Annotated in this window: 104 protein-coding genes and 1 other RNA gene (1 of these 105 running past the window's edge); 37 read left to right on the top strand and 68 right to left on the bottom strand. The window is 60.8% G+C overall.

Annotated elements, in window-relative coordinates:
- The 5 genes from AC0IXA_RS15260 to AC0IXA_RS15240 form a co-directional block, all read left to right on the top strand.
- A protein-coding gene (locus AC0IXA_RS15260) for a coniferyl aldehyde dehydrogenase (protein ID WP_471813752.1) crosses the window boundary here: on the top strand, positions 1–767 show its 3' portion. Its footprint begins 664 nt before the window's first position; 767 of the gene's 1,431 nt are visible here — the last part of the coding sequence; the start codon falls outside the window, past its left edge; it ends in the stop codon at positions 765–767.
- Positions 768–796: 29 nt separating this feature from the next.
- The gene (locus AC0IXA_RS15255) at positions 797–1,342 is read left to right on the top strand and encodes a twin-arginine translocation pathway signal protein (protein WP_130899340.1); all 546 of its coding nucleotides are present in this window, start codon (positions 797–799) and stop codon (positions 1,340–1,342) included.
- A 132-nt stretch (positions 1,343–1,474) separates the two neighbouring features.
- Positions 1,475–3,070: a GMC family oxidoreductase gene (locus AC0IXA_RS15250; protein WP_471813749.1), complete on the top strand. Its 1,596-nt coding sequence runs from the start codon at positions 1,475–1,477 to the stop codon at positions 3,068–3,070.
- Positions 3,071–3,185: 115 nt separating this feature from the next.
- Positions 3,186–3,665 (top strand): pantetheine-phosphate adenylyltransferase, encoded by a 480-nt coding sequence (gene coaD / locus AC0IXA_RS15245; protein ID WP_003229157.1) that lies wholly within the window; start codon positions 3,186–3,188, stop codon positions 3,663–3,665.
- A gap of 145 nt (positions 3,666–3,810) precedes the next feature.
- On the top strand, positions 3,811–4,062 hold the full coding sequence (locus tag AC0IXA_RS15240; protein WP_003195146.1) for a YfhL family 4Fe-4S dicluster ferredoxin: 252 nt from the start codon (positions 3,811–3,813) through the stop codon (positions 4,060–4,062).
- A 125-nt stretch (positions 4,063–4,187) separates the two neighbouring features.
- On the opposite strand, the gene AC0IXA_RS15235 is transcribed toward AC0IXA_RS15240, so the two are convergent.
- Genes AC0IXA_RS15235 through AC0IXA_RS15225 form a run of 3 tightly spaced genes read right to left on the bottom strand, consistent with a single transcriptional unit; the run spans position 4,188 to position 6,205 of the window.
- Positions 4,188–4,511 (bottom strand): multidrug transporter, encoded by a 324-nt coding sequence (locus AC0IXA_RS15235; protein WP_471813746.1) that lies wholly within the window; start codon positions 4,509–4,511, stop codon positions 4,188–4,190.
- Positions 4,512–4,567: 56 nt separating this feature from the next.
- Positions 4,568–5,380, bottom strand: a complete 813-nt coding sequence (gene mutM, locus AC0IXA_RS15230) for a bifunctional DNA-formamidopyrimidine glycosylase/DNA-(apurinic or apyrimidinic site) lyase (protein ID WP_122698599.1) — start codon at positions 5,378–5,380, stop codon at positions 4,568–4,570.
- A 12-nt stretch (positions 5,381–5,392) separates the two neighbouring features.
- Entirely contained in the window at positions 5,393–6,205 is an 813-nt protein-coding gene (locus AC0IXA_RS15225) for an HDOD domain-containing protein (RefSeq protein WP_160769650.1), read from the bottom strand.
- A gap of 228 nt (positions 6,206–6,433) precedes the next feature.
- Between AC0IXA_RS15225 and AC0IXA_RS15220 the strand changes: the two genes are divergently transcribed.
- The 6 genes from AC0IXA_RS15220 (at position 6,434) to ilvD (ending at position 14,154) form a co-directional block, all read left to right on the top strand.
- A complete protein-coding gene (locus AC0IXA_RS15220) occupies positions 6,434–6,973 on the top strand; it encodes a type 1 glutamine amidotransferase domain-containing protein (RefSeq protein ID WP_071172203.1) in 540 nt (179 codons plus the stop codon).
- Positions 6,974–7,135: 162 nt separating this feature from the next.
- The gene (locus AC0IXA_RS15215) at positions 7,136–8,332 is read left to right on the top strand and encodes a class I SAM-dependent rRNA methyltransferase (RefSeq protein WP_016772700.1); all 1,197 of its coding nucleotides are present in this window, start codon (positions 7,136–7,138) and stop codon (positions 8,330–8,332) included.
- Between the two features lie 451 nt (positions 8,333–8,783).
- Positions 8,784–9,857 carry a SagB family peptide dehydrogenase gene (locus tag AC0IXA_RS15210; RefSeq protein WP_341638115.1) on the top strand — a complete coding sequence of 358 codons (1,074 nt, stop codon included), beginning with the start codon at positions 8,784–8,786 and terminating at the stop codon, positions 9,855–9,857.
- Positions 9,854–10,831 (top strand): diiron oxygenase, encoded by a 978-nt coding sequence (locus AC0IXA_RS15205; protein ID WP_133335876.1) that lies wholly within the window; start codon positions 9,854–9,856, stop codon positions 10,829–10,831. The genes AC0IXA_RS15210 and AC0IXA_RS15205 overlap by 4 nt, the downstream gene beginning before the upstream one ends.
- Complete coding sequence (locus AC0IXA_RS15200) at positions 10,824–12,056, top strand: MFS transporter (protein ID WP_341638116.1); 1,233 nt, start codon at positions 10,824–10,826, stop codon at positions 12,054–12,056. The genes AC0IXA_RS15205 and AC0IXA_RS15200 overlap by 8 nt, the downstream gene beginning before the upstream one ends.
- 256 nt (positions 12,057–12,312) lie before the next feature.
- Positions 12,313–14,154, top strand: coding sequence for a dihydroxy-acid dehydratase (gene ilvD, locus AC0IXA_RS15195; RefSeq protein WP_016772696.1), 1,842 nt, complete (start codon positions 12,313–12,315; stop codon positions 14,152–14,154).
- 95 nt (positions 14,155–14,249) lie between these two features.
- On the opposite strand, the gene AC0IXA_RS15190 is transcribed toward ilvD, so the two are convergent.
- The gene (locus AC0IXA_RS15190) at positions 14,250–15,305 is read right to left on the bottom strand and encodes an HAD family hydrolase (RefSeq protein ID WP_130911248.1); all 1,056 of its coding nucleotides are present in this window, start codon (positions 15,303–15,305) and stop codon (positions 14,250–14,252) included.
- Between the two features lie 239 nt (positions 15,306–15,544).
- Here AC0IXA_RS15190 and AC0IXA_RS15185 point away from each other — a divergent pair, with 239 nt between their 5' ends.
- A complete protein-coding gene (locus AC0IXA_RS15185) occupies positions 15,545–16,936 on the top strand; it encodes an L-cystine transporter (protein WP_341638117.1) in 1,392 nt (463 codons plus the stop codon).
- 93 nt (positions 16,937–17,029) lie between these two features.
- On the opposite strand, the gene AC0IXA_RS15180 is transcribed toward AC0IXA_RS15185, so the two are convergent.
- Positions 17,030–17,542 carry a dihydrofolate reductase gene (locus AC0IXA_RS15180; RefSeq protein ID WP_471813743.1) on the bottom strand — a complete coding sequence of 171 codons (513 nt, stop codon included), beginning with the start codon at positions 17,540–17,542 and terminating at the stop codon, positions 17,030–17,032.
- 85 nt (positions 17,543–17,627) lie between these two features.
- Between AC0IXA_RS15180 and AC0IXA_RS15175 the strand changes: the two genes are divergently transcribed.
- Both AC0IXA_RS15175 and AC0IXA_RS15170 read left to right on the top strand, forming a co-directional pair.
- Positions 17,628–19,001, top strand: a complete 1,374-nt coding sequence (locus tag AC0IXA_RS15175; RefSeq protein ID WP_471813741.1) for a DUF2868 domain-containing protein — start codon at positions 17,628–17,630, stop codon at positions 18,999–19,001.
- Positions 18,994–20,370 (top strand): GTPase/DUF3482 domain-containing protein, encoded by a 1,377-nt coding sequence (locus tag AC0IXA_RS15170; RefSeq protein ID WP_471813739.1) that lies wholly within the window; start codon positions 18,994–18,996, stop codon positions 20,368–20,370. The genes AC0IXA_RS15175 and AC0IXA_RS15170 overlap by 8 nt, the downstream gene beginning before the upstream one ends.
- A 113-nt stretch (positions 20,371–20,483) precedes the next feature.
- On the opposite strand, the gene AC0IXA_RS15165 is transcribed toward AC0IXA_RS15170, so the two are convergent.
- The 7 genes from AC0IXA_RS15165 to AC0IXA_RS15135 all read right to left on the bottom strand — a co-directional run bounded on the left by AC0IXA_RS15165 (position 20,484) and on the right by AC0IXA_RS15135 (position 29,506).
- Positions 20,484–21,038 carry a phosphonate degradation HD-domain oxygenase gene (locus tag AC0IXA_RS15165; RefSeq protein WP_471813737.1) on the bottom strand — a complete coding sequence of 185 codons (555 nt, stop codon included), beginning with the start codon at positions 21,036–21,038 and terminating at the stop codon, positions 20,484–20,486.
- A complete protein-coding gene (locus AC0IXA_RS15160) occupies positions 21,035–22,168 on the bottom strand; it encodes a TIGR03364 family FAD-dependent oxidoreductase (protein ID WP_471813735.1) in 1,134 nt (377 codons plus the stop codon). Before AC0IXA_RS15160 ends, AC0IXA_RS15165 begins: the two co-directional genes overlap by 4 nt.
- A 118-nt stretch (positions 22,169–22,286) precedes the next feature.
- Positions 22,287–23,312, bottom strand: coding sequence for a putative 2-aminoethylphosphonate ABC transporter substrate-binding protein (locus AC0IXA_RS15155; protein ID WP_042606530.1), 1,026 nt, complete (start codon positions 23,310–23,312; stop codon positions 22,287–22,289).
- 37 nt (positions 23,313–23,349) lie between these two features.
- A complete protein-coding gene (locus tag AC0IXA_RS15150) occupies positions 23,350–25,074 on the bottom strand; it encodes a putative 2-aminoethylphosphonate ABC transporter permease subunit (protein ID WP_471813733.1) in 1,725 nt (574 codons plus the stop codon).
- Complete coding sequence (locus tag AC0IXA_RS15145) at positions 25,074–26,150, bottom strand: putative 2-aminoethylphosphonate ABC transporter ATP-binding protein (RefSeq protein ID WP_434767042.1); 1,077 nt, start codon at positions 26,148–26,150, stop codon at positions 25,074–25,076. The genes AC0IXA_RS15150 and AC0IXA_RS15145 overlap by 1 nt, the downstream gene beginning before the upstream one ends.
- A gap of 221 nt (positions 26,151–26,371) precedes the next feature.
- The gene (locus AC0IXA_RS15140; RefSeq protein WP_197892680.1) at positions 26,372–27,235 is read right to left on the bottom strand and encodes a LysR family transcriptional regulator; all 864 of its coding nucleotides are present in this window, start codon (positions 27,233–27,235) and stop codon (positions 26,372–26,374) included.
- A gap of 15 nt (positions 27,236–27,250) precedes the next feature.
- Positions 27,251–29,506: a heavy metal translocating P-type ATPase gene (locus tag AC0IXA_RS15135; protein WP_471813731.1), complete on the bottom strand. Its 2,256-nt coding sequence runs from the start codon at positions 29,504–29,506 to the stop codon at positions 27,251–27,253.
- Between the two features lie 84 nt (positions 29,507–29,590).
- Here AC0IXA_RS15135 and cadR point away from each other — a divergent pair, with 84 nt between their 5' ends.
- The gene (cadR, locus tag AC0IXA_RS15130; RefSeq protein WP_016772685.1) at positions 29,591–30,040 is read left to right on the top strand and encodes a Cd(II)/Pb(II)-responsive transcriptional regulator; all 450 of its coding nucleotides are present in this window, start codon (positions 29,591–29,593) and stop codon (positions 30,038–30,040) included.
- Positions 30,041–30,165: 125 nt separating this feature from the next.
- On the opposite strand, the gene AC0IXA_RS15125 is transcribed toward cadR, so the two are convergent.
- The 3 genes from AC0IXA_RS15125 to AC0IXA_RS15115 form a co-directional block, all read right to left on the bottom strand.
- Positions 30,166–31,137 carry a thymidylate synthase gene (locus tag AC0IXA_RS15125; protein WP_076564469.1) on the bottom strand — a complete coding sequence of 324 codons (972 nt, stop codon included), beginning with the start codon at positions 31,135–31,137 and terminating at the stop codon, positions 30,166–30,168.
- 50 nt (positions 31,138–31,187) lie between these two features.
- Positions 31,188–32,003: a prolipoprotein diacylglyceryl transferase gene (gene lgt, locus AC0IXA_RS15120; RefSeq protein ID WP_016772683.1), complete on the bottom strand. Its 816-nt coding sequence runs from the start codon at positions 32,001–32,003 to the stop codon at positions 31,188–31,190.
- 79 nt (positions 32,004–32,082) lie between these two features.
- Positions 32,083–32,865 (bottom strand): sulfite exporter TauE/SafE family protein, encoded by a 783-nt coding sequence (locus AC0IXA_RS15115; RefSeq protein ID WP_471813729.1) that lies wholly within the window; start codon positions 32,863–32,865, stop codon positions 32,083–32,085.
- A 130-nt stretch (positions 32,866–32,995) separates the two neighbouring features.
- Between AC0IXA_RS15115 and AC0IXA_RS15110 the strand changes: the two genes are divergently transcribed.
- Positions 32,996–33,742 (top strand): NRDE family protein, encoded by a 747-nt coding sequence (locus tag AC0IXA_RS15110; RefSeq protein ID WP_471813727.1) that lies wholly within the window; start codon positions 32,996–32,998, stop codon positions 33,740–33,742.
- 209 nt (positions 33,743–33,951) lie between these two features.
- Here the strand turns inward: AC0IXA_RS15110 and ptsP are convergent, their stop codons facing one another.
- Positions 33,952–36,231 (bottom strand): phosphoenolpyruvate--protein phosphotransferase, encoded by a 2,280-nt coding sequence (ptsP, locus tag AC0IXA_RS15105; protein ID WP_024014698.1) that lies wholly within the window; start codon positions 36,229–36,231, stop codon positions 33,952–33,954.
- A 22-nt stretch (positions 36,232–36,253) separates the two neighbouring features.
- Positions 36,254–36,733, bottom strand: a complete 480-nt coding sequence (locus AC0IXA_RS15100) for an RNA pyrophosphohydrolase (RefSeq protein ID WP_003229203.1) — start codon at positions 36,731–36,733, stop codon at positions 36,254–36,256.
- A 143-nt stretch (positions 36,734–36,876) separates the two neighbouring features.
- On the opposite strand from AC0IXA_RS15100, the gene AC0IXA_RS15095 reads away from it, so the two are divergent.
- The gene (locus AC0IXA_RS15095; protein WP_130900345.1) at positions 36,877–37,533 is read left to right on the top strand and encodes a histidinol-phosphatase; all 657 of its coding nucleotides are present in this window, start codon (positions 36,877–36,879) and stop codon (positions 37,531–37,533) included.
- A 105-nt stretch (positions 37,534–37,638) separates the two neighbouring features.
- Here the strand turns inward: AC0IXA_RS15095 and AC0IXA_RS15090 are convergent, their stop codons facing one another.
- Complete coding sequence (locus AC0IXA_RS15090) at positions 37,639–38,052, bottom strand: DUF2269 family protein (RefSeq protein ID WP_056786263.1); 414 nt, start codon at positions 38,050–38,052, stop codon at positions 37,639–37,641.
- Between the two features lie 41 nt (positions 38,053–38,093).
- Entirely contained in the window at positions 38,094–39,608 is a 1,515-nt protein-coding gene (gene ilvA / locus AC0IXA_RS15085; RefSeq protein ID WP_471813724.1) for a threonine ammonia-lyase, biosynthetic, read from the bottom strand.
- A 317-nt stretch (positions 39,609–39,925) separates the two neighbouring features.
- Here ilvA and rpiA point away from each other — a divergent pair, with 317 nt between their 5' ends.
- On the top strand, positions 39,926–40,600 hold the full coding sequence (gene rpiA / locus AC0IXA_RS15080; RefSeq protein WP_007913886.1) for a ribose-5-phosphate isomerase RpiA: 675 nt from the start codon (positions 39,926–39,928) through the stop codon (positions 40,598–40,600).
- A 141-nt stretch (positions 40,601–40,741) separates the two neighbouring features.
- Here rpiA and AC0IXA_RS15075 read toward each other — a convergent pair whose 3' ends face one another.
- The 4 genes from AC0IXA_RS15075 to AC0IXA_RS15060 all read right to left on the bottom strand — a co-directional run bounded on the left by AC0IXA_RS15075 (position 40,742) and on the right by AC0IXA_RS15060 (position 45,116).
- Positions 40,742–41,659 carry an SdiA-regulated domain-containing protein gene (locus tag AC0IXA_RS15075; RefSeq protein ID WP_123441766.1) on the bottom strand — a complete coding sequence of 306 codons (918 nt, stop codon included), beginning with the start codon at positions 41,657–41,659 and terminating at the stop codon, positions 40,742–40,744.
- A 117-nt stretch (positions 41,660–41,776) separates the two neighbouring features.
- Positions 41,777–42,700 carry an SdiA-regulated domain-containing protein gene (locus tag AC0IXA_RS15070; protein WP_471813722.1) on the bottom strand — a complete coding sequence of 308 codons (924 nt, stop codon included), beginning with the start codon at positions 42,698–42,700 and terminating at the stop codon, positions 41,777–41,779.
- Between the two features lie 314 nt (positions 42,701–43,014).
- The gene (locus tag AC0IXA_RS15065) at positions 43,015–43,680 is read right to left on the bottom strand and encodes a fumarylacetoacetate hydrolase family protein (protein ID WP_122705637.1); all 666 of its coding nucleotides are present in this window, start codon (positions 43,678–43,680) and stop codon (positions 43,015–43,017) included.
- Positions 43,681–43,721: 41 nt separating this feature from the next.
- Positions 43,722–45,116 (bottom strand): FAD-binding oxidoreductase, encoded by a 1,395-nt coding sequence (locus AC0IXA_RS15060; RefSeq protein ID WP_341638127.1) that lies wholly within the window; start codon positions 45,114–45,116, stop codon positions 43,722–43,724.
- A 205-nt stretch (positions 45,117–45,321) separates the two neighbouring features.
- Here AC0IXA_RS15060 and serA point away from each other — a divergent pair, with 205 nt between their 5' ends.
- On the top strand, positions 45,322–46,551 hold the full coding sequence (serA, locus tag AC0IXA_RS15055) for a phosphoglycerate dehydrogenase (protein WP_024014707.1): 1,230 nt from the start codon (positions 45,322–45,324) through the stop codon (positions 46,549–46,551).
- Positions 46,552–46,672: 121 nt separating this feature from the next.
- Here the strand turns inward: serA and AC0IXA_RS15050 are convergent, their stop codons facing one another.
- The gene (locus AC0IXA_RS15050) at positions 46,673–47,098 is read right to left on the bottom strand and encodes a DUF4399 domain-containing protein (RefSeq protein ID WP_024014708.1); all 426 of its coding nucleotides are present in this window, start codon (positions 47,096–47,098) and stop codon (positions 46,673–46,675) included.
- Between the two features lie 135 nt (positions 47,099–47,233).
- Here AC0IXA_RS15050 and AC0IXA_RS15045 point away from each other — a divergent pair, with 135 nt between their 5' ends.
- On the top strand, positions 47,234–47,797 hold the full coding sequence (locus AC0IXA_RS15045) for a transporter substrate-binding domain-containing protein (protein ID WP_024014709.1): 564 nt from the start codon (positions 47,234–47,236) through the stop codon (positions 47,795–47,797).
- 230 nt (positions 47,798–48,027) lie between these two features.
- Here the strand turns inward: AC0IXA_RS15045 and AC0IXA_RS15040 are convergent, their stop codons facing one another.
- Positions 48,028–48,513 carry a 2-thiouracil desulfurase family protein gene (locus AC0IXA_RS15040; RefSeq protein WP_471813720.1) on the bottom strand — a complete coding sequence of 162 codons (486 nt, stop codon included), beginning with the start codon at positions 48,511–48,513 and terminating at the stop codon, positions 48,028–48,030.
- 2 nt (positions 48,514–48,515) lie between these two features.
- The gene (locus AC0IXA_RS15035) at positions 48,516–49,148 is read right to left on the bottom strand and encodes a 2OG-Fe(II) oxygenase (RefSeq protein WP_137214345.1); all 633 of its coding nucleotides are present in this window, start codon (positions 49,146–49,148) and stop codon (positions 48,516–48,518) included.
- 108 nt (positions 49,149–49,256) lie between these two features.
- Here AC0IXA_RS15035 and AC0IXA_RS15030 point away from each other — a divergent pair, with 108 nt between their 5' ends.
- Positions 49,257–49,988, top strand: a complete 732-nt coding sequence (locus AC0IXA_RS15030; protein ID WP_471813718.1) for a DUF2059 domain-containing protein — start codon at positions 49,257–49,259, stop codon at positions 49,986–49,988.
- A 104-nt stretch (positions 49,989–50,092) separates the two neighbouring features.
- Here the strand turns inward: AC0IXA_RS15030 and bipL are convergent, their stop codons facing one another.
- Positions 50,093–51,040 (bottom strand): phospholipase BipL, encoded by a 948-nt coding sequence (bipL, locus tag AC0IXA_RS15025; RefSeq protein WP_024014713.1) that lies wholly within the window; start codon positions 51,038–51,040, stop codon positions 50,093–50,095.
- A gap of 99 nt (positions 51,041–51,139) precedes the next feature.
- On the opposite strand from bipL, the gene AC0IXA_RS15020 reads away from it, so the two are divergent.
- The gene (locus AC0IXA_RS15020) at positions 51,140–51,721 is read left to right on the top strand and encodes a DUF6436 domain-containing protein (protein WP_471813716.1); all 582 of its coding nucleotides are present in this window, start codon (positions 51,140–51,142) and stop codon (positions 51,719–51,721) included.
- 78 nt (positions 51,722–51,799) lie between these two features.
- Here AC0IXA_RS15020 and AC0IXA_RS15015 read toward each other — a convergent pair whose 3' ends face one another.
- The 3 genes from AC0IXA_RS15015 to AC0IXA_RS15005 form a co-directional block, all read right to left on the bottom strand.
- Positions 51,800–52,057 (bottom strand): bacteriocin immunity protein, encoded by a 258-nt coding sequence (locus tag AC0IXA_RS15015; RefSeq protein ID WP_471813714.1) that lies wholly within the window; start codon positions 52,055–52,057, stop codon positions 51,800–51,802.
- 124 nt (positions 52,058–52,181) lie between these two features.
- Entirely contained in the window at positions 52,182–52,433 is a 252-nt protein-coding gene (locus tag AC0IXA_RS15010; RefSeq protein ID WP_471813712.1) for a bacteriocin immunity protein, read from the bottom strand.
- On the bottom strand, positions 52,426–54,561 hold the full coding sequence (locus tag AC0IXA_RS15005) for an S-type pyocin domain-containing protein (RefSeq protein ID WP_471813710.1): 2,136 nt from the start codon (positions 54,559–54,561) through the stop codon (positions 52,426–52,428). Before AC0IXA_RS15005 ends, AC0IXA_RS15010 begins: the two co-directional genes overlap by 8 nt.
- Before the next feature lie 480 nt (positions 54,562–55,041).
- Between AC0IXA_RS15005 and AC0IXA_RS15000 the strand changes: the two genes are divergently transcribed.
- Positions 55,042–57,453: a penicillin acylase family protein gene (locus AC0IXA_RS15000; RefSeq protein WP_471813708.1), complete on the top strand. Its 2,412-nt coding sequence runs from the start codon at positions 55,042–55,044 to the stop codon at positions 57,451–57,453.
- A 200-nt stretch (positions 57,454–57,653) separates the two neighbouring features.
- Here the strand turns inward: AC0IXA_RS15000 and AC0IXA_RS14995 are convergent, their stop codons facing one another.
- The 8 genes from AC0IXA_RS14995 to AC0IXA_RS14960 all read right to left on the bottom strand — a co-directional run bounded on the left by AC0IXA_RS14995 (position 57,654) and on the right by AC0IXA_RS14960 (position 66,461).
- Positions 57,654–58,544 (bottom strand): ABC transporter permease subunit, encoded by an 891-nt coding sequence (locus AC0IXA_RS14995; protein ID WP_471813706.1) that lies wholly within the window; start codon positions 58,542–58,544, stop codon positions 57,654–57,656.
- Entirely contained in the window at positions 58,541–59,422 is an 882-nt protein-coding gene (locus AC0IXA_RS14990) for an ABC transporter permease subunit (protein ID WP_177318487.1), read from the bottom strand. The genes AC0IXA_RS14995 and AC0IXA_RS14990 overlap by 4 nt, the downstream gene beginning before the upstream one ends.
- Positions 59,423–59,457: 35 nt before the next feature.
- Positions 59,458–60,600, bottom strand: coding sequence for an ABC transporter ATP-binding protein (locus tag AC0IXA_RS14985; protein ID WP_016772662.1), 1,143 nt, complete (start codon positions 60,598–60,600; stop codon positions 59,458–59,460).
- A gap of 63 nt (positions 60,601–60,663) precedes the next feature.
- Complete coding sequence (locus AC0IXA_RS14980) at positions 60,664–61,761, bottom strand: polyamine ABC transporter substrate-binding protein (RefSeq protein WP_038860901.1); 1,098 nt, start codon at positions 61,759–61,761, stop codon at positions 60,664–60,666.
- A 186-nt stretch (positions 61,762–61,947) separates the two neighbouring features.
- Positions 61,948–63,060 carry a polyamine ABC transporter substrate-binding protein gene (locus AC0IXA_RS14975; RefSeq protein WP_039757472.1) on the bottom strand — a complete coding sequence of 371 codons (1,113 nt, stop codon included), beginning with the start codon at positions 63,058–63,060 and terminating at the stop codon, positions 61,948–61,950.
- A gap of 171 nt (positions 63,061–63,231) precedes the next feature.
- Complete coding sequence (locus tag AC0IXA_RS14970) at positions 63,232–64,596, bottom strand: aspartate aminotransferase family protein (protein WP_471813704.1); 1,365 nt, start codon at positions 64,594–64,596, stop codon at positions 63,232–63,234.
- Between the two features lie 56 nt (positions 64,597–64,652).
- On the bottom strand, positions 64,653–66,011 hold the full coding sequence (locus tag AC0IXA_RS14965) for a glutamine synthetase family protein (protein WP_016772658.1): 1,359 nt from the start codon (positions 66,009–66,011) through the stop codon (positions 64,653–64,655).
- 93 nt (positions 66,012–66,104) lie between these two features.
- Complete coding sequence (locus AC0IXA_RS14960; RefSeq protein WP_471813702.1) at positions 66,105–66,461, bottom strand: gamma-glutamyl-gamma-aminobutyrate hydrolase family protein; 357 nt, start codon at positions 66,459–66,461, stop codon at positions 66,105–66,107.
- Between the two features lie 278 nt (positions 66,462–66,739).
- Between AC0IXA_RS14960 and AC0IXA_RS14955 the strand changes: the two genes are divergently transcribed.
- Positions 66,740–68,116 (top strand): glutamine synthetase family protein, encoded by a 1,377-nt coding sequence (locus AC0IXA_RS14955; protein ID WP_016772657.1) that lies wholly within the window; start codon positions 66,740–66,742, stop codon positions 68,114–68,116.
- A gap of 285 nt (positions 68,117–68,401) precedes the next feature.
- Positions 68,402–69,028, top strand: coding sequence for a TetR/AcrR family transcriptional regulator (locus tag AC0IXA_RS14950; RefSeq protein ID WP_341638132.1), 627 nt, complete (start codon positions 68,402–68,404; stop codon positions 69,026–69,028).
- A 137-nt stretch (positions 69,029–69,165) separates the two neighbouring features.
- On the opposite strand, the gene AC0IXA_RS14945 is transcribed toward AC0IXA_RS14950, so the two are convergent.
- The 8 genes from AC0IXA_RS14945 to AC0IXA_RS14910 all read right to left on the bottom strand — a co-directional run bounded on the left by AC0IXA_RS14945 (position 69,166) and on the right by AC0IXA_RS14910 (position 76,502).
- The gene (locus AC0IXA_RS14945) at positions 69,166–69,381 is read right to left on the bottom strand and encodes a TOBE domain-containing protein (RefSeq protein ID WP_003229256.1); all 216 of its coding nucleotides are present in this window, start codon (positions 69,379–69,381) and stop codon (positions 69,166–69,168) included.
- Between the two features lie 106 nt (positions 69,382–69,487).
- Entirely contained in the window at positions 69,488–70,294 is an 807-nt protein-coding gene (gene ssuB / locus AC0IXA_RS14940; RefSeq protein WP_264365918.1) for an aliphatic sulfonates ABC transporter ATP-binding protein, read from the bottom strand.
- On the bottom strand, positions 70,291–71,073 hold the full coding sequence (gene ssuC, locus AC0IXA_RS14935) for an aliphatic sulfonate ABC transporter permease SsuC (RefSeq protein ID WP_011336451.1): 783 nt from the start codon (positions 71,071–71,073) through the stop codon (positions 70,291–70,293). The genes ssuB and ssuC overlap by 4 nt, the downstream gene beginning before the upstream one ends.
- A 9-nt stretch (positions 71,074–71,082) precedes the next feature.
- Positions 71,083–72,231: an FMNH2-dependent alkanesulfonate monooxygenase gene (gene ssuD, locus AC0IXA_RS14930; protein WP_016772653.1), complete on the bottom strand. Its 1,149-nt coding sequence runs from the start codon at positions 72,229–72,231 to the stop codon at positions 71,083–71,085.
- Positions 72,232–72,256: 25 nt separating this feature from the next.
- Positions 72,257–73,231 carry a sulfonate ABC transporter substrate-binding protein gene (locus AC0IXA_RS14925; RefSeq protein ID WP_471813699.1) on the bottom strand — a complete coding sequence of 325 codons (975 nt, stop codon included), beginning with the start codon at positions 73,229–73,231 and terminating at the stop codon, positions 72,257–72,259.
- An 89-nt stretch (positions 73,232–73,320) separates the two neighbouring features.
- The gene (ssuE, locus tag AC0IXA_RS14920) at positions 73,321–73,914 is read right to left on the bottom strand and encodes an NADPH-dependent FMN reductase (RefSeq protein ID WP_471813697.1); all 594 of its coding nucleotides are present in this window, start codon (positions 73,912–73,914) and stop codon (positions 73,321–73,323) included.
- 314 nt (positions 73,915–74,228) lie between these two features.
- Positions 74,229–74,867, bottom strand: a complete 639-nt coding sequence (locus AC0IXA_RS14915) for a peroxiredoxin (protein ID WP_016772650.1) — start codon at positions 74,865–74,867, stop codon at positions 74,229–74,231.
- A gap of 291 nt (positions 74,868–75,158) precedes the next feature.
- Positions 75,159–76,502, bottom strand: a complete 1,344-nt coding sequence (locus tag AC0IXA_RS14910) for an OprD family porin (RefSeq protein WP_122692354.1) — start codon at positions 76,500–76,502, stop codon at positions 75,159–75,161.
- Positions 76,503–76,869: 367 nt separating this feature from the next.
- Between AC0IXA_RS14910 and tauA the strand changes: the two genes are divergently transcribed.
- Positions 76,870–77,856, top strand: a complete 987-nt coding sequence (gene tauA / locus AC0IXA_RS14905) for a taurine ABC transporter substrate-binding protein (RefSeq protein ID WP_471813695.1) — start codon at positions 76,870–76,872, stop codon at positions 77,854–77,856.
- 139 nt (positions 77,857–77,995) lie between these two features.
- Here the strand turns inward: tauA and argA are convergent, their stop codons facing one another.
- The gene (gene argA, locus AC0IXA_RS14900) at positions 77,996–79,297 is read right to left on the bottom strand and encodes an amino-acid N-acetyltransferase (protein ID WP_016772647.1); all 1,302 of its coding nucleotides are present in this window, start codon (positions 79,295–79,297) and stop codon (positions 77,996–77,998) included.
- A gap of 262 nt (positions 79,298–79,559) precedes the next feature.
- Positions 79,560–80,714, bottom strand: a complete 1,155-nt coding sequence (gene argE / locus AC0IXA_RS14895) for an acetylornithine deacetylase (RefSeq protein ID WP_471813693.1) — start codon at positions 80,712–80,714, stop codon at positions 79,560–79,562.
- A 156-nt stretch (positions 80,715–80,870) separates the two neighbouring features.
- On the opposite strand from argE, the gene AC0IXA_RS14890 reads away from it, so the two are divergent.
- Entirely contained in the window at positions 80,871–82,241 is a 1,371-nt protein-coding gene (locus tag AC0IXA_RS14890) for a CYTH domain-containing protein (protein WP_471813691.1), read from the top strand.
- A 157-nt stretch (positions 82,242–82,398) separates the two neighbouring features.
- On the opposite strand, the gene AC0IXA_RS14885 is transcribed toward AC0IXA_RS14890, so the two are convergent.
- Entirely contained in the window at positions 82,399–82,863 is a 465-nt protein-coding gene (locus AC0IXA_RS14885; protein WP_024014730.1) for an Lrp/AsnC family transcriptional regulator, read from the bottom strand.
- 126 nt (positions 82,864–82,989) lie between these two features.
- Here AC0IXA_RS14885 and AC0IXA_RS14880 point away from each other — a divergent pair, with 126 nt between their 5' ends.
- The 3 genes from AC0IXA_RS14880 (at position 82,990) to AC0IXA_RS14870 (ending at position 85,590) form a co-directional block, all read left to right on the top strand.
- On the top strand, positions 82,990–83,328 hold the full coding sequence (locus AC0IXA_RS14880) for a hypothetical protein (protein WP_123441782.1): 339 nt from the start codon (positions 82,990–82,992) through the stop codon (positions 83,326–83,328).
- Positions 83,329–83,420: 92 nt separating this feature from the next.
- Positions 83,421–85,205 (top strand): type IV pilus assembly ATPase TfpB, encoded by a 1,785-nt coding sequence (tfpB, locus tag AC0IXA_RS14875; RefSeq protein WP_024014732.1) that lies wholly within the window; start codon positions 83,421–83,423, stop codon positions 85,203–85,205.
- A 64-nt stretch (positions 85,206–85,269) separates the two neighbouring features.
- On the top strand, positions 85,270–85,590 hold the full coding sequence (locus tag AC0IXA_RS14870) for a DUF2388 domain-containing protein (RefSeq protein ID WP_172667868.1): 321 nt from the start codon (positions 85,270–85,272) through the stop codon (positions 85,588–85,590).
- Between the two features lie 186 nt (positions 85,591–85,776).
- Here the strand turns inward: AC0IXA_RS14870 and gcvP are convergent, their stop codons facing one another.
- The 10 genes from gcvP to AC0IXA_RS14820 form a co-directional block, all read right to left on the bottom strand.
- Entirely contained in the window at positions 85,777–88,650 is a 2,874-nt protein-coding gene (gene gcvP, locus AC0IXA_RS14865) for an aminomethyl-transferring glycine dehydrogenase (protein ID WP_471813689.1), read from the bottom strand.
- A gap of 236 nt (positions 88,651–88,886) precedes the next feature.
- Positions 88,887–89,270 carry a glycine cleavage system protein GcvH gene (gene gcvH / locus AC0IXA_RS14860; RefSeq protein ID WP_024014734.1) on the bottom strand — a complete coding sequence of 128 codons (384 nt, stop codon included), beginning with the start codon at positions 89,268–89,270 and terminating at the stop codon, positions 88,887–88,889.
- Between the two features lie 47 nt (positions 89,271–89,317).
- Complete coding sequence (gene gcvT, locus AC0IXA_RS14855) at positions 89,318–90,400, bottom strand: glycine cleavage system aminomethyltransferase GcvT (protein ID WP_071172161.1); 1,083 nt, start codon at positions 90,398–90,400, stop codon at positions 89,318–89,320.
- Between the two features lie 155 nt (positions 90,401–90,555).
- Positions 90,556–92,172 (bottom strand): ABC transporter permease, encoded by a 1,617-nt coding sequence (locus AC0IXA_RS14850; protein ID WP_471813687.1) that lies wholly within the window; start codon positions 92,170–92,172, stop codon positions 90,556–90,558.
- Positions 92,173–92,416: 244 nt separating this feature from the next.
- The gene (locus AC0IXA_RS14845; RefSeq protein WP_073470981.1) at positions 92,417–93,421 is read right to left on the bottom strand and encodes an extracellular solute-binding protein; all 1,005 of its coding nucleotides are present in this window, start codon (positions 93,419–93,421) and stop codon (positions 92,417–92,419) included.
- A 220-nt stretch (positions 93,422–93,641) separates the two neighbouring features.
- Positions 93,642–94,859, bottom strand: a complete 1,218-nt coding sequence (locus AC0IXA_RS14840; RefSeq protein ID WP_471813804.1) for a 2-octaprenyl-3-methyl-6-methoxy-1,4-benzoquinol hydroxylase — start codon at positions 94,857–94,859, stop codon at positions 93,642–93,644.
- 9 nt (positions 94,860–94,868) lie between these two features.
- Positions 94,869–95,354, bottom strand: coding sequence for a DUF4442 domain-containing protein (locus AC0IXA_RS14835; protein WP_125916761.1), 486 nt, complete (start codon positions 95,352–95,354; stop codon positions 94,869–94,871).
- Positions 95,347–96,534 (bottom strand): 2-octaprenyl-6-methoxyphenyl hydroxylase, encoded by a 1,188-nt coding sequence (gene ubiH / locus AC0IXA_RS14830; RefSeq protein ID WP_095181278.1) that lies wholly within the window; start codon positions 96,532–96,534, stop codon positions 95,347–95,349. Before ubiH ends, AC0IXA_RS14835 begins: the two co-directional genes overlap by 8 nt.
- The gene (gene pepP, locus AC0IXA_RS14825) at positions 96,531–97,865 is read right to left on the bottom strand and encodes a Xaa-Pro aminopeptidase (RefSeq protein ID WP_024014740.1); all 1,335 of its coding nucleotides are present in this window, start codon (positions 97,863–97,865) and stop codon (positions 96,531–96,533) included. The genes ubiH and pepP overlap by 4 nt, the downstream gene beginning before the upstream one ends.
- 27 nt (positions 97,866–97,892) lie before the next feature.
- Complete coding sequence (locus AC0IXA_RS14820) at positions 97,893–98,450, bottom strand: YecA/YgfB family protein (RefSeq protein ID WP_125916767.1); 558 nt, start codon at positions 98,448–98,450, stop codon at positions 97,893–97,895.
- A 125-nt stretch (positions 98,451–98,575) separates the two neighbouring features.
- On the opposite strand from AC0IXA_RS14820, the gene AC0IXA_RS14815 reads away from it, so the two are divergent.
- The 4 genes from AC0IXA_RS14815 (at position 98,576) to AC0IXA_RS14800 (ending at position 99,994) form a co-directional block, all read left to right on the top strand.
- Positions 98,576–98,785 (top strand): TIGR02449 family protein, encoded by a 210-nt coding sequence (locus tag AC0IXA_RS14815; protein ID WP_007911197.1) that lies wholly within the window; start codon positions 98,576–98,578, stop codon positions 98,783–98,785.
- A complete protein-coding gene (locus AC0IXA_RS14810; RefSeq protein WP_016772632.1) occupies positions 98,782–99,099 on the top strand; it encodes a cell division protein ZapA in 318 nt (105 codons plus the stop codon). The genes AC0IXA_RS14815 and AC0IXA_RS14810 overlap by 4 nt, the downstream gene beginning before the upstream one ends.
- A gap of 30 nt (positions 99,100–99,129) precedes the next feature.
- A non-coding RNA gene (gene ssrS / locus AC0IXA_RS14805) (6S RNA) lies at positions 99,130–99,308 on the top strand.
- A gap of 80 nt (positions 99,309–99,388) precedes the next feature.
- Positions 99,389–99,994 carry a 5-formyltetrahydrofolate cyclo-ligase gene (locus AC0IXA_RS14800; protein ID WP_125925392.1) on the top strand — a complete coding sequence of 202 codons (606 nt, stop codon included), beginning with the start codon at positions 99,389–99,391 and terminating at the stop codon, positions 99,992–99,994.
- Between the two features lie 35 nt (positions 99,995–100,029).
- Here the strand turns inward: AC0IXA_RS14800 and AC0IXA_RS14795 are convergent, their stop codons facing one another.
- Entirely contained in the window at positions 100,030–100,185 is a 156-nt protein-coding gene (locus AC0IXA_RS14795) for a hypothetical protein (protein WP_024014743.1), read from the bottom strand.
- 197 nt (positions 100,186–100,382) lie between these two features.
- On the opposite strand from AC0IXA_RS14795, the gene AC0IXA_RS14790 reads away from it, so the two are divergent.
- A complete protein-coding gene (locus AC0IXA_RS14790; protein ID WP_122698642.1) occupies positions 100,383–100,835 on the top strand; it encodes an EVE domain-containing protein in 453 nt (150 codons plus the stop codon).
- Between the two features lie 140 nt (positions 100,836–100,975).
- Here the strand turns inward: AC0IXA_RS14790 and AC0IXA_RS14785 are convergent, their stop codons facing one another.
- Positions 100,976–101,383, bottom strand: a complete 408-nt coding sequence (locus AC0IXA_RS14785; RefSeq protein ID WP_056791694.1) for a flagellar basal body-associated protein FliL — start codon at positions 101,381–101,383, stop codon at positions 100,976–100,978.
- Positions 101,384–101,533: 150 nt separating this feature from the next.
- Here AC0IXA_RS14785 and AC0IXA_RS14780 point away from each other — a divergent pair, with 150 nt between their 5' ends.
- A complete protein-coding gene (locus AC0IXA_RS14780) occupies positions 101,534–102,511 on the top strand; it encodes an NADPH:quinone oxidoreductase family protein (RefSeq protein WP_039757431.1) in 978 nt (325 codons plus the stop codon).
- A 257-nt stretch (positions 102,512–102,768) separates the two neighbouring features.
- A complete protein-coding gene (gene glpT, locus AC0IXA_RS14775; RefSeq protein WP_024014747.1) occupies positions 102,769–104,118 on the top strand; it encodes a glycerol-3-phosphate transporter in 1,350 nt (449 codons plus the stop codon).
- Here the strand turns inward: glpT and AC0IXA_RS14770 are convergent.
- The 7 genes from AC0IXA_RS14770 to AC0IXA_RS14740 form a co-directional block, all read right to left on the bottom strand.
- A complete protein-coding gene (locus AC0IXA_RS14770) occupies positions 104,094–104,762 on the bottom strand; it encodes a gamma-glutamylcyclotransferase (RefSeq protein ID WP_024014748.1) in 669 nt (222 codons plus the stop codon). The genes glpT and AC0IXA_RS14770 overlap by 25 nt on opposite strands.
- A 183-nt stretch (positions 104,763–104,945) precedes the next feature.
- Complete coding sequence (locus tag AC0IXA_RS14765; RefSeq protein ID WP_341638144.1) at positions 104,946–105,914, bottom strand: CDP-6-deoxy-delta-3,4-glucoseen reductase; 969 nt, start codon at positions 105,912–105,914, stop codon at positions 104,946–104,948.
- Positions 105,914–107,380, bottom strand: coding sequence for a 4-hydroxy-3-polyprenylbenzoate decarboxylase (gene ubiD, locus AC0IXA_RS14760; protein ID WP_039757427.1), 1,467 nt, complete (start codon positions 107,378–107,380; stop codon positions 105,914–105,916). The genes AC0IXA_RS14765 and ubiD overlap by 1 nt, the downstream gene beginning before the upstream one ends.
- Before the next feature lie 80 nt (positions 107,381–107,460).
- Complete coding sequence (locus AC0IXA_RS14755) at positions 107,461–109,416, bottom strand: acyltransferase family protein (RefSeq protein ID WP_341638145.1); 1,956 nt, start codon at positions 109,414–109,416, stop codon at positions 107,461–107,463.
- A 138-nt stretch (positions 109,417–109,554) separates the two neighbouring features.
- Positions 109,555–110,814 (bottom strand): transcription termination factor Rho, encoded by a 1,260-nt coding sequence (gene rho, locus AC0IXA_RS14750; RefSeq protein WP_003229334.1) that lies wholly within the window; start codon positions 110,812–110,814, stop codon positions 109,555–109,557.
- Positions 110,815–111,062: 248 nt separating this feature from the next.
- The gene (gene trxA, locus AC0IXA_RS14745) at positions 111,063–111,392 is read right to left on the bottom strand and encodes a thioredoxin TrxA (RefSeq protein WP_003206727.1); all 330 of its coding nucleotides are present in this window, start codon (positions 111,390–111,392) and stop codon (positions 111,063–111,065) included.
- 120 nt (positions 111,393–111,512) lie between these two features.
- A complete protein-coding gene (locus tag AC0IXA_RS14740; protein ID WP_341638146.1) occupies positions 111,513–112,220 on the bottom strand; it encodes a FadR/GntR family transcriptional regulator in 708 nt (235 codons plus the stop codon).
- Positions 112,221–112,427 lie beyond the last annotated feature (207 nt).

The raw sequence follows: 112,427 nt of genomic DNA, 5'->3' as shown, positions 1-112,427 counted from the left end.
TGACGCTGGAACTGGGCGGCAAGTCGCCGGCCATCGTCTCCAGAGACGTACCGCTCAAGGACGCCGCCGAACGCATCGCCTTCGGCAAGACCCTGAACGCCGGGCAGACCTGCGTCGCGCCCGACTATGTGCTGGTGCCGGAAGACCGCGTCGGCGCTTTCGTCGAGGCCTATCGTCAGGCTGTGCAAGGCTTCTACCCGACCCTGGCCGACAACGCCGACTACACCGCGATCATCAACGAACGCCAGTTGGCCCGACTGAATGGTTACGTCAGCGACGCGACCAGCAAGGGCGCGCTGCTGATCCCGCTGTTCGAACAAGGCCAGGGCCGACGCATGCCACACAGCGTGCTGCTCAATGTCAGCGATGAGATGACTGTAATGCAGGACGAAATCTTCGGCCCATTGCTGCCAATCGTGCCTTACCGCGATCTGGAGCAGGCATTCGCTTACATCAATCAGCGGCCTCGTCCTCTGGCTCTTTACTACTTTGGCTACGACAAACGCGAGCAGCATCGCGTACTGCACGAGACCCATTCCGGCGGTGTGTGCCTGAACGACACCTTGTTGCATGTGGCTCAGGACGATATGCCCTTCGGTGGCATCGGCCCCTCGGGCATGGGCCATTACCACGGCCACGAAGGTTTCCTGACGTTCAGCAAGGCCAAGGGTGTGCTGATCAAACAGCGCTTCAACGCGGCCCGGCTGATCTACCCGCCTTACGGCAGATCGATTCAGAAACTGATTCAGAAACTGTTCATTCGCTAAACGTTCGTCGACACCGGGTAATAACAACAATGCACCCAAGCCTGACCGAAACACCCGCCCTGTCGCGCCGTGGCCTGCTGAAATTCAGCCTCGGCGCCACCGCGTTTCTCGCCACCGCCGGCCTTGGCGCCAGCCTCACTGGCTGCTCGTCGAGCGTCAGCGCCAACGGCTTTGTGGTTTTGCGCGACGGCGATCTGCTGTTCCTGCGCGCGCTGATCCCGGTGATGCTCGACGGCGCCGTCGCCGCCGGGGAAATGCCCGCAGCGGTCGACGGCACGCTGAAGTCGCTGGACTACAGCCTCGATCACGTGTCGCCGGAAATGCTCAAGCTCACTCGGCAACTGTTCGACGTGCTGGGCATGGCCGTGACCCGTGGCCCGCTTACCGGCATCTGGGGCAGTTGGGAAAACGCCAGCGCTGAAGCGATGCGGCATTTCCTCGAACGCTGGGAGAACAGTTCATTGAGCTTGCTGCGCATGGGCCATAGCTCATTGCAGCAGATGGTGATGATGGCCTGGTACACCCGCGCCGAGTCCTGGGCGCATTGCGGTTATCCCGGGCCGCCTAAGGTCTGAAACCGGGGCGCGGCCTTCGCGAGCAGGCTCGCTCCCACAGGAAATTACATCTCAGAATGTGGGAGCGAGCCTGCTCGCGAAGGGGCCAGCCGCCACACACCCGCATCCAGAATAATAAAGAGAACCTGACCGATGCCCGTACCCGATCCCTTCCGTGAAGGCCTCGCCCGAGGCTGGAAAACCTACAACGGCGCGCAACTGAGCGACGACCTCATCCTCGAAGCCGACGTGGCGATCATCGGCAGTGGCGCCGGCGGCGGCACCACGGCGGAGATCCTCAGCGCGGCCGGCTACAAAGTCCTGCTGATCGAAGAAGGCCCGCTGAAGACCAGTTCGGATTTCAAACTGCTCGAAGACGAGGCCTACAGCAGCCTCTACCAGGAAGGCATTGGGCGCATGAGCAAGGACGGCGCGATCACTATCCTGCAGGGCCGCGCGGTCGGCGGCACGACGCTGATCAACTGGACCTCGAGCTTCCGCACACCCGAGCCGACCCTCGAACACTGGGCCAGCGAACACAACGTCACAGGCCATAGTCCGGCAGAGATGGCGCCGTGGTTCGAAAAAATGGAGCAGCGCCTCGGCGTTGCCCCGTGGATGGTGCCGCCCAATGCCAACAACGATGTGATCCGCAAAGGCTGCGAGCAACTCGGCTACAGCTGGCACGTGATCCCGCGCAACGTTCGCGGTTGCTGGAATCTCGGCTATTGCGGCATGGGCTGCCCGAGCAACGCCAAGCAATCGATGATGGTCACGACCATCCCGGCGACGCTGGAAAAGGGCGGCGAGCTGCTGTATCTGGCGCGGGTGGAGAAACTGCTGATCAGTGGCGACAAGGTCACCGGCCTGCATTGCGTGGCGATGGACGAGCGCTGCGTCGAGCCGACCGGGCGCAGCATCAGCGTCAAGGCGCGGCATTACGTGCTGGCCGGCGGCGGCATCAACAGCCCGGCGCTGTTGCTGCGCTCCGACGTGCCGGATCCGCATGAGCGCGTGGGCAAGCGCACCTTTCTGCACCCGGTGAACATGTCCGCCGCGCGTTTTGCCGAGGTGGTCAATCCGTTTTACGGCGCGCCGCAGTCGATTTATTCCGACCATTTTCAGTGGAAGGACGGCACCACCGGGCCGATGGCTTTCAAACTCGAAGTGCCACCACTGCACCCGGCGCTGGCCGCCACGCTGCTGGGTGGTTTCGGCCAGGAAAACGCCCGGCATATGGCCGACCTGCCGCACACCCACGCAATGCTGGCGCTGCTGCGCGATGGCTTCCACCCGGACAGCAGCGGTGGCTCGGTGGAGCTGCGCGGTGATGGCTCGCCGGTGCTCGACTATCAGGTTTCGCAATACGCATGGGACGGTTTGCGCCGGGCCTTTCACGTCATGGCCGAAATCCAGTTCGCCGGCGGCGCGCAATCGGTGATGCCGATGCACGCCGACGGCCGCTATGTGAAGACCCTGGCCGAGGCGCGCTCAATGATCGATGGATTGAGCCTGGAGCTGTACCGCACGCGACTCGGTAGCGCCCATGTGATGGGTGGTTGTGCGATGGGTGAAGATCCGCAAAGCGCGGTTGCCGACAGCCTCGGTCGCCATCATCAACTGCGCAATCTGTCGATTCACGACGGCTCGCTTTTTCCCACCAGCATCGGCGCCAACCCCCAGCTGTCGGTGTATGGCCTGACCGCGCAAATGGCGACAGCCTTGGCTGACCGACTGAAAAATCCATGAAAAAGCGGAATATTCCTATCGTCTATAGTGCTTTCTTACCCAACAGGCGACTTGGCCGACCGGGAAGGCTGCGATACCATCCGACTCCCCAACGGACTCCCGCCAGGACGACGCGATGAACCGAGTGTTGTACCCAGGTACCTTCGACCCTATTACCAAGGGCCATGGCGATCTGGTCGAACGCGCCTCGCGCCTGTTCGATCACGTGATCATTGCGGTCGCCGCCAGCCCGAAAAAGAACCCGCTGTTCCCGCTGGAACAACGGGTCGAACTGGCTCGCGAGGTCACCAAACACCTGCCGAACGTGGAAGTGGTCGGTTTCTCGACGCTGCTCGCGCATTTCGCCAAAGAGCAGAACGCCAATGTGTTCCTGCGTGGTCTGCGTGCGGTGTCGGACTTCGAATACGAATTCCAGCTGGCCAACATGAACCGCCAACTGGCGCCGGATGTGGAGAGCCTGTTTCTCACGCCGTCGGAGCGTTATTCGTTCATTTCCTCGACGCTGGTGCGGGAGATTGCCGCGCTGGGCGGCGATATCAGCAAGTTCGTCCACCCGGCCGTGGCCGACGCGCTGACCCTGCGCTTTAAAAAGTAGGAGCTGCCGCAGGCTGCGATCTTTGCTTTTAAAGATTGCAGTCTCGTGCCCTTGATCGCCCCCGCGTGCACTGCGCTCGCCAATGCGGCACAATTGCGCGCATTGATTTATAGCGCCCGGGCCTGCCGCCCCGGCTGGAGTTAGCATGTCCCTGATCATCACCGACGATTGCATCAACTGCGACGTCTGCGAACCCGAGTGCCCGAACGCCGCCATTTCCCAAGGCGAAGAGATCTACGTGATCGACCCGAACCTGTGCACCCAGTGCGTCGGCCACTACGACGAACCGCAGTGCCAGCAGGTCTGCCCGGTGGATTGCATTCCACTGGACGAAGCCCATCCGGAGACTGAAGAACAGTTGATGGAAAAGTACCGCAAGATCACCGGCAAGGCCTGATCACTTCAGCGCCTGTACCGCCCTCTTCGCGAGCAGGCTCGCTCCCACATTGGCAATGCATTCCCCTGTGGGAGCGAGCCTGCTCGCGAATGGGCCATCAGCCACACCACTGAAACCCGATCAGCTCACTCGCGCTGCTCAAATCCCTCCCCTGTACACCCCAGACACCGCACAAACGCCGCTTTCGCCGGGTCAACCACCAGCGCCTGACCGGCATCGCCAACACCGCCGCCCAGTGCGGTAAACGGCAACGACACCACAAACGCTCCCGCACCGATCACCGTGGCCACCACCAGCAAAGGTCGGGCAATCAGCAGGTCGCCAAGCATGGCGTAGGCCGGGGGATTCTGGATGTTGTATCGCGGGTCACCGCTGCCGGTTTCCGAGGCCTGAACAGCCAGGCTGGAACACAACAGCAGCGTGACGAAGAAGACTTGCAGGACTTTCATGGCACGATCCTTCGGGCTGAGCAGTGAGACTTCTCACTATAGACCGAAGGATTTTTTCAGGTCTGGCAGCGCGGGCAAAACACGCTGGCGCGCTGGCCCAGCTTCACTTCCCGCAGGCCGCTACCGCAGACCTTGCAGTGCTGACCACCGCGACCGTAGACAAACAGTTCCTGCTGGAAATAGCCCGGCTGACCGTCTCCGCCAATGAAATCGCGCAACGTCGTGCCGCCACGCTCGATGGCGGCAGCAAGGATGCGTTTGATCTCGATCGCCAGTTTCAGATAGCGCCCTCGGGAAATACCCCCGGCTTCGCGGCGCGGGTCGATGCCGGCGGCGAACAGCGCTTCGGTCGCGTAGATATTGCCGACCCCGACCACCACCGCGTTGTCCATGATGAACGGCTTGACCGCCATCGAGCGCCCGCGTGACAGCTGGAACAGGCGCTCGCCATCAAACAGATCGGTCAGCGGCTCCGGCCCGAGGCGAATCAGCAGTTCGTGATTGAGCGGGTCGTTGCTCCACAGCATCGCACCGAAGCGTCGCGGGTCGGTGTAGCGCAGGGCCAGACCCGATTCCAGTTCGATATCGACGTGCTCGTGTTTCAACGCCGGCAACCCGGCCTCGACCAGACGCAGATTGCCGGACATGCCCAAATGGCTGATCAGCGTGCCGATCTCGGCGTTGATCAACAGGTATTTGGCGCGCCGCTCTACCAGCACGATGCGCTGCCCGGACAGGCGCACATCGAGGTCTTCGGGGATCGGCCAGCGCAGGCGCCGGTCGCGGACGATGACCCGGCTGACCCGCTGGCCTTCCAGGTGCGGGGCGATCCCGCGACGGGTGGTTTCGACTTCCGGCAGTTCAGGCATGTTGTCCTCGGATCAATGCGCGCCGAGGTCGCGAATCGTTTGTTTGAGTGTTTCGAAGTCGTAGTCCGACAGACCGACGTAATCGAGCACCAGCGGGCCGACCGCGCTCCACTCGAAATCCTCGCTCTGGTTGCCCAGCACGCGATAAGAGGCGCAGATGTGCTCGGCCATTTTCAGAATCGCCAGCAAGTTTTTCAGTTGGCTGTTCTTCGACGACTCGTCGCTGAAAATCGCCAGCGCGTTGTGGTGGTTGGCGATGGCGGCGCTGACATGCTCCGGCAGGCGCCAGGACTTGGCCGTGTAGTAACCGACCACGGCGTGGTTGGTGTTGAACACACGGTTTTCCGTATCGACCACGCGGCATTCCGGGCTGGCGCTGGCGTAGGCCTCTTCCAGCACGGTCATGTAATTGGGGAAACGTTGCAGCATCAATGGCACCCCGCAATCGTGGAACAGGCCTAACGCATAGGCTTCGTCACCGGCCTGGGTGCCGATGCGCTTGGCCAGGGTCAGGCAGGTCATCGCCACATCCTGCGCGGTGTCCCAGAAACGATTGAGGGTGACGATGGTGTCATCGTTCATCTCGCCCTTGATCGACTGCGCGTTGATCAGGTTGATGATCGAGCGGCTGCCCAACAGGTTCACCGCACGCTGGATCGAGGTGATCTTGTTGCTCAAGCCGTAATACGGCGAGTTGACGATTTTCAGCAGCGCGCCGGACAGACCGGGGTCCTGGGAGATCAGTTTGGCGATCACCTCCAGATCCGGGTCGGGCATGTACTGCTCCATTTGCAGATCCACCATGATCTGCGGTTGCGCCGGCACACTGATGCCTTGCAGCGATTGTTGAATCTGTTCGGTGGTCAGCTCTTGGGACATAAGTACACACTCCGGGGCAGGCGGCGATTCTAACCGCTGAAACCGCAGGGCGACACACCGATGGGCACATCGCCGGAACTTTCATCTGTGCCCAGGCTTCGGAATCTGTAGGGCGCATCGGACCTCAACGGTTCGCTGCGAAGGCAAAATCTCCACAGACTCAGGAGCTTACCGATGGCAACTTCCCTCAATGGCAAACGCGTCGCTATTTTGGTTACCGATGGTTTCGAACAGGTCGAAATGACCGGCCCCAAGGATGCCCTCGAGCAGGCCGGCGTGCAGGTCGATATCCTCTCGGCCGAGGCCGGCACCGTCAAAGGCTGGAACCATGACAAACCGGCCGACGACTTCCCCGTCACCAACACTTTCCAGGCTGTGAGCGTCGATCAATACGATGCCGTGCTGCTGCCGGGTGGTGTGCAAAATTCCGACACCATCCGTATCGATCAGGATGCTCAGCATCTGGTCAAGACTGCCGCTTCGGCGGGCAAGCCGATTGCCGTGATCTGCCACGGCAGCTGGTTGCTGATCTCGGCGGGACTGGTCAATGGCAAGACCATGACCAGCTACAAAACGGTCAAGGACGATCTGGTCAATGCCGGGGTCAACTGGGTCGACCAGGAAGTGGTCAAGGACGGCAACCTGATCAGCAGCCGCCAGCCGGATGATGTGCCGGCGTTCAGTCAGGCCCTGATTGACGCACTGGCTGCATAAGAGCTGAAATCGCTTTCGCGAGCAGGCTCGCTCCCACAGGTGAATGCATTCCAAGTGTGGGAGCGAGCCTGCTCGCGAAGGGGCCATCCGCTTTTCATCGCAGGCCAGACCGGAGCACGCGTCAACACGCTATACTCCCGCTCTTTTTTCCGGAGCGACGTCATGTCCCTGCCTAGCCTGCGCCTCAAAGCCAACGCCGACCGTCGCCTGCGCAACGGCCACTTGTGGGTCTACAGCAACGAAATCGACGTGGCCGCCACGCCTCTGCACGGCTTCAAGGCCGGCGATCAGGCGGTGCTCGAAGCCGCTGGCGGCAAGCCGTTGGGCATCGTCGCCATGAGCCCGAACAACCTGATCTGCGCGCGCCTGCTGTCGCGCGACATCAAACTGGCCCTCGACAAGTCGCTGCTGGTGCATCGCCTGAACGTCGCGCTGTCGTTGCGCGAGCGTCTGTTCGACAAGCCGTTCTATCGTCTGGTCTACGGCGACTCCGACCTCTTGCCGGGTCTGGTGGTCGATCGTTTCGGCGACATCCTTGTGGTGCAGATCGCCTCGGCGACCATGGAAGCGCATAAAGACGACGTGATCGCCGCGCTGACCCAGGTGCTCAAGCCGAGCGGCATTCTGTTCAAGAACGACTCCGCCGCCCGCGACGCCGAAGGCCTCAACCGCTACGTCGAAACCGTATTCGGTCTGGTACCGGAGTGGGTCGCGCTGGAAGAGAACGGTGTGAAGTTCGAAGCGCCGGTCATCCAAGGGCAGAAAACCGGCTGGTTCTACGATCACCGTATGAACCGCGCGCGCCTGGCACCTTACGCCAAGGGCAAACGCGTACTTGATCTCTATAGCTACATCGGTGGCTGGGGCGTGCAGGCCGCTGCGTTCGGCGCCAGCGAAGTGTTCTGCGTCGACGCCTCTGCATTCGCCCTCGACGGTGTCGAGCGCAACGCCGCGCTGAACGGCTTCGCTGACAAGATGACCTGCATCGAAGGCGACGTCTTTGAAGCGCTGAAGGAACTGAAAGCCAGCGAAGAGCGCTTCGACGTGATCGTTGCTGATCCGCCGGCCTTCATCAAACGCAAGAAAGACATGAAGAACGGCGAAGGCGCCTACCGTCGTCTCAACGAGCAAGCCATGCGCCTGCTGACCAAGGACGGCATTCTGGTCAGTGCTTCGTGCTCCATGCACCTGCCGGAAGACGATCTGCAGAACATCCTGCTGACCAGCGCCCGTCATCTGGACCGCAACATCCAGATGCTCGAACGTGGCGGTCAGGGACCCGATCATCCGGTGCATCCGGCCATCGCTGAAACCCGCTACATCAAAAGCATCACCTGCCGTCTGCTGCCCAACAGCTGATTGCGCTTGAACACCGGGGAGCCACTGAGCTCCCCGTTTTTTTTGCGCGCCCTCCCCCCGTTCTTTCACACTCGACATGAGTGCCCTGCCCTCTTCCTACAACTTCTTTCTCGCTGCCTTGCAGGAAGTTTCGTCACGCCTGTCAATCATGGAAATTAAACCTACACAGTAAGCCGCTTGCAAAAGATCACTCCGACAAAATTACTGGAATATTCCTACTTAATATCCGCTTGCCAATATTCGATTACAAACTAATATGAAGTTGTCGCAACGAAGCGACTCAACTACCAACGAACAAGGAGTTCACATCATGAAAACCATTTATCTCGAAACAGACAAACTCGCCAACCTGGCCTTTCTGGTTGCAGCCACCGGCCGCTAAGTAAGCCTGGACGCCGGAGAGTGCCGGCACTCTGGCGTCCATCAGACTTTTCCTGAGTGATCTGAACCCATGTATATCAATCCTTTTCTTTTTATATTGCCGCGCCCGCCCGGACAAGTAGTCTGGAACTACAAGAACCATACTCAACACGAACTTGATCTTGAATACTCCCACCGCCTCGCCAGTCTTATACACAACACAGATCTATTTGACCCGAACAACATAATAGACAGACAACTTCTGGACGCAGGCATTTTAACAACTTCAAAAATAGACAGCCTGGATTGGGGCTGGGACGAACTATCGAAGATCTATCACATCGGCACACAAAATATACCTTGCGCACATACGCCTCGGAATATTCACGAGTGGTCCAGGCAATATCTGGCGCACTGCAGCGAAGTGCTGGCGAAGCCGGAACCTGCAGACACCCCGGCGCCGCGATCAGTGCAGCCCCTGATTACCCTGCCCGTACCGGGCGCCATTAATGATGACAGCCTGACTCAGGCCCTGATGAGGCGCAAAACCTGTCGTTCCTACACCGGTGCCGCGGTGACACTGAACGAGGTCGGCACTCTGCTCTATCTGACCCTTGGCTATCTTCCCCCGCGCGAAGATGCCCACGCCGATCCGGTCGCGCCGGGTCTCGAGGCCCGCCGGAGCTGCCCGTCCGGCGGCGGATTGAACGCCTGTGAGGGATTTGTCCTGGCGCAAAATGTCAGCGGGCTGGAACCCGGCATCTACGCCTACCACCCTGCCGAACATGCTTTGAGTCGGATCAATGCGCTGCCCGATCCGGAACTGGGCCAATTGCTCGGCGGCCAGCACTTCATCAACAACCTGCCGCTGGGCGTGTTCATCACCGCCAGGTTTGACCGTCTCTGGTGGAAGTACGAACATTCGCGCGCCTATCGCATGGCATTCATCGAGGCCGGTCATCTCTCGCAAACCTTTCAACTGGTAGCAACGACGCTGGGGCTGAACACCTGGCTGACCGGCGCATTTGCCGATGCACAGGTTGAAAACCTGCTCGGCATCGCGGGCAGCGCCGAGCAACCGCTGTTCTTTGTCGGTTGCGGCGAAAGCGATGGCCAGGCCATGTGCCAAGAAATGCGTGATCTGCTCAGCGGAGCACAGTCATGATTCCCACGGCGATGGATGAGAGCGAAGCCCCGGTGTCATGGTCGCTGAAATTCACGCTTCCAGACTGGGAGAGCCGTGCGTCGGTACGCAGCAGTACCCATGACTATCGGTTACCAAGTGATGTCGAGCAGCAACTGCAGACCCGCTACTGGTTCCCCCCGGCCTTTGTGCCCTATCTGGCGCATCCGGCCATCCAGGCCAAGGGTCGCGAAACCCTGCACCGCCTCACCGCCAATCATCTGGTGTATTTCCTCGACTACACCACCCTGCTCGAACACCGCATCGTCAACCGCGCGGTGGAAGTCATCGCGCACCGCGAACTGCCCATCTACATACCGCTGCCGATGAAGCATGCAGCACTTCAGCTGTATACCGACGAGGGCTACCACGCGCTGTTTTCCAACCAGATTGCCGAGCAGATCGCTGCGTATTACAGCATCACCCGGCGTCCGGTCATTCCGAGACGGATCAGCCGCATGAACGCTTTGATCGCGCGCACGCCGGAGAAAAACCGTGCACTGGCGTGGTTCCTGCTGGGATTTGTCTCGGAAACGATCATTGCCCGCGAGTTGCTGGAGGTCTGCCGCGACACGCTGGTGTCCAGCGTGAACGACATGCTGCGTGATCACCTTGCCGACGAAGCGCGGCACAGCCGTTATTTCGCCGAAGCCTTCCATTACTTCTGGATTGCGATGAACAGTCGTCAGCGCCTGTTCGCCAGCAAGACCCTCGTGGAGATCATTTCCATCTTCTTCGAAGCAGATGAAAGCTGGCTGCAACAAAGCCTGCGTTCGGCCGGTATTGCCGAGATCGACGTGATGGAGATTGTCGGCAGCACGGTAACGGTGCAGGCCAACCGCGCTCGTGCACGCGCTGGCTGCAAACCTACTGTGGAGGCCCTGCACAAGGCCGGCTTCTTTGCATTGCCCCATAACCAGACACTCTTCGCCAAAGCAGGATTGATCGATGGATAAACACAGCCGTGCAACCACCCGCCGACAACAGCGCGGAGCAATCAGCCTGCTGCTGGCGATGATCCTGCTTGGCGTGTTTCCGCTGGATGTGCTGCTGCCTTCCTTTCCGGCATTGGCAGCCCACTTTGGCCGATCGTCAAACGACATCGCGCTGTCGATCAGTCTGTTTGCCGTGGGCATCGCATTTGCCCAGTTGTTGATCGGCCCGTTGTCCGATGTGATCGGGCGCAAAGGTCTGCTGCTTGCCGGCATGAGCGTGTCGCTGCTCGGCGCACTGGGCTGCGTGCTGAGCAATGACTACACGCTGTTCCTGATTTTCCGGGTGATGCAGGCGCTGGGATGCGGTTGCTTCGTGCTGTCCCAGGCACTGGTGCAGGATCTGTTCGAAGGCAACGAGCGTGATCGCCTGCGGATCCTGATGGTCACCGCCACGGGCATCTTCATCTCGGTATCACCATTGGCGGGCACGTTTCTGCAGGCCACGCTCGGCTGGCGCGGCAGCTTCTGGGTGTTCATCGCCCTGGCCGCCGTGGTTCTGGTGAAGACGTGGCGGCTGCTCGATAACAGCCGGCCCGTTCAGAATGGGCAACACGTGGGTTTCATAAAGCCCTACAGATTGGTGCTGAGCAATTTCGAATTCGTCGGCTGCTGGCTGATTTCCGCCTTCGCTTTCGCCTGCCACTTTTCCTTCATTGTCATTTCCCCGCTGATCTTCATGGAGCAGCTGCAGATGGCACCTTACGATTTCGCTTTGATCCTGCTGATCTACGGCGCCGCCTATGTCTTTGGCGGCCTGTTCGCCAGCGTGCTGAATCGGCATATCAATGCGCAACAGCAGATTTTTACCGGGCTGAGTCTGATCCTGCTCTCGGGGCTGGTGATGCTCTATCTGGCAGCCAATCATGATCTGTCAGCGGCGACGGTGCTGATTCCGATGCTGATCTGCACGGTGGGCACGACCATTTCACGACCACCGGCCACCTCCCGCGCCATGAGCCTGTTCGCCGAAAATGCCGGCGCATCGGCGTCCGCCGGCAGCACCATCATCTTTATCTGTGGCGGGCTGGTCAGCGCCTTGATCAGCCTCGGCCCGGCCAACCTGCAAGCGACGCTGGGTTACGGCTTCGTGGTGCTGAGCGGCGTATCGCTGTTGCTCAACAGCGTGATTGGCCGTCGCGTCAGCAACCTGCGCAGCAATCCGGTGATGCCGGGAGGCGACCACTGATCCTGCCAGTCGTCATCCCGCGTGCCTCTTCAGCGTGGGAACAACGCTTTGCGCCATTCCCTCGCGACGCCAGCGGTGTAGAATCGCCTCATTCATCGCCATTCATCCCCGGCGGGTTTATGAGCTCAGGCTGAGACCAGCGGCGATCCCGCAACGTCATCGGCAGCTTCCGGACACACGGCCATTTTTCGGGTGTTTCAGAGGTCAACAGAAGCTCACTCCCCTTTAGTACGTGATTAGCCGCCCGGAGTGCTCCATGCCAGATTACCGCTCGAAAACATCCACCCACGGCCGCAACATGGCCGGCGCCCGCGCACTGTGGCGCGCCACCGGCATGAAAGATGACGACTTCAAGAAGCCGATCATTGCCATCGCCAACTCGTTCACCCAGTTCGTCCCGGGGCATGTGCACCTGAAGGACCTGGGTCAACTGGTCGCCCGCGAAATCGAACGCGCCGGTGGCGTGGCCAAGGAATTCAACACCATTGCTGTCGATGACGGCATTGCCATGGGCCACGACGGCATGCTGTATTCGCTGCCGAGTCGCGAGATCATCGCCGACTCCGTCGAGTACATGGTCAACGCCCACTGCGCCGACGCCATCGTGTGCATTTCCAACTGCGACAAGATCACCCCGGGCATGCTGATGGCCGCGCTGCGCCTGAACATCCCGGTGATCTTCGTTTCCGGTGGCCCGATGGAAGCCGGCAAGACCAAACTCGCCTCCCACGGCCTCGACCTCGTCGACGCCATGGTGATCGCCGCCGACTCCAGCGCTTCTGACGAGAAAGTCGCCGAGTACGAGCGTAGCGCCTGCCCGACCTGCGGTTCGTGCTCCGGCATGTTCACCGCCAACTCGATGAACTGCCTGACCGAAGCACTGGGTCTGGCCTTGCCGGGCAACGGTTCGACTCTGGCGACCCACAGCGACCGCGAACAGCTGTTCCTCCAGGCCGGTCGCACCATCGTCGAGCTGTGCAAGCGTTACTACGGCGAGAACGATGACTCCGTGCTGCCGCGCAACATCGCCAACTTCAAGGCGTTCGAGAACGCGATGATGCTCGACATCGCCATGGGCGGTTCGACCAACACCATCCTGCACTTGCTCGCAGCTGCCCAGGAAGCCGAGATCGATTTCGACCTGCGCGACATCGACCGTCTCTCGCGCAGCGTGCCGCAGCTGTGCAAAGTCGCACCGAACATCCAGAAGTACCATATGGAAGACGTGCACCGCGCCGGCGGCATTTTCAGCATCCTCGGTTCGCTGGCCCGTGGCGGCCTGCTGCACACCGACCTGCCGACCGTGCACAGCCGCAGCATGGAAGAAGCCATCGCCAAGTGGGACATCACCCAGACCAGCGACGAAGCCGTGCATCACTTCTTCAAGGCAGGTCCGGCGGGCATTCCGACCCAGACCGCGTTCAGCCAGTCGACCCGTTGGGAAACCCTCGACGACGACCGTGAAAACGGCTGCATCCGCAGCTTCGAGCACGCCTATTCGAAAGAAGGCGGCCTCGCCGTGCTGTACGGCAACATCGCGCAGGACGGCTGCGTGGTGAAAACCGCCGGGGTTGATGAGTCGATCCATGTCTTCGAAGGCAACGCGAAGATTTTCGAAAGCCAGGACAGCGCCGTGCGCGGCATCCTCGCTGACGAAGTGAAGGAAGGCGACATCGTCATCATTCGCTACGAAGGCCCGAAAGGCGGCCCGGGCATGCAGGAAATGCTCTACCCGACGTCCTACCTGAAATCCAAAGGTCTGGGCAAAGCCTGCGCGCTGCTCACCGACGGGCGTTTCTCCGGCGGCACTTCCGGCCTGTCGATCGGCCACGCTTCGCCAGAGGCTGCGGCCGGTGGCGCGATCGGTCTGGTGCAGGATGGCGACAAGGTGCTGATCGACATTCCGAACCGCTCGATCAACCTGTTGGTCAGCGACGAAGAACTGGCGGCACGCCGCGCCGAGCAGGACAAGAAAGGCTGGAAACCGGTCGAGGTGCGCCCACGCAAAGTAACCACCGCGCTCAAGGCCTACGCCCTGCTGGCGACCAGTGCCGACAAGGGCGCGGTGCGCAACAAAGCGATGCTCGACGGGATATAAAAACAGCTGCGAGCTGCAAGCTGCAAGCTTCAAGCAAGAGCCAAGTTGCTTTTTCTTGCCGCTTGTAGCTTGTAGCTTGCAGCTTGCAGCTGCTTTTATTGAATTTCTTCCGGCTTGACGATCACCCAGTTCTTGTCCGCTGTCACCGGCAAGCCTTCCTTGGCCTGTGCCGCCGCGTGTTTGGCCATCATGCCGTTGATTTGCGTCAGGTACTTGTCCTTGCGGTTGATCCACAAGTGAATGCCGCCCTTGGCTACGTCGACATCATGGAACAGCATGTAGCCGTCGCTGGTCGGGGTATCGCCACCGACCAGTACCGGTTTTTTCCATTCATCGATATAGGTCAGGATCGCCGCGTGCTTGCCGGCCATCCACGTTGCCGGGGTCCACAGGTACGGCGTCAGCTCTAGGCCGAGGTTGGCCTTCTCGTCATATTTGCCAGCAGTGATCTGTTTGCGCGCAGTGGTCAGCTCGCCGGTCTTCTGATCCTTGAGCAGCAGTGAAACGCCAATGACGTTCTGCGGTTTGACGTTGTAGCCGTACTTGGGATCCGCCGCGACCATGCGTACCAGTTCCTCTGAAGCGGCGGTCATCACGTAGACCTCGATACCGTTCTCCATCAGCTTGTTGTACAGCTCCTGCTGGCCAGTGAAGATCTTCGGCGGATTGACGTCGAGCTTCTTCACCACATCGCCTTCGTAATACGTCGCCGGCACCGGTTTGCCCGAAGCCATCAACTCGTCAACGTAGCCCTTGAGTTCCTTGAGGGTGAAGCCAGAGAACACCTGCGCCACCCACGGGTAGCAGACCATGTCGTCGACTTCGCAGAGCCGGTAGTAATAACTGAACAGGCTTTCCTTGTGCTCGGCGGTGTCCTTGAAGGGCATCAGTTTCAGCGAGGGGTCGAGCTTGTCGCGGGTAATAAGGCCCTTGTTTTCCATGAACGGCAGCAAGGATTCTTCGAGGTCGTAGCGGTAACTGGTGTTGTCCATGTCGAACACCGCGTAATTACCCTTGTTGGCGTTGGCAGCGATCATCGCGTCCAGCGCCTTGGCCTGATCTGCCGGCCAATGCTTGAGGTCCGTGGCCAATGCCTGGCCGGCGAGGCCAGCCGCCAGTGCTACAGCCAACAACGTGCGTGCAATTCTCATAGCGCTACTCCCCGATGCAAAGAGTTCGACGCTAACAAATCAGTGTGACAACTCTCGCCTGTCAGCGACCGCTGACGTCCCCTGCGCGTCAGTTGCATTGCCGACAGCGACAAGCGCTTATTCCAAAAACGACGGACGCCCTGCCATTTCGGTATTAAATCATTGCAAATCAAGCTGTTAGGCTTTCCGGTTCACAGCAGCCCCGGATGGCTGTTGGCACAGTCTCTACTGGAGTCCTCATGAATCTACCGCTGATTCTCAACCTGCTGGTGTTCCTCGCCCTGCTCTTCGGTCTGGCGCAGACCCGCCACACCACCTGGAGCCTGGCGAAAAAAGTCCTGCTCGCACTGGTCCTCGGCGTGGCGTTCGGCGTCGCGCTGCACACGATTTACGGTGCCGGCAACCCGGTGCTGAAAGCCTCGATCGGCTGGTTCGATCTGGTCGGCAACGGTTACGTGCAGTTGCTGCAAATGATCGTGATCCCGCTGGTGTTTGCTTCGATCCTCAGCGCCGTGGCCCGTCTGCACAATGCCTCGTCGCTGGGCAAGATCAGTTTCCTCACCATCGGCACGCTGCTGTTCACCACCGCCATCGCGGCGTTGGTCGGCATCGGCCTGACCAACCTGTTCGGCCTCAGCGCTGAAGGTCTGGTTGCCGGCACCCAGGAAATGGCGCGCCTGCAAACCATTCAGAACGACTACGCCGGCAAGGTCGCCGACCTGAATGTGCCGCAATTGCTGCTGTCGTTCATTCCGCAGAATCCGTTCGCCGACCTGGCCCGGGCCAAGCCGACCTCGATCATCAGTGTGGTGATCTTCGCCGCGTTCCTCGGGGTTGCCGCGCTGCAACTGCTCAAGGACGACGTCGTGAAAGGTCAGAAAGTGATCAACGCCATCGACACTCTGCAAGCCTGGGTGATGCGTCTGGTGCGTCTGGTGATGAAGCTGACCCCGTACGGTGTGCTGGCGCTGATGACCAAAGTGGTCGCCGGTTCCAACCTGCAGGACATCATCAAGCTGGGCAGTTTCGTCGTGGTCTCGTATATCGGCCTGGGCCTGATGTTCGTCGTGCACGGCGTGCTGGTGTCGGCCGCCGGGATCAACCCGCTGCGCTTCTTCCGCAAGATCTGGCCGGTGCTGACCTTCGCCTTCACCAGCCGCTCCAGCGCAGCGACCATTCCGTTGAGCATCGAAGCGCAGACCCGTCGCCTGGGCATTCCGTCGTCAGTCGCCAGTTTCGCTGCCTCGTTCGGTGCGACCATCGGCCAGAACGGGTGTGCCGGCCTGTACCCGGCGATGTTGGCCGTGATGGTCGCGCCAACTGTCGGCATCAACCCGCTGGATCCGTTGTGGATCGCGACGCTGGTGGCGATTGTCACGTTGAGTTCGGCCGGCGTGGCCGGAGTCGGTGGCGGCGCGACGTTCGCCGCCCTGATCGTGCTGCCGGCGATGGGCCTGCCGGTGTCACTGGTGGCGTTGCTGATTTCGGTCGAGCCGCTGATCGATATGGGCCGCACCGCATTGAACGTGAGTGGCTCGATTACCGCTGGGGCGATTACCAGTCAGGTCATGCAGCAGACGGATAAAGCGCTGCTGGATGCCGATGAGCACGCAGAGTTGGCCCAGGCTTAAGCTTCTCAGCGACTGAGCGAGCCTCTTCGCGAGCAGGCTCGCTCCCACACTGAAATGCGTTCCCCTGTGGGAGCGAGCCTGCTCGCGAAGCTGTTAGGCTTTCTCCCAAACCTCAAAGCTATATGCAGGTTTATCGCCCTCTGCCGGATTCGGTACATCCGACACCAGCTTCCATTCGCTCAGATCAAACTCCGGAAACCACGCATCCCCTTCCGGGCTCAGCGCCACGCGGGTCAGGTACAGCCGATCGGCCTGCGCCAGTCCCTGCGCATACAACTGCGCGCCGCCAATCAGCATCAGTTCATCAACGCCCTGGGCCTTCGCCCATTCCTCGGCGCGGGCCACGGCGGCTTCCAGCGACGGATAGACCTCGGCGCCTTCGAGCTGCAGATCGGACTGGCGGCTGACCACGATGTTCAAGCGCCCCGGCAGCGGCCGGCCGAGCGAATCCCAAGTCTTGCGACCCATGATGATCGGCTTGCCGAGCGTGGTCGCCTTGAAGTATTTGAAGTCCCCCGGCAGGTGCCAGGGCATGCTGTTGTCGACGCCGATCACGCGGTTTTCACCGAGGGCTGCGATCAGGCTGAGGGGCAGTGATTTAGTCATGGCGGCGAGGATACCAGAGCCGCGCTTACCCCGATAAGCGCCACAGCGGTTATGCTCAGCGCTCGATTTAGCGACGGGACGCCGCGTGACTGAACTGACTCCACTGCAAAACCTCTGGCTCACCGAAACCATCCGCCTGCGCGAAGAACACGCGGGGCCGCTGGACGATCTGGAAGCCAATCGTCTGGCCCGCGCCGCTGGCGGCGATCTGCCGAGCCGCATTGCGCGCCGGGCGCTATGGCTGGCCGAGCGTGACGGGCTCACCGCCGCCCTCAAGCACTGGCTGCAAGGCGCGCGCCTGGCGCTGGTGCTGTTGATGATTTTCGCCATGCTCAGCGGCGCCGGCCTGGCTTTCGCCGCACTTGGCCAAACGCCGGTGAATGTGTTCTGGGCGCTGGGCAGTCTGCTCGGGATCAATCTGATATTGCTGCTGAGCTGGGCGCTGGGCTTGATTTTCGCTGGCGAACACGGCGCCACCCTCGGGCGCTTGTGGCTGTGGCTCAGCGAAAAATTCGCTCGCGACGCCAAAGCCGCGCAACTGGCGCCGGCCTTGCTGTTGCTGCTGCAACGCAAGAAACTCAACCGCTGGGCGCTCGGCGCGTTGATCAATGGTCTGTGGCTGCTGGCGATGCTCAGCGCGCTGATTCTGCTGCTGACGCTGATGGCCACGCGGCGCTACGGCTTTGTCTGGGAAACCACGATCCTCGGCGCCGATACTTTCATCCACGTCACCCAGGCCCTTGGCTATCTGCCGTCACTGCTTGGCTTCAACGTGCCGACCGAGGAAATGATCCGCGCCAGCGGCGACGGCGCACTGGATATTGAAAGCGCACGACAGGCCTGGGCGACCTGGCTGGTCGGCGTGCTGGTGGTCTTCGGCGTGCTGCCGCGCCTGCTGCTCGCGCTGTTCTGCCTGTGGCGCTGGAACCGCGGCAAAGCCGCGCTGCGCCTGGATCTGAACCTGCCCGGCTACGCGCAACTGCGCGAAAGGCTGATGCCGACCAGCGAGCGCCTTGGTGTCAACGACCCGGAGCCGGCGCAACTGCATCGCGTCGAAAGCAACGTCGGCGAACTGGCCAGTGAAGGCGCGCTGCTGGTGGCGATCGAGTTGGACGAACAGCGTCCGTGGCCACCCGTGCTGCCGAAAAACGTCAGCAACGCGGGCATCCTCGACAGTCGCGAATCGCGGCACAAACTGCTCGAACAACTCAGTCGCTTCCCGCCGGCGCGGCTGGCCATCGCCTGCGATCCGCGACGCTCGCCGGATCGCGGCAGCCTCGCATTGATCGCCGAACTCGCACGCAATGCCGGCGCCACTCGCATCTGGCTGCTGCAAGCGCCGCCTGGCGAAGCGCTGGACGGGCAACGTCTGGGTGACTGGCACGCGGCGCTGCAACAACTGGACCTGCCATTCGCCGATTGCGCGCCGATGAACTGGCTGGAGAGCGGACATGACTGATGCACGCAAGGCCCCGCTGAAACTGGCGGTGGTCGGCCACACCAACGTCGGCAAGACCTCGCTGCTGCGCACGCTGACCCGTGACGTCGGCTTCGGCGAAGTCTCGCACCGGCCGAGCACCACCCGACATGTTGAAGGCGCGCGGTTGTCGGTGGATGGCGAGCCGTTGCTCGATCTGTACGACACGCCGGGGCTGGAAGATGCGATCGCCCTGCTGGATTTTCTCGAACGTCTGGAACGCCCCGGCGAACGCCTCGACGGCCCGGCGCGGCTGGCGCGGTTTCTCGACGGCAGCGAGGCGCGCCAGCGGTTCGAACAGGAAGCCAAGGTGCTGCGGCAACTGCTGGCCTCCGATGCCGGTCTGTATGTGATCGACGCCCGCGAACCGGTGCTGGCCAAGTATCGCGACGAACTGGAAGTGCTCGCCAGTTGTGGCAAACCGCTGCTGCCGGTGCTGAATTTCGTCAGCAGCGCCAACCATCGCGAACCCGATTGGCGCGAAGCGCTGGCGCGGTTGGGGCTGCATGCGCTGGTACGTTTCGACAGCGTCGCACCGCCCGAAGATGGCGAGCGGCGCTTGTACGAGAGCCTCGCCCTGCTATTGGAAAACGCCCGGCCGCAACTGGAGCGGTTGATCGCCGACCAGCAGGCGCAGCGCCTCGCCCGTCAGCAAAGCGCCGCGCGCTTGATTGCCGAATTGCTGATCGACTGCGCTGCGTGCCGGCGCAGTGTGGTCAGCGAAGCCGAGCAGGAGCAGCAGGCGATCAGCGAGCTGCGCAAAGCCGTGCGCCAGCGTGAGCAGAAGTGCGTGGAGGCGCTGCTCAAGCTCTACGCGTTTCGCCCGCAGGACGCGGCGGCCAGTGACTTGCCGTTGCTCGACGGGCGCTGGGGCGATGATCTGTTCAACCCGGAAACCCTGAAGCAACTCGGCGTGCGCGTCGGCGGCGGCATTGCTGCCGGTGCAGCGGCCGGGGCTGGCATGGATTTGCTGGTCGGCGGGATTACCCTCGGCGCAGCGGCACTGGCCGGCGCGATTGCCGGTGGCGCACTGCAAACGGCGCGCAGTTATGGCAGCCGTTTGCTCGGCAAGATCAAAGGCCAGCGGGAATTGACGGTGGATGACGCCGTGCTGCGCCTGTTGGCGTTGCGCCAGCGCCAGTTGTTGCTGGCGCTGGATCAGCGTGGGCATGCGGCGATGGACAGCATTCAGGTGGCCACACCTGTGGATAAAACCTGGCGCGAAGGCAAATTGCCGGAAGCGCTGAACAAGGCGCGCGCGCATCCGCAGTGGTCGTCGCTCAATCCGCAGGCGAAGTTGAATCAGGCGGAGCGGCAGGAGCAGATTGATTTGCTGGCAGCAGATTTGTAGCGTCTTAGCCGGCCTCTTCGCGAGCAAGCTCGCTCCCACATTGGATCGTGGTCACAACACAAAACCCAGTGGGAGCGAGCTTGCTCGCGAATGGCGCGACTCGGTTACTTGGATTACACCGCCAGCAGCCGCGCCGCCTTCTCCTTCAGCAAACCGAGATCCATCACCGGCACCGCCATCTCCTTCGCCAACTCATCCCAGCGCCGCATGCGCAAACTCAGCACACACAACGGATCAGCCTCGAACGCATCCGCCTCAGCCGCGCTCATCACCCCGCCCTGATAGTCCAGCGTCCTGCGACTCGCCTCACTCAACCGCGCGTAATAGCCCGGCTCGCGCAAGGTCAGATAGCGTTTGGCCTGGACGTGATATTCCACCAGTCGAGCCAGCCGCTCGCTGAAACCTGCCTCACGCAGATAATCCGCACCGAGCCGTTCATGGCTGACCACGCCATAACCGCCCATGTTTTCCGCGCCCTCGGCACACAAATGGCCGATGTCATGAAAGAACGCCGCCAGCACCACTTCATCGTCACAGCCTTCAGCCATGGCCAGTTCTGCGGCCTGGGACATGTGCTCGAGTTGCGACACCGGTTCGCCGATGTAATCGCTGGCGCCGAAGCGTTCATACAGGCCGAACACCCGGGCGATCACCTGTTCGTGATTCATGCTTCCTCCAGTAACTGCGCGATGTTGCGTTCGGCCAGCGCCGGGCCGACGCTCATGCCGACGCCGGTGTGCATCAGCGCCACGCTCAGGCCCGGTGCCGGGCGCAGGAATGAAAACGGCCCCGGCCCACGAGCACCATAGACGCCCTGCCAGCGTTCGACCACTTGCACCTGGCAGCCCAGCGTCTGCTCGGCAAGTTCGAGCATCCAGTTATCGACCTGTTCGGCGTTGAACGGTGACGCATCGCTGCCGTAATGATGCGAATCGCCGATGATCAGCTCGCCATACGGCGTCGGGCTGATCAGCAGGTGAATGCCGTTGGCGTGCAGGTGCGGTTGCTCACGGAGGATCTGCGCCTGCACCGCTGCGGCTTGCGGCAAATCGGCGAAGGCGCCGTAGTGCACGCAGCTCAGGCCGGTGAGCACGGCGTGTTGCAGATTGAGATCGACCTGCGGTCTGGCGCGGAGCATTTGCAAACGACAGATCTGCGGATTGAGCACGGCAATCGGCTCGGCCAGCAGGGTCTGATAATCGTGGCCGGAGCAGACGATGATCTGCTTGCCGGTAAAACTGCCGGCGGTGCTGTGCAGACGCCCCGGCTCGACGTCGCGCACCAGCGTGGAAAAGTGAAACTCGACGCCGAGGTCGCGGCGCAAGTAGTCGATCAGTGCCGGAATCGCTTCGCGCGAGTACAACTGCTGATCATCGACACCGTGCAACACAGCACGGTGATGGCTGAACTGGCCGCCGTAGAGATCACGCAACGCCGCGCCGCGCAGCAGCTCAACGTTGTAGCCGTGCTCGATCGCGCGGCCGGCGCAGAAGACTTCGAGCAGGTGTTCTTCGGCCTCGCTGCGGGCGAACAGGTATGAGCCGTTGCGCTTGACCTGCAGGCCGGCAAGTTGCGCCCAGTCGCCCCAGATCTCGCGGCTGGCCTTGGCCAGTTCGAGCATGATGCCGGGCGGCTGACCGGTCACCAGCGCCTGGCCGAAGTTGCGCACCGAAGCGCCAAGGGGCGTGGCGGTGCGTTCGAATACCGCGACTTTCAGGCCGCGTTTGGCAGCGGCATAGGCGTGGGACAGACCGAGGATGCCAGCGCCGATGATGAGCAAGTCTTTGGGTTGTGTCATGTAGAGGTGCTCTGAATGAGAAACCGCTTTCGCGAGCAGGCTCGCTCCCACAGGGGACAGCATTGCAACTGTGGGAGCGAGCCTGCTCGCGAAGGGGCCTTGTCAGTCGATAAAGATCTTACTTGGCGACAACTTTTTCGGACTTGCCGTCATACCGCTTGCGCCATTCAGCCAGGATCTCGTCGCGATTCTTCGAGGCCCAGGCAAAGTCGTTCTTGATCAGACGCTGCTCATAGTCGGCTGGCAATTCGGTCTGCGGCTTGGCGATCCCCGGCTGCGCGAGCACGGCGAAGTTCTCTTTGTACAGATCCATCGCCTCGGCGCTGGCGGAGAAGTCGGCGAGTTTTTTCGCTGCCTCTTCATGCGGCGTGCCTTTGATCACCGCCGTCGCTTCGATCTCCCAGCCCAGACCTTCCTTCGGCAGGATGATGTCCAGCGGCGCGCCCTGGCGCTTCAGCTGCACCGCCGGGTATTCAAAGGAAATCCCGATCGGAAACTCCCCCGCCGCCGCCAGTTTGCATGGCTTGGAACCGGAGTGAACGTACTGGCCGATGTTCTGGTGCAAGCCGTCCATATACGCCCAGCCTTGCTTCTCGCCGAAGGTCTGCAGCCAGGCGCTGACGTCGAGGAAACCGGTGCCGGACGACGCCGGGTTGGGCATGACGATCTTGCCCTTGTACTCAGGCTTGGTCAGGTCCTGCCAACTGACCGGTTTGCTCAGACCCTGCTTCTCAGCCTCGACGGTGTTGAAGCAAATGGTCGCGGCCCACACGTCCATGCCGACCCAGGCTGGCGGGTTGGCGGCGTCGCGGTAGTTCGCGCCGATCTTGCCGAGATCCTTCGGTGCATAGCTTTGCAGCATGCCTTGCTGGTCGAGAATCGCCAGGCTCGACGCGGCCAGGCCCCACACCGCGTCAGCCTGCGGTCGAGCCTTTTCGGCGAGCAGTTTGGCGGTGATGATCCCGGTGGAATCGCGCACCCATTTTATCTCGACGTCCGGGTTGGCCTTTTCAAAGGCCTCCTTGTAGGACTTCAGTTGTTCGGCTTCGAGGGCGGTGTACACCGTCAACTCGGTTTTTGCCGCGAAGGCATTCAGGCTGAAAGTCGCGAGCACAGCAGCGGCCAGGGCCATAGGCTTGAACATGAGCGTTTTCCTGTAGATGAGTTGATCGGGTTTGCAATCAGTGACCGGGCGCGGTTTGCCGCCAGGCCTGGGAGCGGCGCAACAGGCCGCGCGAAGCCCACGCCAGCAGCAGCGACACGCCGGCCGAGGTGAACAGAATCAGGGTCGACATCGCCGCCGCACCGCCGACGTTGCCGGCGTCATCCATGTTCAGCACCGCCACCGCCGCGAGGATGGTGTCGGGGCTGTAGAGGAAGATCGCGGCGGAAACCGTGGTCATCGCCGAGACGAACAGGTAGCGCACGATGTCCAGCAGCGCCGGCAGGCAGATCGGCACGGTGACGCGCAGGTAATGCCGGTACAGCGGCGCCTTCAGCGACAGCGCCGCCGCTTCGAACTCGGCGTCGAGCTGGCGCAGCGCGGTGGTCGCGGTCATTTGTGCGGTGGTCAGATAGTGCGCGATGGTGCAGACGATCAGCAGCGTCATCGTCCCGTAGAGCACATGCAGCGGATTGCCGCTGAGGTTGAAGAAGAAAACGTAACCCAGGCCAAGCACCAGCCCCGGCACCGCCATCGGCACGAAGCTGAGCATGCGCAAAGCCAGGTTCAAGCCGCGCTGGGTGCGGGTTTTCTCCATCAGATAGGCGCCAGTGAAAATCAGCACGCTGCCAATCAGCGCGGTGCCCAGCGCCATTTTCAGACTGTTGCCGTAGGCGAGCCAGCCACCGCCGGCGGTCTCGTTGAACTGATAGTGGTTGAGCGACAGCGACAGGTTGTACGGCCAGAACTTCACCAGCGACGAGAACACCGCCATGCCGAACACCAGCAGCAGCGCGGCGCAAATCAGCAAAACGATCGCCAGATAGCAGCCGTCGCGCATTTTCGACGGCAGCGGTTTGAACACTTGCGCGCGCCCGCTCATGGAATCGCCGTGACGCCGACGCAACCATGCATCGACACCGAAACTGAACAGCGCCGGCAGCAACAGCACCATACCGATCAACGCGCCACGACCGAATTGCTGCTGGCCGACCACGGCTTTGTAGGCTTCCAGCGCCAACACTTGATAGTCGCCACCGACCACCACCGGCACACCGAAATCGGTGATGGTCAGGGTGAACACCAGACAGAACGCAGCGAATACCGCCTGGCGGGTCGCCGGCCAGGTGATGCTGCGAAACGCTTTGGCCGGACTGGCGCCCATGCTCGATGCGGCGTCGAACAGCCGCGCATCGGCCAGCGACAATGCCGAGAGCAAAATCATCAGCGCATGGGGGAAGGTGTAGATCACCTCGCCCAGCACAATGCCCCAGAAGCCATAGATATTGTCCGAGAGCAGCCCACGCAACATGCCCTGATTGCCGAACAGATAGACCAGCGCAATTCCCGGCAGCATCGACGGCGCCATCAGCGGCAGCAGGGAGATCCCGCGCCAGATGCCTTTGCCCGGAATCAGCGTGCGTTGCAGCGCGTAGGCAAACAGGTAGGCCAGCGGTACGACAATGGCCGCCACGCTGAGGGACACTTTCAGGCTGTTGCCGAGCAACCAGTGGAAATTGGCGCTGGTCACCAACTCCTTCGCCGCGAGCCAGCCACCGCCCTGCCCGGCGTCATTGCCGAAACCGCGCCAGAAGATCGCCAGCAACGGCAACAGCACCGCGAGGCCGAGCAACACCAGCAGGAGGACTTTGCCGCCGACCACGAACAGGCGATCACCGATCTCGGCTTTCGAGGGCTGTCGCACCTGCTTGTGCGGTAGCGGCAGCGCAAGGTTGCTGTTCATCAGGCGAACACCTGCAAACTGCGCGGCGGCAAGGCGACCATGATTTGCTGGGCGCCGAGGCGCGGCATGGCTTCTGGTGCGAGTTCGGCGAGCAGCGCATGGCCCGGCAGTTGATCGAGTTCGAAGCTCATGCGGCAGCGGTTGCCGAGGAAAGTGATTTCGCGAACCTTGGCCGGGAACAGGTTCTCTTCGTGCACCAGCGGATTGACGTTGATCGCCTCCGGGCGGCAGAACAGTCGACCCGAAGCGCCGTGCACGCTGCCATCGGCCAGACGCAGATTCATCCCGCCGACCTGGGCGTGACTGTCGCTGCTGCGCTGAAACGGCAGCCAGTTGCCCTGGCCGACAAACTCGGCCACGAACGGCGTGGCGGGGCGGTTGTAGATTTCCTGCGGCGTGGCGTACTGCTCGACCCGGCCGTTGTTCATTACCGCGATGCGGTCGGCCATCAACATCGCTTCGTCCTGATTGTGCGTGACCATCAGCGTAGTGATGCCGAGGTTGCGTTGCAGCTGACGCAGCTCGGTGCACAGATGCTCGCGCACCCGCGCGTCGAGGGCCGACATTGGTTCGTCGAGCAACAGCAGTGACGGCGCCGGCGCCAATGCGCGAGCGAGCGCTACTCGCTGTTGCTGACCGCCGGACAATTGGCCTGGGTACTTTTTCTCACTGCCGCTGAGGCCCACCAGTTCCAGCATCTGACCGACACGCCGGCGCACTTCATCGCGCCCGCTGCCGGCGAGGCCGTAGGCAATGTTCGCTTCGACGGTCAGATTGGGGAACAGCGCGTAGGACTGGAACAGAATCCCGTAATCCCGCGCTTGCGGGGCAAGATGCGAGACATCGCGATCGCCCAGATACAGCTCGCCGCTGTCCTGCTGCTCCAGCCCGGCAATGCAGCGCAACAATGTGGTCTTGCCACAGCCCGACGGACCGAGCAGGCACACCAGTTCGCCGGCGGCGACATCGAGGGAGACGTTATCCAGCGCAGTGAACGCACCGAAACGCTTGTGCACGCCGCGCACTTTCATCGGCGCGCCGGGGTTGGTCAGGGCAGTTGCGATGGCAGGATTCATGGACGGACCTCAGCAAACGGATGAGGCCAATCCTAGAGTTGTAATGCGTCCGTCATGTGGCAGCGAGGCAAAAACGGCTGATAGTGGTATTTGGGGATTTTGGTTCACTGCAGATCGTTCCCACGCTCTGCGTGGGAATGCCTCATCGGACGCTCCGCGTTCGGCTTTTGGGACGCAGAGCGTCCCGGGCTGCATTCCCACGCGGAGCGTGGGAACGATCATTACGCAGGAGACATCTCTTTTGCCAAGCCGAGGAACGCCGCCGGCAGACGCGCACCCTTGCGCTCTTTGAGGCAATACAGATACTCCGGAATCTGCGGTGCATTCTCGATGGTCAGCACGCGCAGTTGCGGATCATGCGGCACTTCCTGCCGCGCGATGATGCTGATGCCGATATTGCGCAGCACCGCCTCGCGAATTGACTCGCGGCTGCCGATCTCCAGCAACGGCCCGAAGCTTACTCCGGCGCTGGCCAGCAACTCTTCGGTCAAGCGCCGAGTAGTCGAACCCGGCTCGCGCATCAACAACGTATGCCCGGCCAGCGCGTTCAGCGTCACATGTTCCTGCGCCGCCAACGGATGATTGCGATGCACCGCCAGCACCAGCGGATCGGTGCCGAGTACCCGGCGAATCAACCGCGCATCGTCGAGCAACTGCGACGAGGCCGCGACATCCACGCGGTAATCCTCCAGAGCCTCAAGCACCTGCTGCGAGTTGCCGATTTCCACCGACACTTCCACCTGCGGCAAACGCTCGCGGAAGGTTTTTACCAGATCGAGAATGTAATACGGCGCGGTGGCGGCAATACGCAGCGTGCCCTGCACCTGACCGCTGTTGCGCAGGAAAAACTCGATGTCCGCCTCTTGCTGCAACAGGGTCTTGACCATCGGCAGCAGCCGCGCGCCTTCGTCACTGACGCTTAAACGGCGCCCGCCACGGTAGAACAACTCCACCGAATACTGGCTTTCCAGGTTACGAATCTGCGTGGTCACGGTCGGTTGGCTGAGGCCGAGTTTTTTCGCCGCCAGCGTGATGCTGCCCAGGCGGGCGACCATGTAAAACGCTTTCAGCTCGGCACTCAGCACAACCATCCCTCACGTTTATTTACGCAGCAGGCGCAAACCGTTGAACACCACCAGCAGGCTCACGCCCATATCGGCAAACACCGCCATCCACATGGTGGCCAGCCCGGCGAAGGTTACCGCAAGAAAGATCGCCTTGATCACCAGCGCCAGTGCGATGTTCTGTTTGAGGATACTCGCGGTGTTGCGCGACAGGCTGATGAACGCAGGGATCTTGCGCAGATCGTCGTCCATCAGGGCGACATCGGCGGTTTCGATCGCGGTGTCGGTGCCGGCGGCGGCCATGGCGAAACCGATCTCGGCGCGGGCCAGTGCCGGGGCGTCGTTGATGCCATCGCCGACCATACCGACCCGGTGGCCCTGCTTGTACAGATCTTCAATGGCTTGCAGCTTGTCGGTCGGCAGCAAGTCGCCGCGCGCCTCGTCGATGCCGACCTGGGCGGCAATCGCTTGCGCGGTGTGGACGTTGTCGCCGGTCAGCATCAGGGTTTTCACCCCGAGTTCATGCAACTGACGAATCGCTTCGCGGCTGGTTTCCTTGACCGTGTCGGCCACGGCGAACAGCGCCAGCGGGCCTGCGCTGTCGAGCAGCAGCACCACGGATTTGCCCTGTTTTTCCAGCGCGAACAGCTTTTCTTCCAGCTGCGGCGAGCACAGGCCCAAATCTTCGACCAGACGATGATTGCCCAGGTGATAGGTCTTGCCGTTGATATCACCTTTGACGCCCCTCCCGCCTAGCGCGGCGAAGTTATCCACAGTCAGCGCGGCGAAGTTTTTATCCACAGCGGCACTGGCAATCGCCAGCGACACCGGGTGATCGGAGCGCCCGGCCAGCGCGGCGGCGATGGCCGGTGCCGTGGCGTCTGCGGTCGGCTCGAGCGACAGGTAATCGGTCTGCACCGGTTTGCCGTGGGTGATCGTGCCGGTCTTGTCCAGCGCCAGATAATCGAGCTTGAAGCCGCCTTCCAGATACACGCCGCCCTTGACCAGAATGCCCTTGCGCGCCGCCGCCGCGAGGCCGCTGACGATGGTCACCGGGGTGGAAATCACCAATGCGCACGGACAGGCCACCACCAGCAGCACCAGCGCGCGGTAGATCCAATCGAACCACGCCGCGCCCATGAACAACGGCGGGATGATCGCCACGGCCAAGGCGAAGACGAATACCGCCGGGGTGTAGATTTTCGAGAATTGGTCAACGAAACGCTGCGTCGGTGCCCGCGCGCCCTGGGCCTGTTCGACGGCGTGAATGATCCGCGCCAGCGTCGAGTTGTTCGCCGCAGCGGTGACCGTGTATTCCAGCGAGCCGGCCTGATTGATGGTGCCAGCGAAGACTTTATCGCCGACAGTTTTTTCCACCGGCAGGCTTTCACCGGTGATCGGTGCCTGATCAATGGTCGAGCTGCCGCTGACCACCGCGCCGTCCAGGGCGATGCGTTCGCCGGGTTTCACCCGCACGCGGGCGCCCAGTTCGACGCTTTTGACCTCTTGTTGGCGCCAGTCGCCGTCAGCCTGCAAGACTGTCGCCTGCTCCGGAGTCATCTGCATCAAGCCACTGATCGCATTGCGCGCGCGGTCCAGCGAGCGTGCTTCGATCAGCTCGGCGACGGTGAAGAGGAACATCACCATCGCCGCTTCCGGCCACTGACCGATGAGGATCGCGCCCGTCACCGCAATGCTCATCAGCGCGTTGATGTTGAGATTGCGGTTCTTCAGGGCGATCCAGCCCTTTTTATAAGTGCCGAGGCCGCCGCTGAGGATCGACACCAGCGCAACAATCGCCACCACCCAGTCGGGGGCAGCGCTGGTGAAGTGGATGACTTCGGCGCCCAGCGCGGTCACACCGGACAGCGCCAGTGGCCACCAGTGTTTTTTCACCGCAGCCGGTGTCGGCGCATCGACACCCGCCTCCAGCGGCTCGGCGTGCATGCCGAGGGATTTGATCGCCTCGGTGATCGGCTCGGTGCCCGGCAGATTGTGGGTCACGCCAAGCACGCGATTGATCAGATTGAATTCCAGCTGCTGCACGCCGGCCAGTTTGCCGAGCTTGTTCTGGATCAGCGTCTGCTCGGTCGGGCAGTCCATCGCCTCGATGCGGAAGCTGCTCAGGCGCGCGTCGGCGCTGGTCTTTTCGCTCAATTGCACTCGCGCAGGTGCGGCGGCTTTTGACGAGCAGCAGGCATCGCCGCCATGCGCATGTTTATGCACGGGCTGCAATTTATGACTGTGATCGTGACCGTCGCCGGGCTTGTGGGTGTGCAGGGAATCGCTCATTGGTCGCGTCCATGAATGTGCCTGTTGCCAAGTAAAGACCCTGTAGCCACTATAGGGTCAAGCACCCTTTTGGAGATGGCCGTCATGAAGATCGGCGAACTGGCGAAACTCACCGACTGTGCGGTGGAAACCATCCGCTACTACGAGCGCGAAAACCTCCTGCCGGAACCGGCGCGCAGCGACGGCAACTACCGCGTCTACACCCAGGCCCACGCCGAGCGCCTGACCTTCATCCGCAACTGCCGCACCCTCGACATGACCCTCGAAGAAATCCGCAGCCTCCTCGCCCTGCGCGACAGCCCGCAGGATCAGTGCGAGAGCGTCAATGCGCTGATCGACGAACATATTCAGCACGTGAAGGCGCGAATTGATGGGTTATTGGCGTTGCAGACACAACTGCTCGACCTGCGCCAACGCTGTGGCGAAGGGCCGGAGGCGGATCAATGCGGGATCTTGCAGCGGCTGGAAGTGAGCGGCGGGGTTGTTGCAACCGAAGTTGAGCATTCCCACGTTGGCCGTAGCCACGGCCACTGAGCCCAACACACAACCAAATGTGGGAGCGAGCCTGCTCGCGAAAGCGGTGTATCAGTCGACACATCTGCGACTGACACGCCCTCTTCGCGAGCAGGCTCGCTCCCACAGGAATATTGCGGTGTGGTTTAGACCGCCATCGGCGCGGTCATCGGTGGATGGTGCTCATAGCCTTCCAGCGAGAAATCGCTCGGCTCGACCAATTCCAGCCACTCCGGCTGATATACGCCAGTTTTGGCAAACTCCGGCACGCGATCGGAGATCTTCAGTTTCGGCATGGCAAACGGCTCGCGCTTGAGCTGTTCGTTGAGCATGTCCAGGTGGTTCTCGTAGACGTGCGCATCGCCGATGAAATAGGTGAACCAGCGCGGCGTGTAGCCGGTCAGGCGCCCGATCAGGCTCAGCAGCGCGGCGCCCTCGGTGAGGTTGAACGGCGTGCCCAGCCCTAGATCGTTGGAGCGGATGTAGAGAGTTAGAGAAATCTCTTTGGTCTCGACGTTCGGGTGGAACTGGTACAGCAGATGGCATGGCGGCAGGGCCATTTCATCGAGCTGGGCGACGTTCCAGCCGTGGAACAGAATGCGGCGGCTGCCCGGATCCTTGATGATCGTGTCGACGCACTGGCGTACCTGATCGATCGCCTTGTACAGCACGACGTAGGCCTGGCCGTCTTCTTCGCCCTGAGCGATCTGCTTGTAGCCGTTGCTCAGGGTCTGTTCGATGGCAGCAGTGTTGCTCAGCGGGATCTGCTTGTACGCCGGCCACTTGCGCCATTGCACGCCGTAGATTTCACCGAGATCGTCGTCGCCCTGACGGAACGGGTTGGCCAGCCATTGCGCGTTTTCGTTGGCGTTCTGGTCCCAGACCTTGCAGCCCAGCGCGCGGAATTCAGCGGCGTTGTTGACGCCACGCAGAAACCCGCACATCTCGCCGATGGCCGATTTGAAAGCCATTTTGCGCGTGGTGATCGCCGGGAAACCTTCCTGCAGATCGAAACGCAGCATCGCTCCCGGAAAACTGATGGTGTTGATGCCGGTGCGGTTGGCCTGCTTGGTGCCGTTCTGAATGACGTGCGAGACCAGTTCGAGATATTGCTTCATGAGTTACCTGTGTCCTTGGAGCCCCGGCGTCGCGCGCCGGGGTTCGTAGTTTAAGCCGTCGGCGCGAGCGGCGCTGCCGGGGCGCGACGATAGGCCAGCCAGATCAGCAACAGCCCGCCGACAATCATCGGCACGCAGAGCACCTGGCCCATGGTCAGCCAGTTCCACGCCAGATAGCCCAACTGCGCATCAGGCACGCGGACGAACTCGACGATGAAACGGAAGATGCCGTAGAACAGCGCGAACATGCCGGAGACCGCCATGGTCGGGCGCGGTTTGCGCGAGAAGATCCACAGGATCAGGAACAGCGCCACGCCTTCGAGGGCGAACTGATACAGCTGCGACGGGTGGCGCGGCAACTGCGCCGGATCGCTGAACGGCGGAAACACCATGGCCCATGGCACGTCGGTGGCCTTGCCCCACAACTCAGCGTTGATGAAGTTGCCGATGCGCCCGGCGCCCAAGCCGATCGGCACCATCGGCGCGACAAAGTCCATCAACTGGAAGAACGACTTGCCATTGCGCTTGCCGAACCACAAGGCCGCGAGCATCACGCCAATAAATCCGCCGTGGAACGACATGCCGCCCTTCCACACTTCGAAAATCAGTGTCGGGTTGGCCAGGTATGCGCTCAGATCATAGAACAGCACATAGCCCAGACGGCCGCCGACGATCACGCCCATCGATAGCCAGAACACCAGATCGGAGAGTTTCTCCTTGGTCCAGGTCGGGTCGAAGCGGTTGAGCCGGCGCGACGCCAACAGCCACGCGCCGCCGATGCCGATCAGGTACATCAGACCGTACCAGTGGATTTTCAGCGGACCGATGGCCAGGGCCACCGGGTCGATCTGCGGGTAAGGCAGCATTGCGACTCCTTGTTAGAGTTGAAAGCAAAATTCCCGGGTGACGCTGCCACCTCAGGATTAAGCCAGGATTGCCACGCGGTCAGAGCAGAAAGCTCAAACCCACGCAGAACAGCAAAGCGGCGAACAGCCTTTTCAGCAAGCGCGGCGACAACCTGTGCGCCAGACGCGCGCCGAGCCGAGCGAAGACCATGCTGGTCAGGGCGATGCCCAACAATGCCGGCAAATACACAAAACCGAGACTATGGGCCGGCAACAACGGATCGTGCCACCCCAGAATCATGAAACTTGCTGCACTGGCCAGAGCGATCGGCAGGCCACAGGCCGACGAGGTCGCCACCGCCTGCTGCATCGGCACGCTGCGCCAGGTCAGAAACGGCACGGTCAGCGAGCCGCCGCCAATACCGAAAATCGCCGAGGCCCAGCCAATCACCGTACCGGCAGCGGTCAGACCGAGTTTGCCCGGCACCGTTCGGCTGGCCTTGGGTTTGACATCCAGCGCCAGTTGCACGGCGATCACCAGAGCGAACACGCCGATAATCTTTTGCAGGTTCGGCCCGGAGATGGCTTCTGCGGTCAGCGCACCGAAACCGGCGCCGAGCAGAATGCCCACGGTCATCCAGCGAAAAATCGCCCAGCGCACCGCGCCCCGACGGTGATGCTCACGCACGGCATTCACCGAGGTGAAGATGATCGTCGCCAGCGACGTGCCCACCGCCAGGGGCGTAAGAATCGACTGATCGAAACCCTGCAGGGTGAAGCTGAACACCAGCACCGGGACGATGATGATCCCGCCGCCGACGCCAAACAGCCCGGCGAGCACGCCCGCACAGGCGCCGAGCGCCAGGTAGAGCAGAAATTCCATGACCGTCTCCAGCACGCATCGGCAAAACAGGGGCGGCATGTTAACGGATGCGCAGCCTTCTGCTCCACTGGCGATGGATGCACGGACGCCGGATGCGTAGAGTGGGCAAAAAACACACAAGGACCACCTTATGTGCCTGATTGTTTTCGCCTGGCGCCCGGGCCATGCCCAGCCGCTGATCGTCGCGGCCAACCGCGACGAGTTCTACGCCCGCCCCAGCCTGCCATTGGCGCCGTGGCCCGAGGCGCCGCATGTGCATGCCGGGCGTGATCTTGAGGCTGGCGGCACCTGGCTGGGGATCGGCAGCAACGGACGCTTCGCCGCGCTGACCAATATCCGCGATCCGCAACAGCCGCCCGCGACCAAATCCCGAGGCGAACTGGTGGCGCGCTTTCTCACGGCTGATCTGTCGATTGATGATTATTTGAGCGATGTGGTGGGTCGTGCCGCCGAATATGCCGGGTTCAATCTGCTGCTGGGCAATGCCCATGAGTTGTGGCACTTCAATGCACGAGCGTCAGAGCCGGTGATGTTGCAGCCTGGAGTTTATGGGTTATCCAACGCGGGGCTGGATACGCCGTGGCCGAAAGTGCTCAAGGCCAAGGCGGCGTTGAGCGCGGTGCTGAATGATCCGCAGCCTGAGCGGTTGCTGGCCTTGCTGAGCGATGCGCAGACCGCACCCGAGGCGGAGTTGCCGGATACCGGGGTAGGCATGGCGACGGAGTCGTTGTTGTCGAGCGTGTTTATTGCCAGCCAGAGTTATGGCACGCGGGCGAGTACAGCGTTGATCGTGCAGGCAGACGGGACGCGGCAGATGGTCGAGCGCAGTTTTGGGCCGTATGGCGGGCATCTCGGGGAAGTTGAGGTTTGTGTCTAACAGCAGCCCCTCACCCCAGCCCTCTCCCGGAGGGAGAGGGGGCCGACCGAGGTGTCTTGCGGTATACATCGACCTGAAAGATCGAGTCGATTATGGATTCAGCAAAGCACTTACAGGTCGACGGAGTTCTGCAGCATCCCCCAATCAGTCCCCTCTCCCTCTGGGCGGTCCGACGTTTCGGGAGGGCTAGGGTGAGGGGCTTTTGATCTTTAGAGAGCCTTGGTCACCACCGGCGAATTCATCTTCGCCAACCCGAGATTCTTCAGCGCCAGTTGCAGCGAGCTGTGGATAACCTGCGGGTTATCGATCTTCATCAGTTCCGCCAGCATCTCCTGCGCCTTGCTCAGGTTCACCTGACGCAACATCCACTTCACCTTCGGCAGGTTGGTGGCGTTCATCGACAGGCTGTCGAAACCCATCGCCATCAACAGCACCGCCGCCGCCGGATCACCGGCCATCTCGCCGCAGATGCTCACCGGTTTGCCTTCGGCGTGGGCGTCAGTAACGACGGTTTGCAGGGCTTGCAGCACCGCCGGGTGCAGGTAGTCGTAGAGGTCGGCGACGCGCGGGTTGTTGCGGTCTACCGCCAGCAGATACTGGGTCAGGTCGTTGGAGCCGACCGAGAGGAAGTCGACCATCCGCGCCAGTTCCTTGGTCTGGTACACCGCTGCCGGGATTTCGATCATCACGCCGATCGGCGGCATCGGCACGTCGGTGCCTTCGTCGCGCACTTCGCCCCAGGCACGGTGGATCAGGTGCAGGGCTTCTTCGAGTTCGTGAGTGCCGGAGATCATCGGCAGCAGAATCCGCAGGTTGTTCAGGCCTTCGCTGGCCTTGAGCATCGCGCGGGTCTGCACGAGGAAGATTTCCGGGTGGTCGAGGGTGACGCGGATACCGCGCCAGCCGAGGAACGGGTTGTCTTCCTTGATCGGGAAGTACGACAGCGACTTGTCACCGCCGATGTCGAGGCTGCGCATGGTCACCGGTTGCGGGTGGAACGCGGCAAGCTGTTCGCGGTAGATCGCCAGCTGTTCCTTCTCGCTCGGGAAGCGCTGGTTGATCATGAACGGCACTTCGGTGCGGTACAGGCCGACCCCTTCAGCGCCACGCTTCTGCGCCCGCGCCACATCGGCGAGCAGGCCGGTGTTGACCCACAGCGGCATGCGGTGGCCATCGAGGGTCACGCACGGCAGGTCGCGCAGGGTGTCGAGGCCCAGCGCCAGTTGTTTCTCTTCCTCGACGACCTCGGCGAACTGCTTGCGCAGCACTTCGCTGGGGTTGGTGTAGACCTCGCCACGGGTGCCGTCGACGATCATTTCGATGCCGTCGACCTTGGCGTACGGCAGATCGACCAGGCCCATCACCGTCGGAATGCCCATGGCCCGGGCCAGAATCGCGACGTGGGAGTTACCCGAACCGAGTACCGAGACCAGACCGACCAGCGTGCCTTCCGGCACCTCGCCGAGCATCGCCGGCGTCAGCTCTTCGCTGACCAGAATGGTTTTTTCTGGGTAGACCAGGTTCTGCTGACGCTCTTCCTGCAGATAGGCGAGCAGACGGCGGCCAAGGTCTTTGACGTCCGAGGCGCGCTCGCGCAGGTAGGCGTCGTCCATCAGTTCGAAACGGTTGACGTGCTCAGTGACCACCTGACGCAGCGCGCCCTGAGCCCACTGCCCCGTCTTGATCACCGTGGTGATTTCGCTGCCCAGCGAGGCATCGTCGAGCATCATCAGGTAGACGTCGAACAGCGCGCGCTCTTCCGGGCGCAACTGGGTCGCCAGTTTGGCGGACAAGGCGCGCATGTCGGCGCGCACGCCTTCGATGGCGGTCTTGAACAGCGCCAGCTCGGCGTTGATGTCGGTGATGGTCTTGTCCGGCACCACGTCCAGGTCCGCCGGCGGCAGCATGACCACGGCGGTACCGACGGCAGCACCCGGCGAACCCGGTACGCCGACGAACTTGGCTTCCTGAATGCCCTTGCCCTGCCGGCCCAGACCACGGATCGAACCGGTGGCCTCGGCGTGGGCGATTACGCCGGCAAGCTGCGCGCTCATGGTCACGAGGAAGGCTTCTTCACCTTCGTCGAACTGGCGGCGTTCTTTCTGCTGGATGACCAACACGCCGACGACGCGGCGGTGGTGAATGATCGGTGCACCGAGGAACGAGGCGTAACGCTCTTCACCGGTTTCGGCGAAGTAGCGATAGCGCGGGTGAACCGAAGCGTTTTCCAGGTTCAGGGGTTCTTCACGCGTGCCGACCAGACCGACCAGACCCTCGTTGGGGGCCATGCTGACCTTGCCGATCGAGCGCTTGTTCAAGCCCTCGGTGGCCATCAGGACGAAGCGATTGGTTTCCGGATCAAGCAGGTAGACCGAGCAGACCTGGCTGCCCATGGCCTCTTTGACGCGCAACACAATAATCCCCAACGCCGCCTTGAGATCCTTGGCGGAGTTAACTTCCTGGACGATCTTGCGCAGCGTATTGAGCATGGCTCGGGGTCGAACTCCGTCGTCAGTCGCGCGCTAAAAGGCGCGGGGCAAGCTCTTTGAGAGCGCGTCGATAAACCTCGCGCTTGAATGTCACCACCTGGCCCAACGGATACCAATAGCTGACCCAGCGCCAGCCATCGAACTCCGGTTTACCGGTCAGATCCATCCGCACCCGCTGCTCGTTGGAGATCAGGCGCAGGAGAAACCATTTCTGTTTCTGGCCGATGCACAGCGGTTGGCTGTGGGTACGCACCAGGCGTTGCGGCAAACGATAGCGCAACCAGCCTCGGGTACAGGCCAGTATTTCAACATCTTCACGTTCCAGGCCAACTTCTTCGTTCAGCTCGCGGTACAAGGCGTCTTCCGGCGTCTCCTCGGGGTTGATCCCCCCTTGCGGAAACTGCCAGGCGTCCTGATTGATACGGCGAGCCCATAGCACCTGGCCGGCGTCATTCGTCAGAATGATCCCGACATTGGGGCGGAAACCATCGGGGTCGATCACGGCAACAACCTCGCAAACGCATGTCGCCGCATTGTTCCACAAAGCTTGATGAGGCGGCAACGAAGGTTCCTACCTTATGTGCACTCTTGTGAAAAGACCGTATTCTTGTCGCCTTTTTACTGACTTTTCAGCGGGTAACTGCAATGCGCCTGGCTTTATTCGATTTGGACAACACCCTTCTGGGCGGCGACAGCGATCACGCTTGGGGCGATTATCTGTGCGAGCGCGGCTTCCTCGACCCGATCGCCTACAAGGCGCGCAACGACGAGTTCTATCAGGATTACCTGGCCGGCAAGCTGGACAACGCCGCCTACCTGAACTTCTGCCTGGAAATTCTCGGCCGCACCGAAATGGCCGTACTCGACGCCTGGCACAGCGATTACATGCGCGACTGCATCGAGCCGATCGTGCTGCCCAAGGCACTGGAGCTGCTGAAAAAGCACCGCGACGCTGGCGACAAACTGGTGATCATCACCGCCACCAACCGTTTCGTGACGGCACCGATCGCCGTGCGCCTGGGCGTGGAAACCCTGATTGCCACCGAATGCGAAATGATCGACGGCCGCTACAGCGGGCGCAGCACCGACATTCCGTGTTTCCGTGAAGGCAAGGTCACGCGCCTCAATCGCTGGCTGGAAGAGACCGGGCATTCGCTTGAGGACAGCTATTTCTATAGCGATTCGATGAATGATCTGCCGCTGCTGGAGCAGGTGGCGAATCCGGTGGCGGTAGACCCGGATCCGAATCTGCGGGCCGAGGCCGAGAAGCGTGGCTGGCCGGTGATTTCGTTGCGCGACTGATATCGCCTTCGCGAGCAGGCTCGCTCCCACATTGGATCTGTGTCATTCACAAATCTCCTGTGGGAGCGAGCTTGCTCGCGAATGGGATCGACTCGGTCTCAAGCCTTAAACCGGCTTGGCCCCCATCAACGCCGCTATGGCGACAAACCCGACGCCGCTGACAATCGCCAGGGCCAGATTGAATGTGCGGTTGCCCACCCCGCTTGTCCACAGCCGATCCAGCCGGACCAGCAGCCAGACCGCACTGAACGTGGCCACGGCATAGATCACGCTGGACCCCAGAATCCACAATTGGCCCAATGGCCAGCCAACCAGATGCACCAGCCACCAGCCGGTGAAAGGCATGCTGAGCATGCCGATCAGCATCAGACACCAGATGAACAGCCACGGACGGCGCATCGTACTGGCCGGGCCTTCGCTGCGATTTCGCCAGGTCAGGGCGGCGAGCCCCAGCCCGCTCGCGAGGATGACCACGGTCGCCGCGACGTGAAGGACTTTCAGGGTGGTCAGGGTTTCCATGTCGTTCTCTTCCGTAGATCCATGCCCATCAGCGTAGCCGCTCAGCCAAGAAACAGCTGATAGGCCGGGTTGTCGCTTTCATCCCAATACGGGTAGCCGATTTCCGCCAGTGCCGCCGGCACCAGATGACGCTCGTCATGGGGCACTTGCAGGCCGGCGACCACGCGGCCGTCCGCTGCGCCGTGGTTGCGGTAGTGGAACATCGAGATATTCCAGCGCCCGCCGAGCTTGTTGAGGAAGTTGAACAAGGCTCCCGGACGCTCCGGGAATTCGAAACGCAGCACCACTTCATCGACCACCTGCGCGGCGCGGCCACCTACCATGTGGCGGATGTGCAGCTTGGCCAGCTCGTTGTCGGTCAGGTCGAGCACCGGAAACCCCTGTTCTGTCAGGCTCGCCAGCAAGGCGCTGCGCGGATCGTTGTCCGGGTGAGTCTGCACGCCAACAAAGATGTGCGCTTCGCTGCCGGTGTTGTAGCGGTAATTGAATTCAGTGATCTGGCGCTTGCCGATGGCTTCGCAGAACGCCTTGAAGCTGCCGGCCTTTTCCGGGATGGTCACGGCGATGATCGCCTCGCGACCTTCGCCCAGTTCGGCGCGTTCGGCGACGTGGCGCAGGCGGTCAAAATTGACGTTGGCGCCGGAGTCGATGGCGACGAAAGTCTGGCCGCTGGCGCCACGCTGCTCAACATACTTCTTGATCCCGGCCACGCCCAGCGCGCCGGCAGGCTCGGTGATCGAGCGGGTATCGTCGTAGATATCCTTGATCGCCGCGCAGATCTCGTCGGTGCTGACAGTAATCACTTCATCGACGTAATCCTTGCAGATCTCAAAGGTGTACTGGCCGATCTGCGCCACCGCCACGCCGTCGGCGAAGATACCTACGGTCGGCAGAACCACGCGCTCGCCCGCTGCCATCGCGGCTTGCAGGCAGTTGGAATCGTCCGGTTCGACGCCAATCACCTTGATGTCCGGACGCAGGTATTTCACGTAGGCCGCGATACCGGCGATCAGGCCGCCACCGCCGACCGGGACGAAAATCGCATCCAGCGGCTGCGGGTGCTGACGCAGGATTTCCATCGCCACGGTGCCCTGCCCGGCGATGGTGTGCGGATCGTCGTACGGGTGGATGTAGACGTAGCCTTTTTCATCGACCAGTTTTAGCGAGTAGGCCAGCGCTTCCGGGAACGAGTCGCCGTGCAGCACCACTTTGCCGCCGCGCGAGCGCACGCCTTCGACCTTGATTTCCGGGGTGGTCTTGGGCATGACGATGGTGGCTTTGACGCCCAACACTTTCGCCGCCAGCGCCAGACCCTGCGCATGATTGCCCGCCGACGCGGTGACCACGCCACGAGCGCGCTCTTCGTCGCTGAGCTGGGTCAGCTTGTTGTAGGCGCCGCGAATCTTGAACGAGAACACCGGCTGCAAGTCTTCACGCTTGAGCCAGATGTCGTTGCCCAGCCGCTCGGAGAGCTGGCGGGCGTTCTGCAGCGGGGTTTCTACGGCAACGTCATAAACGCGCGAGGTGAGGATCTTTTTGACGTACTGTTCGAGCATCGGAAAGCATCACTGGCGATTGGGCGGGACCAGCGAGTCTAACCCGCCTTTTGCCGAGGCGACCACACTAAACAGGTGGTTTTAGGGTCTGGAAACCCATTCTTGAGTGAGCACCGTTGTGGCGAGGGGATTTATCCCCGCTGGAGTGCGAAGCGCTCCCCTGCATTTTTTCAGTTACACCGCGTTCCAAGATCTTACGACGACTGCGTCGCCGAACGGGGATAAATCCCCTCGCCACAGCTTGTTTCCCCCTCTACCACCGCGAGGCCTATAATGCCGGCCTTTCTGCCCAACCCTTGCCTGCTTCCGGAGCCCGCATGACCCAGGATCAACTCAAACAGGCCGTGGCCCAGGCCGCTGTCGACTTCATCCTGCCGAAACTCGACGACAAGAGCATCGTCGGCGTCGGCACCGGCTCCACCGCCAACTGCTTCATCGATGCACTGGCCCAGCACAAGGGCGCGTTCGATGGCGCCGTTGCCAGCTCCGAAGCCACCGCCGCGCGCCTCAAGGGCCATGGGATTCCGGTGTATGAGCTGAATACCGTCAGCGATCTGGAGTTCTACGTCGACGGCGCCGATGAAAGCGATGCGCACCTGAACCTGATCAAGGGCGGCGGCGCAGCCCTGACCCGCGAGAAGATTGTCGCCGCCGTGGCCAAGACCTTCATCTGCATCGCCGACGCCAGCAAACTGGTGCCGGTGCTCGGCGAGTTCCCGCTGCCGGTGGAAGTAATCCCGATGGCCCGCAGCCACGTAGCCCGCCAACTGGTCAAACTCGGTGGCGACCCGGTGTACCGCGAAGGCGTGTTGACCGACAACGGCAACATCATCCTCGATGTGTTCAACCTGCAGATCACCAACCCGGTGGAGCTGGAAGCGCAGATCAACGCCATCGTCGGCGTGGTCACCAACGGCCTGTTCGCCGCGCGCCCGGCGGATCTGTTGTTGCTGGGCACCAGTGAAGGCGTGAAAACCCTGAAGGCTGAGTAACAGACTGCCCGAATCGTGGCCAGACAAATAAACCTGTGGGAGCGAGCCTGCTCGCGAATGCGCCTGTTCAGCCAACATCTTCATTGACTGGCCAACCGCATTCGCGAGCAGGCTCGCTCCCACAGTGTTTTGTGGTGTTGGTCAGTTTTGTGTGGGCTTCTTGAAGACGTAAAACAGATTCGGCTCGCTCACCAGGTACAACGTGCCGTCATCATCCATCGCAATTCCCTCCGCCTGCGGCACGGTTTTCTGCAAACCCTGACGCCCGCCGCTGATCGACATGGTGCTCAAGGGGCGCCCGTCGACATCCAGCTCGATAATCAACCGCGACTCGTCCGACAGTGCCAGCAAGTGCCCGCTGCGTTCGTCGTACTGCAGACTCGACAGATCACGCACGAACATCCCGGCATCGCGCTTGGGGTTGTTGATCACGTGCACCGCGTAGGTCTTGTCCGGTTTGAAGTGCGGAAAACCGTGGACTTCGTAGATCAGCATCGGGTCGCGTTCTTTGGCCACGAACAGCCGCTTGCCCACCGAGTCGTAAGCCAGCCCCTCGAAACCCTTGTTGCTGGCCATGTGCACGCCCAAGGTCATTTGCTCGGCATCTTCGGCATCGAGAAAAGTGGTGTCGGCTTCAAGGTGGATCTTGATCAGGCGTTGCTGGCGCTCGTCGGTGATCACGTAAGTGTCGGCGCTGATGTACTCGACCGCTTCCGGATCGCCGAACCCGACCAAGGCAATGCGCCGCAAAATCTTGCCTTCCAGCGACAGTTCGATCAGTTCGGAATTCTTGTTGGTCACGGTGAACAGGCTTTTGCGCACCGGATCGTAGGTCAGCGCCGAGACGTCATCGTCGAGCCCGTCGATCGGTCGCGCTTCGATGGCCACCCGATATTGATCCAGGCCGATCGCCTCGCTGCTCACCGGTTGCCACAGCGTGTGCAGGTTGAACCAGGCGCGCTCGAACAGGCGCAGGTATTGGCCGATCGCGAGCAACGCGATCAGGGCAATCATCAAAAAAAGGATAACCAGCGGTTTGGGACGGGCAAGTCGACGCATTCAGGCAGGCTCGGGTTCAAGGCAGGCGGATGAAATATCACGCCTGTCTGAACTGAAGCTTAATGGCCACTTGCCTGCCACGACAACCGCACAATTCCGCGATTGTCGTAGGGAAAATTACCGGTGTTTTTCGAAGCGGTAGAACAGGTTCGGTTCGCTGACCATGTACAACGTGCCGTCCTCGTCCATGGTCATGCCTTCGGCGCGGGGAATGGTGTCTTTCAGACCATTGAAATTCCCAAGCAACGTCATGAAGCTGACTTGCTCGCCCCTCTCGTCCAGTTCCAGCAAAAGGTGCGAATCGGCGGACAACACCAGCAGATGGCCAGTGCGCGGATCGACGGCCAGCGCCGACAGGTTGCGAATATCGAGCTCATCACTGGCCAGCTTCTGCTTGTCGCCGATCAGGGTCTGGCTGCCGTCGCTTTTCCAGGTGAACAGCGCCGGCGGGCGCTCTTCACCCAGCACAAGTTGCTCGTTGCGCGGATCCCAGGTGATGGCTTCGAAAGCTTTGTTCTGATCTTTCGACGGCCCAAGGTCGTATTTCGGGAAGTCGGCAATGTTCAGCTCACGGGTACCGGCTTCGACCTTGACGATCGACAGCGTGTGTTGACGTTCATCGACAATCGCCAGCAGGCCGTTTTCCATGACCGTCAGGCCTTCCGGATTGCTCCAGCCCACCAGCGGCATCTTGCGCAGCACGTCGCCTTGCAACGTCAGCTCAGCCAGGAACGGATTTTTGCCCATGACCGCGAACAGGGTCTTGGTCTGCGGGTTATAGGCCAGATCCGAAGCTTCGTCCTTTTCCATGCCCGGCAGCGGCTTGGCATCGATCACCACCTGATAATCCGGCAGCCAGACACTCTCCTTCTGCTCGGCCTTGCTCTCGAAGCGCTCCAGCACCCACAGCACACCGCGATCATCCCAGTGCATGGCGAACGCCAGTCCATAGGCTGCCGCGATGACCAGCAACAGCCAGACATACCAGCGCAGAGCGAAGCGGGAACGATGGGTAGTTTTTTGCTGAGTTTGAGATGACATCAAAGGACGCGTTCCGAAAATTCAGGCCAAGGGTAATAGCACAAAGAGGCCGGCTGAGACGTCAGAATCGCGGAAATTATCCAGAGAGGATGTGAAAAAAACGGGAAATGGCGGGATTGGCGTGTGCATTTGCCAGCAGCAACACATTACAGATATGGAATGGCCCTTGTGGCGAGGGGATTCATCCCCGTTGGACTGCGCAGCAGGCCCCTCTTTAAGATCAAGAGGGGCCCGCTTCGCGCGCCAACGGGGCGGTGCGACGTTTCGCTAAATCCCCTCACCAAAAAGCTCACCCCCCAAAAGGGGTTCTGCGGTTAGCGCACGCTGCTGCTGAAGCGGCTCGCCCCCGGCAGTTCGAGGACGATTTCGTCGCCGACGTTCAGCGGGCCGACGCCCACTGGGGTGCCGGTGAGGATCACGTCGCCGGCCTGCAACGAGAAGCAGCCGGCCATGTGCTGGATCATCGGCACGATCGGGTTGAGCATCGCGCTGCTGTTGCCGTCCTGGCGCACTTCGCCGTTGATGGTCAGGCGGATGCCGATGTCGGTCAGGTCAGCGAAGGTGCTGCCGACCACGAACGGCGCGATCACCGCTGCACCATCGAACGATTTGGCGATTTCCCACGGCAGGCCCTTGGCTTTCAGTTCGGCCTGCTTGTCGCGCAGGGTCAGGTCCAGCGCCGGGGCGAAACCGGAGATCGCATCAAGGACTTCTTCACGGCTCGGCTTGGTTGACAACGGCTTGCCGATCAACACGGCGATTTCCGCTTCGTAGTGCACCGAACCGCGCTCGGTCGGAATGCTGAACCCGCCTTCCAGCGGCACCACGCAACTGCCCGGCTTGATGAACAGCAGCGGCTCGGTCGGCACCGGGTTGTCCAGTTCCTTGGCGTGCTCGGCGTAATTGCGGCCAATGCACACGACTTTCCCGATCGGGAAGTGGATGCGCGTGCCGTCGACGTACTGGTGCTGATAGCTCATTTACCGACTCCTGCCTTTATTGATTCAACAGAGATTACCGATCAAACCGGGAAAATCTTGCCCGGGTTCATGATGCCGTTCGGGTCGAACACTGCCTTGACCGCTTTCATGTACTCGATCTCGGCCGGCGAACGGCTGTAGGTCAGGTAATCACGCTTGGTCATACCGACGCCGTGCTCGGCCGAGATCGAGCCGTTGTACTTCTCGACGGTTTCGAACACCCACTTGTTGACTGTGGCGCACTTGGCGAAGAACTCGTCCTTGCTCAGGTTTTCCGGCTTGAGGATGTTCAGGTGCAGGTTGCCGTCGCCGATATGGCCGAACCAGACGATTTCGAAATCCGGGTAGTGCTCGCCAACGATCGCGTCGATTTCGCGCAGGAACGCCGGCACTTTCGAGACGGTAACCGAGATGTCGTTCTTGTACGGCGTCCAGTGGGAAATGGTTTCGGAGATGTACTCGCGCAGCTTCCACAGATTGTGCAGCTGGGTTTCGCTCTGGCTCATCACGCCGTCGAGCACCCAGCCCTGTTCTACGCAGTGCTCGAAGGTCTCCAGCGCGCTGTTGGCCACTTCTTCGGTGGTCGCTTCGAATTCCAGCAGGGCGTAGAACGGGCACTGGGTCTCGAACGGCGCCGGCACGTCACCACGGCCCATGATCTTGGCAAGGGCCTTGTCGGAGAAGAATTCGAACGCGGTCAGGTCAAGTTTGCCCTGGAAGGCATGCAGCACCGGCATGATCGAATCGAAATCGGCGGTGCCGAGGACCATGGCGGTGAGGTTTTTCGGCGCGCGATCGAGGCGCATGGTCGCTTCGACAACGAAACCGAGGGTGCCTTCGGCGCCGATGAATAGCTGACGCAGGTCGTAACCGGTAGCGTTCTTGATCAGGTCCTTGTTCAGCTCGAGCACGTCGCCCTTGCCGGTGACGACTTTCATGCCGGCCACCCAGTTGCGGGTCATGCCGTAGCGAATCACTTTGATCCCGCCGGCATTGGTGCCGATATTGCCGCCAATCTGGCTGGAACCCGCCGAGGCGAAGTCGACCGGATAGTACAGGCCGTTTTCCTCGGCGACGTTCTGCAGATGCTCAGTGACCACACCCGGCTGGCACACGGCGGTGCGGTCGGTGAGGTTGACGTCGAGAATCTGGTTCATGTAATCGAACGAAACCACCACTTCGCCCTTGGCCGCCACCGCAGCGGCGGACAACCCGGTGCGCCCGCCGGACGGGACCAGTGCGACCTTGTGGGTGTTGGCCCAACGCACCACGGCCTGCACTTGCTCGATGGTCTTGGGAAACACGATGGCGCTCGGTGCCGGCGCGAAATGCTTGGTCCAATCCTTGCCGTAAGTGTTCAGGGAGTCGGCGTCGGTGAGGACTTTGCCAGGCTCAACCAGGGTCTTCAGTTCATCAATCAGCGCAGGATTGGTCATCGACAGAACTCTCGAACAATTCATGGTCATCCTGAGAACGCTTCACGTCGCAGGAATGAGTGTTTAGCGGGGTGGCTATGCTAGCATACCGACCCCGCAGGACAGTGCCCAAGGCCAGATCCGCGGTGACGGCTTTGTTGCCGTGCGGGTCAGCTCCAGGCTGCTCCCTCCCTGCCATTTTTCTCCGGGATACAGGTTTACGCAGATGAGCAAGACTTCTCTCGATAAGAGCAAGATCAAGTTCCTTCTTCTCGAAGGCGTCCACCAATCGGCTGTCGACGTCCTCAAGGCGGCGGGCTACACCAGCATCGAATACCTGACTGGTTCCTTGCCGGAAGCCCAGCTCAAGGAAAAGATCGCTGACGCTCACTTCATCGGCATCCGCTCGCGCACGCAACTGACCGAAGAGATCTTCGATCACGCGAAGAAACTGGTCGCGGTCGGCTGTTTCTGCATCGGCACCAACCAGGTTGACCTCAGTGCGGCCCGCGAGCGCGGTATTGCCGTGTTCAACGCGCCGTACTCCAACACCCGTTCCGTAGCCGAGCTAGTACTGGCCGAAGCGATCCTGCTGCTGCGCGGCATCCCTGAGAAGAATGCATCCTGCCACCGTGGCGGCTGGATCAAGTCCGCCGCCAACTCGTTCGAGATCCGTGGCAAGAAGCTGGGCATCGTCGGCTACGGCTCGATCGGCACGCAGCTGTCGGTGCTGGCTGAAGGCCTGGGCATGCAGGTGTTCTTCTATGACACCGTGACCAAGCTGCCGCTGGGCAACGCCACACAGGTCAACAACCTGCACGAGCTGCTGGGCATGTCCGACATCGTGACCCTGCACGTCCCGGAAACTGCGGCCACCCAGTGGATGATCGGCGAGAAGGAAATCCGTGCCATCAAGAAGGGCGGCATTCTGATCAACGCCGCACGCGGCACCGTGGTCGAACTCGACGCCCTGGCGGACGCGATCAAGGACAAGCACCTGATCGGCGCGGCCATCGACGTGTTCCCGGTGGAACCACGCTCCAACGACGAAGAGTTCGAAAGCCCGCTGCGTGGCCTCGACAACGTGATCCTGACCCCGCACATCGGTGGCTCGACCGCCGAAGCGCAAGCCAACATCGGTCTGGAAGTGGCAGAAAAACTGGTCAAGTACAGCGACAACGGTACTTCGGTGTCGTCGGTCAACTTCCCGGAAGTGGCCCTGCCGGCTCACCCTGGCAAGCACCGCCTGCTGCACATCCACGAGAACATCCCGGGTGTGATGAGCGAGATCAACAAGGTCTTCGCCGAAAACGGCATCAACATCTCCGGTCAGTTCCTGCAGACCAACGAGAAGGTTGGCTACGTGGTAATCGACGTCGACGCCGAATACTCGGAGCTGGCGCAAGAGAAGCTGCAACACGTCAACGGTACTATCCGTAGCCGGGTGCTGTTCTAACAGCAGCTGCGAGCTTCAAGCCACAAGCGGCAAGTGAAAAGCGCTTTTGCCTTTACTTGCCGCTTGCAGCTAGCCACTTGAAGCTGAATAAAAAAAGGGAGCCCCGAAGGGCTCCCTTTTTTTATTTCACGTTGACCGTGATTTTTTCCGAAACGATCGATGGGTCGAACGGCATGTGGCCGCTGTCGCCGAGGATCAGTTGCAAGGTGTGTTTGCCCGGGGCCAGTTTGATCGTGGCTTCGGTCTGCGCCTTGCCGAAATGCATGTGATGGGCGTCAGTCGGGATCGGCGCGCCTTCGGCCGGCAGGTCGTCGACGTCGATCAGCAGGTGATGGTGGCCGGTGTTCTTGGTGGTGTCACCCGCCGGGGCCAGCGCGATGTTCTTGACGCCGAACTTGACCTTGAATTCCTGCGAGACGGTAGCGCCGTCCTCGGGAGAAACGATGAACACTTCAGCATCCTTCGGCGCCGGTGTCGCCGCACTGGCCAGCACCGAAACACCCATCAGCACACCGGCCAACGCTGCACGTGACAAAAAGCTTTTCATTTTCTTCTCCAGTTTTTCCGTAAAATCCGCACGGTCATGACAACTTCATGACCATTCGTTGTCGAAGGCACTCGACAACCATAGCAAAGCGAGCCTGAATCAGAGCGTCGCGATAATGATTTCAAAGGAGTGACCATGCGCCTGCTGCCTGGCCTGATCTGCCTGCTACCCCTTCTGAGCCCGCTGGCTCACGCCGAACTGATTGATGACGTCAACGACCGTGGCGAGCTGCGCATAGCCCTTGAGGCTAATACACCGCCCTTCAATTACAAGGAGGGCGACACCCTCACGGGGTTCGAGGTCGAGCTTGGGCAACTGATCGCCAACGAACTGGATGTACGCGCCGACTTCATCGTCACCGACGAGGGCGACCTGCTCCAGGGCGTTGAAAGCGGCAAGTACGACGTCGCGCTCAACCACATAGCACTGACACCCGAACTCAAGGATCGTTTCGACTTCAGCGAGCCGTACGGCGAGGTTGATGGGCAGTTGTTGGCGAAGAAGGACGAGACGCCGCGGCCGATGGTGCTGGTGCAGGCATTGACCGAAGAGAAGCCGAAAGCGGCGGCGCCGGTAGAATTGGCGATACCGTTTCAGAAGGGTAATCCGGCGTTTCAGGCCAGCCTCAAGAGCGCGCTGGAACGGATCAAGGCGGATGGGCGGTTGGCGGCGCTGTCCGAGAAGTGGTTGAAACCGTAAGAGCCCCTCACCCTCACCCTAACCCTCTCCCGGAGGGAGAGGGAACTGATCCGGGGATGCTTTTGAGGTACGCCGACTTGGGATTGCTATACCGAATCCGAAATCGACTGATCATGGCTTTGTCGAATCCCTGGTCGCCAAGGTCTTTCAGGTCGATGGACAGCGCCAGACACCTCGGTCGGCCCCCTCTCCCCCCGGGAGAGGGCTGGGGTGAGGGCAACAATGGCGGATCAGTCCAAAGCCGCCAGAGTCACCGCCGCCTCAGCCAGCTCAAGCTCACTGAAAACCCGAACCCCATGACGCTTGAGCAACGCCGCCGTCACCCCTTCGCCATTGACCTTGACCCCGCTGAACGTGCCGTCATACGTCAGCAGGCTCCCGCAAGACGGACTGTTGGCCTTGAGCACCGCCACCCGAATGCCGTGCTTTTGCACTAGTTCCAGCGCTTGCCGCGCCCCCTCGAGAAACTGCGCGCTGACATCCTCGCCATCGGTAGTGATTACAGCAGCAGTGCCATCCAGCACCTCACCGCCCTGCCCGCCAGGAATCTCAGCCGCCGCCCGCGGCGTCGGCAATCCACCGGCCACCTCCGGACACAACGGCACTACGCGCCCTTCTTCGATCCATTGCTCAAGCAGATCAAACGGCCCGCTCGCGCCACCGTCATAGCGCACGCGATGGCCCAGCAGGCAGCGACTGACCAGGATCTTTTCCATGTTCAGAACGGCTCGTTGCCACGCCGACGGAACCAGCCGGTCAGCGACAGCCGCTCGCGATGGGCCGGCATCACTTCGTGGGGCACTTCGCCGGAGAGAAACACCACCAGACAGCCGCCGGTCGGCTGTACGTCATGCACGCGCTCATCACCCAGGTACATGCGCAACTGGCCACCGTCCTCCGGCAACCAGGCCTCGTTGAGGTAGATGACGGCCGAGACCATGCGCCGGTCATCATCGCGAAAGCGATCAACGTGCTTGAGGTAAAACGCGCCGGGCGGGTACAGGGCGAAATGGCATTCGAAATCCTCAAGCCCCAGAAACAAGCCACGATTAAGTGCCTCGCGCAGACTGTCCATCAGGCTCAGATAGCGGTCAGTGGCGTCGGCCTGACCCGGGTCGATCCACTGGATGTGATCGCCGCGAATACCCTCGCGAATCTCCGAAAACGGCCCGCGTCCGACCGCCGCCGGCGCCAGCTCACCTTCGGCTTCACGTTTACGGCACTCGGCCGCCAGCGCCCGGGTCAGATCGGCGGGCAGGAAGATGTTCTGCTGCGACCAGCCGTGTTCGGCCAGGTCGTCGACAATGCGTAACAGCAGCGGGTGTTCAGAGGATATCGGCATGGCGCGCATAGTATGCCGATGGCAACAAATCCGACAGAGCCACGCAGCGCCTTGCTACGAATTCTCGACAAGTACCGGCACCGCACGGACAATAGTCCGCTGCTGACAGGAGTCCCTATGCGCCGTTTGCTTTTTTCACTGTTGATGTTCTGCGTATTGCCCGCCTGGGCGGACGGCTTTGATCAGTTGTACAAGGTCGCCGGCTGGCCAGAACAACGCGCGCATTTCAATGATGCCCTGAGCGCCGCCCAGCAGCGCTATCAGAACAGCCTGCCGCCTGCGGTATTTCAGGCGCTGGTCAACAACAGCAATCAACGCTTTGCCGCGCAGGCCATGGATGAGCGTGCCGAAGCGCAACTGCGGCAGAAACTCGCCGACCCTAAACCGGCGCTGACCTTCTTCCAGTCACCGCTGGGCAAGAAAATCGTCGCCGCCGAACTGCTGGCGACCCGCCGCGATCAATTGGCAAAAAACGCCCAGGGTCTGCCGAAGATGCAGGCCAGCGACAGTCGCTTGCTGATCATCGGCCACTTGGCGCAAGCCTTGCCGGCCCGTGAGGCTGGCGCCGAGGTCAGTCTGGCGATTGCCGGCGTAGCGGCGGACAGCTTGAGTTCGATGATCCCGGGATTGCTCGGCGGTGGACAGGCACAGGGCATGTTGAACGGTCAGCGCCAGCGGCTGATGGATCAGATCGGCGCCGATCTGAACAACACGTTGCTCTACGTCTATCGCGACTTGTCGGATGAAGAGCTGGAAGAGTTTGCGACGTTTGCCGAGTCGACCGAGGGCAAGGCTTATTATCAGGCGGCACTGGCGGCGATTCGGGCGGGGTTGGCGGTCGGCCAGTGATGTTCGTTACCTGAAAGATCGCATTCGCGAGCAGGCTCGCTCCCACAGTTGTAACGCATTCCCCTGTGGGAGCGAGCCTGCTCGCGAAGAGGCCCTCCCAGGCACTAGAGATTCCGCCCCCTGATCCGCTTGCTCAAGAATTCGAAATACTCCTCACGCATCTCCGCCGTTTCATTGGCCAGGTGATGCCGTGCCTCGGCCAGCAGCAGAATCTGCGGCCGGTCGAACTTCCATTTCAACACCTGCAGATTGTGCTGCCAGTCGACAGTCATGTCCGCCTGCCCCTGAATGATCAACGGCCGTCGCGGACTTTTTTTCGCGTGCTCGACGCGGATGATCCAGCGCGACAGCGCGCCCACCCATTTGGTCGGCAGGCGCCTTGGCTGTAACGGATCGGCCTGCAGAAACGGCAGGAAATCCGGATCGTTGGAATTCTCGCTGAAGCGTCGCGCGACCCCGCGTACAAACGGCCGCAGCAGGTAATAACTCAACTGCGACCAGCCCCACGCCCTCGGCCGCACCAACGGCGCCAGCAAAATCACTTGCCCCTGCGCCGGGCTGTTCTCACCATGGTTGAGCAGATGATCGACGACAATCGCGCCACCGGTGCTTTGCCCGCACAAATGCCAAGGCTGCGGCAGCGCGATCGAGTTCGCTTCAGCAAACAGCGCCTGCAACACATCCTGGTATTCAGAGAAATCACGAATGCTCGCCCGTGGCCCGCTCGACAGACCATGGCCCGGCAAGTCGCAGGCAATCACGGCGAAATCCTGATCCAGCGCCCACTCGATCACATGCCGGTACAGGCCGATGTGATCGTAGTAACCGTGCAGCAGAAACAACGTCGCCTTGACCTTCTCCGGCCACCAGCAATGGCTGACCAGCTCGTAGCCATCGACTTCGAAACGACCCATGCCGCGCCAGACATCGCGCTCGGCGAAGTCGGTCTTGTAGAAGCGCTGATAAGCCTTCGCCTCATCCGATAACGGCTGCCACTCGGCCAATGGCTTGAGGCTCGCGCGTAAATGATCGGGGTCGAAAGTATCAGGCATGCGCACATTCCAAAGCGGTAAACGGACTTTATCGGCCTGCGATATTCATCTGTCGGAGCAAGCATGGCAAGCTAGCCAACCTTTTCAGATTCCGAAATCATGCGTTCGCCCTACCGCACCGCACTGTTCGCCAGCCTGCTCGCGCTGATCTGCGCCGGGGTGCTGTGGACGGCATATGACTGGTTTCAGGGCCGCTATCTGCGCGCGTTCAGCGAACATACGGCAGTATTTTCCGGCGACCCGCTGCGCCTGCCGGACAACCTCGCCGGGCCGGGCAATATTCGTCTTGTGCACTTCTGGGACCCGGCCTGTCCGTGCAACGTCGGCAATCAACAGCACCTGAGCGAGATGGTCGAACAGTTCGGCCCTCGCGGCGTGGAGTTCTTCGCCGTGCAAAAGCCCGGCAGCCACGGCCAGCTACCGGCCACCCTCGCCAGTCTGAAAACCATCATCGTCCTGCCAGGCGCCGAACAGATCCCCGCCAGCCCCGCCGTGGCGATCTGGGATCGTAGCGGCAAACTCGCCTATTTCGGCCCGTACAGCGAAGGCCTGACCTGCAACTCCAGCAACAGCTTTATCGAACCGATCCTGCATGCGCTGACGGAAGATCGGCCGGTGAATGCCACGCATACCTTGGCGGTGGGTTGTTATTGCCCGTGGGTGGGTGAAGTCGGGGAATAACTGCAACGTCGGCATTCGAATTACTGAAGGTCTAAAGAGCGCCCCGGTTATATTACATATAAGGGCGCCACCTATGACTCACTCTGGCTTAAATCCTAGCTTGCCTTTGGCAGCCCTCCACTCTTTTATTTCTTTTAAAACCCCCTCCGGGCTATCCTCCCTATTATCACTCGGGTAGTAGATCAAATCTGAACCACCGGGATGCTCCGTCAATCGTCTGAATTCAGTAACTAATGCCACACCCTGCTCTTCCGTTCGCTTACTGGGATCGAAAATTGTTGAGATGAACTCTAAAAACTCTTTCTCTGTGTAATCGGAAATCGTTTTTTCGCTCATTGACTACTGTCCTCTGTGGATTGACTTATGTCGATTCGGCGCGACAACAGTGGTACCAGATCATGATTTTTATCAACTATGCCCCTGACAAATCGAACTTGCCAGGAGCATAGTCAATAACCAATCAACTAATTTTAAACCCAGGTCTTCCGTTAGCCGCTCGCCATGCCTTAATTTCTGCGACCACGGCTACCGGACCGGCCTTGCCAGGCTCTGGATAAAAAATCAGATCTGAGCCAGATGGATGCTCACTCAACGATTTAAACTCTAAAACCGCTTCAATATGTTCCTCTTCAGTCTCGTAATCATCGTTATAAACTCGCGTAACAAACGTCAAAAATTCCGACTCTGAAATCTCGGTGATCAACTTATTCATCGCCAGACCTTTTATGGGTTTCAATATGATTTTTAGGAGTCATCATGCCAATATTGTCCATCTCATAAACTCCGCCACCTTCTGATATGAAGATTTTATGGTGTAACTCAAACTTGACACGCCTACCGACTTGCTCCGCTTCTCTGGCAACAGGGGCTCGTCCTCTTTTCATCATAGCTACTACATTGGGCTCAAACAGAACTACCAACTCCGGATCCCCTGCCACTGCTTTCCAGAACGCCTCTCGAAACGCCCGAAAATTCCTGAATTCCCTGCCCCGCAACTGATCGGCGATCTGTGAAGGTACCGGCGCGCCATCGCCCTGCGCTGCACTGCCGAGCCAGTTCCCGAATACCGGTAGCCCCACTCCTGTCGCGACGCCCGGGTCCTCCCGCCGGTCGCGGAACATTGTGTAGATCGGCGGCAGACCGGATTCCACCGGGAACACCAGAATATAGTCATCGAAACCGGCTTCCGAAACGGCGGGGAATGAATCGAGGCGTCCTTCTACCGGAATCACTGTGGCACCGGTATAGACAGGCACATCCGGTTGCCCGGCCGGCGAGGTTGTCGAGCTGTTTCCTGGATTTATGATCGGCGTCCACGTCAGATGGCGTGGCGGTACATCCGAGGTAGTCGCAGTGTAAACATTTTGTCCCGTGTCGTAGGAGGTCGCCAATACCCTGACGGTCGAGGGAACATTCAAGCCATCCGTCCTGACGACAAAAACTTCTGAATGTCCGTGCGCGTCAGTTTTTGAACTGAAACGGTAAGCGAGATCGACGCTCCCACCAGCCGCCGCGATTGCGTGTAGCTCTGGCGCGTTATTATTCGCAATATCCGAGAGCGGCATGCTGAACGCATACCGATCGGGCAATTCACCATTACCCAGTTTCGAGGAATAGACCAACGCGGACACCCCGACCACCGCGCCAGCGCCGACACTCGCCGCGAGGCTGCTCAATGCCGCGACTGCGCTGCGAACCGCCGCTTGCAGACCTACTGACGCCGCCTCGGCAACCGCCACGACTCCAGCCGACGTCATGAACACTGGTCCTGCGGCCGACGCGGCACCTGGCACGCGGAAAGTATTGGCGGAGCGAACGGCCTCTGCCGCTATTCGCGCCTGCTCATCGGCAAGGCGCCGGGCTTCTGCCTCCGCCTCTGCGGCAATACGAGCCTGTTCCTGCGCGCGAGCCTCCTCCAGCAACTTCCAGGCTTCGAGCTCCTGTGCAATACGTATTTGCTCTTGTAGTCGCTCTTCCTCATGAGCACGACTGATCAGGCCAGCCAGAACGTTTGCCGCCGCTGCCATATGCCGGGCGTTTTCCGAGTGCAGAAGTGAGGCGTGATAGTCCTGCCAGCGCTTGCCCAATTGCGAGTTGGCCTGCAGATACACCAGATTGTTAAGTGCTTCGAGCTCAGGCTTGCTCAACGGGGCGTTGATGTCTGGGTTGGCGAATGCATAGGGCCGAACGGCCGCCTGCTCGGTGGAGGTGATGTTGTCTGCAGCAATCTTGTAATTGATGAGTGTCTGAGAAAGGCTGCCTGCAGTCGAACCCGCTGCAGCGGCAACTCTTTCAACGAGAAAATCAGACAAAGACTGGAAGAGGATATTCGTTTCAAGATTGACGACGGATAACCTTTCACTGGAAAGCAACTTCCGGGTTTCGCTGTCGGCTGGATTCGCAGCTTCGATCTGACTTCGTCTTGCCGCCAGTTCCGGAAGCTGATTGGCAATGATGGCGATCACCCACGAAAGGCGCCGCAACTCCATTGCCGCGCGATACGCCTTGTCTATGGCGGTATAGGCAACTAAAACATTCGGAGGAACTGAATCCAGACTGTCCCTTATTTTCCTGAAAGACAAATCCTTCATCAGGAAGAAGGGGTCATGTCCATACAGCGAATAAGCTGCATCGGTATGGGCGCGATACTCCAATAATTTTGAGTGAATAACTTGAATGGTCACATCTTGATCTGACTTTAATTTTTGCGCCGCGGAAAGTCCCGCGCCTGCTACCTGCCTCGCTCGCTCTGCTTCACTGTTGGAAGTTTCACCGATGCTGTTAAACACTGCAGCGTACTCAAGATCAATATATCCCTGAGAGCTACGCGACTCACCCATCAAGTCGTCCCAAATGAATGGGGTTAACGGATCGAGTTTTCCCGGGCCTTGGCCTGTCCCTCTTGGGGCATCATCATTGAGCCCCCAACTTCCCGAGAAATATCCGCCTTGACCCAATTGAGTTGGTCTTGTTCCTCGAACAGGGACCGGAGCCAGCTCATATCTACCTGGCCCGAGCTGTCTGTGAGGCCCCAAATACTTTCCAATATCGTTCATACGACTTCTCCATGTCAGTTATTCCATGTAGCAACCCCGTAAAACTGGTTGACACTGTTTACTGCTTCGAACAGCTCCTGCTGACGTGCTTTTTATAGACGGACTTCGTTAAACACTGCAACAACACTTTTGTAGTGAAACTCCCATAACCATGAAGGAAATTTCCTGTTGAAAAATTGTGTATTATGAATTTCTCGACGGCACCGCAATAACATCAATGCAATCAATACTTTGATATAAATAAATGACGGGAAGCAGATTTTTATGAAACGAGGCCTGACTTTACTTGTATTGCTCATTATTTTGATTTCCGTCGCCGCCGGCGGCTATATCTACAGCAAGCAGCCGACGCGCCAGGGCCAAGTCGAGTTGCGCAATCTGCAAGGCTCGGTGACCGTGCGCTACGACGAGCGCGGTGTGCCGCATATCCGCGCCGAGAACGAAACCGACCTCTATCGCGCCCTCGGTTATGTCCACGCACAGGATCGCCTGTTCCAGATGGAAGCCATGCGCCGCCTCGCCCGGGGCGAGCTGGCCGAAGTGCTCGGGCCGAAACTGCTCGACACCGACAAGCTGTTCCGCAGCCTGCGCATTCGCGAGCGCGCCGCCAGTTACGTCGCCAGCCTCGACAGGCAGTCGCCGGCGTGGAAGGGCCTGCAAGCTTATCTGGACGGCATCAACCAGTATCAGGACAGCCACGCCGCGCCGATCGAGTTCGATGTGCTGGGCATCCCCAAGCGGCCGTTCACTGCCGAGGACAGCATCAGCGTCGCCGGCTACATGGCCTACAGCTTTGCTGCCGCGTTTCGCACCGAGCCGCTGCTGACCTACGTGCGCGATCAGCTCGGCGCCGATTACCTCAATGTGTTTGATCTCGACTGGCAGGCCAAAGGCGTGCTGGTCAACAGTTACGCCAAACAAGCGCCGACACTTGCCGCTGGCGACTGGAAAGACCTCACCGCCCTCGCCCGCCTCAGCGAACAGGCACTGATCGACAACGGCCTGCCGCAGTTCGAAGGCAGCAACGCCTGGGTGATTGCCGGCAGCCGCAGCCAGAGTGGCAAACCGTTGCTGGCCGGCGATCCGCATATTCGCTTTTCGGTGCCGTCGGTGTGGTACGAGGCGCAGCTGTCGGCGCCGGGCTTTGAGTTGTACGGTCATCATCAGGCGCTGGTGCCGTTCGCGTTTCTGGGGCACAACCTCGATTTCGGCTGGAGCCTGACCATGTTCCAGAACGACGATGTCGACCTGATCGCCGAAAAGGTCAACCCGGCCAACCCCAATCAGGTCTGGTATCGCGGTCAGTGGACCGAGATGCTCGTCAGCGAACAACAGATCAATGTGAAGGGTCAGGCCCCGGTGACCCTCACCTTGCGCCAGTCTCCGCACGGGCCAATCGTCAACGATGCCCTCGGCAGCGCTGCCGGCAAAACGCCAATTGCGATGTGGTGGGCCTTCCTCGAAACGCCGAACCCGATCCTCGAAGGCTTCTACCAGCTCAACCGCGCCGACACCTTGGCCAAGGCCCGCGCGGCAGCGGCCAAGGTGCAGGCGCCGGGCCTGAATCTGGTGTACGCCAATGCCAAGGGCGATATCGCCTGGTGGGCCTCGGCCCTGCTGCCCAAACGTCCGGCCGGGGTGAAACCGGGCTTCATCCTCGACGGCAGCACGCCCGAGGCGGACAAGGACGGCTACTATCCGTTCAGCGCCAACCCGCAGGAAGAGAACCCGGCGCGCGGCTATATCGTCTCGGCCAACTTCCAGCCCGTGTCGCCGACCGGCATGGAGATTCCCGGTTATTACAATCTTGCCGATCGCGGTCAGCAGCTTGACCGTCAGCTCAGCGACAACCGGATGAAGTGGAGCAACGAGGCCAACCAGCAACTGCAACTGGGCACGGCGACCGGTTACGGCCCGCGTCTGTTGGCGCCACTGTTGCCGGTGTTGCGTGAGGTGGTCAGTGATCCGGCGCAGCTGAAACTGGTCGAGCAACTGGCGCAGTGGCCCGGCGACTATCCGCTGAATTCGATCAGCGCGACGGTGTTCAACCAATTCCTCTACGACCTTGCCGATGCGGCGATGCGCGATGAGTTGGGCAACGACTTCTTCGAAACACTGCTGTCGACGCGGGTGATCGATTCGGCGTTGCCACGCTTGGCGGCCAAGGCGGATTCACCGTGGTGGGACAATCGCAGCACGCCAGCCAAGGAAACCCGCGCCGATGTCGTGCGCACGGCGTGGGCGGCAAGCATGGCGCATCTGAAACTGACCCTCGGCGATAACGTGGCCGGTTGGCAGTGGGGCGCGGCGCACACCCTCACCCACGGCCATCCGCTGGGGCAGCAGAAGCCGCTGGATCGCCTGTTCAACGTCGGCCCGTTCGCAGCGCCGGGCAGCCACGAAGTGCCGAACAACCTCTCGGCGAAGATCGGCCCGGCGCCATGGCCGGTGACCTATGGACCGTCGACGCGACGTCTGGTGGATTTCGCCGATCCGGTTCATGGCTTGACGATCAACCCGGTCGGCCAGAGTGGCGTGCCACTGGACAGGCACTATGACGATCAGGCCGAGGCGTATGTGGAGGGGATTTATGTGCAGGCGCATCTCAGCGAGGAAGAGGTGCTGGCGAATACGCGCAGTACGTTGAAGCTGTTGCCTGCGCGGGCTGCGCAATAGAGTAATGCAATCTGCACCGGGCCCTTCGCGAGCAAGCTCGCTCCCACAGGAGATTGCATTCCAAATGTGGGAGCGAGCCTGCTCGCGAAAGCGCTTTGTCAGCCGACATCCGAGTCGACTGACACTCCGTCTTCGCGAGCAGGCTCGCTCCCACATTTACAACCGGGTTGGCCGCAGGGTTGAGGCCAACCTGATATTGCTCAAGTCGATTGTGGCGCAGGCGCGCGGCGTGCGTCCGGTTGTTTCCATGAATCGGCAGCGCTTTCTTCGATGGCTTGCTGGATGGCTTTCTTGCGTGCTTCTTCGGCGCGGCGGCTGAAGAACCAGACGAGGAAGGTCACCAGCGACACCGCCAGCAGAATCAGACTGGCCACGGCGTTGATTTCCGGCTTCACGCCCAGGCGCACCGCCGAGAACACTTCCATCGGCAGGGTCGTCGAACCCGGGCCGGACACGAAGCTCGCCAGCACCAGGTCATCCAGCGACAGCGCGAACGACATCATGCCGCCCGCCGCCAGCGACGGCGCGATCATCGGGATGGTGATCAGGAAGAACACCTTCCACGGCCGTGCACCCAAATCCATCGCCGCTTCTTCGATCGACAGGTCCAGCTCACGCAAACGCGCCGACACCACCACCGCCACATACGCCGCGCAGAACGTAGTGTGCGCAATCCAGATGGTGACGATGCCGCGTTCCTGTGGCCAGCCGATCATCTGCGCCATGGCCACGAACAGCAGCAACAGCGACAGACCGGTGATCACTTCCGGCATCACCAGCGGCGCAGTCACCAGGCCGCCGAACAGCGTGCGGCCCTTGAAGTGGGTGATGCGCGTCAGCACGAAGGCGGCCAGGGTACCCAGCGCCACCGCAGCAACCGCGGTGTAGCAGGCGATTTCCAGCGAGCGCAGCACCGAGCCCATCAGTTGCGAGTTGTCGAGCAGGCCGACGTACCACTTGATCGACCAGCCGCCCCACACCGTCACCAGTTTCGAGGCGTTGAACGAGTAGATGACCAGGATCAGCATCGGCAGATAGATGAACAGCAGACCCAGTACCAGCATCAGGCTGGAGAAACGGAAGCGCTTCATTCTTTACCCTCCATTTCCTTGGCCTGACTGCGGTTGAACAGAATGATCGGCACAATCAGGATCGCCAGCATCACCACCGCCAGGGCGGACGCCACCGGCCAGTCGCGGTTGTTGAAGAATTCTTGCCACAGCACCTTACCGATCATCAGGGTTTCCGGGCCGCCGAGCAGTTCCGGGATCACGAACTCGCCGACCACCGGAATGAACACCAGCATGCAGCCGGCGATGATGCCGTTCTTGGAAAGTGGAATGGTGATCTTCCAGAAGCTGTTGAACGTGCTCGAACCCAGATCGGATGCGGCTTCCAGCAGACTCTGATCGTGTTTGACCAGGTTGGCGTACAGCGGCAGGATCATGAACGGCAGGTACGAATAGACAATCCCGATGTACACCGCCAGGTTGGTATTGAGAATCTGCAGCGGCTCGTCGATCAGGCCCATGCTCATCAGGAAGCCGTTGAGCAGGCCGTTGTTGCTGAGGATGCCCATCCACGCGTAGACGCGGATCAGGATCGCCGTCCAGGTCGGCATCATGATCAACAACACCAGCACCGTTTGCAGCTCTTTGCGCGCGCTGGCGATGGCGTAGGCCATCGGATAGCCGATCAGCAGGCAGAGCAAGGTGCTGATAAAGGCCATTTTCAGCGAGCCGAGATAGGCAGCGATGTACAGCTCGTCGTCACCAAGCAACGCGTAGTTGCCCAGGTTCAGCAGCACTTGCAGCTTCTGCTCGGCGTAGGTGTAGATCTCGGTGTACGGCGGGATCGCCACGTCGGCTTCGGCGAAGCTGATCTTCAGGACGATGAAGAACGGCAGCATGAAGAACAGGAACAGCCAGATGAACGGCACCCCGATGACCATCTGCCGGCCATTGGGGATGATTCGGTTCATGCGGCGTTTGAATTTGCGCATGTTCATGAGCGAAGTACCACGCCGCTATCGTCTTCCCACCACACGTAGACCTGATCGCCCCAGGTCGGACGCGCGCCGCGACGTTCGGCGTTGGCGACGAACGACTGCACCAGTTTGCCGCTTGGCAATTCGACGTAGAACACCGAGTGCCCGCCCAGATAAGCGATGTCGTGGACCTTGCCGCTCGACCAGTTGTACTCGCAGGTCGGCATGTCGGCGGTGACCAGCAGTTTTTCCGGGCGAATCGCGTAGGTGACCGACTTGTCCTGCACCGAGGTGCTGATGCCGTGGCCGACGTAGATCTGCCGGTCGAGGTCCTTGCAGGTGATGGTCGCGTGGCCTTCGGCGTCGTCGATCACTTCGCCTTCGAAGATGTTGACGTTGCCGATGAATTCGCAGACCAGACGGCTGGTCGGGGTTTCGTAGATGTCGATCGGACTGCCGATTTGCGCGATCCAACCCAGGTGCATGATCGCGATGCGCTCGGCCATGGTCATGGCCTCTTCCTGGTCGTGGGTCACCATCACGCAGGTCACGCCGACGCGCTCGATGATTTCCACCAGTTCCAGTTGCATCTGCGAACGCAGTTTCTTGTCCAGTGCACCCATCGGTTCGTCGAGCAGCAACAGCTTCGGGCGCTTGGCCAGCGAGCGGGCCAGGGCCACGCGCTGACGCTGACCGCCGGACAGTTGATGCGGCTTGCGCTTGGCGTACTGGCTCATCTGCACCAGCTTGAGCATCTCGGCCACGCGGGCGTCGATTTCAGCCTTGGGAATCTTGTCCTGCTGCAGGCCGAAGGCAATGTTCTGCGCCACAGTCATGTGCGGGAACAGTGCGTAGGACTGAAACATCATGTTGATCGGACGGTCGTACGGCGGCATGTCGGTGATGTCGACGCCGTCGAGGAAAATCCGCCCTTCCGTGGGCCGTTCGAAGCCTGCAAGCATCCGTAGCAAGGTGGATTTGCCCGATCCCGAACCGCCGAGCAGAGCAAAAATTTCGCCCTTCTTGATTTCCAGGGACACGTCGTCCACGGCAATCGTCTCGTCGAACTTCTTCGTGACCCGGTCGATTTTGACCAGCACCTGTTTTGGTGTCTGGTCGCCCTCGAGGGCTTTCTTGTAGGCGCCGGAGGCAACTGCCATTTACGAAACTCCCAACAGAAGCAGCAGTTCGCCCCGCAAGACGAACCCTGGATAGTTTGTGCGTTATTTGCCCGACTTGACCTTGGTCCAGCTACGGGTCATCAAACGCTGAATATTGGCTGGCAACTCGGTCGACACGTAGGTCTTGTCGAGGACTGCTTGCGGTGGGTAAACCGCTTCATCGGTGCGAATGGATTGTTCCATCAGCTTGTCCGAACCCGGGTTGGGGTTGGCGTAACCGACGTAATCACTGACCTGGGCGATCACCTCAGGTTTCAGCAAATAATTGATGAAGGCGTGGGCTTCCTTGACGTTGGACGAATCCTTGGGGATCGCCAGCATGTCGAACCACAGCGCGCCGCCCTCTTTCGGGATCGAATAGGCGATGTTGACGCCCTTCTTGGCTTCCTCGGCACGGTTCTTCGCCTGGAAGATGTCGCCGGAGAAACCGATGGCCACGCAGATGTCGCCGTTGGCCAGATCGCCGATGTACTTCGAGGAATGGAAATAGGTCACGTATGGACGCACCGCGAGCAACTTGGCGGTGGCCTTTTCGTAGTCTTTGGTGTTGGTGCTGTTGGCGTTCAGGCCCAGGTAATTGAGCATGGTCGGCATCATTTCATCAGCCGAATCGAGGAACGCGACACCGCAGCTGTGCAGCTTCTTGATGTTTTCCGGCTCGAACAGCACGGCCCAGGAATCGATCTTGTCGATACCGAGCACGGCTTTGACTTTGTCGACGTTGTAGCCGATGCCGTTGGTGCCCCACAGATACGGCACGGCGTAGAGGTTGCCGGGATCGTTCTGCTCCAGGCGCTTGAGCAGCACCGGGTCGAGGTTGGAATAATTCGGCAACTGCGCCTTGTCGAGCTTCTGGAACGCGCCCGCCTTGATCTGCTTGCCGAGGAAGTGGTTCGACGGCACGACCACGTCGTAACCGGTACGCCCGGCGAGCAGCTTGCCTTCCAGGGTTTCGTTGGAGTCGAAAACGTCGTAGACCGGTTTGATCCCGGTCTCTTTCTCGAAGTCGGCCAGGGTCGACTCGCCGATGTAATCGGACCAGTTATAAATATGCACCGTACCGGCGGCCTGGGCTCCGACAGCGATTGTCAGGCCGGCAGCGGCCAGCAGGGCTTTGCGCAAAGAAGAAAATACAGGCAAGTGGAGGTCCTCTAAATTGATTGGGCCCAAGTTGCCCCGCGCTGCATGACAGCCATGGCTGCCCGACAACAAAACCGGCGCGCAACTTACCCTCGAAAAACCGATCCAGCAAAACTTTCTGTCATTTAATTATCCGCTGGCCGCCGTCGCGACGACGACGGCCAGTGGTTGTGGCGACAAACCGGCTTATTTGCCCGATTTGATCTTGGTCCAGCTGCGGGTGATCAGACGCAGTGTGGCGGCGTCCAGATCGCTGATCGCATAGAGCTGCTTCTTCACTTCAGCCGAAGGATAGATGCTCGGGTCGCTGGTGATGTCCTTGTCCACCAGAGGCGTCGCCGCCTTGTTGCCATTCGGGAAACGCACGGCGTTGGTGATGCCGGCCATCACTTGCGGCTCGAGCAGGTAGTTCATGAACTTGTAGGCGGCTTCGACGTTTTCGGCATCCTTGGGAATGGCGACCATGTCGTAGAAAGTACCGGCGCCTTCTTTTGGAATGGTGTAGGCCAGTTTGACCTTGTCACCGGCTTCCTGAGCGCGGGTCTTGGATTGCTCAAGGTCACCCGAGTAACCGACAGCAACACAGATGTTGCCGTTGGCCAGGTCCGAGATGTACTTGGACGAGTGGAAGTAGGCGACCGAAGGACGGATCTTCAGGAACAGGTCTTCGGCGGCTTTCAGGTCAGCCTTGTCCTTGCTGTTGGTCGGCTTGCCCAGATAGTGCAATGCCGCCGGAATCATTTCGGTCGGGGCATCGAGGAAGCTCACGCCGCAGCTTTTGAGTTTCTCGATGTTTTCAGGCTTGAACACCACGTCCCACGAATCGATCTTGTCGATGCCCAGCGCAGCCTTGACCTTGGCCGGGTTGTAGCCGATGCCGATCGAGCCCCACATGTACGGGAAGGCGTGTTTGTTGCCCTGGTCGCTGGCATCGCCAACGGCCTTGAGCAGATCTTCGTCGAGGTTTTTCCAGTTCGGCAGCTTGGACTTGTCCAGCTCCTGGTAAACGCCGGCCTTGATCTGCTTGGCGAGGAAATTGTTGGAAGGCACCACGATGTCGTAACCGGACTTGCCGGCCAGCAGCTTGGCTTCCAGGGTTTCGTTACTGTCGAAGACGTCGTAGACGACTTTGATCCCGGTGGCTTTTTCGAAGTTGGCCACGGTGTCCGGCGCGATGTAGTCGGACCAGTTGTAGACGTGCAGTACCTTGTCGTCCGCGTGCACCGCACCCGCCATCATGCCCGCCATGGACAGCGCGAGCAGAGTCTTGCCAGCTAGCTTTTTACCTAATGCCTTCATGCGTCATGCTCCAAATTTTTCTTTTTTGAACCACTTTGTTCAGCGGCCGAACCCGGACAACTGGAACCGCGGCTAGTCTGGCAAGATCCGAGGCGGTCTTTCAACAAAAGACCAGCCTTTCTGACAGCTTTGAGCGAGTGCGCCGCAGCTCCCCCGCCCAAAGCCTAGCACCTAGGCCTGTAGCGCACCGAGGGTCAGGTCCAGACACTTGCGTGCTTTTGTAACCAGCTCATCGATCTCCGCTTTGCTGATCACCAGCGGCGGCGCGATGATCATGGTGTCGCCCACCGCGCGCATGATCAGGCCGTTGTCGAAGCAGAACTGCCGGCAGATCATGCCCACACCCTTGCCTTTGTAACGCTTGCGCGTGGCCTTGTCCTGCACCAGCTCGATCGCCCCCAGCAGACCGACGCCGCGAACTTCACCCACCAACGGGTGATCGTTCAGCTCGCGCAGACGTTTCTGCAAATACGGTGCCGTTTCGTTGTGGGCGTTCTCGATAATTTTTTCATCGCGCAGGATACGGATGTTTTCCAGGCCCACCGCGGCTGCCACCGGGTGGCCGGAGTAAGTGAAGCCGTGGTTGAAATCGCCGCCTTCATTGAGCACGGCCACCACCGAATCACGCACGATCAACCCGCCCATCGGGATGTAGCCGGAGGTCAGGCCTTTGGCGATGGTCATCATGTCAGGCGCAAGGTCGTAGAAATCGCTACCGAACCACTCACCGGTACGGCCGAAACCGCAGATCACTTCGTCGGCAACAAAGAGAATGTCGTACTTGGCGAGGATTTCCTTGATGCGCGGCCAGTAGGTCTCGGGCGGAATGATCACGCCGCCGGCACCCTGGATCGGCTCGGCAATAAAGGCACCGACGTTGTCGACGCCGACTTCGAGAATCTTCTCTTCGAGCTGATTGGCCGCCCAGATGCCGAACTCTTCCGGCGACATGTCACCGCCTTCGGCGAACCAGTACGGCTGCGCGATGTGGACAATGCCCGGAATCGGCAGGTCGCCCTGCTCGTGCATATAAGTCATGCCGCCGAGGCTCGCGCCGGCCACGGTAGAACCGTGATAACCGTTCTTGCGGCTGATGATGACTTTCTTGTTCGGCTGGCCTTTGATCGCCCAGTAGTGGCGGACCATGCGCAACATGGTGTCGTTGCCTTCGGAGCCGGAGCCAGTGAAGAACACGTGGTTCATGCCTTCTGGCGCCACGTCGGCAATCGACTTGGCCAGTTCCAGTGCCGGCGGGTGTGCGGTCTGGAAGAACAGGTTGTAGTACGGCAGTTCGCGCATCTGTTTGGCGGCGGCATCGGCCAGTTCATCGCGACCGTAACCGATCGCCACGCACCAGAGGCCGGCCATGCCGTCGAGGATCTTGTTGCCTTCGCTGTCCCACAGATAAACGCCCTTGGCGTTGGTGATGATCCGCGGGCCCTTCTCTTTCAGTTGCTTGAAGTCGCTGAACGGGGCCAGGTGGTGATCGCTGCTCAGCGCTTGCCACTCACGGGTTTGCGGGTTGTTGCTGGTCATGCCAATTCTCCTTGTTATCGGTGAAGGCGCGACGGCTGGCCGCCGCGCCCGGCGTATCAGACGGCGAAGAGCAGGTACTCACGCTCCCAGGAACTGATCACGCGCTTGAAGTTTTCATGCTCGGCCCGCTTGACCGCGACGTAGCCGGTGATGAAGGTCTTGCCGAGGTACTTCTCGATGGTCGCGCTGTTTTCCATGCGCTCCAGCGCGTCCTCGATGGTCAGCGGCAGGCGCAGGTTGCGGCGCTCGTATCCACGGCCGACCACAGGCGCGCTCGGGTTCAGGCCCTCGACCATGCCGATGTAACCGCAGAGCAGGCTCGCGGCAATCGCCAGGTATGGGTTGGCGTCGGCGCCCGGCAGGCGGTTTTCCACGCGGCGGTTCTGCGGGCCGGCATCCGGTACGCGCAGGCCGACGGTACGGTTCTCTTCGCCCCACTCGACGTTTACCGGTGCCGAAGTGTCCGGGAGGAAGCGGCGGAACGAGTTGACGTTCGGCGCGAACAGCGGCAACAGCTCGGGAATCAGTTTCTGCAGACCACCGATGTGGTGCAGGAACAACTGGCTCATGGTCCCGTCTTCGTTGGAGAAGACGTTCTTGCCGGTCTGAATGTCGATGATGCTCTGGTGCAGGTGCATCGCGCTGCCCGGCTCGCCGGTCATCGGCTTGGCCATGAATGTCGCTGCCACGTCGTGCTTGAGCGCGGCTTCACGCATGGTGCGCTTGAACACCAGAATCTGATCGGCCAGCGACAGGGCGTCACCGTGACGGAAGTTGATTTCCATCTGCGCCGTGCCGTCCTCGTGGATCAGCGTGTCGAGGTCCAGCTCCTGCAATTCGCACCAGTCGTAGACGTCTTCGAACAGCGGGTCGAATTCGTTGGCCGCTTCAATGGAGAACGACTGCCGGCCGATTTCCGGACGGCCCGAGCGGCCGATCGGCGGCTGCAACGGATAGTCGGGGTCGTCGCTGCGCTTGGTCAGGTAGAACTCCATTTCCGGCGCCACGATCGGCTGCCAGCCCTTGTCGGCATACAGCTTCAAGACTTTCTTGAGGACGTTGCGCGGCGACAGCTCGATCGGGTTGCCTTGCTTGTCGTAGGTGTCGTGGATCACCTGCGCGGTCGGTTCGATGGCCCACGGCACCAGGTACACGGCGTTCTGGTCGGGACGGCAGATCATGTCGATGTCGGCCGGGTCGAGCAGTTCGTAATAGATGTCGTCTTCGACGTAGTCGCCGGTCACGGTCTGCAGCAGCACGCTCTCCGGCAGACGCATGCCTTTCTCGGCGATGAACTTGTTGGTCGGCGAAATCTTGCCCCGGGTAATACCGGTCAAGTCGCCGATCATGCATTCGACTTCTGTGATCTTGCGGTCTTTCAACCAATCGGTGAGCTGGTCGAGGTTGTTACTCATAAATGCCTCTGGGCTGAGTCTCCTGACGCGATGTCAGGCAATTTTGACGCTTGCGGCGTCGCGTTAAAGGGGGCTTGCTCGCGCAGTGCCGGCTTACGCCTGGCACCGCGCATAGACAATGAAAGAGGAGCTTACCTGCCCTTGACGCTGGCGTTGCATTTCCCGTGCACTTTGCAAACGTGCAGAATCACAAGCATGACGCTGAGTGCGGCACGGGCTTTGGGAAAGAAAGAGTTCTATAGTGAAAGGAGACGCCATAAAGCGGATGCTGTGCCCGACGTCCAGAATATCGGACGCTGCCGTTTTGCCGGATGTTGACGAGCGTGTCGTCGACAGGCTGCGCGCCTTGCTGGCTGCGCTACGGACGGTTTGATCGCCACTGATGTGATGAGCATGCAGACCGGACTGTTGCGAGCAGTCGGTGATGCCGATTAACGGCAGGCGAGACATGAAGCACCCCGGTATTATTGCTGTTATGGGTTTGACCGGAGCTTAGCCTTGTTCATTTTTTTACACAACACCCCCGTAAAAAATACAACACGGCCTGCTCAAGCCCGCAGCTGAGCAACGTTCAAGGTTGAAAAAAATGCCCCAAAGTGCCCCATAAATGCCCTCCAAGCGCTTTTTCGGGGCAAAAAAGGCCTCGCTTGACTTCGGCAGGCCGTTCGGGTTGACTGAAACCAGAAAAGATCAATGATTGATATTTTTAACAACAAAGGTGTTGCATCATGTCGGTACCCCCGCGTGCCGTTCAGCTTAACGAAGCGAACGCGTTCCTTAAGGAACATCCTGAGGTTCTGTACGTTGACCTTCTGATTGCGGATATGAATGGTGTGGTGCGCGGCAAGCGCATCGAACGCACCAGCCTCCACAAGGTTTACGAGAAAGGCATCAACCTGCCGGCCTCTCTATTTGCCCTGGATATCAATGGCTCCACGGTGGAAAGCACCGGTCTGGGCCTGGACATCGGCGACGCCGATCGCATCTGCTATCCGATCCCCGATACCCTGTGCAACGAGCCATGGCAGAAGCGCCCGACCGCGCAGCTGTTGATGACCATGCACGAACTCGAAGGCGATCCGTTCTTCGCCGATCCCCGTGAAGTGCTGCGCCAGGTGGTGACCAAGTTCGACGAGCTCGGCCTGACCATCTGCGCCGCCTTCGAACTCGAGTTTTACCTGATCGACCAGGAAAACGTGAACGGCCGTCCACAGCCGCCACGCTCGCCGATCTCCGGCAAACGCCCGCACTCGACGCAGGTCTACCTGATCGACGACCTCGACGAATACGTCGACTGCCTCCAGGACATTCTGGAAGGTGCCAAAGAGCAAGGCATCCCGGCCGATGCGATCGTCAAGGAAAGTGCCCCGGCGCAGTTCGAAGTGAACCTGCACCACGTCGCCGACCCGATCAAGGCCTGCGACTACGCGGTCCTGCTCAAGCGTCTGATCAAGAACATCGCCTACGACCATGAAATGGACACCACCTTCATGGCCAAGCCGTATCCGGGCCAGGCGGGCAACGGTCTGCACGTGCACATTTCGATTCTGGACAAAGCCGGCAAAAACATTTTTGCCAGCGAGGATCCCGAGCAGAACGCCGCGCTGCGTCACGCGATCGGCGGTGTGCTCGAGACCCTGCCGGCGCAGATGGCTTTCCTCTGCCCGAACGTCAACTCCTACCGTCGCTTCGGCGCGCAGTTCTACGTACCGAACTCGCCGTGCTGGGGCCTGGACAACCGCACCGTGGCGATTCGCGTACCGACCGGCTCTGCCGATGCCGTACGTATCGAGCACCGCGTGGCCGGCGCCGACGCCAACCCGTACCTGCTGATGGCTTCGGTACTGGCCGGCGTGCACCACGGTCTGGTCAACAAGATCGAACCGGGCGCGCCTGTCGAAGGCAACAGCTACGAGCAGAACGAACAGAGCCTGCCGAACAACTTGCGCGATGCCCTGCGCGAGCTGGACGACAGCGAGGTGATGGCCAAGTACATCGATCCGAAGTACATCGATATCTTCGTCGCCTGCAAGGAAAGCGAGCTGGAGGAGTTCGAACACTCCATCTCCGACCTTGAGTACAACTGGTATCTGCATACTGTTTAAATGGTTTGCAGCTTCAAAAAAACGCCGTTGGCTGATTCAGCCAGCGGCGTTTTTTTATGGCCGAACACAAAACCTGTGGCGAGGGGATTTATCCCCGTTGGGTTGCGAAGCAGCCCCAAATCCATCCCACTCGGTGTGTCAGGAATACCCGGCTCTCAGGGTTTACGACTGCTGCGCAGCCGAACGGGGCGGTGCGACGTTTCGCTAAATCCCCTCGCCACAGGGTACTGGCAGACAACACCTGAACCGCCTCGTACAATGCCCGCTGCCCCGCAGGAGACTTCCATGACGCGTCCCGCCACCGTTCGCAAACCCCGTGCCCGCAGTCAGGCGCGGATCGATTCGATACTCGACGCCGCGCGCACGCTGCTGGCGGCCGAGGGCGTGGCCAGTCTGTCGATCTACAGCGTCGCCGAGCGCGCGCAGATTCCGCCCTCCTCCGTGTATCACTTCTTCGCCAGCGTACCGGCGCTGCTCGAAGCGCTGACCGCCGATGTCCACGCAGCCTTCCGCGCTTGCCTGCAAGCGCCGATCGATCACGATGCTTTGCGTGACTGGCGTGATCTGTCGCGACTGGTCGAACAGCGCATGCTGGAGATCTACGACGAAGACGCAGCCGCGCGGCAATTGATCCTGGCGCAACACGGCCTGACCGAAGTGACCCAGGCCGACCGCCAGCACGATCTGGAACTGGGCGACCTGATGCACAAGCTGTTCGACCAGCATTTCGAATTGCCGAGGCTGCCGGACGATGTCGATGTGTTTGCCTTGGCGATGGAACTGGGCGACCGGGTGTATGCCCGTTCGGTGCAGCAGCACGGGCAGATCACCCCGCGCATGGCCGAGGAAGGGATGCGCGTGTTTGATGCCTATATCAGCCTCTATCTACCGCCGTATTTACCTAAACGCTAAAAGATCGCAGCCTTCGGCAGCTCCTACATGGGAATGCGTTCCAAATGTAGGAGCTGCCGAAGGCTGCGATCTTTTGATCTTCAAAAAATAAACCCCGAAGGGCTCACACCCTCCGGGGTTGTTTTTTGCTCACCGACTTACAACTTGGCGATCGACACCTCGGTGGATTTCACAAAGGCGATTACCTCACTGCCGACCACCAGCTCCAGCTCTTTCACAGAGCGGGTAGTGATCACCGAAGTGACGATGCCCGAAGCGGTCTGCACGTCGATTTCCGACAGCACGTCGCCGAGGACGATTTCCTTGATCGAGCCTTTGAACTGGTTGCGCACGTTGATGGCTTTGATAGTCATGGCATTTCTCCTAGGATCGAAATGAGCTGCAAGCGGCAAGCTATAAGCTGCAAGTAAAAGCACCAGGCTTGTTCTTGCGGCTTGTAGCTTGAAGCTTGCAGCTGCTTCATTGCGCCCAACGCAATTGCGTAGGCAGGGGTGAAACGGGTTCCGGCGCCGGCGGTTCGCCGGGCAGGGACAGAACACGGTTGAGCACTTCGGTTTCCAGTGCGGCGAGGCGATGCGAGCCACGCACCCTGGGGCGCGGCAATTCGACGTGCAGGTCGAGGCCAACTTCGCCGTCCTCGATCAGAATCACCCGATCGGCGATCGCCACCGCTTCACTGACGTCATGGGTCACCAGCAGCACGGTAAAACCGTGTTGCTGCCACAGCCGTTCGATCAGTTGCTGCATCTCGATGCGGGTCAGGGCATCCAGTGCGCCGAGCGGTTCGTCGAGCAGCAGCAGACGCGGCTGGTGAATCAGCGCCCGGGCCAGCGCCACGCGTTGCTTCTGGCCACCGGACAATGCCGCCGGCCACTCATTGGCGCGATCAGCCAGACCCACGGCTTCCAGTGCATCCAGCGCTTGCTGGCGCCAGTTGCCCTTGAGGCCGAGACCGACGTTGTCGATGATCTTCTTCCACGGCAGCAGCCGCGCTTCCTGGAACATCAGCCGCGTATCGTCGCGTGCCTGGCTGAGCGGCGCGGAGCCGGCCAGCAGCTCGCCGCCAGTGGGTTGATCGAGGCCGGCGAGCAAGCGCAAGAACGTGCTCTTGCCACAACCACTGCGCCCGACCACGGCGACAAACTGGCCCGCCGGAATGTGCAGATCGATGTCGCGCAGCACCTGGCGCGCGCCGAAGGTTTTCTGCAGGTTGCGCACCGCCAGCGGAATCCCGCGCAACAGGCGTGGAGGTTGTTGAGCGGTCATGCCGCACCTCCCTTGGCAACCTGATAGGCCGGGTGCCAGCGCAGCCACACACGTTCAAGTCCACGGGCGGCGAGGTCGGCGAGTTTGCCGAGCACCGCGTAAAGCAGGATCGCCAGCACCACCACGTCGGTCTGCAAGAACTCTCGAGCGTTCATCGCCAGATAGCCGATGCCGGAGCTGGCCGAGATGGTTTCAGCGACGATCAGCGTCAGCCACATGAAGCCCAGGGCGAAGCGCACGCCGACCAGAATCGACGGCAACGCACCCGGCAGAATCACTTGCCAGAACAGGCTGAAACCGCTCAGACCATAACTGCGCGCCATCTCCACCAGCGCCGGGTCGACGTTGCGGATGCCGTGATACGTGTTCAGGTAAATCGGAAACAAGGTGCCCAGCGCCACCAGAAAAATCTTCGCTGACTCGTCGATGCCGAACCACAGGATCACCAGCGGAATCAGCGCCAGATGGGGCACGTTGCGGATCATCTGCACCGAGCTGTCGAGCAGGCGCTCGCCCCATTTCGACAGGCCGGTGATGAAGCCCAGCACCAGGCCGATGCTGCCGCCGATGGTGAAACCGAGTGCTGCGCGCCAGCCGCTGATCGCCAGGTGCGTCCAGATCTCGCCGCTGCGTACCAGACTGACGCCGGCTTCGATCACCGCCACCGGTGCCGGCAGAATCCGCGTCGACAACCAGCCCGCCGACACCGACAACTGCCACACCGCCAGCAGCAACACCGGCAACGCCCAGGGCGCGAGGCTGTGGATAAATTTCTTCATGGCTGCGCCTCAGCTCTGCGACGCGGCTTTGGGCAGGATGTCATTGGCGACCATTTCGCCGAACGGGCTGACGTAACCGGCGCTCTTCGGCAGTTCCGGGCGTTCGACGTCGAGGTGCGGGAACAGCAGCTCGGCCACGCGATACGATTCTTCGAGGTGTGGATAACCGGAGAAGATGAAGGTGTCGATACCAAGATCCGCATATTCCTTGACCCGCGCGGCCACGGTCGGGCCATCGCCGACCAGCGCAGTACCGGCACCGCCACGTACCAGACCGACGCCGGCCCAGAGGTTGGGGCTGACTTCAAGGTTATCGCGGCTGCCGCCGTGCAGCGCGGCCATGCGTTGCTGGCCGACCGAATCGAAGCGCGCCAGCGAAGCCTGGGCACGTTGGATGGTGTCGTCGTCCAGATGCGAGATCAGCCGGTCCGCAGCCTGCCAGGCTTCGGCGTTGGTTTCACGCACGATCACATGCAGACGAATGCCGAAGCGCACGGTACGGCCGAGTTTGGCGGCTTTGGCCCGGACTTGTGCGATCTTCTCGGCCACCGCGGCCGGCGGCTCGCCCCATGTGAGAACCATCTCGACCTGCTCGGCCGCCAGATCCTGCGCCGCTTCCGAAGAGCCACCGAAATACAGCGGCGGACGCGGTTGCTGGATCGGCGGATAGAGCAACTTGGCACCCTTGACGCTGATGTGCTCGCCATCGTAATCGACGGTTTCGCCTTCCAGCACACGGCGCCAGATGCGGGTGAACTCCACCGAGGCCTGATAGCGTTCTTCGTGATTGAGGAACAGTCCGTCACCGGCCAATTCTTCCGGATCGCCACCGGTGACCAGATTGAACAGCGCACGCCCGCCGGACAAGCGATCCAGCGTTGCTGCCTGGCGCGCCGCGACCGTCGGGGAAATGATCCCGGGGCGCAGGGCTACGAGGAATTTCAAACGCTGGGTCACCGGAATCAGCGAGGCCGCCACCAGCCACGAGTCTTCGCAGGAACGCCCGGTGGGAATCAGCACCCCGCCAAAACCCAGACGATCCGCCGCTTGCGCGACCTGTTGCAGGTAACCGTGATCAACCGCGCGGGCGCCTTCGGCGGTGCCAAGGTAATGGCCGTCGCCGTGGGTTGGCAGGAACCAGAAGATGTTGAGGCTCATGGAGTGGTCTCCTTGTGGATTCAAATTACTGGGCTTGGGAGCTTTGGGCCACAGCGGCCGGCGGGGTCCAGATCACATCCTTGATGCTCAACGGCTTGGGAATCAGCTTGAGCTGGAAGAACGTGTCGGCGATTTTCTGTTGCGCGGCAACCACTTCCGGGGTCAGGAACAGCGCGCCGTAGCCCTGGCGTTTCACCGAGGTCAGGGTGATGTCCGCCGGCAGGCCCAGCAGCGGCGCGACCTGTTGCGTCACGTCTTCGGGATTGGCTTTCGACCATTCACCCACCGCGCGGACTTCCTCGACGAGGGTCTTGATTACCTCGGGATTTTTCTGCGCGTAAGGTTTGGTCGCGAGATAGAACTGGTGGTTGTCGACGATGCCTTTGCCGTCACGCAGGGTGTGCGCTTGCAGTTGTTTCTCGGCAGCGGCCTGATACGGATCCCAGATGACCCAGGCGTCAACGCTGCCACGTTCGAACGCAGCGCGGGCATCGGCCGGCGGCAGGAACACGGTCTGAATATCGCTGTACTTGAGGCCGGCGTCTTCCAGTGCACGCACCAGCAGGTAGTGCACGTTGGAGCCTTTGTTCAGGGCGACTTTCTTGCCTTTGAGATCGGCCACCGATTTGATCGGCGAGTCCTTCGGCACGAGGATCGCTTCGCTGTTCGGCGCTGGCGGTTCATAGGCGACGTAGAGCAGATCCGCGCCAGCGGCCTGGGCGAAAACCGACGGGGTTTCGCCGGTCACGCCGAAATCGATCGAGCCGACGTTGAGGCCTTCGAGCAACTGCGGGCCGCCAGGGAATTCCGTCCATTGCACGTCGACGCCTTGCGCCGCCAGACGCTTTTCCAGCGTGCCTTTGGCTTTGAGCAGCACCAGCGTGCCGTACTTCTGATAACCGATCCGCAATGTCTCGGCTTGAGCTTGGGTGATGGCGCCGAAGGTGACAGCCGCAGCAAACAGAGCGACCAGACCACGACGCAAAAATACAGTGCGCATAGCGCTCTCCTTTTTGCTGTTGGGTTGTGGCTGCACCTGCTTGCCCGTTGGCGGGCGAGTAAGGCCAGTACTTCAAATTTCGATAAGGCTTAAATGCTCCAGCGAGCACTCAACAAACGTTCGTTCAGCAGGCCTGGCTCCAGCGGTTTCGGCCGGCGCACCATGGCGCCGATGAACTGGTCCAGGGCCTCGTGCAAGCGCTGCTCCAGGGCCGGCGCCAGTTGCGCGGCGGCACTGCCTTCGCCATAAGCGATCTGGCTGTCCTCGGCGAAAATGCCCTGAAGCATTTCCTGGGCCTTGAGTGCCGACAGCACAGGCTTGAGGGCGTAATCGACCACCAGCATGTGGGCGATGCTGCCGCCGGTAGCCATCGGCAAGACTACCTTGTGATTCAAGGCACGCTCCGGCAGCAGATCCAGCAGGGTCTTCAGCGCACCGGAAAACGAGGCCTTGTACACCGGCGTGGCGATCAGCAGGCCATCGGCGTTTGCGATCTGTTGCAGCAGGTCGAGGACCTTCGGGCTGTCGAAGCGCGCGTGGAGCAGATCCTCGGCCGGGAAGTCCCGCACCTGATAACTCACCACTTCCACCCCTTGCTGTTGCAACCAGCGTTGCGAACGCTCCAGCAGCACCCCGGAACGGGAGCGCAGGCTGGGGCTGCCACCGAGTGAGACGACCAGCATTGCAGATTCCTTTAAGCGTTACGGGCGATTCGCAGGCTGCGATCTCGCTTCAATGGCAGTGACCTTACCAGCTGATTTATATATCCATAAATCATATTTATTCATTTGGTTATGCGTTTTAGAGATATACCACCGAGCAAAATCCAGGCGAAAAAAAGGCCGTCGAAACGGCCGAAATTCCCCTGCGTTGTCATTCTGGATTCTCAAGTGCCTAAGCTGACGCCGTCGCGAGCAGGCTCGCTCCCACAGGGGAATGCATTGCAAATGTGGGAGCGAGCTTGCTCGCGAAAGCGGCGGTGACTACACCGCAAATCTTATTTGTTCGGCTGCGGCGTCAGGCGCAGGTACGGCTTCACCGCGCGATAGCCTTTCGGGAAACGCTGCTTGATCTCGTCCTCATCCTTGAGCGACGGCACGATCACCACCTCTTCACCGTCCTGCCAGTTGGCCGGGGTGGCGACTTTGTAGTTGTCGGTGAGCTGCAGCGAGTCGATCACCCGCAGAATCTCGTGGAAATTACGCCCGGTGCTCGCCGGGTAGGTGATGGTCAGGCGGATCTTCTTGTTCGGATCGATGACGAACAGCGAACGCACGGTCAGCGTGTCATTGGCGTTCGGGTGGATCAGGTCGTAGAGATCGGAGACCTTGCGATCGGCATCGGCCAGGATCGGGAAGTTGACGATAGTGTTCTGGGTTTCGTTGATGTCCTCGATCCACTTGTGGTGCGAGTCCACCGGGTCGACCGACAGCGCGATGGCTTTGACGCCGCGTTTGCTGAACTCATCCTTGAGCTTGGCGGTGAAGCCCAGCTCGGTGGTGCACACCGGGGTGAAGTCCGCCGGGTGGGAGAACAGCACGCCCCAGCTATCGCCCAGCCATTCGTGAAAACGAATCTTGCCTGCGCTGGAGTCCTGTTCGAAATCGGGGGCGATGTCGCCGAGTCTGAGGCTCATGGTGCTGCTCCTGATGAGGGATGGGAGACAACAACTGTAGCTCGGGATCAATCAGCGTGAAAAAGAATAAATAACTAGAGATCTAGATCATTAGTGAATATTAAACATCTGTTCATTGGACACCGATCCGCATCGCGACGAACATCGGTTGCAAGGTTCGAGAAGGCCTTGAGTTGCAGCAAAGAGGGAAATCGAGAAGGGCTTACGGGGGTGAGCCTGACTCGAAACGCAAAAGCCCCGTCCGGCGCGATGCCGGACGGGGCTTTTTTTGCTTCAGTTGCTCGAGCGCTATTACAGCAGCGGGATCGAGTAGCTGACGATCAGACGGTTTTCGTCCTGCGAACGGGTGTTCGGCAGGTCGGTGCGCCATACAGCGTTTTTCCACATCAGGCCGACGTTCTTGAAAGGGCCTTCCGGTACTACGTAACCGATGGTGAAGTCGCGTTCCCACTCGGAGCGGTTAGACGCGCTCTCACGACCATTTGTGCCCACGGTGTCGATGCTGTCACCTTTCAGGTAAACCACACCGGCGGTCAGGCCAGGTACGCCGACCTTGGCGAAGTCATAGGAGTAACGAGCCTGCCAGGTTTTCTCGCCGGCGCGGCCGAACTTCTGGATCTGCATGTCGGTAATGGTGTAGTTCGACGAACCGTCACCCTGGTTCAGCCAAGGGAAGTCGCTGCTGCCGTTGGAAACCTGGTAACCGCCACCGAAGGTGTGACCGGCAACGGTGTACAGGAACAGGCCGCTGTACAGGTTGTTGTCGACTTCACCACGGCCGTTACGGAAACCGGTGTAGTTACCCGAGCTGTAGTAAGCCGAGTCAGTGCCGTTCTTGCCGTCGTCGGAGCTGTTGAAGTAACGCAGGTCAGACTTCAACACACCCGGGCCGATCGACCAGTTATGTACCAGACCGAGGAAATGCTGCTTGTAGAAATCTTCCAGGTTGCCGTAGTAGTACTGGGCGGTCAGGTCTTTGGTGATCTTGTAGTCGCCACCGGCGTAGATGAATTTGTTGCTGTCGCGGAAAGCCGTGCCACGGGAGTTGGCACCACCGATCGAGAGGTTTTCGTTGTTGCTGGAGTTACGACCTTTTACCGCTTCGATCTGACCACCGACCAGGGTCAGGTCCTTGATCTCGCCGGAAGTGATCTGACCGCCCTGCCAGGTTTGTGGCAGCAGGCGACCGTCGTTGGTGACGATTACCGGCAATTTTGGCTGCAGGGTGCCGAGCTTCAATTCAGTCTGGGAGATCTTGGCTTTGGCAGTCAGACCCAGGCTGGAGAAGTTGTCCACGGCTTTACCGTTGGACTCGCTCGGGAACACGGTGCCGCCGTAAGCGGTGCCGCTGTTGCCGTTGGTGCCGCCGCCCGAATCAAGACGGATGCCGAGCAGGCCGATGGCGTCGAGACCGAAACCTACGGTGCCTTGGGTGTAACCGGAGATGAAACGCAGATCGAAGCCTTGGCCCCACTCTTCGTTTTTGTTGGCGCCAGCGCCGTCACGGTTGTCAGTGTTGATATAGAAGTTACGCAGACCCAGAGTAGCCTTGCTGTCTTCGATGAAACCGGCGGCGCCTGCCTGCTGCGCCATAACCCCAACGGCCACAGCCAGGGCCAAGGTGGACTTGTTCATGTATCGCTCCTCTCGTTCTAATTCTTGTGTTCCTGGTTCGGGGTCGATTTGCCCTGAATCCTAAGATGCGCGATTAGCGCCAGACCGTGACTGCCAAGTCAATCGTAACCTTGTGTGTCTACGACCATCGTCTAATCGCAAGTGATTGGGTCCCTGCAGCGTAAAGACTTCCTGATAATCCCAAAAAGAATTTATTCATTCTTTTTCATACCATTCTGGTATATGGCCCATTAATGGCCCTCTTCGCCGGGAAACAGCGTATCGGCGCCTAAGCTCATTCCTAAATGGTATTTGTTGACCTTTTTTTAGATCGATTAGCTTTGCCGTACTCCCAACACGGCAAATCTCATCGAAAAGGCGACGCATCATGGCGAAACGCGCACTATCAAGTCAATTTGTTACAGTTTGTGTGTCGGCACTGTTTTCTTTTTCCGCACAGGCCGCCGGTCTGACGGTCGGCTACCAGACCGGGATCGATCCGAGCAAAGTGCCGCAGGCCGATGGTGTCTATGAAAAAACCATCGGCGAGAAGATCGACTGGCGTCGTTTCAATAGCGGCCCGGAAGTCGTCACTGCCATCGCTTCTGGCGACGTGCAGATCGGCAACCTTGGCTCAAGCCCACTGGCAGCAGCTGCTTCACGCAATCTGCCGATCGTGGCGTTCATCGTTTCGGCACAGATCAATGCCGCCGAAGCATTGGTGGTGCGCAACGGCAGCGGCATCGACAAACCGCAGGACCTGATCGGTAAAACCATCGCCACACCGTTCGTGTCCACCTCGCACTACAGTCTGCTTGGGGCGCTGAAGCACTGGGGCCTGAATACCTCGCAAGTCAAAGTGGTCAACCTGCAACCGGCGGAAATCGCCGCCGCGTGGAAGCGTGGCGACATTGACGGGGCCTTTGTCTGGTCGCCGGCGCTGGGCGAGATCCGCAAGACCGGCAAGACCCTGACCGACGCCGCCCAGGTCGGCCAGTGGGGTGCGCCTACCTTCGAGGTGTGGGTGACGCGCAAGGACTTTGCCGAGAAGCATCCCGAGGTCGTGGCCAAGTTTGCCAAGGTCACCCTGGACTCGTTCGCTGATTACGCCGCACACAAAGACAGCTGGACGGCCGACTCGGTGCCTGTGCAGAAAATCGCCAAATTGACCGGTGCCAACGCAGCAGATGTACCGGAACTGCTGGCCGGTTCGGCGTTCCCGGATGCCAAGGCACAGGAAAGCACCGCGCTGCTGGACGGTGGCACCGCGAAGGCCATTGCCGAAACGGCGAAATTCCTGAAGGAACAAGGCAAGGTCGAGACGGTGCTGCCTGATTATTCGCCGTACGTCAGCGCCAAATTCATCACTGACTGAATGCAGAACCCTGTGGTGAGGGGATTTATCCCCGCTGGGTCGCGTAGCGACCACCTATGTTTTCACTTGGAAACGCAAGGGGACTGCTGCGCAGTCCAGCGGGGATGAATCCCCTCGCCACAGGACACCTCGCTGTTGTTCAGAGGGTCTTTTCGAAGATCTTCGAATTACGCTGATAGTTGTACAGCGACGCCCGTGCCGCTGGCAGGCGTTCGACGCTGCTTGGCTCGAACCCGCGCTCGCGGAACCAGTGCGCGGTGCGCGTGGTGAGTACGAACAGGGTTTTCAAACCCTGCGCCCGCGCGCGGGTTTCGATGCGTTCGAGCAATTCGTCGCCGCGTCCGCCGTGGCGATACTCGGGATTCACCGCCAGACACGCCAGTTCGCCGGCATCGGAATCGGCAATCTGATACAGCGCCGCACAGGCGATGATCATGCCTTCGCGCTCGACCACGCTGAACTGCTCGATCTCGCGCTCCAGCACTTCCCGCGAGCGGCGCACCAGAATGCCCTGCTCTTCCAGCGGACTGATCAGGTCGAGCAAACCGCCGACGTCTTCAATCGCCGCTTCGCGCACCAGTTCGAACTGCTCCTGCGCTACCAGCGTACCGCCACCGTCACGGGTGAACAGCTCCGTCAGCAGCGCGCCATCTTCGGCGTAACTGACGATATGGCTGCGCGCCACGCCGCCACGGCAGGCTTCGGCGGCGGCATCGAGCAACTCCGCTTGATAGTTGCTCATGCCGAGGCGCTGCAAATGGGCCGGCACTTGTTGCGGGCGCAGTTCGCGGACCAGTTTGCCGTTCTCGTCGATCAGGCCGAGCTCGGCGCCGAACAACAGCAGCTTGTCCGCGCCCAGATCAATCGCGGCGCGGGTGGCGACGTCTTCGCAGGCAAGGTTGAAGATCTCGCCGGTCGGCGAATAGCCCAGCGGCGACAGCAGCACGATCGAGCGCTCGTCGAGAAGGCGGTTGATGCCCTTGCGATCAACCCGACGCACTTCACCGGTGTGGTGATAGTCGACACCTTCCAGCACACCGATCGGCCGCGCGGTGACGAGGTTGCCGCTGGCCACGCGCAGGCGCGAGCCCTGCATCGGCGACGAAGCCATGTCCATCGACAGCCGCGCTTCGATGGCGATGCGCAACTGGCCGACCGCATCGATCACACACTCCAGCGTCGCGGCATCGGTGATGCGCATGCCGTGATGGTAATGCGGGGTCAGGCCACGGGCGGCGAGGCGGGTTTCGATCTGCGGGCGCGACCCGTGCACCAGCACCAGACGCACGCCCAGACTGTGCAACAGGACCAGGTCGTGGACGATGTTGCCAAAGTTTGGATGCTCGACGCCGTCGCCGGGCAGCATGACAACGAAGGTGCAATCGCGGTGGGCATTGATGTAAGGAGACGCGTGGCGAAGCCAATTGACGTATTCGGGCATGAACCTGGGCCTGTAATAAAGAGCAGCCGAAAAAAGGGGCGAAACGAAAAACGCACAGCGGGCTGATGGTTATCGTCGGAACAGGCTTGGCGACACGCGCGCTCTCCTCATGAATACGGGTTGGGGTGCAGGCAATTTACCGGGTTGATGCAAGACATTTAACCCTGTGGCAACGAGCCTGCTCACGAAAACGGTGGATCAGGTTCATCAATGGCGACTGACGAAACGCTGTCGCGAGCAGGCTCGCTCCCACACAGGGCCATCATCGTTCGTCTGTCGTCAGGCAGTAATGTTCAATCAACTGTCGAATCAGATGCACGGTAGGCTGCAAACGTGACATTTCAAGGTATTCCCCCGGTTGGTGCGCACAGGCAATGTCGCCGGGGCCGAGGACGATGGTTTCGCAGCCGAGGCGCTGAAGATAAGGCGCTTCGGTGCCGAACGCTACTGCTTCGGCGCGATAGCCGGTGAGCTTTTCGGCGATGCGCACCAGTTCGGCATCCTCTGACTGTTCGAACGGCGGTACTTCCGGGAACAGCGGTCGGTAGTCGATCTTCACTTTGTGCCGCTCGGCCACCGGGTTGAGCTTGCGCAGGATTTCCGCGCGCAGCAGGTTCGGGTCCATGCCCGGCAGCGGGCGCAGGTCGAATTCCAGCGAGCACTGGCCGCAGATGCGATTGGGATTGTCGCCGCCATGAATGCAGCCGAAGTTCATCGTCGGTTGCGGCACGCTGAACTGTGGATTGCTGAATTCACGCTGCCACAACAGGCGCAGACCGCGCAGTTCGCCGATCGCATCGTGCATCGCTTCAAGGGCGCTGTGGCCCAGGCGCGGATCCGACGAATGGCCGCTCTGCCCGAGGATGTCGATGCGCTCCATCATGATGCCTTTGTGCATGCGGATAGGCTTGAGCCCGGTCGGCTCGCCGATCACCGCAGCGCGGCCCAGCGGTTGCCCGGCCTCGGCCAGCGCGCGGGCGCCGGACATCGAGCTTTCTTCGTCGCAGGTGGCGAGGATCAGCAATGGCTGTTTGAACGGCTGATCGAGCAGCGGCTGCACGGCTTCGATGATCAGCGCGAAGAAGCCCTTCATGTCACAACTGCCCAGCCCGACCCAGCGACCGTCGACTTCGGTGAGCTTCAGCGGATCGGTCTGCCACAACGCATCGTCGTACGGCACGGTGTCGCTGTGCCCGGCCAGCACCAGGCCGCCGGGGCCGCTGCCGAAACTGGCGAGCAGATTGAATTTGCCGGGGCTGACCTGCTGGATATCGCAGCTGAAACCCAGGTCACCGAGCCAGCCCGCCAGCAGATCGATGACGGCGCGGTTGGACTGATCCAGGTTCGGTTGGGTACAGCTGACCGATGGCGCGGCAATCAGCGCGGCGAACTGGTCTTGCATGGACGGCAATGGCATCACTGACTCCAGGTCCCGGATTGAGGCCCACTATAGAACCATCCGGCGCGCGGAATAAACCGCCGCAGGGCGTAGGAAGTTTGACTCCTGTACACTGCACGGCCTTGGCAGCCACACATTCCCCCGGCTGCGCTCCCGATTCTGGATGTTCCGGCCATGCAAAAAGAAACTGAAATCAAACTCCGCGTCAGCCGCGAAACCCTCGCTGCCCTGCGCGAGCACCCGCTGCTGAAGAAACGCAACAAAAGTGGCTGGGAACGCCGTGAGTTGATGAACCAGTACTTCGACACCCCCGAGCGCGACCTCGCCCAGGCCAAAGTCGCCCTGCGCCTGCGCAAGGACGGTGACGAAGTGATTCAGACCCTAAAGACCCGTGGCCAGAGCGTCGCCGGTCTGTCCGAGCGTAACGAGTACGACTGGAAACTCCCGAAAGCCAAGCTCGACGTAAAGAAACTCGACGGCGAATGCTGGCCCGAGGCACTGGCCGAGCTGGACAAGAAAACCCTCAAGCCGATCTTCACCACCGATTTCGTCCGCGAGCGCGCCGAAATCGCCTGGGGCCGTGGCAAGACCAAAGTGGTCATCGAAGCCGCGCTGGACCTCGGTCACGTGGTGGTTGGCAAGCAGAAGGAAGAAATCTGCGAGCTGGAACTGGAACTGCGCGAAGGCGAGCCTGCCGCGTTGCTGGAACTGGCTGCCGAACTGGCCGAAACCCTGGCGCTGATGCCATGCGATATCAGCAAGGCCGAGCGTGGTTATCGCCTGCACGATGCCAACAGCTACTCGCTGAGCCTGCCAGCGCCGCAGCTGACCACTGAAACCCGTCTCGACGACGCCTTCGCCGCGCTGAGCTGGCATCTGCTCGGCAGCAGCCAGCGTCTGGCCGAACAATATCGCTTCAACGGCCACTGGCGTCTGCTGCAGGACTGGGTCGAGAACCTCGCGGAAATGCGCGCCCTGCTCAGCAGCCTCGGCCAGGCGGCGCCGCGTCAGTCGACCCACGATCTGCGCGTGGCCCTCGATGCCTTGCTCGAAGACTGGCGACCGTTGGTGCAGGTCGGCATCGAAGACGAAGACGTGCGCAAAGCCGCGCCTGAGCAGTTCCTCGAAGAGCTGGAAGACCCGCGCTGGGGCCAGTTCTCGCTGCACGCTTCACGCTGGCTGCTGGCCCGCACCTGGACTGCCGACCGCAACACCCGTGGCAACCGTCAGGGTGACGCGCAACTGCACAGCTGGTTGCCGCGTCTGCTGGGCGAAGAAGCCACTGCTCTGCAGCTGCAACGCTATCAGCAGCAGCCGGAAGATCTTGCTGAACAACTGCCGCGTATCGAGCGCATTCAGGTCTGGTTGCACCATGCGCGCAACGTGCTGGACATCCCGGAAATGGATCGCCTGTACGGTGAGCTGAACAAACTGGCGCAACTGGCCAACGAGCCGACCATCACCGACGAACTGCTCGATGCACGCAAGCATCAGGCGATTGCGGTGTACCAGAATCGCGCCTGGAAAATCCTCCTGCGCATGTGATGCCCCTGTGGCGAGGGGATTCATCCCCGCTGGGTCGCAAAGCGGCCCCGCTCTTGAAAAAGCGGGGACTGCTGCGCAGTCCATCGGGGATAAATCCCCTCGCCACAGTAAATACCCCCGCCACAGTAAAATCCCCTCGCCACGAAGGCCATCCGCACTAGACCGGCAGGCTGGTGGTGGACTTGATCTCCGACAACGCCACGATCGAATTCACTTCCTGTATCCCCGGCACCAGCGACAGCTTCTCGAAAAAGAACCGCTCGTACGCCTCGATATCCGCCGCGACAATGCGCAGCATGAAATCCACCGCGCCCATCAGCACATAACACTCCAGCACTTCCGGAAAGCCGCGAATCGCCTCGGTGAATTCGGTGAAGTTCGAGCGGCCGTGAGCGTTGAGTTTGATCTCGGCAAAGATCTGCGTGTTCAGGCCGATCTTCTTGCGATCCAGCAAGGTCACCTGGCCGCGAATGATGCCCTCCTCCTTCATCCGCTGAATCCGCCGCCAGCACGGCGATTGCGACAGGCCGACCTGCTCGGCGATCTGCGCGCTCGACAGCGAAGCGTCTTCCTGCAGCAAGGCGAGGATCTTGCGGTCGTAGGCGTCCAGCTCGCTGTGCATAAAAAATCCTCAAAGATCAGCTTTTACGAATCAACTCTTTCGATAAATCCGTTCAGACGCCGATCATAGCCAAGAAATACCCTGCACCGAATGTAAAAATTTCTCCAGTAATTTTGGAGACTCGCCATGCCGCACCTTGAAGCCGTGAACAGCCCCGCTGCCCGCGCCGATGTCTGGAACGTCAACAACGCCCACTGCCTGGCGCAGTACCGGATCCTCGCCGAGGCCGAGCCGGATCTGCTGGTGCGGGTGCTGAATCTGTTCGCCTTGCAGTTTCTGACGCCGGAGCAGGTCAAGGTCCAGCGCCAGGACGATCTGCTGTCGATCGATCTGCTCATGAGCGGCCTGAGCTGGCATCGCGCGCAAGTGATCGCGGAGAAACTGCGCAACCTGATCAGCGTCTGCGCGGTGGACCTGCACAACGCCGACGCGGCGTGGCAGGCGCCCGCCCAGGCTGCCGGCTGAAAAATCCGGCAACGGCTTCGTCGGGTAGTGGCCCAACGGTCAGCGGGGCCACGACTATCCTTTTGCGCATGACGCTTAAAAAGGAAAGCCGCATGTCCGTTCAATTTGTCACTCAGGACCGCTGGCTGGACCTCAACGATGTGTTGCGAGAACTGGTCGCCCAAGGCTTCATCTGCCAGGACGCGGCGGAACAGGCGCTCAATGCCCGCCGTCGCCATGCGGCTCACGGGCAGATGCATCCGCTGGAATTCATCGCCAGCCAGCAACTCGACGACCTCAGCCGTCCGGGCAAACATCTGGATCTGGAAAGCCTGACCCTGTGGCTGGCGCAACAGGCCGGTCAGCCGTATTTGCGCATTGATCCGCTGAAAATCAATGTCGCGGCGATCACGCCGCTGATGTCCTATGCCTTCGCGCAACGGCACAAGATTCTCGCCGTCGCCGTGGACCGCGACTCGGTCACCGTGGCCAGCGCTCAGCCCTACGTCAGCGGTTGGGAAGCTGACCTGACCCACGTATTGAAGCTGCCGATCAAACGGGTCGTGGCCAACCCGGTCGACATCCAGCGCTTTAGCGTCGAGTTTTTCCGGCTGGCCAAATCGGTCAGCGGTGCCAGCAATGCCGACGCCCAGGGCGGCAATCTCGGCAACTTCGAACAACTGCTGAACCTCGGCGCCAGCGATCAGGAGCCGGACGCCAACGACGCGCACATCGTCAACATCGTCGACTGGCTGTTCCAGTACGCCTTCCAGCAGCGCGCCAGCGATATCCATATCGAACCGCGCCGCGAGCACGGCACCGTGCGCTTTCGCATCGACGGCGTGTTGCACAACGTCTATCAGTTCCCGCCGCAGGTGACGATGGCGATCGTCAGCCGCCTGAAAAGCCTTGGCCGCATGAACGTCGCCGAAAAGCGCAAACCCCAGGATGGCCGGGTCAAGACCAAGACCCCGGACGGCGGCGAAGTGGAGTTGCGGCTGTCGACCTTGCCGACAGCGTTCGGCGAAAAAATGGTCATGCGGATTTTCGACCCGGAAGTGCTGCTGAAGAATTTCGACCAGTTGGGTTTCAGCGCCGACGACCTGCGCCGCTGGCAGGACATGACCCGCCAGCCCAATGGCATCATTCTGGTCACCGGGCCGACCGGTTCGGGCAAGACCACCACTCTGTACACCACGCTGAAAAAACTGGCGACGCCGGAGGTCAACCTCTGCACCATCGAAGACCCGATCGAAATGGTCGAGCCGGCCTTCAACCAGATGCAGGTGCAGCACAACATCGAACTGACCTTCGCCGCCGGGGTGCGCGCGCTGATGCGGCAGGACCCGGACATCATCATGATCGGCGAAATCCGCGACCTTGAAACTGCGGAAATGGCGATTCAGGCCGCGCTCACCGGGCACTTGGTCCTGTCCACACTGCACACCAACGATGCGCCGAGCGCCATCAGCCGTTTGCTCGAACTGGGTGTGCCGCATTACCTGATCAAAGCCACCGTGCTCGGCGTTATGGCTCAGCGTCTGGTGCGCACGTTGTGCCCGCACTGCAAGGCGCCGCTGACGCTCGAAGATGAAGACTGGCAAACCCTGACCCGGCCCTGGCAGGCGCCGCTGCCGAGCAATGCGCAACGGGCGATCGGTTGCCTGGAATGCCGCGACACCGGCTATCGCGGCCGCGCCGGCGTGTACGAAATCATGCAACTGAGCGACAGCCTCAAAGCGCTGATCACCCCGGATACCGACCTCACCGCGATCAGGCGTCAGGCCTTCAAGGAAGGCATGCGCAGCCTGCGCCTGTCCGGTGCGCAGAAAGTTGCGGCGGGGCTGACCACGGTGGAGGAAGTGCTGCGGGTGACACCGCAAAGTGAGTTGAAATAATTCAGCACGGAACTGGATCGGGGATCGGCTATCCAACGCCGTAGTCAATCCCAGGAGTCACCTCATCATGCGTCTCAAACTCGCTGTCGCCACCTTGGCCCTGCTGTCGCTTCCCGTTGGTTCGGCCATGGCGGACAGCTTTTGGCGTAACGTCATCTCCTCCGGTGCCACCACCGGCTCGACCTACCTGACCTTCAAGGATCACAAGCTGATCGTCGCCGCCCAGGACGACGCCGGCAGCTTCGTCGCCAGCGACGGCGGCATCCGTGGCCCGTACCTGGAAGCAGCGATGCAGAAAGTCCGCGCCGACAACCCTGGCCTGCAGGCTTCGGACATGGAACTGGCGAACGCGATTCTGGCGAAGAACGCCGTGGCTTCCGAGTAAGCCTCGCACCCTCAAAAATGCCGCTCGATCGAGCGGCATTTTTTTGCCCGGATTACCGCCTCACCACCATGCCTTGTGGGAGCGAGCCTGCTCGCGAAAGCGGTGAGCCAGTCACCGCAAATGCCGGCTGGACGATTGCTTTCGCGAGCAGGCTCGCTCCCACAGGGGCGGTGGTGGATTTAGAGATCAGCGGTAATCATCCACCGGCACACAGGCGCAATACAGATTGCGATCGCCATAAACGTTATCCACCCGATTCACCGCCGGCCAATATTTGTGCAAGCGTGTGTGCGCATCCGGGGTGATGGCCTGTTCGACACTGTAGGGTCGCTCCCAGACTCCAGTGACATCGGCCAAGGTATGCGGGGCGCGTTTGAGCGGGTTGTCTTCGCCCGGCCAGTTGCCCTTCTGCACTTCATTGATCTCGGCGCGAATGCTCAGCATCGCCGCGATGAAGCGGTCGAGCTCTGCCTTGGACTCGCTCTCGGTCGGCTCGACCATCAACGTACCCGGTACCGGGAAGGACATGGTCGGCGCGTGGAAGCCGTAATCCATCAGCCGCTTGGCGACGTCTTCCTCGCTGATGCCGGTCTGCGCCTTCAATGGGCGCAGATCAAGAATGCATTCATGGGCCACGCGGCCATTGCGCCCGGTGTAGAGCACCGGGAACGCGCCGGATAAATGCTGCGCCAGATAATTCGCCGCCAGAATCGCCACCTCGCTGGCGTCCGCCAGTTGCGGCCCCATCATGACGATGTACATCCAACTGATCGGCAAAATGCTCGCACTGCCCCACGGCGCTGCGCTGACTGCGCCGTTCTGCGCCAGCGGCCCGTCAATCGGCACCACCGGATGATTGGCGACGAACGGCGCCAGATGCGCACGAACGCCGATCGGGCCCATGCCCGGCCCGCCGCCGCCATGGGGAATGCAAAAGGTCTTGTGCAGGTTCATGTGCGACACGTCGGCGCCGATGTCCGCCGGCCTGGCCAGGCCGACCTGGGCATTGAGATTGGCGCCATCCATATACACCTGGCCGCCATGCTGGTGAATCACTGCGCAGATTTCACTGATGCCTTCCTCGTAAACCCCGTGGGTCGACGGATAGGTCGCCATCAGGCACGACAACTTATTCCCGGCCTCCGCGGCTTTCAGCTGCAAATCATCCAGATCAACGTTGCCCGCCTCATCGCATTCGACAATCACCACACGCATCCCGGCCATCTGCGCCGACGCTGGATTGGTGCCGTGGGCCGACGACGGAATCAGGCAGATATCCCGCGCGCCCTCCCCCCGGCTCTCGTGATATTTACGGATCGCCAGGAGCCCGGCGTATTCGCCCTGGGCGCCGGAGTTGGGCTGCATGCAGATCGCATCGAAACCGGTAATCGCACAGAGCCAACGCTCAAGCTCCTCGATCATCAGCGTGTAACCGACAGCCTGCTCCCTCGGCACGAACGGGTGCAGATCGGCGAACTGCGGCCAGGTGATCGGGATCATCTCGCTGGTGGCGTTGAGTTTCATCGTGCAGGAGCCCAGCGGGATCATCGATTGGTTGAGCGCCAGATCCTTGTTTTCCAGCTGTTTGAGGTAACGCAGCATCTCGGTTTCGCTGTGGTGAGCGTTGAACACCGGATGTTGCAGGTACGGTGTGCTGCGCTGAAGATGCTCTGGGATTCCAGAGGCCATGTCTTCGCCATCCAGCGTGTCGACGCTCAGGCCGTGATCGGCGCCGAGCAGCACATCGAACAGCTTCGCCACGGTGTGTTCATCACAGGTCTCGTTCAGACTCAGACCGACGCGGCCGCGCCCAAGAATGCGCAGGTTGATCTGCGCTGCCTGAGCACTTTCGATGATCGCCGTTTGCGCACCGCCGACCTCCAGCGTCAGCGTGTCGAAGAACTGCCTGTTGAGCCGTTTGATGCCGTTGCGCTCGAGTCCCGCCGCGAGGATGCAGGTCAGGCGATGCACGCGCTGGGCGATACGCTTCAAACCCTCCGGGCCGTGATACACCGCGTAGCAACTGGCGATATTGGCCAGCAGCACCTGCGCGGTGCAGATGTTCGAATTGGCTTTCTCGCGGCGGATGTGTTGCTCGCGGGTTTGCAGGGCCATGCGCAGCGCGACGTTGCCGCGAGCATCTTTCGACACACCGATGATCCGCCCCGGAATCGCTCGTTTGTATTCCTCGCGGCTGGCGAAGAACGCCGCGTGCGGGCCGCCATAACCCATCGGCACACCGAAACGCTGGGACGAACCGAACACCACATCGGCACCCAACTCACCCGGCGGCGTCAGCACCAGCAGGCTGAGCAAATCGGTGGCGACGCAGGCCAGGGCCTGTTGTGCGTGCAGGTGGTTGATCAAGGGTTTGAGATCGCGGATTTCGCCGTGGGTGTCGGGGTATTGCAGCAGCGCGCCGAACACCTCGTGCTGCGCCAGGTTATCCACCGCGTCGACGATCAGCTCGAAGCCGAAACCTTCGGCGCGGGTCTGTACCACGGAGAGAGTTTGCGGATGGCAATTTTCATCCACAAAAAACAGATTGCTCTTCGACTTCGCCACGCGCTTGGCCAAAGCCATGGCTTCGGCCGCTGCGGTAGCCTCATCGAGCAGCGAGGCGTTGGCCAGTTCCAGGCCGGTGAGGTCGATGGTCAGTTGCTGAAAATTGAGCAACGCTTCGAGCCGGCCCTGGGCGATCTCTGGTTGATATGGGGTGTACGCGGTGTACCAACCGGGATTTTCCAGCACGTTGCGCAAGATGACGGTCGGCGTGACAGTGCCGTGATAGCCCATGCCGATCAGGCTGGTGAACAGCTGATTCTGCTCGGCATAACCGCGCAGCTTCGCCAGTGCAGCCTGTTCGTCGAGGGCCGGCGGCAGATCCAGTGCGCGATTGAAGCGAATGCCCGGCGGCACGGTCTGCTCGATCAGCTCGGCGCGACTGCCCAGGCCCAGGCTGTCGAGCATCGCCTGCTGCTCGGCGGCATCCGGGCCGAGGTGGCGGCGCAGAAAGGCTTCGGGATCGCGTAACTGGCTCAGGGACGGCGACTGGGACATGACGGGCTCTCCTGGCTGGCGCTTGGCGTCAATCGACACGGTCAAACCAGCATAGCAGGCGAATTTTCAAGATCACGCCGCCCCTGTGGGAGCGAGCCTGCTCGCGAAAGGGGTGTTTCAGAAACCTTGGCATTGACTGATATGGCGCTTTCGCGAGCAGGCTCACTCCCACAAAGGGATATTCGTCGCCCATAAAAAAGCCCCGACGAATCGGGGCTTTGGGTCATACCGGCAAGTTACTCGCCGATGGCAGCCTTGTAAGCCGCCGCATCCAGCAGCTTGTCCAGCTCGGCCTTGTCGCTTGGCTTGAGCTTGAAGATCCACGCGCCGTACGGGTCGGAGTTCAGCAGCTCAGGCGAGCCACCCAGCTCTTCGTTGATCGCGATGACTTCGCCACTGACCGGGGCGTAGATGTCGGAGGCGGCTTTCACCGACTCGACCACGCCGGATTGATCACCGGCGGCGAACACCTTGCCGACTTCGGTCAGCTCGACGAACACCACGTCGCCCAGCGCTTCCTGCGCGTGATCGCTGATGCCCACGGTGACAGTGCCGTCAGCTTCCAGACGCGCCCATTCATGACTTTCGGCAAATCGCAGTTCGGCAGGGATATCGCTCATCTTCGGTTCCTCGGAAATTGGTCAGCGGTCATGCCCGCCAGAAAAGGTTAGATCAAGGTTTTGCCATGGCGCACGAAGGTCGGTTTGACCACTCGCACCGGATACCACTTGCCACGGATTTCCACTTCGGCGCGGTCGGCGGTTGCCATCGGAACACGCGCCAGGGCAATCGATTTGCTCAGCGTAGGAGAGAAACTACCACTGGTGATCTCCCCTTCGCCAACATCGGCGATGCGAACCACCTGGTGAGCACGCAAAACCCCGCGTTCTTCCAGTACCAGACCGACCAGTTTGTGCGCCACACCGGCGGCTTTTTCCGCCTCCAGCGCCGCGCGGCCGATGAACTGCCGCGAGGCCGGCTCCCAGGCGATGCTCCAGGCCATGTTCGAGGCCAGCGGTGAAACGTCCTGATGAATGTCCTGACCGTACAGGTTCATTCCGGCCTCGACCCGCAAGGTGTCACGGGCACCGAGGCCAATCGGCGAAATGCCGGCGCCGACGAGGTCGTTGAAGAAACCCGGCGCCTGATTCGCGGGCAGGCAGATTTCCAGGCCATCCTCGCCGGTGTAACCGGTGCGCGCGATGAACCAGTCGCCGTCGATGGCGCCTTCGAAAGGTTTGAGTTGCTGGATCAGCGTGGCGCGGGACTGGGTGACCAGTTCGGCAATCTTGTGCCGGGCCTGCGGGCCCTGGATGGCGAGCATCGCCAGCTCGGCGCGCTCGTGCAGTTGCACGTCGTAGGCGCCGAGCTGGGCGTTCATCCAGGCCAGATCCTGATCGCGGGTCGAGGCGTTGAACACCAGCCGGTAAGCGTCGTCGAGGCGGTAGACGATCATGTCGTCGACGATGCCACCGCGCTCATTGAGCATGGTGCTGTACAACGCCCGGCCGGGGCGGTGCAGACGTTCGACGTCGTTGGCCAGCAAATGCTGGAGCCAGGCCTTGGCCTGGGCGCCGGTGACATCGATCACGGTCATATGGGAAACATCGAACACCCCGCAATCGCGGCGCACTTCGTGGTGCTCCTCGACCTGCGAGCCGTAATGCAGTGGCATGTCCCAACCGCCAAAATCGACCATCTTCGCGCCGAGCGCGAGGTGCAGGTCATACAGAGGCGTACGCTGTCCCATGGGTTTCTCCTTCCGGGCGTGGCGAGGGTGCGGACCGCCGCTATACGGCTGAAAGCCTTGATGGATAAGGCTTGCAGTCGATTCCAGCGCACGGGTCTGTCAGACGAACCGCACCGAATGCCGCGCATTGTAGCCGCATGATGTAGGACTGACGACTAAGTGTTTCGGTGCGCCGAACGTCGAATCAATCCGATCACCGGCACCAACCCGACCAGCACCAGCGTCAATGCCGGCAATGAGGCGCGCGCCCATTCGCCTTCACTGGTCATTTCAAAGATGCGCACTGCCAGCGTGTCCCAGCCAAACGGGCGCATCAGCAGGGTCGCAGGCATTTCCTTGAGCACATCGACGAACACCAGCAACGCGGCGCTCAAGGTGCCGGGCAGCAGCAGCGGCAGATACACTTTGAAAAACAGTCGCGGCCCACTGACACCCAGGCTACGTGCCGCTTCAGGCAAAGAGGGCCGTATACGCGCCAGACTGCTTTCCAGCGGCCCATAGGCGACGGCAATGAAGCGCACCAGATAAGCCATCATCAACGCCGCGAGGCTGCCGAGCAGCAACGGTTTGCCGGCACCACCGAGCCAGGCGGAGAGCGGAATCACCAGTTCACGATCCAGATAACTGAAGGCAAGCATGATCGACACCGCCAGCACCGACCCGGGCAAGGCGTAGCCGAGATTGGCCAGACCGACGCCGGAGTTGATGGCTGGGGTCGGTGCCAGGCGCCGGGCAAACGCCAGCAACAGCGCAACGCTGACGGTGATCAGCGCGGCCATCGCGCCCAGATACAGCGTGTGCAGGATCAGCCCGGCGTAGCGTTCATCCAGATCGAAGCGCCCGCGCTGCCAGAACCAGACGATCAGTTGCAGCACCGGGATGACGAAGGCGCAGGCGAACACCAATCCACACCAGCCTGTCGCCGCGAACGCTTTGAGCCCGCGCAGGTGATACAGCGCTTTCACCCGTGGCCGCTCGTTGCTGGCCCGATTCGCCCCGCGTGCCCGGCGCTCGCCGTACAGCACCAGCATCACTACCAGCAGCAACAGACTGGCCAGTTGCGCAGCGCTAGGCAGGCTGAAGAAGCCGTACCAGGTTTTGTAGATGGCCGTGGTGAAGGTGTCGAAGTTGAACACTGAGACCGCACCAAAATCGGCGAGGGTTTCCATCAGCGCCAGCGCCACGCCCGCGCCGATCGCCGGACGCGCCATCGGCAGCGCAACCCGCCAGAACGCCTGCCACGGCGACTGCCCGAGCACCCGCGCCGCTTCCATCAAACCTTTGCCCTGCGCCAGGAACGCGGTACGCGCCAGCAGATAAACGTAGGGATAAAACACCAGCACCAGCACCACGATCACCCCACCGGTGGAGCGCACTCGCGGCAGGCGCAGGCCGCTGCCGAACCATTCGCGCAGCAGGGTTTGCACGGGGCCGGCGAAATCGAGCAGGCCGACGAAGACGAACGCCAGTACATAGGCAGGGATGGCGAAGGGCAGCATCAGCGCCCAGTCGAGCCAGCGCCGACCGGGGAATTCACAGAGACTGGTCAGCCACGCCAGGCTGACACCCAGCAGGGTCACGCCGACACCGACGCCGAGGATCAGCGTCAGGGTGTTGCCGAGCAGACGCGGCATCTGGGTTTGCCACAGGTGCGACCAGATCTGCTGATCGATGGTCTGCCACGACAGCAGCAACACGCTCAGCGGCAACAACACCAGCGCGGCGATGGCGAAGACGATGGGGTACCAGCGGCGTTGGGCGGGGTGGGCCACTTTTGGGTCTCTGGAGGGATTGGGGTGTTCTTGGATTGCGTATTTCAGGTTGGGATTGCTGCCCTCACCCTAGCCCTCTCCCGGAGGGAGAGGGCTAGGGTGAGGTGCTCATGCAAACTACATCGACCTGAGATATTGAGTCGAACTCAAGTTTCGAAAGCAACACAAGTTGGCTCCCTCTCCCTCCGGGAGAGGGCTGGGGTGAGGGAGCGATCTTGAAAGATCAACAGTTACACGAAACGCCTCAGTTCCACCCCGCCCGATCCATCATCCGGATCGCCTCGGCCTGACGCTTGCCCGCCACTTCTACCGGCAAGGTATCGGCAACAAACTTGCCCCACGCCGCCACTTCTTCCGAGGGTGCCACCGCCGGGTTGGCCGGGAATTCCTGGTTCACGTCGGCAAAAATCTTCTGTGCCTCAGGCGTGGTCATCCATTCGACCAAAGCCTTCGCGGCTTCCGGGTGCGGCGCATGTTTGGTCAGGCCGATGCCCGACAGGTTCACATGCACACCACGATCAGCCTGGTTCGGCCAGAACAGCTTCACCGGCAATTCAGGCTTCTGCTTATGCAGGCGACCGTAGTAGTAGGTGTTGACGATGCCAACATCGCACTGCCCGGCGTTGATCGCTTCCAGTACTGCAACGTCATCGGAGAACACGTCGGTGGACAGGTTGTTGACCCAGCCCTTGAGGATTTTCTCGGTCTTCTCGGCGCCGTGGACTTCGATCATGGTCGCGGTCAGCGACTGGTTGTAGACCTTCTTCGCCGTGCGCAGGCACAGGCGGCCTTCCCAGTTCTTGTCGGCCAGCGCTTCATAGGTGGTCAGTTCGCCCGGCTTCACCCGCTCGGTGGAATAGGCGATGGTCCGCGCGCGCAGGCTCAGGCCGGTCCAGGCGTGGGTGGACGAGCGATATTGCGCGGGAATGTTGGTGTCGATGGTTTTCGAGGTGAATGGCTGGAGGATGCCCATCTGCTCGGCCTGCCACAGGTTGCCGGCATCGACGGTAAGCAGCAGATCGGCGGTGGCGTTTTCACCTTCGGCCTTGATGCGCTGCATCAGCGGCGCTTCCTTGTCGGTGATGAACTTGATCTTCACCCCGGTCTTGGCGGTGTAGGCATCGAATACCGGTTTGATCAGCTCATCGATACGCGACGAGTAAACCACCACCTCATCGGCGGCCTGGGCAGTGGTGCTGCCGATCAGGGTCAAGGCCAGTGCGGTCAGAAGACGCTTGGGTGCCAACATGGGAGTGGTCTCACGGTCGGGAAAGGTGGGCCAAATGATAAGGACTCACATTTACCACCACAATCGAACACTGGGGGAAGGCGTTACCAGATGTTGCACGGCTCAAAACTGCGGTAAGTGGGCGGACGCTTTCGCGAGCAGGCTCGCTCCCACATTGGAATGCATCTCAACTGTGGGAGCGAGCCTGCTCGCGAAGGGGCCATCAGCCTCAATGAGGCGGTCAGGGCTTTGCCAGAGCTGGAAGATCCCCGGTCAGCCCCAGCGCCTCGCGCACAAACAACGCCTTCGCCTCGGGCATCTGCTCGACCAGTTTCAACCCGGCATTGCGCAACCAGCGCAGTGGCAGCGGGTCGGCCTGGAACAACCGCTCGAAGCCTTCCATCGCCGCCATCAGCGCCAGATTGTGCGGCATACGCCGACGCTCGTAGCGGCTCAGCACCTTCACGTCTGCCAGTCGCTCACCGCGCTCATGCGCTTGCAGCAATACTTCCGCCAGCACCGCTGCATCGAGGAAACCAAGGTTCACACCCTGCCCCGCCAACGGGTGAATGGTGTGCGCCGCATCACCGATCAACGCCAGGCCTTCAGCGACATAACGTTTGGCGTGACGCTGACGCAACGGCACGCACAGACGCGGGTCGGCGCTGATGACTTCACCGAGGCGCCCTTCGAACGCTCGCTCCAGCTCAGCGCAAAACGCAGTCTCTTCCAGCGCCATCAAGCGCTCGGCTTCAGCCGGTGTGGTCGACCAGACGATCGAGCACCAGTCCTGCTGACCATCACGTTCCAGCGGCAGAAACGCCAATGGCCCGTGATCGGTAAAGCGCTGCCAGGCGGTTTTGCGGTGCGGCTGGCTGCAGTGCACGCTGGTGACGATGGCGTGATGCAGATAATCCCACTCGCGGGTCGCCACGCCGGTCAGACGGCGCACTGCTGAATTGGCGCCGTCCGCCGCGATCACCAGCGGTGCGCGCAAGGTGCGGCCATCGGCCAGGGTCAGCAGCCAGTCATCGCCGGAGCGACGCATCTGCTCCAGCCGCGCATTGGCCAGCATGCCCAGGTCGCAATCATGCAAACGCTCGAGCAGCGCATCCTGCACCACGCGGTTTTCGACGATGTGGCCGAGCACATCGGCATGTACGCTGCTCGCCGAGAAATGAATCTGCCCGGTGCCGCTGCCGTCCCACACGTGCATGTCGGTGTACGGGCTGCTGCGCCGCTGGGCGATGCCGTCCCAGACGCCAAGGCGTTCGAGAATGCGCTGGCTCGCCGCCGACAATGCACTGACGCGCGGTTCGAACGCCGCTTCGGCATCGAACGGTTTCACGCTCAACGGGCTGCCGTCGAGCAGCAGCACTTCCAGCCCACTGTCCTGTAGCGCCAGCGCCAGGGCGCTGCCGACCATTCCGGCTCCGACAATCAGCAGATCTGCGCGCATTTCCATGCTTTAGGCCTGTCTCGCTTGCGGCTTGAGCCGCACGTAAAGGGTTTTACCGACCCGCGCCACAAGGTTGCCGGCGCCGTCATGTATGTCGACCTGCAACTGCGGCAGGTATTTCTCGCCGTTGGCGGTCTGCCGGCGGATCTCGTCGAGCAGGGTCTGGTCGATGTTGAACCGGGCGAACACCGGGCCTTTGCCCGGCGCAATGAAATCGATGTCGGCGGCCTTGTCCCAGACGATGTATTTCGGGCCGAGGTTTTCCATGAGCATCAACATGAAGAACGGGTCGACCATCGAATACAGACTGCCGCCAAACTGGGTGCCGACGTAGTTGCGGTTGTACCAGCCCAAACCCATGGACACCTGCACATCGCGAAAGTCGTCACTGATGTGCCGAACGCGCACTCCGGCGCCGAGATACGGCGGGTAGAAGGTCATTACCCAGCGCATCAATCGTGCCTTGCCGAATTTTCTGCTCAGCCACTCAAGCATCCGGACGGGTTCCCAGGCCCATCGCCTGCCGGGCGAACCAGCGTTTGGCTGGCGGCAGCAGGTCGAGGCCGAGCAGGCCGAGATTGCGCCCCAGCGACACCAGCGGCTGGGTGCTGCCGAACAGGCGCGTGACCTGATCGGAGAAGCCCACCGTCAGGTCCTGATCGAGGCGCTGCCGTTCGCGATAGGCCTGCAACGTGGCGAAGTCGCCCAGCGGCTTGTCGCTGGCCAGAAGCGCGGCAGCCAAGGCATCGGCGTCACGCAGCGACAGGTTGAAGCCCTGGCCGGCGATCGGGTGCAGGCTGTGTGCGGCGTTGCCAAGTACGGCCAGATGCGAGCGCACCTGTTCTTCAGCTTCAATCAGTGACAGCGGATAAAGATGCCGTGCGCCGACCTGTTTCAAAGTGCCGAGGCGGTAACCGAACACGCCTTGCAGCTCGCTGAGAAAATCACGCTCGCTCAATTCAGTCAGACGCTGCGCGTCCATGCCCAGCCGCGTCCAGACCAGTGCGCAGCGATTGTCCGGCAGCGGCAGCAGGGCCATCGGCCCCTCATCGGTAAAGCGCTCGAAGGCCATGCCGTTGTGAGCTTCGCTCGGGGTGATGTTGGCAATCAGCGCGCTCTGGTTGTACGGGCGCTTGCGCACGTTGATGCCCAACTGTTCGCGCAACCCGGAGCGGCCGCCATCGGCGAGCACCGCGAGGTCGCATTCAAGGGTGGTTTCATCGTTGAGGGTCAGGCGGTAGCCATCGGCCAACGGCTCCATGCGCGTGACTTCCGCCGGGCAGCGCCACGTGATCACGTCTTTGTCGAGGTGTTGCCACAGGCACTGGCCGAGCCAGGCGTTTTCCACCACGTAACCGAGCGCTGGCACACCCTCTTCCATCGCCGACAAGCGCGCGGTGGAGAAGCGGCCACGGTCGGAGACGTGAATCTGTTTGATCGGCTCGGCGCGGCGGGAAATTTCCTGCCACACGCCCAGGCGCTGATAAATCTGCCGCGAGCCGAACGAAAGGGCTGAGGAGCGGGCGTCGTAGCTCGGTTGCCAGCTGTCGCCGGGGGCGAACGGTTCGATCAGGACGATTTTCCAGCCCTGCGCCTTGGCCCCGGCCTGCAACGCCAACGCCAGACTGGCGCCGACCAGACCGCCACCGATGATTGCCAGATTGACTCGACTCATGCTGCGTGTGTCCTTGCTTGTGCCATCAGCGCTTCGATCTCGGCGACGGTTTTCGGCACGCCGCTGGTGAGGATTTCACAACCGGATCGGGTCACGACCACGTCATCCTCGATGCGCACGCCAATGCCGCGCCATTTCTTCGCCACGTTCTGATTGTCCGCCGCGATGTAGATGCCCGGCTCCACGGTCAGCGCCATGCCGATCTCCAGCACGCGCCATTCGCCGCCGACCTTGTACTCGCCGACGTCATGCACATCCATGCCCAGCCAGTGGCCGGCGCGGTGCATGTAGAAAGCTTTGTAAGCTTCGCTCGCAATCAACTCGTCGACCTCGCCTTTTAGCAAACCGAGTTTCACCAGCCCTGTGGTAATCACTCGAACCGTGGCTTCGTGCGCCTGATTCCAGTGCTTGTCCGGGGCGATCTCGGCAAATGCCGCTTCCTGGGAAGCCAGCACCAACTCGTAGATCGCCTTCTGCTCCGGCGAGAACTTGCCATTCACCGGCCACGTGCGGGTTATGTCGCTGGCGTAGCAGTCGATCTCGCAACCGGCGTCGATCAACACCAGATCGCCGTCCTTGAGCAACGCGTCATTCTGCTGGTAATGCAGGATGCAGCTGTTGCGCCCGGCGGCGACGATCGAACCGTAGGCCGGCATCTTCGCCCCGCCCTTGCGGAATTCGTAATCCAGTTCGGCTTCGAGGCTGTATTCATACAGCCCCGGACGACTGGCCTGCATCGCGCGGATATGCGCCTGCGCCGAAATCCTCGCGGCTTCGCGCATCACCTTCACTTCTGCCGCCGATTTATACAGGCGCATGTCATGCAGCAGATGATCCAGGGCAACGAATTCATTCGGCGGCTGCGCGCCGAGGTGCGCCTTGGAGCGGATCACGTTGATCCAGTCCATCAGGTGCCGGTCAAACTCGGGGTTGCTGCCCATCGCCGAATACACCCGGTCGCGGCCTTCGATCAGGCCGGGAAGAATGTCGTCGATGTCAGTAATCGGAAAGGCGTCGTCGGCGCCGTACTCGCGGATCGCGCCTTCCTGCCCGGCGCGCAGGCCATCCCACAATTCGCGCTCGGCGTTGCGTTCTCGGCAGAACAGGATGTACTCACCGTGCTCGCGACCGGGCATCAGAACGATGACGGCTTGTGGCTCGGGAAAACCGCTGAGGTACTGGAAGTCGCTGTCCTGACGGTAGACGTGCTCGACGTCGCGGTTGCGGATGGCCACCGCGGCGGCGGGCAGGATCGCGATGCTGTTGGGTTCCATCTGCGCCATCAGGGCCTTGCGGCGACGGCTGTATTCCGCTTTGGGGATGTGGGTCATGGGCAGATGGCTTTCCCTGGCACGCGATTAATGCAGCGACGGCTTGGCGGCTGGCGACACATCGGCTTTTTTGGTTTCCGAGAACAGCAGCAACGGCGCGACGCGCAGGTATTCCATGACTTCCATGTAGTCGGATTCGCCGTCTTCGGATTCTTCCAGCGCGTCCTGCACCTGAGCGATGGCGGCCAGATCCCGCAGCACTTCGTTGGCTTCGTCACTCAGTGCATAAGCACGGCGGGTCAGACCGAAACCGCTGAGGAAGCCCTGGCACCACTCGCCCAGTGCGGCGGCGCGCTCGGCCAGCGGTGCATCGTCGGTCGGCAGCAGCAGCACGACGGTGATGTCGGCGCCGGTCAGCTCGCCTTTGACCATCTCTTGCAGGCCGATCAGGGCATTGCGGACGTTGTCCTGGATATCGCCTTCGAGCAGTTCGGCGGCGTCGATCAGCCAGCCTTCGTGATCGAAGCCGGCCCCGGCGCAACTGCGCCCGAGCAGCACGCCGTGCAGTTCGGCAGGCGAGACGTTGTGGCCGCTGGCAGTCAGCAGGGTGGCAAAGGCTTGGTACGGGGAATTCGCAATGGTCATGGGCAGCTAGGCGCCAGACGGCGCTATGTCTAGAATGAAGGCCTTGTATCCTACATCGACAGCCCCGCCAAGACCATTAAAGGCTGTCCGCCAGTTACCACCCATCAGACGAACACGTGGACCCAATGGAAGACACCGACCTGCAAGCGCTGATGGCCAGACTCGAACTGCTGATTGGCCGAGTCGAGCAACTTAAGAGTCAAAACGCACTCTTACTAGCTCAGGAAAAAACCTGGCGCGAGGAACGCGCTCACCTCATTGAAAAAAACGAAATCGCCCGGCGTAAGGTCGAATCGATGATTTCGCGCCTCAAGGCCCTGGAGCAAGACTCATGAGTTCAAGCAATAGCGTTACCGTGCAGATCCTCGACAAAGAGTATTCGATCATCTGCCCGCCGGAAGAACGCAGCAATCTGGTCAGTGCCGCCCGCTACCTGGACGGCAAGATGCGCGAGATCCGCAGCAGCGGCAAAGTCATCGGCGCCGACCGCATTGCCGTGATGGCCGCGCTGAACATCACCCACGACCTGTTGCACAAAGAAGAGCGCCCGGACATCCAGGCCAGCGGTTCGACCCGCGAACAGGTACGCGACTTGCTCGATCGTGTCGATTTGGTCCTGGCCGACGATCAGAACACCGCCAAGGGCTGATTCGACTGACAGCTTGAGGTATACTCGCGGCACTCCCTGGGGTGCTTGCCAGTTGACGATGTCCCGGAGCCGATTCGCACTACCCTGGAAGTTGCACGTTGGGCTGGTGTGCATGTCCGCTAGACGGAAAGCCTTAAAGTCTACTGCTTCTTCCACCTTGAACTTTCGGGTTCAAGGGCTGAGTTGACAGCGGTTCATCCGGGGAGCCTGATTCGAATCCGATGTCGGTGTATGCCGACATCGGATTTTTTATGCGTACGTTTTTGCATCCACCTGCCGAAGCCGAACCATGACCGAACCCGCGCTGCTGCCCCGCCCGCAACTCCGCCGCCTGCTGCGCAAGGCGCGCCGCGCACTGACGCCGGGCGAACAACGCCGGGCTGCCAAAGGCCTGTTCCGGCAATTGGCGCAAGACCCGCACTTTCGCCGGGCGAAACATATCTCCCTGTATTTGCCCACCGACGGTGAAATCGATCCGCGCCTGCTCCTGCGCGAAGCCCAGCGTCGTGGCAAGGCGACTTATCTGCCGGTACTCAGCGCGTGGCCACGAACGAAAATGGTCTTCCAGCGCATCCGCCCCGGCGAAAAGCTCACGCCCAATCGTTTCCGCATCCTCGAGCCCCGGGCCAATCTGGCTCGGCAACGCAAGGTCTGGACGCTGGATCTGGTGCTGTTGCCGCTGGTGGGGTTTGACGATGTCGGCGGACGCTTGGGCATGGGCGGCGGGTTTTATGATCGCAGCCTCGCCTATCTGGCCCGGCGCAAGAACTGGCGCAAGCCGACGCTGCTGGGCCTGGCCCATGAGTGTCAGAAGGTCGAACGTCTGGCGCAGGCGAGTTGGGATGTGCCGTTACAAGGCACGGTTACCGACAAGGCGTGGTATTTCGCAGAGTAGACGCCGCATGGAACAGCGGCGTCGAAGAGACAGGTTCAGCGTTTGAAAGCGGTCGACTGTTGCACCTGTTGCGCCACTTCAATCGGCGCGTCGGTCTTGTTCGCCCACAGGCTCTGCGCGTAACCGGTGGTTACCACGCCCAGGCCAAACAAAATTACCAAAGTCCATAGCAAATCCGGTTTGCGTTTCATCGATTGCCCCCCTCAAGGCACATCATCACGATGACAGCAGCGGTTTCCGTTCGTAGGCCGTGCAGCAGCGTCAAGCTTTAAAGGCCGGCATTTTGCGGCAACGTGAACCTGTGCGCAAACGCTGACGTCAACCGACTGTCGGTTTGTCATAAAATTGCCCGACAACCTGCCCAATGACCGCTTCAGGAGCACACCACATGGCCTACTGGCTGATGAAATCAGAGCCCGACGAACTCTCGATCAAGGGTCTGGAAAAGCTCGGCAAGGCGCGCTGGGACGGGGTTCGCAACTATCAGGCACGCAACTTCCTGCGGGCGATGGCGGTCGGTGACGAGTTCTTTTTCTACCATTCCAGCTGCCCCGAGCCGGGGATTGCCGGGATTGGCAAAATTATCGAAGCAGCGTATCCCGATCCGACGGCGCTGGAGCCAGACAGTCACTACTTCGATCCGAAAGCTACGCCGGAGAAAAATGCCTGGAGCGCGATCGATGTCGAGCATGTCGAGACGTTCGAGCGGGTGTTGAAGCTGGATTATTTGAAGCAGCAGACGGCGCTGGCGGAGCTGCCGCTGGTGCAGAAGGGCTCGCGGTTGTCGGTGATGCCGGTTACACCAGAACAGTGGGCGGCGGTGCTTGCCCTTAAACCCTGATTAATTTGGCGCCTGCCAAAATGCAATCGCTGGCAAGCCAGCTCCCACAGGGATTTCAGTGGACACATATTTTGTGACCACCCGAAAAACCTGTGGGAGCTGGCTTGCCAGCGATGGGGCTTGCCCGGACAGCGAATGACTTACTGAATGATCAGGTTGTTGAACAACAGATCCTCAACAACAGGCTTGCCGGTCTCGTCATTCATCACTTGCTGGGTCTGCTTCAACGCTTCCTGACGCAGCTTTTCCTTGCCCTCGATGCTGCCCATCGCCTCGGTCGACTGCTGAGTGAACAACGCCACCAGCTGATTGCGGATCAGCGGCTCGTTGGCCTTGACCAGTTTGGTCGCCTCTTCGCCAGTTACGCGCAGGGCCACATCGGCCTTGTAGACCTTAAGCTTGGCGGTGCCGTCGAGGCCATAGTTGCCGACGAACGGCGGGCTCAGGGTGATGTAATTGACCTTCGGCGCCTCGCCTTCTTTGGCTTCTTCGGCCAGTGCTGCCACAGGCAGAGACAGGGCCAGCAACAACATGATCCACGCTTTCACAATTCGCTCCTTATCCGGTTTGCGGCCTAGCATAACGACCCGCCGCGCAAGCACAAGCTTATGGCTGACTATCAGGGTCGGGCATGCTCGTTGACCCGTTGATTCACACACCTACACTTATCGGCCATCACTCCCAAAGGAATAGCCCTGATGAAAGCCGTGCTGTGCAAAGCCTTCGGCCCTGCCGAATCGCTGGTGCTGGAAGACGTCGCCAGCCCTGTCGCCAAGAAGAATGAAATCCTGCTGGACGTGCACGCCGCCGGGGTCAACTTCCCCGACACGCTGATCATCGAGGGCAAATACCAGTTCAAACCGCCCTTCCCGTTTTCGCCAGGCGGTGAAGCGGCGGGCGTGGTGCGCGAAGTCGGCGAAAAGGTCAGCCATCTGAAAGTCGGCGACCGGGTCATGGCGTTGACCGGTTGGGGCAGTTTTGCCGAGCAGGTTGCGGTGCCGGGCTACAACGTGTTGCCGATTCCACCGTCGATGGACTTCAACATTGCCGCTGCATTCAGCATGACCTACGGCACGTCGATGCACGCGCTCAAGCAACGCGCCAACCTGCAACCGGGCGAAACCCTGCTGGTGCTCGGCGCATCGGGCGGCGTCGGCCTCGCCGCCGTGGAGATTGGCAAAGCCATGGGCGCCCGCGTGATCGCCGCCGCCAGCAGCGCCGAGAAACTCGCGGTGGCCAAGGCTGCCGGCGCCGATGAACTGATCAACTACAGCGAAGCCAGCCTCAAGGACGAGATCAAACGCCTCACCGACGGCCAAGGCGCCGACGTGATCTACGACCCGGTCGGCGGCGACCTGTTCGACCAGGCCATCCGCGCCATCGCCTGGAACGGCCGCCTGCTGGTGGTCGGCTTCGCCAGCGGACGCATCCCCGAACTGCCGGTCAACCTCGCCCTGCTCAAAGGCGCGGCGGTGCTCGGCGTGTTCTGGGGCTCCTTTGCCCAGCGCCAACCCCAGGACAACGCAGCAAACTTCCAGCAGCTGTTCGCCTGGTTTGCCGAGGGCAAGCTGAAACCTCTGGTATCGCAGGTGTATCCGCTGAGCAATGCCGCGCAGGCGATCGATGATCTTGGCCAGCGCAAGGCTGTGGGCAAGGTTGTCGTTCAGGTTCGTTAACAACATGGAGCGATCCGGAGCAACCATCCGGATCGCTTTACCGTTGAGGTCTGCCTCTTCCATACGTCAAACCGCAGAAACCCACCCGAGCCACCATCCCCTCAGCGCCGCCTTCTTATCTCAGAGCGACATGTTCATAAAGGAACGCTCATCTGCCCAAATTTCCGCTGTTTTGCCGACGTGAAGCGATGCTATTTTCGGTAACGAAACTGTAACATTCGCATCCGCAGTCAAAACAAGAAAACTGGAGCTCTTGAATGTTTGCTTTCTTTCGTCCTGCCGCACATCAGGCTCCATTGCCTGAAGAAAAAATAGACAGCACCTACCGCCGCCTGCGCTGGCAGATCTTCGCCGGCATCTTTATCGGCTACGCCGGTTACTACCTGCTGCGCAAGAACTTCTCCTTGGCCATGCCGTACCTGATCGACGAAGGCTACAGCCGTGGCGACCTCGGCTTGGCGATGTCGGCGATCGCCATTGCTTACGGTCTGTCGAAGTTCCTCATGGGCCTGGTGTCCGACCGTTCCAACCCGCGCTTCTTCCTGCCGTTCGGTCTGCTGGTCTCGGCCGGGGTGATGTTCATTTTCGGTTTCGCGCCGTGGGCAACGTCCAGCGTGACGATGATGTTCATTCTCCTGTTCATCAACGGCTGGGCGCAGGGCATGGGCTGGCCGCCAAGCGGGCGGACCATGGTGCACTGGTGGTCGCAGAAGGAACGCGGCGGCGTGGTGTCGGTGTGGAACGTAGCGCATAACGTCGGCGGCGGTCTGATCGGCCCGCTATTCCTGATCGGCATGGGCCTGTTCAATGACTGGCATGCGGCGTTCTACGTCCCGGCAGCGGTCGCGCTGGGCGTGGCGGTGTTCGCCTTCATCACCATGCGTGACACCCCGCAATCGGTCGGCCTGCCGCCGATCGAGCAGTACAAGAACGATTACCCGGAAGGCTACGACGCCAGCCACGAAGACGAATTCAGCGCCAAGGAAATCTTCGTCAAATACGTGCTGCGCAACAAAATGCTCTGGTACATCGCTCTGGCCAACGTCTTCGTCTACTTGCTGCGCTATGGCGTGCTGGATTGGGCGCCGACCTATCTGAAGGAAGCCAAGGGTTTCACCGTGGATAAAACCTCGTGGGCCTATTTCTTCTACGAGTGGGCAGGCATCCCGGGCACGCTGCTGTGCGGCTGGATGTCGGACAAGATCTTCCGTGGCAACCGCGGCCTGACCGGCATGGTGTTCATGGCCCTGGTGACTGTCGCGACCCTGGTTTACTGGCTGAATCCGGCCGGCAATCCGATGGTCGACATGATCGCCCTGCTGTCGATCGGCTTCCTGATCTACGGCCCGGTGATGCTGATCGGCCTGCAAGCGCTGGAACTGGCGCCGAAGAAAGCCGCCGGTACTGCAGCGGGCTTCACCGGTCTGTTCGGTTATCTGGGGGGGTCGGTCGCGGCCAGTGCGGCGATGGGCTACACCGTTGACCACTTCGGCTGGGATGGCGGTTTCGTGCTGCTGGTCGGCGCTTGCCTGCTGGCGATGGCCTTCCTTGCGCCAACGCTGTGGCACAAGCAAGTCGCCAGTCAGAGCCGTGAAGCGGTCGCCTGATCGCTGTGTGATTTACAGCGCTTGAGCCGCGCCTCCAGATTTCGATCCGGCATGGCGTGGCTGCGCAGGGCATGCGCGGTCTGCTCGACATAATCGCGAGTGGTGCCGTAGCGCCCGCTGGCGCTGGCGAATACCTGGCTGAGCACATGATCCGGTAAGTTGCCGGCATAGCTCGGCAGGTGACGCTCCAGCACGAATCCCAAGGCCTGCACCTGAGTGCCATCTTCGAGCCGGCAATTGAGCCAGTGCGGGCGATACGACGGAAACGGCATCTCACGTTTCCACAGGGCATACAGCGCGGTATCGAGATTGTCTTCCGGCAAGCGGTAGGCAAAGCCACTGCACGAACCGCCGCGATCCAGACCGAACACCAGGCCGGGCATTTCCGGCGTACCCCGATGCTCGTGGGACCACAGGTACAAGCCGCGATGGTAGCCATGCACGCGACCGCGCATGCGCTCGACTGCCGTGCATTCCGGGCGCCAGATCAGCGAACCATACGCGAACAGCCACACCGGCCCGCCCTTGTGGCGCGCCATGGTCGATTGCATGGAAGCGAGAAGTTGTTCGTGCGTCAGCTGCGGCCCAAGATCGAGCCGCGGAGGGTAAGCCAGGTTCAGAATTGCGTTTTCAATGGCGCTCATGGCGAATAGCGTTCAGCTCCCCGCGGGTGAAGAATTACTTAATAGAACGCACCGCTGTAACAATAAGGCACATATGTTTTAGGCAAATTAAGTGCCACTGCTTAATTGCCTGATTGATATATAACCTAGCGGTATTTGCCTAATTAGATAAATACCGATCGGCTATATGCCAAGTTATAAGAATCAGGAGCGCGGCGCGTAGGCGAACACATCGGCGCGCATCTGATGCGCATCCATGCCCGCCTCGACCAGCGCGTCCAAGGTGCCGTAAACCATCGCTGGCGAACCGCTGGCATAGACGTGCAGCGCCTTCAGATCAGGGAAATCTTCGCAAACCGCCTCGTGCAGCATCCCGCAGCGCCCTTCCCAGCCGCACTGGTCGCTGACCACTTTGTGCAGGAACAGATTGGGCAGCTTCAGCCATTCGTCCCAGTGCTCGATCTGATAAAAATCTTCCGGGCGGCGTACGCCCCAATACAGATGCACTGGATGCTTGAAGCCTTCGGCGCGGCAATGTTCGATCAGACTGTGAATCTGGCCCATGCCGGTGCCGGCGGCGATCAACACCAGCGGACCGTCGGGCAGCTCCGCAAGATGGGTGTCGCCAAAGGGCAGCTCGACACGCACCATCGGGTTGCGTTGCAGCTGCTCGATCAGGCTCAACGCACTGGTTTCGCGCGCCAGCACATGGATTTCCAGATCACGTCCGCTGTGGGGTGCCGAAGCCATGGAGAACGCCGACTTCTCACCGCTCTCGCGCTCGATCATCAAATATTGCCCAGCGTGATAGCGCGGCGGCTTGCCTGCTGGCGCCCGCAGGCGCACGCGCCAAGTGTCGCCGCCGACCTCGCGGCACTCGATGACCTGACACGACAGGCTGCGCACCGGCAGCTCACCCAGCGCGAGCACGCCATCCCACAGCAGCACGCAGTCTTCCAGCGGTACGGCGATGCAGGTGTAGAACTCGCCATGATCGTGGACTTTGCCGGCCTGCTCGACGCGGCCCTCCACCAGCAGCGCTGCACACACGTGGCAATTGCCGTTGCGGCAGCTTTGCGGGCAGTCATAGCCCAGGCGCCGCGCACCGTCGAGAATCCGCTCACCGGGCTGTATCTCGAGCACTGCTCCGGAAGGCTGCAGGGTTACACGCATCAATCTATTCCTAACTGATTCCAGATGGCATCGATCCGTTGGGTGACGGCGTCGTCCTTGACGATTACGCGGCCCCACTCGCGAGTGGTTTCGCCCGGCCACTTGTGGGTGGCATCCAGGCCCATTTTCGAGCCCAGGCCGGAAATCGGCGAGGCGAAGTCGAGGTAGTCGATCGGCGTGTTGTCGATCATCACCGTGTCGCGCTTGGGGTCCATGCGCGTGGTGATGGCCCAGATCACGTCGTTCCAGTCGCGGGCGTTGATATCGTCGTCAGTGACGATAACGAACTTGGTGTACATGAACTGTCGCAAAAACGACCAGACGCCGAGCATCACGCGCTTGGCATGCCCCGGATACGACTTCTTCATCGTCACCACAGCCATGCGGTACGAGCAGCCTTCCGGCGGCAGGTAGAAGTCGGTGATTTCCGGGAACTGCTTCTGCAGGATCGGCACGAACACTTCGTTCAGCGCCACGCCGAGAATCGCCGGCTCATCCGGCGGACGGCCGGTGTAAGTGCTGTGATAGATCGGTTTGATCCGGTGGGTGATGCGCTCGACGGTGAACACCGGGAAGCTGTCGACTTCGTTGTAGTAACCGGTGTGGTCGCCATACGGGCCTTCGTCGGCCATTTCGCCCGGATGAATCACGCCTTCAAGAATGATTTCGGCGGTGGCTGGCACTTGCAGATCGTTGCCACGGCACTTGACCAGTTCGGTGCGGTTACCGCGCAAGAGCCCTGCAAAAGCATATTCCGAGAGGCTGTCCGGCACCGGCGTCACGGCACCGAGAATCGTCGCCGGATCGGCGCCAAGGGCCACGGACACCGGGAACGGCTGGCCCGGGTGCTTCTCGCACCACTCGCGGAAGTCGAGAGCGCCGCCACGATGGCTGAGCCAGCGCATGATCACCTTGTTGCGGCCGATCACTTGCTGGCGGTAGATACCGAGGTTCTGGCGTTCCTTGTTCGGCCCTTTGGTGACCGTCAGGCCCCAAGTGATCAGCGGACCGACGTCGCCGGGCCAGCAGGTCTGCACCGGCAACATCGCCAGATCGACGTCATCGCCTTCGATGACCACTTCCTGGCACACCGCGTCTTTGACCACTTTCGGCGCCATCGAAATGATCTTGCGGAAGATCGGCAGTTTCGACCAGGCGTCCTTCAAGCCCTTCGGCGGCTCCGGCTCTTTGAGGAAGGCCAGCAGCTTGCCGATTTCGCGCAGCTCGCTGACCGACTCGGCGCCCATGCCCATGGCCACGCGCTCGGGCGTGCCGAACAGGTTGCCGAGCACCGGAATGTCGTAACCGGTGGGTTTTTCGAACAGCAGCGCCGGGCCTTTGGCCCGCAACGTGCGATCGCACACCTCAGTCATCTCCAGCACCGGCGAGACGGGAATCTGGATGCGTTTCAACTCTCCGCGCTGCTCAAGCTGCTGCACGAAATCCCGAAGATCCTTGAATTTCATTGACGATGGCACCCTCAAAATAGGCGTACATCCTACCTGCTCTGACGGGCAAACAGCAGCCCGTCAGAGTCCGACAGTACTCAATGCCGGTTTGTGCCCAGCAATACCGGAGCAAAAAGCGGGCTCAGTCTGGCGCTGCCAATGTCCGAGAGATGGTCCTCATCCTTGTACTGCGAGTGGCCGTTGACCTCGATGCTGCAGACCCCGTCAGCACACATCATCGGCGTCGGATCGATAACGTGAACACCCGGATCGGCTTCGCTCATGGACGTGAACAAGCTGCCGAGAAAATGCTGACGCGCCAGGTGTTCCTCAAGCGGACGACCCAGCCCCTCGGCGGAACGGCCGACTCTTGCCAGACTGGTCAGGCGGTTAATGGTGCCCTTGCGTTGCAGCGGCACCTCCTTGAACAGCCAGACCTGCACGCCGGCTGCGCGCAAGGCCGCCACCCGCGCGCGCAACGCGGCGGCCATGCGTTGCTCAGCCTGGGCGGTATCGTCATGGGCGTTGAGCAAAACCTTCTTGTCGCCATCCTCGCGACCATAGACGTATAGACTCCAATTGGACGCCAATACCACGTCCTTGATGCCAAGGCTGAGCACTTTGTCCATGGTCTGCTGATTGAAGTCCTTGCACCGCTGGCGCGGCTCGTCGCTGAGAATCGGCGGACAGGCGCTCATACTGAACAGCCACACCGAACGACCGTCGCGGCGGGCATTGGTCTCGATGGCCGGCATCAACGCAGCAGCATGGCTGTCACCCCAGAACGCCTGGGTCGGCGGCGTGTCCTGTTCGCCGCCGACCAGACAGGCCTTGTCGATCGATTTGTCTTGCGTCACCACCATGCATTTCATTTGCCCGGCGCGCCACTCGCGGGCCTGGGCATATTCCAGAGCCTTGCCGCTCAGGCGCCCGGGGATACCGTCGGCCGAGCGAATCGCCGAACCGACCGCGACCAGTACAGCAATCGCCACCACTGCCCCCGCCAGTATCGATTTACGTTCACCCAGCAAACGCTTTTCCCGAAATGGCAATTCGACGTAGCGCAGGCTCAGCCACGCCAGCGCTAGCGCCAGCGCAATCCAGGCGAGCGCCTCCAGCGGCTGGATACCGTCGATGGAAATGGCGTTGGCGTACACGTAAATCGGCCAGTGCCACAGGTACAGCGAATAGGACAGCAGGCCGATCCAGACCAGCGGCCGCAGACTCAACAGTCGCGCGGCCCAGCTCGGGCCCTGAGCGCCTGACCAGATCAGTGCAGTGGTGCCCAATACCGGCAGCAACGCCGCCCATCCAGGAAACACTGTTGAGCGGTCAAACGTGAATACGGCGACCAGCACCGCCGCCAGACCGGCAATGCCGACCATCTGGTACAGCCACGGTCGTACGGCCTGTCTCGGCGCAGGCATTACCGCGAGCATCGCCCCGCACAACAATTCCCAGGCACGAGTCGGCAAGGCAAAAAAAGTGAATTCCGGCTTGTGCTCAATCCAGGCGATGTTCAGGCCAAAGGAAATCAGCAGCAATCCCAGCAACATCCAGCGCCAGTGTCTGAAATAGCGAACCAGCACCGCCATCAGTAACGGGAAGAAAATGTAGTACTGCTCTTCAACCGCCAGCGACCAGGTGTGCAATAACGGCTTCAGATCGGAGGCCGGCTGAAAGTAGCCGTCCTCGCGCATGAAAAGAATATTGGAGATGAACAGCGACTGATAACGCACCGTTCGGCCAAGTTCGGAGAAATCCTTCGCCGTCAGCAGCAGCCAACCCAGCGCCAGCGTCACCAGCATGACCACCGTCAAGGCAGGAATGATGCGGCGGGCACGGCGCGCCCAGAAATCGACAAAGCTGAACCGCTTGGCGCTGATTTCACGAAACAGGATCGAGGTGATCAGGAATCCGGAGATGACGAAAAAAACATCCACGCCGACAAAGCCGCCGCTGAATGTATTGAATCCGAAATGAAACAGCACGACGGGAAGTACCGCCAGTGCCCGTAAGCCGTCAATATCACGGCGATTGCCAAACGTGTGCATGAAAAACCTTACCTGTTCTGGGTACAGAATCCCTTGAAGGCGCGACGTTAGCAGCCGCGCAAATTTCAATCCAGATACAAATAAATCGCGGACAAAAAAAAGCGCCCCTCGCGGAGCGCTCCTTTTATCAGCTGCGTACTATTTGCGTTTCATCGACAAGAAGAACTCGTCGTTGGTCTTGGTCGTCTTCAGCTTGTCGACCAGGAACTCGATGGCGGCCACTTCGTCCATCGGGTGCAGCAGCTTGCGCAGAATCCACATGCGCTGCAGTTCGTCGTCGGCGGTCAGCAACTCTTCGCGGCGGGTGCCGGAGCGGTTGATGTTGATGGCCGGGAACACACGCTTCTCGGCGATCTTGCGATCCAGAGGCAGTTCCATGTTGCCGGTACCCTTGAACTCTTCGTAGATCACCTCGTCCATCTTCGAACCGGTTTCAACCAGCGCGGTGGCGATAATGGTCAGCGAGCCGCCTTCTTCGATGTTACGCGCGGCACCGAAGAAACGCTTCGGCTTCTCGAGGGCGTGGGCATCGACACCACCGGTCAGGACCTTGCCGGAGCTCGGGATCACGGTGTTGTAGGCACGGGCCAGACGGGTGATGGAGTCGAGCAGGATCACCACGTCTTTCTTGTGTTCGACCAGGCGCTTGGCCTTCTCGATCACCATTTCAGCAACCTGCACGTGACGGGTCGGCGGCTCGTCAAAGGTCGAGGCAACCACTTCGCCGCGCACGGTGCGCTGCATTTCGGTCACTTCTTCCGGACGCTCGTCGATCAACAGCACGATCAGGTGAACTTCAGGATTGTTACGGGCGATGTTCGCTGCGATGTTCTGCAGCATGATCGTTTTACCGGCTTTCGGCGGTGCGACGATCAGGCCACGCTGGCCTTTGCCGATCGGTGCGCACAGGTCGATCACGCGACCGGTCAAGTCTTCGGTGGAACCGTTGCCGGCTTCCATCTTCATGCGCACGGTCGGGAACAGCGGCGTCAGGTTCTCGAAGAGAATCTTGTTCTTCGCGTTCTCCGGACGATCGAAGTTGATCGTGTCGACCTTGAGCAGGGCGAAATACCGCTCGCCTTCCTTCGGAGGGCGGATCTTGCCAACGATGGTGTCACCGGTGCGCAAGTTGAAGCGGCGGATCTGGCTCGGCGAGACGTAGATGTCGTCAGGGCCGGCGAGGTAGGAAGCGTCTGCGGAGCGCAGGAAGCCGAAGCCGTCCTGGAGAATCTCCAGCACGCCATCACCGGAGATTTCCTCGCCGCTTTTCGCGTGCTTTTTCAGCAGGGAGAAAATCACGTCCTGCTTGCGCGAACGGGCCATATTTTCTATGCCCATCTGTTCGGCCAATTCGAGCAGTTCGGTAATCGGCTTTTGCTTGAGTTCAGTCAGATTCATATAGGAATGACGTAATCATTTATGGAGGGGGGGAAATTAAGCTTTTGGCTTAATGAGGCCGCGCCGCGGAGAAGGCGACAGGATCGCGAACTAATTCGAAAAGGAGTGCGTCGGCGACGGCTAGCAGGGGGCATTGGAGAAACCAGTGCGGGGCCGAATGTACCACCTGAGTTTCGGAGCGTCTAGCCCTGAATACGCAAAAAGCCCCGCGATTTGCGGGGCTTTTTTTCAGCGTTTTACTGCGACGCTCAGATGTTGGCGTCGAGGAAAGCCGCCAGCTGCGACTTCGACAGTGCGCCGACCTTGGTCGCTTCAACGTTGCCGTTCTTGAACAGCATCAGCGTCGGGATACCACGCACGCCATGCTTGGCCGGGGTTTCCTGGTTTTCGTCGATGTTCAGTTTGGCGACGGTCAGCTTGCCTTTGTAAGTCTCGGCAATCTCGTCCAGAACCGGTGCGATCATTTTGCAAGGGCCGCACCATTCAGCCCAGTAGTCGACCAGGACAGCGCCTTCGGCCTTGAGTACGTCGGCTTCGAAGCTAGCGTCGCTAACGTGTTTGATCAGATCGCTGCTCATGGAATTCTCCAGGTTGTAAGCAAAAAAACGTGGCCCATCATAGCCGCCCTTCCCTTGTTCAGGAAGCCGCAGATGATTGAGTGTTGCTATGGCCCTTGATGAGTTTGGGTATAGCTCAACTCACGCCGTGGCGGGAGCGATGAAGACGATTCCGGTGCGCAGGGCGGCGTTGCGCACATGTTCCTGCATGGCTTTTTGCGCTGCTCCCGACGCACGGCGGGCCAGGGCACGGAGGATCTTGCGGTGTTCCTGCCAGGTTTCCATGGCGCGCTCGGCGCGGATGAACGGCAGTTTCTGGCTCTCGAGAAAGATCTCGGCGCTGGCGGTGAGGATGCTCAGCATCGCCTGATTGCCGCTGGCGAGGAGGATGCGCCGGTGAAATTCGAAGTCGAGTTTCGCCGCCGCTTCGAAGTCGCCGCCGCGCAAGTGCTCGCGCATCGCCGCGACGTTGTCTTCCAGTGCATCCAGATCAAACGTGCTCAACGTCACCGCCGCCAACCCTGCTGCAAACCCTTCGAGCGCATAGCGCAACTGGAAGATGTCCAGCGGCGATGCCTGCGCCGCAAACGACCAGCCTGGCGCGTTATCGCCGCGCGACAATTCGACCCGCGACTGCACGAACACGCCTTTGCCCGGCTGAATGCTGACCACGCCCAGTGCACTGAGCGACGACAACGCTTCACGCAACGATGCCCGGCTGACGCCCAGTTGCAGCGCCAGATCCCTTTGCGAAGGCAACGCGTCGCCGGCACCGAAGCCCTGTTCGGTGATCAGTTTGCGGATCGCTTGCAGCGCCACTTCGGGTACGGCGCGGGAGATCGAATTCATGATGTGCGGACGCGTCAGGGCCAAGGTGCGGCTAGTTGTAAAGCTATTCGGCGAGTCCGGCAAGTCGTGCCCCAGCGGGGTTCGGCGCGTGCAGCCGATGCGCCATCGCAGTGCGAAAACCGAGTTGACTGTTCAGACCAGTAAGACCGAACGAAGCCGCTGCTACTGCGGCCTGCCGGGGCGAAATCCGCCTGTTGGCACGGCCCA

The sequence above is a fragment of the Pseudomonas sp. AC083 genome, assembly GCF_979253165.1.
Note: the sequence above shows the minus strand (reverse complement) of the source record. Positions and strands in the feature narration are given on the sequence as shown.

What these genes read in the sequence shown, in the direction of transcription:
- AC0IXA_RS15030 (WP_471813718.1), top strand. Translation starts at nt 49,257, where the DNA reads ATGCGCCGTTTGCTTTTTTCACTGTTGATGTTCTGCGTATTGCCCGCC.
- AC0IXA_RS14795 (WP_024014743.1), bottom strand. Translation starts at nt 100,185, where the DNA reads ATGAAACGCAAACCGGATTTGCTATGGACTTTGGTAATTTTGTTTGGC.
- trxA (WP_003206727.1), bottom strand. Translation starts at nt 111,392, where the DNA reads ATGAGCAGCGATCTGATCAAACACGTTAGCGACGCTAGCTTCGAAGCC.
- AC0IXA_RS14985 (WP_016772662.1), bottom strand. Translation starts at nt 60,600, where the DNA reads ATGGCAGTTGCCTCCGGCGCCTACAAGAAAGCCCTCGAGGGCGACCAG.
- AC0IXA_RS15200 (WP_341638116.1), top strand. Translation starts at nt 10,824, where the DNA reads ATGGATAAACACAGCCGTGCAACCACCCGCCGACAACAGCGCGGAGCA.
- AC0IXA_RS15050 (WP_024014708.1), bottom strand. Translation starts at nt 47,098, where the DNA reads ATGAAAAGCTTTTTGTCACGTGCAGCGTTGGCCGGTGTGCTGATGGGT.
- AC0IXA_RS14755 (WP_341638145.1), bottom strand. Translation starts at nt 109,416, where the DNA reads ATGCACACGTTTGGCAATCGCCGTGATATTGACGGCTTACGGGCACTG.
- AC0IXA_RS15235 (WP_471813746.1), bottom strand. Translation starts at nt 4,511, where the DNA reads ATGAAAGTCCTGCAAGTCTTCTTCGTCACGCTGCTGTTGTGTTCCAGC.
- AC0IXA_RS14780 (WP_039757431.1), top strand. Translation starts at nt 101,534, where the DNA reads ATGAAAGCCGTGCTGTGCAAAGCCTTCGGCCCTGCCGAATCGCTGGTG.
- tfpB (WP_024014732.1), top strand. Translation starts at nt 83,421, where the DNA reads ATGTCCGTTCAATTTGTCACTCAGGACCGCTGGCTGGACCTCAACGAT.
- AC0IXA_RS14915 (WP_016772650.1), bottom strand. Translation starts at nt 74,867, where the DNA reads ATGAGCCTCAGACTCGGCGACATCGCCCCCGATTTCGAACAGGACTCC.
- AC0IXA_RS15190 (WP_130911248.1), bottom strand. Translation starts at nt 15,305, where the DNA reads ATGAGAATTGCACGCACGTTGTTGGCTGTAGCACTGGCGGCTGGCCTC.
- AC0IXA_RS15250 (WP_471813749.1), top strand. Translation starts at nt 1,475, where the DNA reads ATGCCCGTACCCGATCCCTTCCGTGAAGGCCTCGCCCGAGGCTGGAAA.
- argA (WP_016772647.1), bottom strand. Translation starts at nt 79,297, where the DNA reads ATGCCCGAATACGTCAATTGGCTTCGCCACGCGTCTCCTTACATCAAT.
- AC0IXA_RS14955 (WP_016772657.1), top strand. Translation starts at nt 66,740, where the DNA reads ATGTCGGTACCCCCGCGTGCCGTTCAGCTTAACGAAGCGAACGCGTTC.
- AC0IXA_RS15220 (WP_071172203.1), top strand. Translation starts at nt 6,434, where the DNA reads ATGGCAACTTCCCTCAATGGCAAACGCGTCGCTATTTTGGTTACCGAT.
- serA (WP_024014707.1), top strand. Translation starts at nt 45,322, where the DNA reads ATGAGCAAGACTTCTCTCGATAAGAGCAAGATCAAGTTCCTTCTTCTC.
- AC0IXA_RS15110 (WP_471813727.1), top strand. Translation starts at nt 32,996, where the DNA reads ATGTGCCTGATTGTTTTCGCCTGGCGCCCGGGCCATGCCCAGCCGCTG.
- AC0IXA_RS15170 (WP_471813739.1), top strand. Translation starts at nt 18,994, where the DNA reads ATGACTGATGCACGCAAGGCCCCGCTGAAACTGGCGGTGGTCGGCCAC.
- AC0IXA_RS14910 (WP_122692354.1), bottom strand. Translation starts at nt 76,502, where the DNA reads ATGAACAAGTCCACCTTGGCCCTGGCTGTGGCCGTTGGGGTTATGGCG.
- ubiD (WP_039757427.1), bottom strand. Translation starts at nt 107,380, where the DNA reads ATGAAATTCAAGGATCTTCGGGATTTCGTGCAGCAGCTTGAGCAGCGC.
- AC0IXA_RS15125 (WP_076564469.1), bottom strand. Translation starts at nt 31,137, where the DNA reads ATGAAGCAATATCTCGAACTGGTCTCGCACGTCATTCAGAACGGCACC.
- AC0IXA_RS15035 (WP_137214345.1), bottom strand. Translation starts at nt 49,148, where the DNA reads ATGCGCGCCATGCCGATATCCTCTGAACACCCGCTGCTGTTACGCATT.
- AC0IXA_RS15000 (WP_471813708.1), top strand. Translation starts at nt 55,042, where the DNA reads ATGAAACGAGGCCTGACTTTACTTGTATTGCTCATTATTTTGATTTCC.
- AC0IXA_RS15205 (WP_133335876.1), top strand. Translation starts at nt 9,854, where the DNA reads ATGATTCCCACGGCGATGGATGAGAGCGAAGCCCCGGTGTCATGGTCG.
- AC0IXA_RS14810 (WP_016772632.1), top strand. Translation starts at nt 98,782, where the DNA reads ATGAGTTCAAGCAATAGCGTTACCGTGCAGATCCTCGACAAAGAGTAT.
- ssuB (WP_264365918.1), bottom strand. Translation starts at nt 70,294, where the DNA reads ATGACCGCTCAACAACCTCCACGCCTGTTGCGCGGGATTCCGCTGGCG.
- AC0IXA_RS15065 (WP_122705637.1), bottom strand. Translation starts at nt 43,680, where the DNA reads ATGAGCTATCAGCACCAGTACGTCGACGGCACGCGCATCCACTTCCCG.
- ilvA (WP_471813724.1), bottom strand. Translation starts at nt 39,608, where the DNA reads ATGCTCGAACAGTACGTCAAAAAGATCCTCACCTCGCGCGTTTATGAC.
- AC0IXA_RS14945 (WP_003229256.1), bottom strand. Translation starts at nt 69,381, where the DNA reads ATGACTATCAAAGCCATCAACGTGCGCAACCAGTTCAAAGGCTCGATC.
- rho (WP_003229334.1), bottom strand. Translation starts at nt 110,814, where the DNA reads ATGAATCTGACTGAACTCAAGCAAAAGCCGATTACCGAACTGCTCGAA.
- AC0IXA_RS15015 (WP_471813714.1), bottom strand. Translation starts at nt 52,057, where the DNA reads ATGAGCGAAAAAACGATTTCCGATTACACAGAGAAAGAGTTTTTAGAG.
- ssuC (WP_011336451.1), bottom strand. Translation starts at nt 71,073, where the DNA reads ATGAAGAAATTTATCCACAGCCTCGCGCCCTGGGCGTTGCCGGTGTTG.
- AC0IXA_RS15005 (WP_471813710.1), bottom strand. Translation starts at nt 54,561, where the DNA reads ATGGGTGAGTCGCGTAGCTCTCAGGGATATATTGATCTTGAGTACGCT.
- AC0IXA_RS14815 (WP_007911197.1), top strand. Translation starts at nt 98,576, where the DNA reads ATGGAAGACACCGACCTGCAAGCGCTGATGGCCAGACTCGAACTGCTG.
- AC0IXA_RS15215 (WP_016772700.1), top strand. Translation starts at nt 7,136, where the DNA reads ATGTCCCTGCCTAGCCTGCGCCTCAAAGCCAACGCCGACCGTCGCCTG.
- AC0IXA_RS14885 (WP_024014730.1), bottom strand. Translation starts at nt 82,863, where the DNA reads ATGCACAGCGAGCTGGACGCCTACGACCGCAAGATCCTCGCCTTGCTG.
- cadR (WP_016772685.1), top strand. Translation starts at nt 29,591, where the DNA reads ATGAAGATCGGCGAACTGGCGAAACTCACCGACTGTGCGGTGGAAACC.
- AC0IXA_RS14975 (WP_039757472.1), bottom strand. Translation starts at nt 63,060, where the DNA reads ATGAAGGCATTAGGTAAAAAGCTAGCTGGCAAGACTCTGCTCGCGCTG.
- AC0IXA_RS15070 (WP_471813722.1), bottom strand. Translation starts at nt 42,700, where the DNA reads ATGTCATCTCAAACTCAGCAAAAAACTACCCATCGTTCCCGCTTCGCT.
- bipL (WP_024014713.1), bottom strand. Translation starts at nt 51,040, where the DNA reads ATGCCTGATACTTTCGACCCCGATCATTTACGCGCGAGCCTCAAGCCA.
- ptsP (WP_024014698.1), bottom strand. Translation starts at nt 36,231, where the DNA reads ATGCTCAATACGCTGCGCAAGATCGTCCAGGAAGTTAACTCCGCCAAG.
- AC0IXA_RS15020 (WP_471813716.1), top strand. Translation starts at nt 51,140, where the DNA reads ATGCGTTCGCCCTACCGCACCGCACTGTTCGCCAGCCTGCTCGCGCTG.
- AC0IXA_RS15010 (WP_471813712.1), bottom strand. Translation starts at nt 52,433, where the DNA reads ATGAATAAGTTGATCACCGAGATTTCAGAGTCGGAATTTTTGACGTTT.
- ubiH (WP_095181278.1), bottom strand. Translation starts at nt 96,534, where the DNA reads ATGAGTCGAGTCAATCTGGCAATCATCGGTGGCGGTCTGGTCGGCGCC.
- AC0IXA_RS14820 (WP_125916767.1), bottom strand. Translation starts at nt 98,450, where the DNA reads ATGACCATTGCGAATTCCCCGTACCAAGCCTTTGCCACCCTGCTGACT.
- coaD (WP_003229157.1), top strand. Translation starts at nt 3,186, where the DNA reads ATGAACCGAGTGTTGTACCCAGGTACCTTCGACCCTATTACCAAGGGC.
- AC0IXA_RS15210 (WP_341638115.1), top strand. Translation starts at nt 8,784, where the DNA reads ATGTATATCAATCCTTTTCTTTTTATATTGCCGCGCCCGCCCGGACAA.
- AC0IXA_RS15095 (WP_130900345.1), top strand. Translation starts at nt 36,877, where the DNA reads ATGCGCCTGGCTTTATTCGATTTGGACAACACCCTTCTGGGCGGCGAC.
- pepP (WP_024014740.1), bottom strand. Translation starts at nt 97,865, where the DNA reads ATGACCCACATCCCCAAAGCGGAATACAGCCGTCGCCGCAAGGCCCTG.
- AC0IXA_RS15165 (WP_471813737.1), bottom strand. Translation starts at nt 21,038, where the DNA reads ATGAATCACGAACAGGTGATCGCCCGGGTGTTCGGCCTGTATGAACGC.
- AC0IXA_RS15160 (WP_471813735.1), bottom strand. Translation starts at nt 22,168, where the DNA reads ATGACACAACCCAAAGACTTGCTCATCATCGGCGCTGGCATCCTCGGT.
- mutM (WP_122698599.1), bottom strand. Translation starts at nt 5,380, where the DNA reads ATGCCTGAACTGCCGGAAGTCGAAACCACCCGTCGCGGGATCGCCCCG.
- AC0IXA_RS14740 (WP_341638146.1), bottom strand. Translation starts at nt 112,220, where the DNA reads ATGAATTCGATCTCCCGCGCCGTACCCGAAGTGGCGCTGCAAGCGATC.
- AC0IXA_RS15135 (WP_471813731.1), bottom strand. Translation starts at nt 29,506, where the DNA reads ATGAGCGATTCCCTGCACACCCACAAGCCCGGCGACGGTCACGATCAC.
- AC0IXA_RS14965 (WP_016772658.1), bottom strand. Translation starts at nt 66,011, where the DNA reads ATGAGTAACAACCTCGACCAGCTCACCGATTGGTTGAAAGACCGCAAG.
- tauA (WP_471813695.1), top strand. Translation starts at nt 76,870, where the DNA reads ATGGCGAAACGCGCACTATCAAGTCAATTTGTTACAGTTTGTGTGTCG.
- AC0IXA_RS14840 (WP_471813804.1), bottom strand. Translation starts at nt 94,859, where the DNA reads ATGCGCGCAGATCTGCTGATTGTCGGAGCCGGAATGGTCGGCAGCGCC.
- AC0IXA_RS15040 (WP_471813720.1), bottom strand. Translation starts at nt 48,513, where the DNA reads ATGGAAAAGATCCTGGTCAGTCGCTGCCTGCTGGGCCATCGCGTGCGC.
- AC0IXA_RS15255 (WP_130899340.1), top strand. Translation starts at nt 797, where the DNA reads ATGCACCCAAGCCTGACCGAAACACCCGCCCTGTCGCGCCGTGGCCTG.
- AC0IXA_RS15185 (WP_341638117.1), top strand. Translation starts at nt 15,545, where the DNA reads ATGAATCTACCGCTGATTCTCAACCTGCTGGTGTTCCTCGCCCTGCTC.
- AC0IXA_RS14765 (WP_341638144.1), bottom strand. Translation starts at nt 105,914, where the DNA reads ATGCGTGTAACCCTGCAGCCTTCCGGAGCAGTGCTCGAGATACAGCCC.
- gcvP (WP_471813689.1), bottom strand. Translation starts at nt 88,650, where the DNA reads ATGTCCCAGTCGCCGTCCCTGAGCCAGTTACGCGATCCCGAAGCCTTT.
- lgt (WP_016772683.1), bottom strand. Translation starts at nt 32,003, where the DNA reads ATGCTGCCTTACCCGCAGATCGACCCGGTGGCCCTGGCCATCGGTCCG.
- AC0IXA_RS14790 (WP_122698642.1), top strand. Translation starts at nt 100,383, where the DNA reads ATGGCCTACTGGCTGATGAAATCAGAGCCCGACGAACTCTCGATCAAG.
- AC0IXA_RS15090 (WP_056786263.1), bottom strand. Translation starts at nt 38,052, where the DNA reads ATGGAAACCCTGACCACCCTGAAAGTCCTTCACGTCGCGGCGACCGTG.
- glpT (WP_024014747.1), top strand. Translation starts at nt 102,769, where the DNA reads ATGTTTGCTTTCTTTCGTCCTGCCGCACATCAGGCTCCATTGCCTGAA.
- AC0IXA_RS15150 (WP_471813733.1), bottom strand. Translation starts at nt 25,074, where the DNA reads ATGAACAGCAACCTTGCGCTGCCGCTACCGCACAAGCAGGTGCGACAG.
- gcvH (WP_024014734.1), bottom strand. Translation starts at nt 89,270, where the DNA reads ATGAGCGATATCCCTGCCGAACTGCGATTTGCCGAAAGTCATGAATGG.
- argE (WP_471813693.1), bottom strand. Translation starts at nt 80,714, where the DNA reads ATGCCATTGCCGTCCATGCAAGACCAGTTCGCCGCGCTGATTGCCGCG.
- ssuE (WP_471813697.1), bottom strand. Translation starts at nt 73,914, where the DNA reads ATGCTGGTCGTCTCACTCGGTGGCAGCCCCAGCCTGCGCTCCCGTTCC.
- AC0IXA_RS14835 (WP_125916761.1), bottom strand. Translation starts at nt 95,354, where the DNA reads ATGCTTGAGTGGCTGAGCAGAAAATTCGGCAAGGCACGATTGATGCGC.
- AC0IXA_RS15240 (WP_003195146.1), top strand. Translation starts at nt 3,811, where the DNA reads ATGTCCCTGATCATCACCGACGATTGCATCAACTGCGACGTCTGCGAA.
- rpiA (WP_007913886.1), top strand. Translation starts at nt 39,926, where the DNA reads ATGACCCAGGATCAACTCAAACAGGCCGTGGCCCAGGCCGCTGTCGAC.
- AC0IXA_RS14995 (WP_471813706.1), bottom strand. Translation starts at nt 58,544, where the DNA reads ATGAAGCGCTTCCGTTTCTCCAGCCTGATGCTGGTACTGGGTCTGCTG.
- AC0IXA_RS14845 (WP_073470981.1), bottom strand. Translation starts at nt 93,421, where the DNA reads ATGTTGGCACCCAAGCGTCTTCTGACCGCACTGGCCTTGACCCTGATC.
- AC0IXA_RS14950 (WP_341638132.1), top strand. Translation starts at nt 68,402, where the DNA reads ATGACGCGTCCCGCCACCGTTCGCAAACCCCGTGCCCGCAGTCAGGCG.
- AC0IXA_RS15060 (WP_341638127.1), bottom strand. Translation starts at nt 45,116, where the DNA reads ATGACCAATCCTGCGCTGATTGATGAACTGAAGACCCTGGTTGAGCCT.
- AC0IXA_RS14800 (WP_125925392.1), top strand. Translation starts at nt 99,389, where the DNA reads ATGACCGAACCCGCGCTGCTGCCCCGCCCGCAACTCCGCCGCCTGCTG.
- AC0IXA_RS14890 (WP_471813691.1), top strand. Translation starts at nt 80,871, where the DNA reads ATGCAAAAAGAAACTGAAATCAAACTCCGCGTCAGCCGCGAAACCCTC.
- ssuD (WP_016772653.1), bottom strand. Translation starts at nt 72,231, where the DNA reads ATGAGCCTCAACATCTTCTGGTTCCTGCCAACCCACGGCGACGGCCAT.
- AC0IXA_RS15075 (WP_123441766.1), bottom strand. Translation starts at nt 41,659, where the DNA reads ATGCGTCGACTTGCCCGTCCCAAACCGCTGGTTATCCTTTTTTTGATG.
- AC0IXA_RS15045 (WP_024014709.1), top strand. Translation starts at nt 47,234, where the DNA reads ATGCGCCTGCTGCCTGGCCTGATCTGCCTGCTACCCCTTCTGAGCCCG.
- AC0IXA_RS15155 (WP_042606530.1), bottom strand. Translation starts at nt 23,312, where the DNA reads ATGTTCAAGCCTATGGCCCTGGCCGCTGCTGTGCTCGCGACTTTCAGC.
- AC0IXA_RS14970 (WP_471813704.1), bottom strand. Translation starts at nt 64,596, where the DNA reads ATGACCAGCAACAACCCGCAAACCCGTGAGTGGCAAGCGCTGAGCAGC.
- gcvT (WP_071172161.1), bottom strand. Translation starts at nt 90,400, where the DNA reads ATGGGACAGCGTACGCCTCTGTATGACCTGCACCTCGCGCTCGGCGCG.
- ilvD (WP_016772696.1), top strand. Translation starts at nt 12,313, where the DNA reads ATGCCAGATTACCGCTCGAAAACATCCACCCACGGCCGCAACATGGCC.
- AC0IXA_RS14960 (WP_471813702.1), bottom strand. Translation starts at nt 66,461, where the DNA reads ATGTCTCGCCTGCCGTTAATCGGCATCACCGACTGCTCGCAACAGTCC.
- AC0IXA_RS14770 (WP_024014748.1), bottom strand. Translation starts at nt 104,762, where the DNA reads ATGAGCGCCATTGAAAACGCAATTCTGAACCTGGCTTACCCTCCGCGG.
- AC0IXA_RS15115 (WP_471813729.1), bottom strand. Translation starts at nt 32,865, where the DNA reads ATGGAATTTCTGCTCTACCTGGCGCTCGGCGCCTGTGCGGGCGTGCTC.
- AC0IXA_RS15145 (WP_434767042.1), bottom strand. Translation starts at nt 26,150, where the DNA reads ATGAATCCTGCCATCGCAACTGCCCTGACCAACCCCGGCGCGCCGATG.
- AC0IXA_RS14880 (WP_123441782.1), top strand. Translation starts at nt 82,990, where the DNA reads ATGCCGCACCTTGAAGCCGTGAACAGCCCCGCTGCCCGCGCCGATGTC.
- AC0IXA_RS14925 (WP_471813699.1), bottom strand. Translation starts at nt 73,231, where the DNA reads ATGCGCACTGTATTTTTGCGTCGTGGTCTGGTCGCTCTGTTTGCTGCG.
- AC0IXA_RS15180 (WP_471813743.1), bottom strand. Translation starts at nt 17,542, where the DNA reads ATGACTAAATCACTGCCCCTCAGCCTGATCGCAGCCCTCGGTGAAAAC.